112 protein-coding genes are annotated in these 111888 nt (G+C 71.6%); 58 read left to right on the top strand and 54 right to left on the bottom strand.

What is annotated here, in order from left to right:
- The first annotated feature begins 121 nt into the window (after positions 1-121).
- Together JJV70_RS04760 and JJV70_RS04755 are read left to right on the top strand one after the other, a co-directional pair.
- Positions 122-1072: a XamI family restriction endonuclease gene (locus JJV70_RS04760; protein ID WP_308294683.1), complete on the top strand. Its 951-nt coding sequence runs from the start codon at positions 122-124 to the stop codon at positions 1070-1072.
- Positions 1065-2825, top strand: a complete 1761-nt coding sequence (locus tag JJV70_RS04755) for a histone-like nucleoid-structuring protein Lsr2 (RefSeq protein WP_219046414.1) — start codon at positions 1065-1067, stop codon at positions 2823-2825. The genes JJV70_RS04760 and JJV70_RS04755 overlap by 8 nt, the downstream gene beginning before the upstream one ends.
- A 14-nt stretch (positions 2826-2839) precedes the next feature.
- Here JJV70_RS04755 and JJV70_RS04750 read toward each other — a convergent pair whose 3' ends face one another.
- The 6 genes from JJV70_RS04750 to JJV70_RS04725 all read right to left on the bottom strand — a co-directional run bounded on the left by JJV70_RS04750 (position 2840) and on the right by JJV70_RS04725 (position 6397).
- Positions 2840-3094, bottom strand: coding sequence for a hypothetical protein (locus tag JJV70_RS04750; protein ID WP_219046413.1), 255 nt, complete (start codon positions 3092-3094; stop codon positions 2840-2842).
- Positions 3095-3121: 27 nt separating this feature from the next.
- Positions 3122-4264 (bottom strand): methyltransferase domain-containing protein, encoded by a 1143-nt coding sequence (locus tag JJV70_RS04745; protein ID WP_219046412.1) that lies wholly within the window; start codon positions 4262-4264, stop codon positions 3122-3124.
- A gap of 222 nt (positions 4265-4486) precedes the next feature.
- Positions 4487-5290 carry an aminoglycoside phosphotransferase family protein gene (locus JJV70_RS04740; RefSeq protein ID WP_219046411.1) on the bottom strand — a complete coding sequence of 268 codons (804 nt, stop codon included), beginning with the start codon at positions 5288-5290 and terminating at the stop codon, positions 4487-4489.
- Positions 5291-5427: 137 nt separating this feature from the next.
- The gene (locus JJV70_RS04735) at positions 5428-5883 is read right to left on the bottom strand and encodes a hypothetical protein (protein ID WP_219046410.1); all 456 of its coding nucleotides are present in this window, start codon (positions 5881-5883) and stop codon (positions 5428-5430) included.
- Entirely contained in the window at positions 5880-6149 is a 270-nt protein-coding gene (locus JJV70_RS04730; protein WP_219046409.1) for a hypothetical protein, read from the bottom strand. The genes JJV70_RS04735 and JJV70_RS04730 overlap by 4 nt, the downstream gene beginning before the upstream one ends.
- Positions 6146-6397 carry a hypothetical protein gene (locus tag JJV70_RS04725; protein ID WP_219046408.1) on the bottom strand — a complete coding sequence of 84 codons (252 nt, stop codon included), beginning with the start codon at positions 6395-6397 and terminating at the stop codon, positions 6146-6148. Before JJV70_RS04725 ends, JJV70_RS04730 begins: the two co-directional genes overlap by 4 nt.
- 92 nt (positions 6398-6489) lie before the next feature.
- Between JJV70_RS04725 and JJV70_RS04720 the strand changes: the two genes are divergently transcribed.
- The 3 genes from JJV70_RS04720 to JJV70_RS04710 all read left to right on the top strand — a co-directional run bounded on the left by JJV70_RS04720 (position 6490) and on the right by JJV70_RS04710 (position 7902).
- Positions 6490-7329 carry a helix-turn-helix transcriptional regulator gene (locus JJV70_RS04720; protein WP_219046407.1) on the top strand — a complete coding sequence of 280 codons (840 nt, stop codon included), beginning with the start codon at positions 6490-6492 and terminating at the stop codon, positions 7327-7329.
- Positions 7326-7541, top strand: coding sequence for a DUF397 domain-containing protein (locus JJV70_RS04715; RefSeq protein ID WP_219046406.1), 216 nt, complete (start codon positions 7326-7328; stop codon positions 7539-7541). Before JJV70_RS04720 ends, JJV70_RS04715 begins: the two co-directional genes overlap by 4 nt.
- Before the next feature lie 145 nt (positions 7542-7686).
- Positions 7687-7902: a DUF397 domain-containing protein gene (locus JJV70_RS04710; protein WP_219046405.1), complete on the top strand. Its 216-nt coding sequence runs from the start codon at positions 7687-7689 to the stop codon at positions 7900-7902.
- 201 nt (positions 7903-8103) lie between these two features.
- Here JJV70_RS04710 and JJV70_RS04705 read toward each other — a convergent pair whose 3' ends face one another.
- Both JJV70_RS04705 and JJV70_RS04700 read right to left on the bottom strand, forming a co-directional pair.
- Entirely contained in the window at positions 8104-8379 is a 276-nt protein-coding gene (locus tag JJV70_RS04705; RefSeq protein WP_219046404.1) for a hypothetical protein, read from the bottom strand.
- Positions 8376-8558 (bottom strand): hypothetical protein, encoded by a 183-nt coding sequence (locus JJV70_RS04700; RefSeq protein ID WP_219046403.1) that lies wholly within the window; start codon positions 8556-8558, stop codon positions 8376-8378. Before JJV70_RS04700 ends, JJV70_RS04705 begins: the two co-directional genes overlap by 4 nt.
- Positions 8559-8752: 194 nt before the next feature.
- Here JJV70_RS04700 and JJV70_RS04695 point away from each other — a divergent pair, with 194 nt between their 5' ends.
- Entirely contained in the window at positions 8753-9058 is a 306-nt protein-coding gene (locus JJV70_RS04695) for a hypothetical protein (protein ID WP_219046402.1), read from the top strand.
- 143 nt (positions 9059-9201) lie between these two features.
- A complete protein-coding gene (locus tag JJV70_RS04690) occupies positions 9202-10392 on the top strand; it encodes a helix-turn-helix domain-containing protein (protein ID WP_219046401.1) in 1191 nt (396 codons plus the stop codon).
- Positions 10393-10396: 4 nt separating this feature from the next.
- Here JJV70_RS04690 and JJV70_RS04685 read toward each other — a convergent pair whose 3' ends face one another.
- Positions 10397-10687, bottom strand: a complete 291-nt coding sequence (locus JJV70_RS04685) for a hypothetical protein (protein WP_308294682.1) — start codon at positions 10685-10687, stop codon at positions 10397-10399.
- Between the two features lie 526 nt (positions 10688-11213).
- On the opposite strand from JJV70_RS04685, the gene JJV70_RS04680 reads away from it, so the two are divergent.
- The 8 genes from JJV70_RS04680 to JJV70_RS04645 all read left to right on the top strand — a co-directional run bounded on the left by JJV70_RS04680 (position 11214) and on the right by JJV70_RS04645 (position 19576).
- Positions 11214-11579 carry a hypothetical protein gene (locus tag JJV70_RS04680; RefSeq protein ID WP_219046400.1) on the top strand — a complete coding sequence of 122 codons (366 nt, stop codon included), beginning with the start codon at positions 11214-11216 and terminating at the stop codon, positions 11577-11579.
- Between the two features lie 97 nt (positions 11580-11676).
- Positions 11677-13284 carry an alpha/beta hydrolase gene (locus tag JJV70_RS04675; protein ID WP_219046399.1) on the top strand — a complete coding sequence of 536 codons (1608 nt, stop codon included), beginning with the start codon at positions 11677-11679 and terminating at the stop codon, positions 13282-13284.
- Positions 13285-13428: 144 nt separating this feature from the next.
- Entirely contained in the window at positions 13429-13677 is a 249-nt protein-coding gene (locus JJV70_RS04670; protein WP_219046398.1) for an SCO4848 family membrane protein, read from the top strand.
- A 555-nt stretch (positions 13678-14232) separates the two neighbouring features.
- Positions 14233-15192 (top strand): hypothetical protein, encoded by a 960-nt coding sequence (locus JJV70_RS04665; protein WP_219046397.1) that lies wholly within the window; start codon positions 14233-14235, stop codon positions 15190-15192.
- Positions 15185-15628 carry a peptidase inhibitor family I36 protein gene (locus JJV70_RS04660; RefSeq protein ID WP_219046396.1) on the top strand — a complete coding sequence of 148 codons (444 nt, stop codon included), beginning with the start codon at positions 15185-15187 and terminating at the stop codon, positions 15626-15628. Before JJV70_RS04665 ends, JJV70_RS04660 begins: the two co-directional genes overlap by 8 nt.
- A gap of 259 nt (positions 15629-15887) precedes the next feature.
- Entirely contained in the window at positions 15888-17192 is a 1305-nt protein-coding gene (locus JJV70_RS04655; RefSeq protein WP_308294681.1) for a metallophosphoesterase, read from the top strand.
- A gap of 257 nt (positions 17193-17449) precedes the next feature.
- Positions 17450-18802 (top strand): D-alanyl-D-alanine carboxypeptidase family protein, encoded by a 1353-nt coding sequence (locus tag JJV70_RS04650; protein WP_374227248.1) that lies wholly within the window; start codon positions 17450-17452, stop codon positions 18800-18802.
- A gap of 105 nt (positions 18803-18907) precedes the next feature.
- Positions 18908-19576: a Tellurium resistance gene (locus JJV70_RS04645; protein ID WP_219046395.1), complete on the top strand. Its 669-nt coding sequence runs from the start codon at positions 18908-18910 to the stop codon at positions 19574-19576.
- Between the two features lie 57 nt (positions 19577-19633).
- Here JJV70_RS04645 and JJV70_RS04640 read toward each other — a convergent pair whose 3' ends face one another.
- The 4 genes from JJV70_RS04640 to trpS form a co-directional block, all read right to left on the bottom strand.
- A complete protein-coding gene (locus tag JJV70_RS04640; RefSeq protein WP_308294685.1) occupies positions 19634-20827 on the bottom strand; it encodes a phospholipase D-like domain-containing protein in 1194 nt (397 codons plus the stop codon).
- 121 nt (positions 20828-20948) lie between these two features.
- Positions 20949-22175: a YihY/virulence factor BrkB family protein gene (locus JJV70_RS04635; protein WP_219046394.1), complete on the bottom strand. Its 1227-nt coding sequence runs from the start codon at positions 22173-22175 to the stop codon at positions 20949-20951.
- 133 nt (positions 22176-22308) lie between these two features.
- A complete protein-coding gene (locus JJV70_RS04630; RefSeq protein ID WP_219046393.1) occupies positions 22309-22899 on the bottom strand; it encodes a 2'-5' RNA ligase family protein in 591 nt (196 codons plus the stop codon).
- 75 nt (positions 22900-22974) lie between these two features.
- Positions 22975-23988 carry a tryptophan--tRNA ligase gene (trpS, locus tag JJV70_RS04625; RefSeq protein ID WP_219046392.1) on the bottom strand — a complete coding sequence of 338 codons (1014 nt, stop codon included), beginning with the start codon at positions 23986-23988 and terminating at the stop codon, positions 22975-22977.
- A gap of 234 nt (positions 23989-24222) precedes the next feature.
- On the opposite strand from trpS, the gene rocD reads away from it, so the two are divergent.
- The gene (gene rocD, locus JJV70_RS04620) at positions 24223-25452 is read left to right on the top strand and encodes an ornithine--oxo-acid transaminase (protein WP_219046391.1); all 1230 of its coding nucleotides are present in this window, start codon (positions 24223-24225) and stop codon (positions 25450-25452) included.
- Positions 25453-25512: 60 nt separating this feature from the next.
- Here rocD and JJV70_RS04615 read toward each other — a convergent pair whose 3' ends face one another.
- From JJV70_RS04615 to JJV70_RS04595, 5 genes are all read right to left on the bottom strand, one after another.
- The gene (locus JJV70_RS04615) at positions 25513-26448 is read right to left on the bottom strand and encodes an ABC transporter substrate-binding protein (RefSeq protein WP_219046390.1); all 936 of its coding nucleotides are present in this window, start codon (positions 26446-26448) and stop codon (positions 25513-25515) included.
- Between the two features lie 48 nt (positions 26449-26496).
- Complete coding sequence (locus tag JJV70_RS04610) at positions 26497-28578, bottom strand: ABC transporter permease subunit (protein WP_219046389.1); 2082 nt, start codon at positions 28576-28578, stop codon at positions 26497-26499.
- Positions 28575-29687, bottom strand: coding sequence for a glycine betaine/L-proline ABC transporter ATP-binding protein (locus tag JJV70_RS04605; RefSeq protein ID WP_219046388.1), 1113 nt, complete (start codon positions 29685-29687; stop codon positions 28575-28577). Before JJV70_RS04605 ends, JJV70_RS04610 begins: the two co-directional genes overlap by 4 nt.
- Positions 29687-31303 (bottom strand): GMC family oxidoreductase, encoded by a 1617-nt coding sequence (locus tag JJV70_RS04600; protein WP_219046387.1) that lies wholly within the window; start codon positions 31301-31303, stop codon positions 29687-29689. The genes JJV70_RS04605 and JJV70_RS04600 overlap by 1 nt, the downstream gene beginning before the upstream one ends.
- 123 nt (positions 31304-31426) lie before the next feature.
- Positions 31427-32944, bottom strand: a complete 1518-nt coding sequence (locus tag JJV70_RS04595; RefSeq protein WP_219046386.1) for an aldehyde dehydrogenase family protein — start codon at positions 32942-32944, stop codon at positions 31427-31429.
- 236 nt (positions 32945-33180) lie between these two features.
- On the opposite strand from JJV70_RS04595, the gene JJV70_RS04590 reads away from it, so the two are divergent.
- Positions 33181-33912 (top strand): hypothetical protein, encoded by a 732-nt coding sequence (locus JJV70_RS04590; protein WP_219046385.1) that lies wholly within the window; start codon positions 33181-33183, stop codon positions 33910-33912.
- A 204-nt stretch (positions 33913-34116) separates the two neighbouring features.
- On the opposite strand, the gene JJV70_RS04585 is transcribed toward JJV70_RS04590, so the two are convergent.
- From JJV70_RS04585 to JJV70_RS04575, 3 genes are all read right to left on the bottom strand, one after another.
- A complete protein-coding gene (locus JJV70_RS04585; protein WP_219046384.1) occupies positions 34117-35106 on the bottom strand; it encodes a malate dehydrogenase in 990 nt (329 codons plus the stop codon).
- A 285-nt stretch (positions 35107-35391) separates the two neighbouring features.
- On the bottom strand, positions 35392-35793 hold the full coding sequence (locus JJV70_RS04580) for a DUF3017 domain-containing protein (RefSeq protein ID WP_374227247.1): 402 nt from the start codon (positions 35791-35793) through the stop codon (positions 35392-35394).
- A 5-nt stretch (positions 35794-35798) separates the two neighbouring features.
- A complete protein-coding gene (locus JJV70_RS04575; protein WP_219046383.1) occupies positions 35799-36653 on the bottom strand; it encodes a bifunctional methylenetetrahydrofolate dehydrogenase/methenyltetrahydrofolate cyclohydrolase in 855 nt (284 codons plus the stop codon).
- A gap of 260 nt (positions 36654-36913) precedes the next feature.
- Between JJV70_RS04575 and JJV70_RS04570 the strand changes: the two genes are divergently transcribed.
- Entirely contained in the window at positions 36914-37531 is a 618-nt protein-coding gene (locus JJV70_RS04570) for a hypothetical protein (protein WP_219046382.1), read from the top strand.
- A gap of 98 nt (positions 37532-37629) precedes the next feature.
- Here the strand turns inward: JJV70_RS04570 and purH are convergent, their stop codons facing one another.
- Both purH and purN read right to left on the bottom strand, forming a co-directional pair.
- Entirely contained in the window at positions 37630-39198 is a 1569-nt protein-coding gene (gene purH / locus JJV70_RS04565; protein ID WP_219046381.1) for a bifunctional phosphoribosylaminoimidazolecarboxamide formyltransferase/IMP cyclohydrolase, read from the bottom strand.
- Positions 39195-39866, bottom strand: a complete 672-nt coding sequence (purN, locus tag JJV70_RS04560) for a phosphoribosylglycinamide formyltransferase (protein WP_219046380.1) — start codon at positions 39864-39866, stop codon at positions 39195-39197. Before purN ends, purH begins: the two co-directional genes overlap by 4 nt.
- 217 nt (positions 39867-40083) lie before the next feature.
- Here purN and JJV70_RS04555 point away from each other — a divergent pair, with 217 nt between their 5' ends.
- Positions 40084-41070, top strand: a complete 987-nt coding sequence (locus JJV70_RS04555) for a hypothetical protein (RefSeq protein ID WP_219046379.1) — start codon at positions 40084-40086, stop codon at positions 41068-41070.
- A 244-nt stretch (positions 41071-41314) separates the two neighbouring features.
- On the opposite strand, the gene JJV70_RS04550 is transcribed toward JJV70_RS04555, so the two are convergent.
- The gene (locus tag JJV70_RS04550; protein WP_308294680.1) at positions 41315-42799 is read right to left on the bottom strand and encodes a DUF6350 family protein; all 1485 of its coding nucleotides are present in this window, start codon (positions 42797-42799) and stop codon (positions 41315-41317) included.
- Between the two features lie 128 nt (positions 42800-42927).
- Between JJV70_RS04550 and JJV70_RS04545 the strand changes: the two genes are divergently transcribed.
- A complete protein-coding gene (locus tag JJV70_RS04545) occupies positions 42928-44646 on the top strand; it encodes a hypothetical protein (RefSeq protein ID WP_219046378.1) in 1719 nt (572 codons plus the stop codon).
- An 87-nt stretch (positions 44647-44733) separates the two neighbouring features.
- Here the strand turns inward: JJV70_RS04545 and sucD are convergent, their stop codons facing one another.
- Positions 44734-45618, bottom strand: coding sequence for a succinate--CoA ligase subunit alpha (sucD, locus tag JJV70_RS04540; protein ID WP_219046377.1), 885 nt, complete (start codon positions 45616-45618; stop codon positions 44734-44736).
- Positions 45619-45658: 40 nt separating this feature from the next.
- Entirely contained in the window at positions 45659-46831 is a 1173-nt protein-coding gene (gene sucC / locus JJV70_RS04535) for an ADP-forming succinate--CoA ligase subunit beta (RefSeq protein ID WP_219046376.1), read from the bottom strand.
- Between the two features lie 566 nt (positions 46832-47397).
- Between sucC and JJV70_RS04530 the strand changes: the two genes are divergently transcribed.
- Both JJV70_RS04530 and JJV70_RS04525 read left to right on the top strand, forming a co-directional pair.
- Positions 47398-48585: an AAA family ATPase gene (locus JJV70_RS04530; RefSeq protein WP_308294679.1), complete on the top strand. Its 1188-nt coding sequence runs from the start codon at positions 47398-47400 to the stop codon at positions 48583-48585.
- Positions 48582-49262: a DUF4276 family protein gene (locus tag JJV70_RS04525; RefSeq protein WP_219046374.1), complete on the top strand. Its 681-nt coding sequence runs from the start codon at positions 48582-48584 to the stop codon at positions 49260-49262. The genes JJV70_RS04530 and JJV70_RS04525 overlap by 4 nt, the downstream gene beginning before the upstream one ends.
- 251 nt (positions 49263-49513) lie before the next feature.
- On the opposite strand, the gene JJV70_RS04520 is transcribed toward JJV70_RS04525, so the two are convergent.
- Positions 49514-49924 (bottom strand): cobalamin B12-binding domain-containing protein, encoded by a 411-nt coding sequence (locus tag JJV70_RS04520; protein WP_219046435.1) that lies wholly within the window; start codon positions 49922-49924, stop codon positions 49514-49516.
- A gap of 145 nt (positions 49925-50069) precedes the next feature.
- Here JJV70_RS04520 and JJV70_RS04515 point away from each other — a divergent pair, with 145 nt between their 5' ends.
- Together JJV70_RS04515 and JJV70_RS22460 are read left to right on the top strand one after the other, a co-directional pair.
- Positions 50070-50864, top strand: coding sequence for a triacylglycerol lipase (locus JJV70_RS04515; protein WP_219046434.1), 795 nt, complete (start codon positions 50070-50072; stop codon positions 50862-50864).
- Between the two features lie 381 nt (positions 50865-51245).
- Entirely contained in the window at positions 51246-53042 is a 1797-nt protein-coding gene (locus JJV70_RS22460) for a peptidoglycan DD-metalloendopeptidase family protein (protein WP_308294678.1), read from the top strand.
- 69 nt (positions 53043-53111) lie between these two features.
- On the opposite strand, the gene pcrA is transcribed toward JJV70_RS22460, so the two are convergent.
- The gene (gene pcrA, locus JJV70_RS04505) at positions 53112-55679 is read right to left on the bottom strand and encodes a DNA helicase PcrA (protein WP_219046373.1); all 2568 of its coding nucleotides are present in this window, start codon (positions 55677-55679) and stop codon (positions 53112-53114) included.
- Positions 55680-55744: 65 nt separating this feature from the next.
- On the opposite strand from pcrA, the gene JJV70_RS04500 reads away from it, so the two are divergent.
- Entirely contained in the window at positions 55745-56374 is a 630-nt protein-coding gene (locus JJV70_RS04500) for a DUF1707 domain-containing protein (protein ID WP_219046372.1), read from the top strand.
- A gap of 60 nt (positions 56375-56434) precedes the next feature.
- Here JJV70_RS04500 and JJV70_RS04495 read toward each other — a convergent pair whose 3' ends face one another.
- From JJV70_RS04495 to JJV70_RS04485, 3 genes are all read right to left on the bottom strand, one after another.
- Positions 56435-56788 carry a hypothetical protein gene (locus tag JJV70_RS04495; RefSeq protein WP_219046371.1) on the bottom strand — a complete coding sequence of 118 codons (354 nt, stop codon included), beginning with the start codon at positions 56786-56788 and terminating at the stop codon, positions 56435-56437.
- 120 nt (positions 56789-56908) lie between these two features.
- Positions 56909-57325, bottom strand: coding sequence for a hypothetical protein (locus tag JJV70_RS04490; RefSeq protein ID WP_219046370.1), 417 nt, complete (start codon positions 57323-57325; stop codon positions 56909-56911).
- Between the two features lie 378 nt (positions 57326-57703).
- Complete coding sequence (locus tag JJV70_RS04485) at positions 57704-59224, bottom strand: PspC domain-containing protein (RefSeq protein ID WP_306823401.1); 1521 nt, start codon at positions 59222-59224, stop codon at positions 57704-57706.
- Positions 59225-59359: 135 nt separating this feature from the next.
- On the opposite strand from JJV70_RS04485, the gene JJV70_RS04480 reads away from it, so the two are divergent.
- Both JJV70_RS04480 and JJV70_RS04475 read left to right on the top strand, forming a co-directional pair.
- Positions 59360-60619, top strand: coding sequence for an ATP-binding protein (locus JJV70_RS04480; protein WP_257573365.1), 1260 nt, complete (start codon positions 59360-59362; stop codon positions 60617-60619).
- Positions 60616-61344 (top strand): response regulator transcription factor, encoded by a 729-nt coding sequence (locus JJV70_RS04475; RefSeq protein WP_219046368.1) that lies wholly within the window; start codon positions 60616-60618, stop codon positions 61342-61344. Before JJV70_RS04480 ends, JJV70_RS04475 begins: the two co-directional genes overlap by 4 nt.
- A gap of 95 nt (positions 61345-61439) precedes the next feature.
- Here the strand turns inward: JJV70_RS04475 and JJV70_RS04470 are convergent, their stop codons facing one another.
- Positions 61440-61850, bottom strand: a complete 411-nt coding sequence (locus tag JJV70_RS04470) for a cold-shock protein (protein ID WP_219046367.1) — start codon at positions 61848-61850, stop codon at positions 61440-61442.
- Positions 61851-61964: 114 nt separating this feature from the next.
- Positions 61965-63554: a glutamine-hydrolyzing GMP synthase gene (gene guaA, locus JJV70_RS04465; RefSeq protein WP_308294677.1), complete on the bottom strand. Its 1590-nt coding sequence runs from the start codon at positions 63552-63554 to the stop codon at positions 61965-61967.
- Positions 63555-63857: 303 nt separating this feature from the next.
- Between guaA and JJV70_RS04460 the strand changes: the two genes are divergently transcribed.
- The 3 genes from JJV70_RS04460 to JJV70_RS04450 all read left to right on the top strand — a co-directional run bounded on the left by JJV70_RS04460 (position 63858) and on the right by JJV70_RS04450 (position 65207).
- Positions 63858-64205: a chorismate mutase gene (locus JJV70_RS04460; RefSeq protein WP_219046365.1), complete on the top strand. Its 348-nt coding sequence runs from the start codon at positions 63858-63860 to the stop codon at positions 64203-64205.
- 328 nt (positions 64206-64533) lie between these two features.
- On the top strand, positions 64534-64812 hold the full coding sequence (locus tag JJV70_RS04455; RefSeq protein ID WP_219046364.1) for a hypothetical protein: 279 nt from the start codon (positions 64534-64536) through the stop codon (positions 64810-64812).
- Positions 64812-65207, top strand: coding sequence for a PIN domain-containing protein (locus JJV70_RS04450; RefSeq protein ID WP_219046363.1), 396 nt, complete (start codon positions 64812-64814; stop codon positions 65205-65207). Before JJV70_RS04455 ends, JJV70_RS04450 begins: the two co-directional genes overlap by 1 nt.
- 133 nt (positions 65208-65340) lie before the next feature.
- Here the strand turns inward: JJV70_RS04450 and JJV70_RS04445 are convergent, their stop codons facing one another.
- From JJV70_RS04445 to JJV70_RS04425, 5 genes are all read right to left on the bottom strand, one after another.
- Positions 65341-66147, bottom strand: a complete 807-nt coding sequence (locus JJV70_RS04445; RefSeq protein WP_219046362.1) for an aminoglycoside phosphotransferase — start codon at positions 66145-66147, stop codon at positions 65341-65343.
- A 95-nt stretch (positions 66148-66242) separates the two neighbouring features.
- The gene (locus JJV70_RS04440) at positions 66243-66401 is read right to left on the bottom strand and encodes a hypothetical protein (RefSeq protein ID WP_219046361.1); all 159 of its coding nucleotides are present in this window, start codon (positions 66399-66401) and stop codon (positions 66243-66245) included.
- Positions 66398-67516 (bottom strand): radical SAM protein, encoded by a 1119-nt coding sequence (locus tag JJV70_RS04435; RefSeq protein ID WP_219046360.1) that lies wholly within the window; start codon positions 67514-67516, stop codon positions 66398-66400. Before JJV70_RS04435 ends, JJV70_RS04440 begins: the two co-directional genes overlap by 4 nt.
- Positions 67517-68382: 866 nt before the next feature.
- Positions 68383-68544: a hypothetical protein gene (locus JJV70_RS04430; protein WP_219046359.1), complete on the bottom strand. Its 162-nt coding sequence runs from the start codon at positions 68542-68544 to the stop codon at positions 68383-68385.
- Positions 68541-68786, bottom strand: coding sequence for a hypothetical protein (locus JJV70_RS04425; protein ID WP_219046358.1), 246 nt, complete (start codon positions 68784-68786; stop codon positions 68541-68543). The genes JJV70_RS04430 and JJV70_RS04425 overlap by 4 nt, the downstream gene beginning before the upstream one ends.
- Positions 68787-68922: 136 nt before the next feature.
- On the opposite strand from JJV70_RS04425, the gene JJV70_RS04420 reads away from it, so the two are divergent.
- Positions 68923-69756: a helix-turn-helix transcriptional regulator gene (locus tag JJV70_RS04420; RefSeq protein WP_257573364.1), complete on the top strand. Its 834-nt coding sequence runs from the start codon at positions 68923-68925 to the stop codon at positions 69754-69756.
- Positions 69753-69962, top strand: a complete 210-nt coding sequence (locus JJV70_RS04415; protein WP_219046357.1) for a DUF397 domain-containing protein — start codon at positions 69753-69755, stop codon at positions 69960-69962. Before JJV70_RS04420 ends, JJV70_RS04415 begins: the two co-directional genes overlap by 4 nt.
- A gap of 118 nt (positions 69963-70080) precedes the next feature.
- Here the strand turns inward: JJV70_RS04415 and JJV70_RS04410 are convergent, their stop codons facing one another.
- From JJV70_RS04410 to JJV70_RS04390, 5 genes are all read right to left on the bottom strand, one after another.
- A complete protein-coding gene (locus JJV70_RS04410; RefSeq protein WP_219046356.1) occupies positions 70081-70446 on the bottom strand; it encodes a PH domain-containing protein in 366 nt (121 codons plus the stop codon).
- A 128-nt stretch (positions 70447-70574) separates the two neighbouring features.
- Positions 70575-73391 carry an FAD-binding and (Fe-S)-binding domain-containing protein gene (locus JJV70_RS04405; RefSeq protein ID WP_219046355.1) on the bottom strand — a complete coding sequence of 939 codons (2817 nt, stop codon included), beginning with the start codon at positions 73389-73391 and terminating at the stop codon, positions 70575-70577.
- Between the two features lie 198 nt (positions 73392-73589).
- Entirely contained in the window at positions 73590-73865 is a 276-nt protein-coding gene (locus tag JJV70_RS04400; protein ID WP_219046354.1) for a DUF2530 domain-containing protein, read from the bottom strand.
- A 297-nt stretch (positions 73866-74162) separates the two neighbouring features.
- Positions 74163-75644, bottom strand: coding sequence for an FAD-binding protein (locus JJV70_RS04395; protein WP_219046353.1), 1482 nt, complete (start codon positions 75642-75644; stop codon positions 74163-74165).
- Between the two features lie 307 nt (positions 75645-75951).
- On the bottom strand, positions 75952-76218 hold the full coding sequence (locus JJV70_RS04390; protein ID WP_219046352.1) for a hypothetical protein: 267 nt from the start codon (positions 76216-76218) through the stop codon (positions 75952-75954).
- 125 nt (positions 76219-76343) lie between these two features.
- Between JJV70_RS04390 and JJV70_RS04385 the strand changes: the two genes are divergently transcribed.
- From JJV70_RS04385 to thpR, 3 genes are read left to right on the top strand one after another with little or no spacing between them, the layout of a single operon-like run.
- On the top strand, positions 76344-76781 hold the full coding sequence (locus JJV70_RS04385; RefSeq protein ID WP_219046351.1) for a MarR family winged helix-turn-helix transcriptional regulator: 438 nt from the start codon (positions 76344-76346) through the stop codon (positions 76779-76781).
- A gap of 50 nt (positions 76782-76831) precedes the next feature.
- A complete protein-coding gene (locus tag JJV70_RS04380; protein WP_219046350.1) occupies positions 76832-78469 on the top strand; it encodes an MFS transporter in 1638 nt (545 codons plus the stop codon).
- The gene (gene thpR, locus JJV70_RS04375; protein ID WP_219046349.1) at positions 78466-79074 is read left to right on the top strand and encodes an RNA 2',3'-cyclic phosphodiesterase; all 609 of its coding nucleotides are present in this window, start codon (positions 78466-78468) and stop codon (positions 79072-79074) included. The genes JJV70_RS04380 and thpR overlap by 4 nt, the downstream gene beginning before the upstream one ends.
- A 172-nt stretch (positions 79075-79246) precedes the next feature.
- Here thpR and JJV70_RS04370 read toward each other — a convergent pair whose 3' ends face one another.
- The 4 genes from JJV70_RS04370 to JJV70_RS04355 form a co-directional block, all read right to left on the bottom strand.
- Positions 79247-80242 carry an aldo/keto reductase gene (locus tag JJV70_RS04370; protein WP_219046348.1) on the bottom strand — a complete coding sequence of 332 codons (996 nt, stop codon included), beginning with the start codon at positions 80240-80242 and terminating at the stop codon, positions 79247-79249.
- A 63-nt stretch (positions 80243-80305) separates the two neighbouring features.
- Complete coding sequence (locus tag JJV70_RS04365; RefSeq protein ID WP_308294676.1) at positions 80306-80896, bottom strand: Uma2 family endonuclease; 591 nt, start codon at positions 80894-80896, stop codon at positions 80306-80308.
- Between the two features lie 101 nt (positions 80897-80997).
- Entirely contained in the window at positions 80998-81723 is a 726-nt protein-coding gene (locus JJV70_RS04360) for a GDSL-type esterase/lipase family protein (RefSeq protein WP_374227246.1), read from the bottom strand.
- A 167-nt stretch (positions 81724-81890) separates the two neighbouring features.
- A complete protein-coding gene (locus JJV70_RS04355; protein ID WP_219046347.1) occupies positions 81891-82364 on the bottom strand; it encodes a type II toxin-antitoxin system HicB family antitoxin in 474 nt (157 codons plus the stop codon).
- A 402-nt stretch (positions 82365-82766) separates the two neighbouring features.
- On the opposite strand from JJV70_RS04355, the gene JJV70_RS04350 reads away from it, so the two are divergent.
- Positions 82767-83780 (top strand): esterase-like activity of phytase family protein, encoded by a 1014-nt coding sequence (locus tag JJV70_RS04350; protein WP_219046346.1) that lies wholly within the window; start codon positions 82767-82769, stop codon positions 83778-83780.
- Between the two features lie 136 nt (positions 83781-83916).
- Here JJV70_RS04350 and serC read toward each other — a convergent pair whose 3' ends face one another.
- Complete coding sequence (serC, locus tag JJV70_RS04345; RefSeq protein ID WP_219046345.1) at positions 83917-85035, bottom strand: phosphoserine transaminase; 1119 nt, start codon at positions 85033-85035, stop codon at positions 83917-83919.
- A 137-nt stretch (positions 85036-85172) separates the two neighbouring features.
- Positions 85173-88256 (bottom strand): sacsin N-terminal ATP-binding-like domain-containing protein, encoded by a 3084-nt coding sequence (locus JJV70_RS04340; RefSeq protein WP_219046344.1) that lies wholly within the window; start codon positions 88254-88256, stop codon positions 85173-85175.
- A 178-nt stretch (positions 88257-88434) separates the two neighbouring features.
- On the opposite strand from JJV70_RS04340, the gene JJV70_RS04335 reads away from it, so the two are divergent.
- From JJV70_RS04335 to JJV70_RS04320, 4 genes are all read left to right on the top strand, one after another.
- Positions 88435-89904, top strand: coding sequence for an ATP-binding protein (locus JJV70_RS04335; protein WP_219046428.1), 1470 nt, complete (start codon positions 88435-88437; stop codon positions 89902-89904).
- A gap of 273 nt (positions 89905-90177) precedes the next feature.
- On the top strand, positions 90178-91443 hold the full coding sequence (locus tag JJV70_RS04330; RefSeq protein ID WP_219046343.1) for a Dyp-type peroxidase: 1266 nt from the start codon (positions 90178-90180) through the stop codon (positions 91441-91443).
- 223 nt (positions 91444-91666) lie between these two features.
- A complete protein-coding gene (locus tag JJV70_RS04325; RefSeq protein WP_374227245.1) occupies positions 91667-92872 on the top strand; it encodes a cytochrome P450 in 1206 nt (401 codons plus the stop codon).
- Positions 92873-92902: 30 nt separating this feature from the next.
- Positions 92903-94018 (top strand): type III polyketide synthase, encoded by a 1116-nt coding sequence (locus JJV70_RS04320; protein WP_219046342.1) that lies wholly within the window; start codon positions 92903-92905, stop codon positions 94016-94018.
- 175 nt (positions 94019-94193) lie between these two features.
- On the opposite strand, the gene JJV70_RS04315 is transcribed toward JJV70_RS04320, so the two are convergent.
- The 3 genes from JJV70_RS04315 to JJV70_RS04305 are packed head-to-tail and all read right to left on the bottom strand — an operon-like array spanning position 94194 to position 95289.
- Positions 94194-94412 carry a hypothetical protein gene (locus tag JJV70_RS04315; RefSeq protein ID WP_219046341.1) on the bottom strand — a complete coding sequence of 73 codons (219 nt, stop codon included), beginning with the start codon at positions 94410-94412 and terminating at the stop codon, positions 94194-94196.
- Complete coding sequence (locus JJV70_RS04310; protein ID WP_219046340.1) at positions 94412-94996, bottom strand: hypothetical protein; 585 nt, start codon at positions 94994-94996, stop codon at positions 94412-94414. Before JJV70_RS04310 ends, JJV70_RS04315 begins: the two co-directional genes overlap by 1 nt.
- A complete protein-coding gene (locus tag JJV70_RS04305) occupies positions 94993-95289 on the bottom strand; it encodes a WhiB family transcriptional regulator (RefSeq protein ID WP_308294675.1) in 297 nt (98 codons plus the stop codon). Before JJV70_RS04305 ends, JJV70_RS04310 begins: the two co-directional genes overlap by 4 nt.
- A 182-nt stretch (positions 95290-95471) precedes the next feature.
- On the opposite strand from JJV70_RS04305, the gene JJV70_RS04300 reads away from it, so the two are divergent.
- From JJV70_RS04300 to JJV70_RS04270, 7 genes are all read left to right on the top strand, one after another.
- A complete protein-coding gene (locus JJV70_RS04300; protein ID WP_219046339.1) occupies positions 95472-95924 on the top strand; it encodes a helix-turn-helix transcriptional regulator in 453 nt (150 codons plus the stop codon).
- Positions 95925-96286: 362 nt separating this feature from the next.
- Positions 96287-96784 carry a hypothetical protein gene (locus tag JJV70_RS04295; RefSeq protein WP_219046338.1) on the top strand — a complete coding sequence of 166 codons (498 nt, stop codon included), beginning with the start codon at positions 96287-96289 and terminating at the stop codon, positions 96782-96784.
- Positions 96785-97189: 405 nt separating this feature from the next.
- Positions 97190-97597: a hypothetical protein gene (locus tag JJV70_RS04290; RefSeq protein WP_219046337.1), complete on the top strand. Its 408-nt coding sequence runs from the start codon at positions 97190-97192 to the stop codon at positions 97595-97597.
- Positions 97598-97704: 107 nt separating this feature from the next.
- Positions 97705-98274, top strand: coding sequence for a phage tail protein (locus JJV70_RS04285; RefSeq protein ID WP_219046336.1), 570 nt, complete (start codon positions 97705-97707; stop codon positions 98272-98274).
- Positions 98275-98403: 129 nt separating this feature from the next.
- Positions 98404-98694 carry a hypothetical protein gene (locus tag JJV70_RS04280; protein WP_219046335.1) on the top strand — a complete coding sequence of 97 codons (291 nt, stop codon included), beginning with the start codon at positions 98404-98406 and terminating at the stop codon, positions 98692-98694.
- A gap of 116 nt (positions 98695-98810) precedes the next feature.
- Positions 98811-99158 carry a hypothetical protein gene (locus JJV70_RS04275; RefSeq protein WP_308294674.1) on the top strand — a complete coding sequence of 116 codons (348 nt, stop codon included), beginning with the start codon at positions 98811-98813 and terminating at the stop codon, positions 99156-99158.
- A 334-nt stretch (positions 99159-99492) separates the two neighbouring features.
- Positions 99493-99714 (top strand): hypothetical protein, encoded by a 222-nt coding sequence (locus tag JJV70_RS04270; protein ID WP_219046334.1) that lies wholly within the window; start codon positions 99493-99495, stop codon positions 99712-99714.
- A 118-nt stretch (positions 99715-99832) separates the two neighbouring features.
- On the opposite strand, the gene JJV70_RS23455 is transcribed toward JJV70_RS04270, so the two are convergent.
- Complete coding sequence (locus tag JJV70_RS23455; RefSeq protein WP_374227244.1) at positions 99833-100228, bottom strand: DUF3592 domain-containing protein; 396 nt, start codon at positions 100226-100228, stop codon at positions 99833-99835.
- 740 nt (positions 100229-100968) lie between these two features.
- Positions 100969-101376: a DUF3592 domain-containing protein gene (locus JJV70_RS04260; RefSeq protein ID WP_219046332.1), complete on the bottom strand. Its 408-nt coding sequence runs from the start codon at positions 101374-101376 to the stop codon at positions 100969-100971.
- A gap of 46 nt (positions 101377-101422) precedes the next feature.
- Here JJV70_RS04260 and JJV70_RS04255 point away from each other — a divergent pair, with 46 nt between their 5' ends.
- The 11 genes from JJV70_RS04255 to JJV70_RS04205 all read left to right on the top strand — a co-directional run bounded on the left by JJV70_RS04255 (position 101423) and on the right by JJV70_RS04205 (position 111772).
- Positions 101423-102025, top strand: a complete 603-nt coding sequence (locus JJV70_RS04255; RefSeq protein WP_219046331.1) for a hypothetical protein — start codon at positions 101423-101425, stop codon at positions 102023-102025.
- Between the two features lie 200 nt (positions 102026-102225).
- The gene (locus JJV70_RS04250) at positions 102226-103263 is read left to right on the top strand and encodes a phage tail protein (RefSeq protein WP_306823400.1); all 1038 of its coding nucleotides are present in this window, start codon (positions 102226-102228) and stop codon (positions 103261-103263) included.
- A gap of 16 nt (positions 103264-103279) precedes the next feature.
- Positions 103280-104599, top strand: coding sequence for a hypothetical protein (locus JJV70_RS04245; protein ID WP_219046329.1), 1320 nt, complete (start codon positions 103280-103282; stop codon positions 104597-104599).
- Positions 104600-104621: 22 nt separating this feature from the next.
- Positions 104622-105566 (top strand): phage tail domain-containing protein, encoded by a 945-nt coding sequence (locus tag JJV70_RS04240; RefSeq protein WP_219046328.1) that lies wholly within the window; start codon positions 104622-104624, stop codon positions 105564-105566.
- Between the two features lie 63 nt (positions 105567-105629).
- A complete protein-coding gene (locus JJV70_RS04235) occupies positions 105630-106754 on the top strand; it encodes a hypothetical protein (protein WP_219046327.1) in 1125 nt (374 codons plus the stop codon).
- A complete protein-coding gene (locus JJV70_RS04230; protein ID WP_219046326.1) occupies positions 106751-107863 on the top strand; it encodes a hypothetical protein in 1113 nt (370 codons plus the stop codon). Before JJV70_RS04235 ends, JJV70_RS04230 begins: the two co-directional genes overlap by 4 nt.
- Before the next feature lie 3 nt (positions 107864-107866).
- Positions 107867-108580: a hypothetical protein gene (locus JJV70_RS04225; protein ID WP_219046325.1), complete on the top strand. Its 714-nt coding sequence runs from the start codon at positions 107867-107869 to the stop codon at positions 108578-108580.
- Positions 108581-108687: 107 nt separating this feature from the next.
- Complete coding sequence (locus JJV70_RS04220) at positions 108688-110139, top strand: phage tail protein (RefSeq protein WP_219046324.1); 1452 nt, start codon at positions 108688-108690, stop codon at positions 110137-110139.
- Positions 110140-110311: 172 nt separating this feature from the next.
- Entirely contained in the window at positions 110312-111196 is an 885-nt protein-coding gene (locus JJV70_RS04215; RefSeq protein WP_219046323.1) for a peptidoglycan-binding protein, read from the top strand.
- A 62-nt stretch (positions 111197-111258) separates the two neighbouring features.
- Positions 111259-111516, top strand: coding sequence for a hypothetical protein (locus tag JJV70_RS04210; protein WP_374227243.1), 258 nt, complete (start codon positions 111259-111261; stop codon positions 111514-111516).
- A complete protein-coding gene (locus tag JJV70_RS04205; RefSeq protein WP_219046322.1) occupies positions 111509-111772 on the top strand; it encodes a hypothetical protein in 264 nt (87 codons plus the stop codon). Before JJV70_RS04210 ends, JJV70_RS04205 begins: the two co-directional genes overlap by 8 nt.
- The last annotated feature ends 116 nt before the right edge of the window (positions 111773-111888 follow it).

The raw sequence follows: 111888 nt of genomic DNA, 5'->3' as shown, positions 1-111888 counted from the left end.
CGGTCGCCGTAGTGGCCCGCACTGGCTCCGACGACACCACATGCGAGAAAAGACTTACGTAAACTGCTGCCGTTATCGATGAGCTGAGACGCATCAAAGCGGAACAGAAGGGGCATATTGAGTGATTAATGCCAACAGGCCGGAGCTCTGGAGCGAGGATGTCCAGGCGTCCGTACGCCTTTACAATGAATGGTTTCTTGAAGCAGCACCAAAGGCGTACCGCGATACCCGCCAACACACGATTGATGAAGTTGAGCGGGCGTTTGACTGGACGGTTAACATGACCTCCATCACACCAGAGCTCCTGCAGTCACATCCCAAGGTTATTTCCGCCCTACGCATGAGCACTTCCCCACCTCTGGCGAAGGACCGCCTCATCGGCCTCTCCTACGGAAATAAGACCCTCTTGGATAAAATGGAGAAAGAGGGCAAATTTCCTCCCAGAATGAGAAATTCCGAGATCTATGATCATCTTTCGAGTATGTGCTCCGTCATCAGCGAGTTGTTGGATTTGGATCTTTTTGAGTGGTGTCGAGGTGGCGGAACGGCGCAACCACACCAGCGGGAGCTCGCCGCAACGGTAGTCGCTGACCGCCTGTGCGGTTCCATTGCCGATCCCATTGTTCGCAACGCCCAGGAGCGAAGGCAACTGGCCCTGATCGAAGGATGGCTTGTCGCTCGGGGTTACAGTAAAAAACAACACCCTTCATCTCTGCATATCACGGCCATGCAACCTGGCACTTTTTCCTTCCGGCAGATCGTTACTGTCGGCGACGATCACCCGGTCAAAATTCCAGTCGACGTCGTAATTCAGCCGCACGTTTCCAAGAGCCACGGTCTACCCGTTCTCATAGAGGCAAAATCGGCTGGCGACTTCACGAACACCAATAAGCGGAGAAAGGAAGAAGCTACGAAGATTCGACAGCTCCGGCAGCGATACGGGAACGATATTTCTTTGCTTCTTTTCCTTTGCGGATACTTTAACGCGGGGTATCTCGGCTATTCCGCCGCCGAGGGCCTAGACTGGGTATGGGAGCACAGAATTGACGACTTGGAGGTGGCAGGTGTGTAGTCAGTGGGCCAGCAGGGAGAGCCAAAGGCTCTCCCTGCAAACAGCGCTGGACCAAGGTCGGACATTGCTAGACCGCAACCGATGGGGACAATTCGCAACTCCGCCAAGGCTCGCTTCCGAGATCGTGCGATACGCGCTCCAGTTGCACGATGCGAATCGCATCTCCTTCATGGAGCCTTCTTGCGGAACTGGCTCCTTCTTTTCTGCGCTGGTGCGACACATTGGTGATAAGCGGTTGGACCAGGCAGTGGGCGTTGAACTAGATAATCGCTTCGCACGAGCCGCCTCCGATCTTTGGGCTGACTTTGGGCTAGAGGTACATGAAGCAGATTTCACCTCCCCGGAAACGATCAGTAATTGCGCAGCCTCGCTTCTCGTGGCGAATCCTCCCTATGTTCGGCATCATCACCTCACTGCCTCTAAAAAGCGTGAACTCTCTTTCCTATGTGAATCGCGAACCGGCATCAGACCCTCTGGCCTGTCTGGGCTCTATCTGTATTTCGTATTGCTGAGCCACAAGTTGTTGGCTCCTGGTGCAGTCTCCGCATGGCTAATCCCTAGTGAGTTTATGGACGTCAACTACGGGACAGCGCTCAAGGAGTACCTGACAAGACAGGTATCCTTGGTGAGGGTTCACCGGTACGACGCCTCGGAAGTTCAATTCGACGACGCCCTTGTGACATCAACTGTAGTAGTATTCCGCAATACACTCCCAGACCCCACCTGTTCGGCTGAATTCTCGTTCGGGGGATCGCTCACCGTTCCGAGGGTTTCCCACCAACTTTCTGTCTCCGACTTGCAGGCGACAAGTAAGTGGTCGCAGCATGCCAAAGGGGCCATCACTGGCGAGCGATCAGGTCCCACATTGTCTGACTTCTTCAGGATCCGAAGGGGGCTGGCCACAGGATCAAACAACTTTTTCATCATGCCCCGCCAGGATGCAGAGATGCTGGGCATCCAGCGCAGGTTCCTGCGGCCGATTCTACCCAGCCCGCGTAAACTTAAAGTGGACACCATTTCAGCCAAAGATTCTGGCTGGCCGATGCTGCCTGAACAGCTGGCACTCATTGATTGCCCTCTCCCCTTGGAGCAGCTACGCGAAGAAGACCCTCAACTGGCAAAATATCTCGAAACTGCTGACGAGAAAGTCATGGGCGGCTACCTCGTCAGCAAGAGATCACCATGGTACAAACAGGAACAGCGCGAAGCCGCGCCGATCCTCTTGACATACATGGGTCGCGGAAAAGACGAAAAACACCCGCTCCGTTTTATTCGAAATGATTCAAAAGCCGTCGCCACTAACATGTACTTGATGCTTTACCCGATTGGCCCCCTAAAAGAATACCTGGCGAAAAGCCCATCATCCATCCAGCAGGTACACAGCGCCCTTCTGGCCCTCACTGCGGACGATTTGCGCGGCGGCGGAAGAGTCTACGGTGGTGGGCTTCATAAGATGGAACCCAAAGAGCTTGCTGCCCTTCCAGCAGACACGATCGCTGCCCTCGATCCCACTCTCCTGACTGCCGAGCGAACACCATCCGAATACCTGGAAGCCCGCCCAATTCGACACTCAAAGGCATCAGGTGCGACGACGGCAGAAATCAGGGCCTGGGCACGTCTCCAAGGTTTTGAAGTTCCCGCGCGAGGACGTCTCGGATCTAACGTGATCGCCGCGTGGCATGAAGCCCATTCTGCATTGAACGAAACCGCGTCTGGACTAGATTGCAAAGAACCGCCCCAGACGCTCTGGTGAAGTAATAGTCTGGATTATTTTTTGTGTCGGGTGACGTGCGCTAGTTGCCCCATGGCAAGGCCCCACAACGCGGAAGCAGGAATAGCGAAGGCGAGCTCAGCGGAGTTGAGGACGAGTGTCACGATGAGGAAGAGGGCAAAGACCGCAGCGCCGACCCCCAACGCCGCTGAGTCGCCGATAAGACCGAACCCACTGCTACGACGCAGCAACGCCCCGAGCAGCAGGACGATGACCCAGAGCGCTGCACCGCTGTAGACGAGCCAAAGCATGGAATAACCTCCGACCCCGGAAAGGGGTCAACGCTGGTTGCCGATGGACGCTTGCCAGTTTCCTCGGGAGAGGTGCACCACGCCCTCGGGGGTGATGCGGGCGGAGGCACCGTACAGGGGTAGCGCGCCTTCCGTGTTCAGTCGGTTGCGGATGCGTTCGAGAGCGTCCCACAGGCGGCGCGGGCCGCTCTGGTGTACCTCGGGCGGCGCGGTCCACTCGGCTGAGGCCCGTGCCCAGGAACCATCGGGATGGAAGAGCCATGCCGTGCGCTGTCCTTCGTGTTCCTCGAAGTGCGCTTCCACCCCTGGCACGGTCAGGGTGAGGTGGGTTCGCACCTCCCACACCTCGTCGATGTTCAGTACCGGGTAGCGACCGGTGCTGACTTCTTCCCCTTCGTCGTCCTTGGCGTGCGAGAACCGTTCGATGAGCCGGGGCGGGTGGTCGGGGCCGTGCCGGGCGTGCATGAACCCGGCCCAGTCGCGTTCCACCCGGCCCACGGCTCCCCCGTCCGGTGTCTTCTCCGCTCCGATGATGAGGGTCGTCCCGCTCAGCGTGGTGACCAGTCGCCCACCGGGCCGCAGGGCACGCAGCCACGAGGCGGGAATGCGGGGCATCGCCACCATGGCGACGATCCGGTCATACGTGCCGGGGAGTTCCTTCGTGGCGTCCACCGTCACCAGTTCAGGCCGGTGCCCAGCCTCCGCGAGCCGTTCACGGGCGGCTTCGGTCAGGTACGGGTCCACGTCCACGCTGGTGACGTGCTCCGAGCCGAACCGGTGGCACAGGAGCGCCGTCGAGTATCCGGAGGCGGTACCGACGTCGAGAATCCTCATGCCCTCAGCCGGACGGGCATGCCGAAGCATTTGCACGACCAGGGACGGAAGCATGGAGGACGAGGTAGGCCACCACTCGGGCCGGTCGCCGGGCTCGGCGTGATCAGCGTGGAGCGTTCCCAGACGCGTGGCGAGGGTGGTGTCGCTATAGGCCACGCGCATCCACAGTCCGGGGTCCGCCGGGCCATCCGCCAGCAGCGCGCCGTTCTGCTCGGCCCACCACCAGCGGGGTACGAACAGGTGGCGGGGCGTGCTGCGTACAGCGTCACGCCATCGGGACTGCGGATGCGTCACGTCATCCGCCAGCGCGGCAGCGTGCTCGGTCCATTCCGTCATCGGGTTCCGTCCGGAGAGTTGGGGAACTTCGGCAAACACGCGGGCTGCCCCGGCTGGCACGCGGAATCGTCCGCGGAACACCCAACACCGTCCGGGGCACTCGGTACGTCCGATAAGTACCGAGGCGAGTCGGCGCACCCCAGGCAGCGGGCGCGGCAGCCCAGCGCATCGCAGAGCACCGCCCGTGTCACGGGAGCACGCACGGGCGGGGCCTTCGGCGGGTCAGTTCACTCGCACCGATCGGTGAGCGGCCCACGCTCGCGCGGCGTCTCTCATCGCCGCGCACCACTCGGCCTCCGGCTTGCGCTCGACGACCATGCACCACATACGCACGGTGGCGGCGGCGAAGGCGTCCATCCCTTTCGGGTCTGCTTCCTGCCAGGCAGGGCACTGCGCAGCCCACTGTTCGGCCGATTCCGGGGTGTGTCCGGCGGCCACGAGCTGAACCACCAGGCAAGCGGGGTCGATGAATCCGGCGCCCCGGGTGGGCCAGGCCCAATCGACCACCCAGCTCTCAGCGTCACCGATGATGAGGTTACTCGGGTTGATATCCCCGTGAATCAGCGCGTCACCACGGAATAGTCGCGCCGCTGCGGGGGTTTCGGCGAATCTGTCCCAGCGCTGCTCATGCCATCCGTGAGCAAACCCAGGGAGGGGCACGCTTCCGATCCGGTCGATAAGCTGCACAACGTAGGGAAGGTCTGCCGTATCCGGCGAGAGGTCCGCGCGTCGGCCGTCTACAACGGTGAATCCTAGGACGATCCAGCTCTCGTCTTCGGCACTCCAGGAAAGGGCGGGGGACAGGGGCCACACCGCAGAGTTGATCACCTTCTCCCTGAGGAGCGAATCACGTCGGCCTCCTTGCCGGTTCCTCATCGCCTTGACGAAGAGGGGACCCTTCTCGCACCCCACCACTGCCGTGAAGTCTGATCCGAAGCCGCGAACGGTCGGTTCGGCTGAGGACAGGTCACCCGTGTACGGGTGGATCAGCCTCCAGAAATCTTTTCCGGGCAATGCGCGTACCATGGTTCTCTCAGTTTCTCGGCTGGCACTCGGACGGCGGAAACCAGGCATTGAGGTTTGGAGGTGGTGCCCCCTCTGGCCGGACTTCCCGTACCACTCCGTGGGCAGGAACGATGGGGGTGCGGCGGTGCGGGGCGGGGTCAGGGTGGGGTGGGGGTGAGGATGTAGAGCGAGCGGCGGGGCGGGGTGCGCCGGTGGGCTGGGTGGGTGGGGAGGCGGACGGGGTGGGCTGACAGGGTGTAGGTGCAGTCCGCGTCGGGGAACGTGGCGTGCAGGGGGTGGCTGGTGGTGAGGTGTGCGCGGGCGATGCGATGCCACTGGGGGTCGGCGGCCCAGGTGCGGAGTTGGGTGGGGCAGTCGGGTACGGGCGGGTGTGGCGCGCTCGGGAAGGGGCGTGCCCACGGCGAGTGGTGTGGGTCGGGGTCAAGCCGGTTCGCGATGCGCCGGGCCTCCGCGCGGAGCCACCGCAGGGCGAGCACCGGGGAAGGGGTCGCGAACGTTCCCAGGACGTAGGGGACGGTCGCGCCCGTGCCGTATACGAGCCCTTCGGCGCGTACCTCGCACCAGTAACCGGTCGGGGCCGGGGTGCCGCTCATACGGGCTCACCCGGCCACATCACCCAGGGGCGTTCGATGACTTCGGCGTAGCTGGTGTGGCCGGGGTGCTCGCGCAGGTGGCCGAACGCCCACTTCCGTGCGGCGGCGGGGTCGGTGCTCGGTTGTGAGCGGGCGCCGCACTCGGTGTCGTCGTCCCGCAGCGTCAGGCAGCGGAACGCGTAGGTGAGGGGTGGGGCGTCGTCGTCCTGGTCGAGTCGCAGCGTCCAGGTGACGAAGCGGAAGACGCGTCGCGTTGCCGTGGTCACAGCCGCTCACCCCGGCTTCTGGCGTTCGTCCGGGCGACGTCGGCGTGCAGGCGCTCTATCGGCTCGGCGGGCCGCACGTGCGCGGGGTCCGCTTCCCACTCCACGCCGCCCCGCACCGGCCGCAGCGCCCAGTAGGGGCCGGTGACCCCACGGAATTCCCCTACTTGGTTCCGGCTGGTGTCCATCACCAGCGTGCCGGGTTCCGGCAGTTGGGCGGGTTCGTTCGCAGGAACGTTCTGCCCACACATCGCCGCTCCTCTCCGTAGTGACTCCACTACCAAGGCGGCTCAGCGTGGCCTACAGTGGAAACCCGTTCAACGTTCTGTAGGCGGAGGACACTTTGGTAAACCGCAAGGACTTGAATCCGGATAAGAGCCCGGAAGCGGCGTATGGCGCCCGTCTGCGCACGGCACGGGAGGCGCGGGGGTGGAAGCAAGACGATCTTGGGGTGCGCATCGGCTACTCCGGGCGTCACATCTCCGGGGTGGAAACTGCCAGGAAACCGCCGACTCGCAAGTTTTCGGCGGCGGTTGACGTCGCACTGGGGCTCGAAGGAACCGCTGACTCGTTCGAGCGGGAATGGGGCGAGATCGAGCACGGCGTGTTGTTGCAGGGCTTCCCCGAATACGTCGCGTTCGAAGGCAGGGCGGCGGAGATCCGGCTGTTTGAAACAGGCGTGATACCCGGCCCGCTCCAGACCCGCGAGTACGCGCTGGCGCTGGCTGACGGCGAGGTCGAACGGGGCGACATCACGCGCGGACAGGCAGAGGAACGGGTCGCGCTTCTCATGGAGCGTCAAACCGCGCTGACGCGGCCCATGCCGCCCATGGTGATCGCGGTGCTGGACGAGAGCTGCGTCCGGCGGCCCATCGGCGGGCACGACGTCATGGACGCCCAGTTGCAGCAGCTGACCGACTTCGCGGCGTGCCCGAACACCATGCTCCAGCTCGCCCCGTTCAGCCTCGGCGAGCGTCGGCCCTTCAACCGCCTGGTGAACCTGCTTACGTTGCAGGACCGGTCCGTGCTCTCCTACGTCGAGTCGGAGACCCAGGGCCAGTTGGACCGGGAGTTGGCTTGCGTGTTGCCGCTGGTGAGGGCCTACCATCAGTTGCAGGCTGTATCGCTGTCGCAGACAGCCTCCGTGGACCTGATCCACCAGCTACGAAAGGGCCCCCCGTGACGACCGAATCCACGACCCCGCGCTGGGTCACATCCTCCTACAGCAGCAACGGCGGTTCCTGCGTCGAGTGGGCGCCCGCGCAGGTGGCTGCTACCAGCGTCGTCCCCCTGCGGGACAGCAAGAATCCGGCCGGACCCGTGCTGGCCATCCCCGCCCGCGCCTTCACGTCCTTCGTCTCGGGCGTGAAGAACGGGGAGTTCGGCGCCGTCTGACCCGGACGGCGCCCACCGGGTGGACACGGCCCCGTGGTGCGATGCATGACGGGGCTTCCCCCTGCACCTACCAACAGTTGCACGCTGCGCCGCTGTCCCAGACGGCCTCCGTGGACCCGCATCCACCGCGACGAAAGGGCACCCCGTGACGACCGAATCCCCGACCCCACACTGGGTCAAGTCCTCCTACAGCGGCAACGGCGGCACCTGCGTCGAGTGGGCGCCAGGCGTCGCGGCGGCTACCGGCGCCGTCCCGGTGCGGGACAGCAAGAGCCCGGCTGGCCCGGTGCTGAGTGTTTCCCCCGCCGCGTTCTCGGCGTTCGTGGCGGGCGTGAAGGCCGGTGAGGTGGGCGCCGCCTGACCCCGCCCGGCCGCTTGCTCACCCGGCTGAGAGGCAAGCCCCATCGTGTGCGCCCCGCGCAGGGTGGGGCTTCTTCTTGTCCGCGTTCACCCGGGGGCGCGCAGCCTCGCCGTGTGGCGGAACTGCCTGCGCTCCCCCGGGTCAGCGAGCTCCCGATCCTGGGAGCAGAGTGGCCGGGCGAAGAGCCGGGGCCTGCCCGGCCTACGGCGCTGGGCTGTCGGAAAGGAACGCTGCGGGGAGGGAGGCCACCAGCCATACCCGCCCGGTGTTCCGGCACCCCGTCGCGGGGTCAGGAGCGCGGTACGGAGTGAGTTGCTGGCTGTCGCGGGCGCGTTGTGCGGCGCGCTGTACCGCCTTGTCGAGGCCACGCCGGGCAGCGGCGCCCTGTTCGTAGTCGCGGCGGCAAGCGGCTACGTCGGCCCGCTCGGCGACGACACGGTTTCCGGTGGGCTGCTGGTCCGGTTCGCGGGCGGTCACCGGGTGGCTCCGGCGGAGGCGCGGCGGGCGGTGTGCTGCTGGGCGCGCCGCAAGTGTTCGTCGGCCTGGCTGACGGGGGTGGCCGGGCGGGGCCTGGGGATGCGGGGAATGGCGGGACGGTTGTCGTCCCACTCGGCGGTGTGGCTGCCGTGGGTGGGGGTGGCGTCGGTACGATCCATGGCGGACCTGCCTTGGTAGTGGCTGTGGTGGGTCTGGCCCCGGCCGGGCGGTGCAACGCCAGTTGGCCGGGGCCGTTCTGTTAGCGAACGCAGGGGTCGCGACCGCTTCCGCCGTACAGCGGACGATGGACACCGTACAGCGCCCGATGTACGGTGTCCAGTGCGGTCACGCTCCCCGCCAAGGAGGGAGCGGCATGGCGGAAAGCCCAGGCGAGGAAGAGGAGGTGAGGCTCGTGCTCGAAGTCCTGGACTCCTTGGAGCGTATGGACGACCCGGCCGAGCGGGCACGCAAGGCGGGCGCGCTGTTGAAAGCGTGGCCTGATCAGCACATGCGCCTGCGCGAGATTCGCCAAGCGGCTGTGGTCGCCCTGCGCGCGAAAAACGTCAGCTACCGGAACATCGCCAAGACTCTCGGCATTTCGCTGGCCCGCGTTCAGCAGATTGAAGCTGGAACACGCGGCAAGCAGGAGAAGCCGTCTGAGGGCACGGCTTCCGAGTAGCGGAACGGCCGAGCGGTGTAGGAGCCGCCCGGCCGTGAGTACCAGCGGAGTGCGAATCCGCTGATCAACGAGTCCCACGTGCAAGTAAGGACTGTCGCTTGCCCAGCCTACCCGGGCGTGCCGTGGCATGCCCAGATGTTCCCGTGCCCGCGTGGGTGCCGCTGACCCGGCCGCAGCAGGAAGTGTCCGCCACGCCCGCGCGGCGTGCGCAGCCCCGGGCGTGGCTGCGGGCTGTGGCGTGGGTGGCCGGAGCCGGGGTGCACCCCGGCGTGAACGGCACCACCCGGCGGGTGGCGGCCGAGCTGGCGCGGCGCATGGACTACACCGAGGGCACGGTGCTGTACGGGCTGGACGGTACCGCCGCCCGGCTGGGTCTCTCGCGTGCCACCGTCAAGCGTCATGTCCGCGTGCTGCGGGAGGCGGGACTGCTGGCCTGGGTGCGGCACGGTTCCCGTACCAACCTGCGCCTCCCGGGGCGGCGGTACGCGGGCACGGCGACGGTGTACGCGGCCACCATCCCGCCCGGCTACGACCATGCGCTGGGCCACCGGCTTGACGGCACCGGCTACGGCGCGCGGGTCGCCGGGTTCACCTCCGCTGGGCGCGGGCTCGCCACCGCTGGACGGGCGCCCGCCGCCGACGCCAACACGTTGGCCAGAAGCGGGCGTTCACCAGCCGGTGAGCCCCAATCCCGCACTCGGGACCCCGGCGTACCCAAGGCTGTGCTGGGTGGGAGGTTGAACAACACCTCGTCCGCGAGGCGCCGCCGCAGCCCCGGCCCGGGTCAGTCCCGTCGCCCCGGGGCGGGGCGCACACCGCGCCAGGTGGCCCGCGATATCGCCCTCGCACGGCAGGTGCGGCCCCTGGTCGGCTGGACCCAGACCGAGGGCCTGCGGCGCCTCGCCTTCGCGCTGCGCCCGCTCATCGACGCGGGCCTGTCAGCGCACGACATCGCTGCCGAGCTGCACGCCTGGTACCTGACCTGGCGCCCCCGGCGTCCGGCCGCGTACATCATCGCCCGCCTGCGCCGCCGCGCCGCCCGGCCGGGCGTGCCGTCAGCGGATGCGGTCGCCCCGGCCGACAGCGCGGCCTGGACGGCGTACTGCCGCCAGCAGCGAGCCCGCGAGGTGGTGCGGCGCATGGTGGCCGAGGCGGCTCCGCGTACCGACGCGGACCGGCACCGCGCCCGGGCCGCCGCCATGCACGACCCGCACCGGGTGCTCGACCACGCCTACCGCGACCTGGACGACGCCATTGACCTCTACAGCGCCCCGCTCGTCGCCCGCTACGTGGGGCTGGCCGCCGCCGGTGTGCGACTGGGCGCGGGAGGGTAGCGGCTCACGCTCCCGGGTGGTGGGCGTCCCCGTCCAAAGAGACGCAGCCAGAGAAGTCTCCAGCGCGCAGCCGGGCCACAGCTTCGTCGTCCGCCCGGATTGCCTCGGGCGGGAGAGCCCACCGGATGAGGGTGGCGGGGAGCTGGATGGCCGGGGTGGTCTCGATCTCGGCGTCGAACGCGGCCCGGTCGGCATCGCTGAGGATGGCGCGCACGCCCGCGATGGTGGCGGGGACGGCGACGGGCTGACCGTTTACGTAGGTGGTCATGGTGGCGAGGGCGGAGTCAGGCTCCACGGGGCCTCCTGGGAGTCGAGAAGGGTCGCGGCCACGGTAGCGGCGGGCAGGCTCCTGGAGGGATCACCTGTTTGGCTGGTTTCGCGCTTAACGGTGGGGCCGGGCGGCGGCATCCTGCCACCAGGAGGTGAGGCCGATGCAGTGTCCGAATTGTGGCGCATCGACCATCCAGGGACCGAATGGTCAGCTGTCCTGCACGCAGTGTCCGTGGCAGTCTGGCTGATATGCACTGTGCTCACTGCGGATGGCTGGTCACCGAAGGCCCGCACGGGGGGTACGTCTGCCCCCAGTGTTTTTACACGGTGGAGCCGGATGACTACCAACCGCTGAATTCGCCGGACAACGCGGACGGCTCGTAACGTCATCGAGGGGCCTGTTTCGGTCCCCATTTCTTTGTTCGCCGCGCCGCGGGGAAGCGTCGGGTTTCTGGGCACCGGCGTGCGGTGTCGGCTGCTGCTGTCACTCGTCCGGCGAGCTCGGCGAGGCGCTCTTGTGGGCCCACTTCACGCCGTGCCACGGTGCGTGCATGGACCCCGCACAGTTCGATGGTCACGTCCGCCGTGGCCCGGTGGACACCCTTTCTCTCACCGACGCCGCCCGGCAGCTGGACGCGATCGCCCGCTACGTCGCCCAGACCCGGGATGAGCTCATCCGACGCGAGAAGGATGGTGACCCCCCGGCTCTGGACGCGGAGAGGGCACTGGCCTTCGCCCACGAAGCCAAAGCGCTCTCGCTCACCGACGCTGCCGGGGAGACCGTCGCGGTGGTGGTCTCCCCGGTCGTTCTGGAGGTACTGGAAGACGCTTTGGGCCTGCTCCAGGGTGAACTCGACCGGCAACGCGGCAGCGCTGTATCGATGACCACCGGCGAGTTGCGGGACGCGCTGAAGTAGTCCGCTCCCGGGCAGCGCACGCGTGCGAAAAGCGTGCCCGGGTGAGGGGGCGGCCTAGGATGGCGCGCTACGTCGGTGTGCGGGCGGAGGGGCCGGGATGGGTGGAACGGGGATATCGGGGCGGCGGTACCGGAGGGCGGTGGCGCTCGCTGCGGTGGCGGTGCTGTCCGTCACCGGTGTGAGTGGTTGCGGGGGCGGTGCGGAGGGGAAGGAGGGCGCCGCGAAGCCGTCCGCGACAGCCGAACCGTCCGCGAGGGGCGTGCCCGGGGCGGACGGGGCACCCGGGAGCGCGGCGCCCCCGCTGCCCGCACGCTTCACCGGTCAGCGGCTGGAGTGGGGAGAGTGCGAGGCGCCGGAGCCTGGCCAGGACGCGCCTGGCGAGGCGTGGCGGTGTGCCACGCTCACCGCGCCCCTGGACTACCACGCGCCCGGCGGCGAGACGATCGAGCTGGCGCTGATACGCCGGGAGGCCAGCGAGCCGGAGGGCCGCGTCGGCTCGCTGCTGTTCAACTTCGGCGGTCCCGGCGGCTCCGGTGTCGCCAGCCTGCCCGGTCACGGCGACAGCTTCGCCACCCTGGGCCGCGCCTACGATCTCGTCGGTTTCGACCCGCGCGGGGTGGGGGCCAGTTCGCAGATCCGCTGCCTGGACGACGCCGGTATCGAGGACATGCTGGCCCTGGACGCCACTCCCGACACGGCGGCCGAGGAGAAGACCTACCTCGACCAGTCCAGCGCGCTGGGCGCGGCGTGCGGCCGGGAAGCGGGCGGGCTGCTGCCGCACGTGGGCACCGCCGACGCCGCGCGGGACATGGACCTGATGCGCCACGTGCTCGGTGACAACCAGCTGCACTACCTCGGCTTCTCCTACGGCACCACGCTCGGCGGCACCTACGCCCACCTGTTCCCGCGCCGCGTGGGGCGCATGGTGCTGGACGCCGCCGTCGATCCGACCGCGAACACCGTGGCGCATCTGCGGCACCAGACGACGGGCTTCCAGCGCGCGCTGGAGAACTACCTGGCGAGCACCGGCGCCGATCCGGCCGAGGGCAGCGCGCGTCTGGCGGCGCTGCTGGAGGAGCTGGACGCCAAGCCGCTTCCGGCGTCCGGGGGCCGGGAGCTGACGGAGTCGCTGGCCCGCACCGGCATCGTCGCCGCCCTGTACCGCGAGGAGAACTGGCCGCTGCTGACACGGGCGCTGTCCCGCGCCGACGACGGTGACGGCAGCACCCTGCTCGCGCTGGCCGACTTCTACAACGGCCGCGACCAGAAGGGCCGTTACGACGCCTCGGCGCACGCCCAGCGCGCGATCTCCTGCGCGGACGACAGCGCCCGTCCGACCCCGGAGGACGCGCGCGGGATCGTGCCCGAGTTCGAGGCGATCTCGCCGGTCTTCGGAGCCTTCCTGGCCTGGGACGCGGCCGGGTGGTGCGCGGGCTGGCCGGTGGCCGGGGCGCGGGAGACACCGGACGTGAGCGCGGCGGGCGCGGCGCCGATCGTCGTCGTGGGCACCACCGGGGACCCGGCGACGCCGGTCGAGGGCGCCGAGCGGATGGCGGAGGAGCTGGGCGGGGACGTCGGCGTGCTGCTCACCTACGACGGCGAGGGCCACGGCGCGTACCTCGGGGACAGCGCGTGCGTGCGCGGCGCCGTGGACGCCTACCTCCTGGACGGCGACGTACCGGAGGACGGCACCCGGTGCGCCTGAGCCGGCCCGGGCGCCTGGCCCCGCCGCCCGGGCGCCTGGCCCCGCCGCCCGGGCACCTGACTCCGCCGCCCGGGCGCCTGACTCCGCCCAGCGCCGGACAACCCCCGGCCCCGCCGTCTCGGCGGCCCCGCGCATACTTGCGGCATGAAGCTTTCCCGCCCCGTCTCCTGGTTCCTGCTCGCGTTCGGGGTGTGGTCGTGGTTCGTGTGGATCACCTTCGTCCGCAACCTGGCCAAGGACTCCAGCGGCCTGGCCTTCGACGACGCGGGTGACCCCACCGGGTACTTCTGGGTGCACCTCGTCCTCGCGGTCGTCTCCTTCGCCCTGGGCACCGCGATCGGGGTCATCGGCCTGCGCGGGCTGCGGGCGCCGCGCGCGGGGCGCTCCGGGTAAGTCACCGTCCCTCCGCCGCTGGTTCCGGGCGCGGGGCTTGCTCCCGGGCTTCTTCGAAACCCGCCACGCCGGACTTTCGAGCAGCATCGAAGAGGTTGTCCGCTCATCTCCGCGCAGGCACTGTCTGAGCGTGTTCAAGACAGCGGAACGAGAAGTGTCTGTCCGGCGGGCCGCGCTGTTCCCGCCTTTGTCCGTGGCGAGGGGTCAACGCCCCGCCCCGCGCATCTCTCCCCACAAGATCGGCGCAGGCGGAAAGCCTCGGTTCGGTCTGCTCACCGGTCGCCATGACACCCGCACGGTCACGGAAATCCGCGCAGCAGGATCGCCTTTTTGCCAGACCGCTCCGAATACCCTCGGGTTCCCTCGGCGGAAAGGGAAAGGCGGACCTGCCGAAAGGGGAGGGAGGGTCCTGCGCACCGCCGGGTGGCCGCCGCGGCGCGCCGCGTGGCTGGTGTCGGGTTCGGCCGCTCCCCTGACCGGGCGACGCCGCCGGGCTGCCCCCGCACGGGGGGCGGGGGCAGCTACCGGAAACCTGGCGCAGGGGAAGAGGCGGCGGTGAAGCGGCCGTGGGCGACGGCGGTCAGCGTGACTGCGGCGGCCCTGGTGCTCACCGGGGTCGGGGTGGCCGCGCACACGGCCCAGGACGGTACCGGTGCCCCGGGTCCCAGCGCTGCGGCCACCGAACCCACCGCCGAGCAGACCCGCCTGCTCGACCGGGCCGAGCAGGTGCTGATCAGTGAGTGCATGACCGAGCACGGGTTCGCGTACGACGTCACCGAGCCCCCGGACACCCAGGCGCGGTCGTTCCCCTACGTGGTGGACGACATCGCGTGGGCTCGGGAGCACGGGTACGGGGGCGCGGAGGAACGCCGGCTGGAGCGCGTCCGGGAAGCGGACCCCAACCAACGGCGGCTGCGCAGCCTGCCCGCCGACCGGCAAGAGGCCGCGCGCGCCACGCTGATCGGCGCGTCCCCCGTGGGACTGTCCGCCAAGGCGCCCACCGGAACCACCATCACCGCCTCCGACCAGGGCTGCGTCGCCTCCGCCCAGCGCGCTCTCTACGGCGACCTGGCCGCCTGGTTCCGCGTCAAGGTCATCACCATGAACCTGCGGCCGCTGCGCGAGACCCAGGTGCGCGAGGACGCCCGCTACACGCGGGCGGTGGAACGCTGGGCCGCCTGCATGCGGGAAGCCGGGCGGCCCTACCCCACCCCCGACCACACGCGCCGGGCGGCGGCCGACTTCGCCGCCCGGCTACCGGCCAAGGAGGCCGACGCCGCCGCGGCCTCCCTCGCCGCCGCCGAGGCGGCCTGCGCGACCAGCACCGGGCTGGCTCGCGTCGCACAAGACCTGGACCGCTCCTACCGCGAGGAACTCCGCACCGAGTACCGGGACGAGCTCCAGCTCAGGTGGCGGTTCCAGAACGACGCGCTGCCCCGGGCACGACGCGTCACGGCACCACACACCGCAACATCCACGGCACACAAGGACACCTCCGGAGGATCACATGCGTAAGTTCCGTTCCATCCTGGGCGCCTGCGCGCTGGCGCTGCCCCTGGTGGCCGCACCGGGCGTGCTGGCTGGCTCGGCGTCCGCCACCACGCCCGCCACGACGCCCGCCGCCGCTCCTGCCGCGCCCGCCGCTCCTGCCGCCGACGGCAACTTCTGGGTGTGGGAGCACGCCAACTTCAACGGCGCGGCGTGCGGCTGGTCGGGGAACGACGCCAGCTGGAGGACCTGCGGCCACAGCGGGCGGTTCAACATGAACGACCGCGCCTCGTCCTGGCGGAACTCGGGCTACAGCGGCGCCTACGGCGACGTGCGCCTCTACGAGCACGCCTCCTACACCGGAGCCTCAACCTGCGCTCCCAACGGCGGCTCGGGCAACCTTTCGAGGTCGTGGAACGACCGCGTCTCCTCCCACAAGTGGGTCACCAACTGCGGCTACTGACCGCACCCGCGCCCCCACTGGTGTCCCCCGAGGCCCTGGCCCCCCGGGGGACACCGCCACGAGGTCAGCCATGGGCGGGATGCCCCGGCCGGGGCCGTGGAGGCATGCCCGACGCGGCGACGCGTGGCCGTCGGTGAGGACGTACAGTGCGTCCAAGGGATGTCCCGGCTGGTCCGCACACGCTGACCCACGGGCGCCCCTCGTCACCGTCGCGACCAGCGCGGACGTCGGAGTCAATCATCTGGGGGCGGGCACGGCAGTGGGCGTTTTCGTGTTCGTCGTGGTGATCGTGTGCGTGTTCGGCGGCGTGCACTACTACCTGTGGCGGCGGCTGGTCCGCGACGTGAGCGCGCGCGGCTCGCGCTACCGGCGGGTGGGGACGGGGCTGGCCGTGCTGCTGCCGGTGCTGGCCGTCGCCGCGCAGCTGGTGGGCCGCAGCGGGCTGCCGTTCACCGTGCAGCGGATCATCGCCTGGCCCGGGTACCTGTGGTTCGCGGTGCTCGTCTACCTGCTGCTGACGCTTCTCGCGCTGGAGCCGCTGCGTCCGCTGGCCCGGCGGCTGCTGCGGCGGCGGGACGGGGCGCGGAGCGGGGAGGCCCAGGAGGCGGTGCCCGCTGTCGCACCGGAGCGGGTGACCGTGCCCGAGGGTGCCGGGCGCGACGGCGGTGAGCACCCACCCGCCACCCCACCGGCCCCCGCGTCGGCCGCCACACCGGACCCCGCACCGCCGCCCGCGCCGCCCTCGCGCCGCCTGTTCGTGGCCCGCGCCGCCGCCGCCACAGCGGGCGTGGTGGCCGCCGGGACCGTCGGCTACGGCACCTACAGCGTGCTGGGCATCGGGCCACGCCTGAAGCGGGTAACCGTGCCGCTGGCCAAGCTGCCGCGCGGCGCCCACGGGTACCGCATCGCCGTCGTCAGCGACATCCACCTCGGGCCGATCCTGGGCCGCGCCCACACCCAGCGCATCGTGGACGTGATCAACCGGGTGAACGCCGACGCGGTGGCCATCGTCGGCGACCTGGTGGACGGTTCCGTAGCGGACCTCGGCGCGGACGCCGAACCGCTGGCCGGGCTGCGGTCCCGGGACGGCGCGTACTTCGTCACCGGCAACCACGAGTACTACACCGGGCACCGAGAATGGGTGGAGTACGTACGCGAACTGGGCGTGCGGCCGCTGGAGAACGAGCGGCTGGAGCTGCCCGCCTTCGACCTCGCGGGCGTCAACGACGTCGCGGGCGAGGACTACGGCGACGGGCCGGACTTCGCCGCCGCCCTCAAAGACCGCGACCCCAAACGGGCGTCGGTGCTGCTGGCCCACCAGCCGGTGTTGATCCACGAGGCCGTCGAACACGGTGTTGACCTCCAGCTCTCCGGCCACACCCACGGCGGCCAGATGTGGCCCGGCACCTACCTCGCGGCGCTCGCCAACCCGACGCTCGCGGGCCTGGACCGGTACAAGGACACGCAGTTGTACGTGACGCGGGGCGCGGGGACGTGGGGCCCGCCGGTCCGGGTGGGCGCCGAACCGGACATCACGGTGGTGGAGCTGGCGGCCTCGGCCTGAGGGTTCCGGCCTGACGGCCTTCCGGCTGGCGTACGGATGCGGCTTTCCCACTGTGGGCGGGGGCCACGCGCCCGCCGGTGGCACGGTGTGGTGGGTGGCGGTGGCCGTCAGGGCGGCACGGTCCGCTTCACCTGAACGGCGGTAGCGTGGCCCCCGGTTCCGGGGCCGGGGACGGCCACGCCGTAAGGGCTTCGGCGGGGTTTTCGATCCGCTCCCCCGGGGTCCCGGGACTCCGGGGCAGGCGGTACGTTCACAAGGTGGTCACCTTTATTCGTTCCGCCGGGCGCGCGTCCGCCCGTTCGGCCGTCGCCGCCTCGATATTGGCCCCCGTCCTCTTCCTCGGTGCCGCTCCCGCCGCCGCCGAGGAGAAGGACGGCCAGGACAAGGAGCCCAAGCCGCCCGCTTCCATGTCCACGGTGGGCGGGGAGCGGCTGGGGCGGCCGGGCACGCAGGTCGAACGCGGGCCGAACGCGCCGGAGCTGCCGAAGGACGTGACCGCGCGGGCGTGGATCGTGGCCGACGCGGAGACCGGTGACGTGCTGGCCGCGCACAACGCGCACTGGGAGCTGCCGCCCGCGTCCACGCTGAAGATGCTGTTCGCCGACACCCTGCTGCCGAAGTTCGACGCCGAGACGACGTACACCGTGCAGCGCGAGGACCTGGAACCGATGGGGGTGGGCAGCAGTGCGGTGGGCGTGAAGGAGAACTACGAGTATTCCGTACACCAGTTGTGGAACGGCGTGTTCCTGGCCTCCGGCAACGACGCGGTGCACGCGCTGGCCGCGCTGAACGGCGGGCTGGAGCAGACCGTGCGGGAGATGAACGAGCGGGCGGCGGAGCTGGGCGCCGACGACACGCACGTGGTCAGCCCGGACGGTTACGACGCCGAGGGGCAGACCTCCTCCGCCTACGACCTCACGCTCATCGCCCGCTCCGGCATGCAAAAGCCCGACTTCCGCGCCTACGCGGCCACCGGGACCGCCGAGTTCCCCGGCGGCTACGCGGACGAGAACGACGCCGACGACGCGGACGCCGACGCCCAGGACCAGAACGGCGACGCGGACACGGACGCGGGCGACGACGGTGAGGGCGCCGGCGAGAAGAAGCGGAAGCGGGAGTTCTACGACATCCAGTCCACCAACCGTCTGCTCGTCGGCTCCTACGGGCTGGAGCCGTACGAGGGGCTGGCCGGGATCAAGAACGGCTCCACCACGGAGGCGGGCCACACCTTCACCGGCGTCGCCGAACGGAACGACCGGGCGCTGCTGGTGACGGTCATGCACCCGGACGAGGAGAAGGGGGCCAACGGCGTCTACGAGGAAGCGGCGGCGCTGCTGGACTGGGGTTTCGCAGCGGCCGGGAAGGTGAAGCCGGTCGGTGAGCTGGTACCGCCCGAGGGTGCGCTGCGGCCGGTGGGCCAGGCGGAGGGCACGACCGGTCAGGCGGGCGGTACCCCGGCCGGTGACCCCGAGGACCTTGCCACGGGTTCGGTTCCGCAGGCTGAGGGCGGCTCGGGCCTCCCGACGGCGGTCGGCCTGGTCGCCGTCACCGCCGTCGCCCTGGCCGGGGCCACCTGGCTGGCCCACCGCCGCTGGCCGAACCAGCGGTAGGCGCCACGACCGGGGGGTGCCGCCCGGGGAATCGCCGCCCCCGGGGCATACCAACGGCCCGCGAACCGTTAGCGTCGTGGCACAGGCACAGCGAAGGAGGCCAGCGTGACCGATGGTGGTAGCAGCCCGAGCAAGGTGACACTGACGAAGGAGTCCCCCCGGGTTTCCCTGGACAAGTCCGAGGCCGCCCATGGCACCCTCACGGTGAACCTGAACTGGAACGCCCGGCCCGAGGGCGACGCGGCGGGCGGCGGCGGCAAGCGCGGCTTCCTGGCCAAGTTGCAGTCCGCGTTCCAGCCGCAGGGCGGAATCGACTTGGACCTGGGCTGCCTGTGGGAGTTCAGCGACGGTTCCAAGGGCGTCGTCCAGGCGCTCGGCAACGCGTTCACCGCGCGGGACAAGGCAGGCCGGACGGTGCTCTCACTCGACGGCGACGACCGCTCCGGAGCCGCCGTCGCCGGGGAGAACCTGCGCATCGAGCTGGAGCACGCCGACTCCATCAAGCGGGTCCTGGTGTTCGCGCTCATCTACGAGGGCGTGCCGAACTGGGAGCAGGCCGACGCCGTGGTGACGCTCACCCGGCCCGGGCAGGCGCCGATCGAGGTGCGGCTGGACGAGTCGGACCAGCAGTCGCGGATCTGCGCCATCGCGATGATCGAGAACACCGGGCGGGGGCTGACCGTGCAGCGCGAGGTGCGGCACGTGCGCGGAGCGCAGAAGGCGCTCGACCAGGCGTACCAGTGGGGCATGGACTGGGCGCCGGGCCGCAAGTAGCGCTGACGTGGGTGCGGGCGCCGCCGGCCGGCGTCCGCCCCCACGCCACGCGAGGCGTCACAGGAAGCGGCGGATCGGGGCGACGGCGAGTTCACCCAGGCGTTGCAGGCCGGGGCGGGAGCGCCAGCGGCGCGGGCAGATGGCCTCGGCCCGGGTCAGGTCCGCCTCGAAGTCGGCGTCCAGGGTGGCCGTGAACGCGTCGTCGATGACGGCGAGCATGACCTCTTCGTCGTGGTCCAGCGAGCGGCGGTTGACGTTGGTGGAGCCGACGAGGGAGGCGATGCCGTCCACCGTGATGATCTTCGCGTGGAGCATCGTCGGCTGGAACTGGTAGATCTTGACGCCGCTGGCCAGCAGCTCCAGGTAGTGGCTCTGCCCGGCCAGCTGGCACAGCCGTTCGTCGGTGTACGGGCCGGGAAGCAGGATCTCCACCGCGACGCCGCGACGCGCTGCCTCGCACAGCAGGTTGATGAAGTACGTGTCCGGGGCGAAGTACGCGGTGGTCAGGCGCAGCCGCCGCTCAGCCGTCTCGATGACGATGCGCAGCAGGGTCTGCATGTCCTGCCATCCGATGCTGGCCGAGCCCCGCACCACCTGGACGACGGCGTCGCCGTGCGGCTCCTGGTGGACGAACCGGTCACGGTCGTCGAACAGGTCGGGGCGGCACTCGGCCCAGTTCTGCGCGAACGCCGCCGCGATGCCGTCCACCGCCGGGCCGCGCACCTCCACGTGGGTGTCGCGCCACTCGTGCTCGTTGCGCGCGTCACCGCACCACTCCCCGGCGATGCCGACACCGCCGGTGAACGCGATCTGCTCGTCCACCACCAGCACCTTGCGGTGGCAGCGGTGGTTCTGCTTGAACGGCGACAGCCACAGCGGCTTGCGGAACCAGGCGACGTGGACCCCGGCCTCGTCCATCTCCTCCAGCAGGTGCTTCTCGATGGGGCGGCTGCCGAACCCGTCCAGCAGCACCCGCACCCGCAGCCCGGCCCGGGCCCGCTCGCACAGCGCGTGCGCGAACTCGCGGGCGATGTCACCGCGCCAGTAGACGAAGGTCATCATGTCCACGGTGTGCTGGGCCGCGCGCACGCGCTCCAGCATCGCGGGGAAGATTTCGTCGCCGTTCCGCAGCCGGGTCAGAGCGTTGCCCTCGGTGGCCGGGGTGCCAATCAGCCGCTCCAGGCGCCGCCGCAGGCGCTGCGCGGGCGCCAGATCCGCGTCCGACGCCAGCGTCCCGGTCTGGTGCGGGATGCTCGGCTCCGGGATCGCCGCACCGCTCGTCGCCGTCTCGCTCACGCAGCTCTCCTTCAAACTCTGGTACCGGTCACACAACGCATGCCAGCGGTGGAGGGTACACCGAACGGACGTGCGGTTACCTCTGCGCCTCCCCCGGCTGGGTTGCCCGCGCCTTCGTCTTCCCCGGCTGGGTTGCCCGCGCCTTCGTCTTCCCCGGCTGGGACTCCCCAGGCTGGGTCTCCCCCGGCGGCGGGTCATGCGCCGGTGTCACCCCCAGCGCCTTCCGGACCCGGGCCATCGCCCGGGCGACCTGCTCGCGCGGCCCGGTGCGCTGGCTCCCGGTGCGCCTGCCTCCGGCGTCGGACGTCCCGGGTTCCCCGTGCCCGTCCCCGTCCCCGTCCCCGTCCCCGGAAGGCTCCGAGGGCAGGGAGCCCGGGGCGTCTTCGGCGTCTTCGGCGGACTCGGCGGACTCGGCACCGAGACATGCCCGGGGCTGCTCCCCCGTCTCCTCCCGCACCTCCCGGGCCGTGGCCGCCCAGGCGGCGCAGAACAGCAGCAGCCTGGCCACGAGGTTCATCCACAGCAGCAGCGCCACGGGCACGCCGAACGCGCCGTACATGCTCTTTGCGGCGACGCCCTTGAGGTAGCCGCCGAGCAGCAGCTTCAGCAGCTCGAAGCCGACGGCGCCGATCAGCCCGGCCTGGAGCAGCACCCAGCGCGGCGGGCGCACGCCCGGGATACGGGTGAGCAGATAGCCCAGGAGCAGGAAATCGACGCCGAGGGCGGCGACGACGGGCACGGTCTGGAGCACCGCGCGCGCCACCCCCGCGCGCTCCACGCCCAGCTGGTCGGCCGTCCAGTCCACCGCGCCGACGGCGAACGCCGAGCCCGCCAGCGAGACCACCACCACACCGCCGAGCCCGGCCAGCATGCCCAGGTCCCGCAGCTTGACCAGGACCGGGTTGAGTTCTTCCTCCGGACACCGCCACACCGCGCGCACGCACCCGCGCACCGACTCCACCCAGTTCAGCCCGGTGAACAGCAGCGCGGTGCCCGCGATGAGCCCGACCGTACCGGCGTTGTCCACGAAGGACTGGAGGCCCACCTGGTCGGCGATGCCCGGCAGCTGGGCGGACAGCCAGTCCTGCGCGGTGCCGATCTGGCTCTCGGTGAGGAACGCGGCGCCCACGGCGGCCGCGAGCGCCAGCCCCGGGAACAGCGCCATGAAGCTGGTGAAGGTGATCGCGGCGGACAGGCGCGTCCAGTGCGTCGCGTCCATCCGCTCGTAGGCGCGCCACAGGTGCGTGTGCGTGAGCTTCACCACGAGCGGGCCGACGTACGGCAACCGGGTCAGCCAATCCATGCAGCCCCTTCTACCCTCCGTCCGGCAAAGCAAGGGGCACCCGCCGGAAACCACTCCACCGGACGGCCCCGCAGCGGGAGCACGGACCTCAGCGCGCACCGGTTCCGGGGCCGCAGAGCGGCGGCCCCAGCCTTCAGCTCGCTGGGGCCGCCGGCCGTGACCTGCCCGACTGCTGGGGCAGGGAGGGCAGCGGCGGTCTCCCCGTGAAGCGGAACTCCCGCACCAGCCGCCATACCCCGTCCCGCGTGTTCTGCTCGTACAGCGCGAAGCCGGTGATCAGCCAGGCCGCCTCGAAGTCGGACAGCTCGCGCTGCGCCCGGTCCATCGCGGCCTCGTCGATGCCGTGGGCGATGGTGACGTGCGGGTGGTACGGGAAGTTCAGCTCCCGCGCGAGCGGCCCCTCGGGGGCCCGCACCCGCTCCTGGAGCCCGTGGCAGGACGCCGCGCCCTCCGCGACGCGCACGAAGACCACGGGCGAGAGGGGGCGGAAGGTGTCGGTGCCGGACAGCCGCATCGGGAACGGCTGACCGGCGGCGGCCACCTCCGCGAGATGCCGCTCGATCACCTCGCGGTCGGCCGCCTCGACCTCAGTGGGCGGCAGGAGGGTGACGTGGGTGGGGATGCCGTGGGCCGCGGTGTCCCCGAAGCCCGTACGGCACTGCTGGAGCATGCTGCCGTACGGCTCCGGGACCGCGATCGACACGCCGACCGTGCAGGTCCCCACGTCCTCTCCCTCCTGCCGCTCCTGTCCGTGCGTACGCATCCGGTGTGCGAAGCCGCTCAGCCTATCCGGGAAATATCAGTGCTTCGCGGGCAGGAAGCCCACCTTGTCATAGGCCCGGGCCAGCGTCTCAGCGGCGACGGTACGGGCCTTCTCGGCGCCCTTGGCCAGCAGCGAGTCCAGCGTCTCCGGGTCGCCCAGGTACTCCTGCGTCCGCTCGCGGAACGGCGTCACCCAGTCCGTCACGAGCTCCGCGAGGTCCACCTTGAGCGCGCCGTAGCCCTGGCCCGCGTAGCGCTGCTCCAGTTCGGCGATGGGCGTACTGGTGAGCGTGGCGTAGATGGTGAGCAGGTTGCTGACGCCGGGCTTGTTCTCCGGGTCGAAGCGGATCTCGGAGCCGGTGTCGGTCACGGCACCGCGGATCTTCTTCGCGGTGGTCTTCGGCTCGTCCAGCAGCGAGATCAGGCCCTTGGGCGAGGAGGCGGACTTGCTCATCTTGACCGCCGGGTCCTGGAGGTCGTAGATCTTCGCCGTCTCCTTGAGGATGTAGGGCGCGGGCAGGTTGAACAGCTGCCCGAAGCGGCCGTTGAAGCGCTCGGCCAGGTCGCGGGTGAGTTCGATGTGCTGGCGCTGGTCCTCGCCGACGGGCACCTGGTCGGCCTGGTAGAGGAGGATGTCGGCGACCTGGAGCACCGGGTAGGTGAACAGGCCGACGGTGGTGCCCTCGGCGCCATGCCTGGCCGACTTGTCCTTGAACTGCGTCATCCGCGACGCCTCGCCGAACCCGGTGAGGCAGTTCATCACCCAGCCGAGCTGGGCGTGCTCGGGCACGTGGCTCTGCACGAACAGGGTGCACCGCTCCGGGTCCAGGCCCGCCGCCAGCAGCTGGGCGGCGGCCAGCCGGGTGGCGGCGCGCAGCCGCTCCGGGTCCTGCGGGACGGTGATCGCGTGCAGGTCAACGACGGCGTAGAACGCGTCGTGGGTCTCCTGGAGCGCCACCCACTGGCGGACCGCACCCAGGTAGTTGCCCAGGTGGAAGGAGCCTGAGGTGGGCTGGATACCGGACAGCACGCGGGGACGCTCGTTAGCCATGCTGGCCATTCTCGCAGAGCGCCCGCACCGCCCCGTGCCGCCGCCGCACCGCCCCCGCGAGGGCTCTGCGCGACGCCGGATGGCGTCCGGCGTCCGGTAACGAGCGAGAAAAGTCCTCGCGGCCACCGGGGACGAATCGGTGAATCTTCCGCGCCACCGGCCCGTCCGGCGGTAGAAAGGGGGCACCGCTTGTCACCAGCCTGTGAGCGTTGACCCGACCGATCGGAGCGTGTGATGTCCCAGCCCTCCTCCTCTGCCGCGCCCTCCGCCGCCGAACTGATCGCCGCCGCCGACGCGCACAGCGCGCACAACTACCACCCGCTGCCCGTTGTCGTCCGTTCCGCCGAGGGCGCCTGGATGACGGACGTCGAGGGCCGCCGCTACCTCGACCTGCTCGCCGGGTACTCGGCGCTGAACTTCGGCCACGGCAACCCGCGGCTGCTCGCCGCCGCCCGGGACCAGCTGGACCGCCTCACCCTCACCTCCCGTGCCTTCCACCACGACCGCTTCGCCGCGTTCTGCGTCCAGCTCGCCGAGCTGTGCGGCATGGAGGCGGTACTGCCGATGAACACCGGCGCGGAGGCGATCGAGACGGCGGTGAAGACCGCGCGCAAGTGGGGCTACCGCGTCAAGGGGGTGCCGGACGGGCGGGCGAAGATCGTCGTCGCCGCGAACAACTTCCACGGCCGCACGACGACGATCGTCAGCTTCTCCACCGACGAGGAGGCCCGCGCCGACTACGGCCCCTACACGCCCGGCTTCGAGATCGTCCCCTACGGCGACCTCGCGGCCCTTGAGGCGGCCGTGGACGCCGAGACCGTCGCCGTGCTGCTGGAGCCGATCCAGGGCGAGGCGGGCGTGCTGGTGCCGCCGCCCGGTTACCTCGCGGGCGTCCGCGAGCTGACCCGGGCGCGGAACGTGCTGTTCATGGCCGACGAGATCCAGTCCGGGCTCGGGCGCACGGGCCGCACGTTCGCCTGCGAGCACGAGGACGTCGTGCCGGACGTGTACGTGCTGGGCAAGGCGCTGGGCGGTGGCATCGTCCCCGTCTCCGCCGTCGTCTCCTCCCGCGAGGTGCTGGGCGTCTACCGGCCCGGCGAGCACGGTTCGACGTTCGGCGGCAACCCGCTGGCCTGCGCGGTGGCGCTGGAGGTGGTGGCCATGCTGCGGACCGGGGAGTTCCAGCAGCGGGCGGCGGAGCTGGGCGACCACCTGCACCAGGAACTCGCGCTGCTGGCCGCCGACGGCCGGGTGAGCGCGGTACGCGGCCGGGGGCTGTGGGCCGGGGTCGAGGTGGACCCCGCGTTCGGCACGGGCCGCGAGCTGTCGGAGCGGCTGATGGCCGAGGGCGTGCTGGTGAAGGACACGCACGGCTCCACGATCCGGATCGCGCCGCCGCTGGTGATCACCAAGGAGGACCTGGACTGGGCGCTGACCCGCCTGCGCGAGGTGCTGGCCCGTTAAGAGGAGCCTTCCCGCATGCTCCCCCAGCCGCTCGGTGGGGGAGCATGCGGGAACGCGGGCTCAGCTCTCCTTGGGGAGCCACTTCTTCCAGACGTCCTCGTGGTCCGCGATCCACTGCGACGCCGCGTCCTCCGGGGACATGTCCTCGCCCGCGATCATGCGGGCGACCTCGTTCTGGTCCTCCGTCGTCCACTGGAAGTTCTTCAGGAACTCGGCGGCGTCGCCGCCGTTCTCCGCGAAGTCGGCGTTGAAGTACTTCTGCAGCGGCAGCGTCTCGTAACCGCACGCGGTCTCCTCCGCGGGCTCGTTGCAGCCCTCGGTGTACTCCGGCAGCTTCACCTCGACCATCTCGATCTCGGCGTTCATCCACTGCGGGTCCCACCAGTAGGTGAGGAACGGCTCTTCGGCGTCGTACAGCCGCTGGATCTCCTTGAGCTGCGCGGCCTCACTGCCGGTGGGGATGACCTTGTAGTCCAGGTCCAGGTTCTTCACCAGGTGCTTGTCGTACGTGGTGTACGAGGGCGCGGCGCCGATGAAGTGGCCCTGGTCGCCGGATTCGGAGGTCTTGAAGTCGCCGGCGAAGTCGTTGAGGTTGCGGTAGTCCAGGACCTCGGGGTTCTCGTCGGCGAAGTACTTCGGCACGAACCAGCCGATGTGGCCGGTGACGCCGAGGTCACCGCCGGCGGTGACGGTCTTGGTCTCCTCGACGTACTTCTTCTCCTTCTTCGGGACGCCGCCCCAGTCCTCCAGGATGGCGTCCGCCTTGCCGCTGTGCAGCGCGTCGAAGGCGACGGGCTCGTCCATCTGCTTCTGCTCGACGTCCACGCCGAGTTCGTCCTCCAGGAGCTGACCGGCCACGGCGGCGTTGGCCTGCGCGCCGACCCAGGACGGCACCGCGATGGTGACCTCGTTGGATTCCGCAGAGCAGGAGCTCAGGAGCAGACCGGCCAGTCCGGCGCCGGCGATGACGGAGGTGCGTAGGGGTTTGCTGTGCATGGCATGCTTCCTTCGGTTACGGAAAGGGGGGTGGGAGTCGGGGACCGCTCAGCGGCGGGCGGTGTCGGGCGTGCCAGGCTGGGTGAGGCGGTCCAGGAGGATGCCGAGGCAGACGATGGCCGCTCCGGCGGGCAGGCCGAGCGCCAGGTCACCCTTGGCCAGGCCGGTGATGACGTCGATGCCCAGCGCGCCGCCGCCGACCATGCCCGCGATGACGACCATGGACAGCACCAGCACCACGCCCTGGTTGACGGCGACGAGCAGCGCCCGCCGGGCCAGCGGCAGCTGTACCTGGCGCAACTCCTGCCAGCCGGTGGCGCCGAGCGAGCGGGCGGCCTCCACGGTGGCCGGGTCCACCTGCCGGATGCCCTGCGTGGTGACGCGGATGACGGCGGGCAGCACGAACACCACGGCGGCGGTGACGCCCGCGACGCGGCCCGCGCTGAGCAGCGCGACGACCGGGATCAGGTACACGAACTGCGGCATCGTCTGCATGGCGTCCAGCACCGGGCGCAGCAGCCGTTCCACCCGGGGCACCCGGGCGGCCAGCACGCCGACGGCGAAGCCGACGACGAGGGTGATCAGCAGCGCGAGGAGCACCTGGGAGAGCGTGTCCATCGACCGTGTCCACAGGCCGAGCACGCCGATGACGCCGAGCGAGGCGGTCGCGGTGAGCGCGGCGCGCCAGCGGCCGACGGTCCAGGCGAGGCTCGCGGCGAGCAGGATCAGCGCCCACCACGGGGTGGCGTTCAGCCCGTCGCGCAGGGGGTTGAGCACCCACTCGGTGATGAAGTTGGACCAGGTGAGGGTGCCGCCGACGACGGGCACACCGGAGCCGATGGTGTCCTCGGTCCAGGCCACGGCGTCGTTGACCCACGGTGCGATGTTGACGCGCCACTCGCGCGGCCACGCGCGCTCGCCCAGGTACGGGCCGACGGCGGCGAGCACGGCCGTCAGCACGCCGAGGCCCAGCCAGCCGGGCCAGCCGCGCAACCGGGCCAGGCGGCCGCTGACGCCAGAGCCGGAACCGGAGCCGGTGTCGGCGTCGTCGAGGCGGGCGCCCGCGGCGGCGGTGGTGCGGTCCAGCAGGACGGCGAGCAGGACGACGCAGATGCCCGCGGCCAGCGCCTGGCCGACGTTGAGCTTGCCGAGCGCCTGGTAGATGCGGTCGCCCAGGCCGCCGGAGCCGACGACGGAGGCGAGCACGACCATGGACAGGCACATCATGATCGTCTGGTTCAGCCCGAGCAGCATCTCCTTGCGCGCGAGCGGCAGCCGGGCGGTGCGCAGCCGCTGCCAGGGGCTCGCGCCGAGCGAGGCGGACGCCTCCAGCGCGGCCGGGGAGGCGCCGCGCAGGCCGAGCGAGGTGAGCCGGGCCATGGGCGGCGCGGCGTAGATGACGGTGGCCACCAGCGCCGAGGGCACGCCGATGCCGAACAGCAGCACGAACGGCAGCAGGTAGGCGAAGGCGGGCATGACCTGCATCAGGTCGAAGACGGGGCGCAGGGCGCGTTCCCAGCGGTCGGAGAGTCCGGCGGCCAGCCCGAGCAGCAGGCCCAGGAGGGCGGCGACGGCGACGGCGACGGTCATCAGCGCCAGCGTCTCCATCGTCGGCTTCCACATGCCCAGCAGGCCGCAGGCGGCGAAGACGCCGAGCGCGGTGGCGCCGGTGCGCAGCGCCCGGCGGTTGCGGCCCGCGCCTCCGGCGTACCAGGCGATGGCGGTGCCGAGCAGGGTGACGCCGATCCAGCCGAGGCTGGCGAACAGGTCGGTGAGCGCGTCCACCGACAGTTCGGCGGTGTTGCTGATGTGCAGCAGGAAGTACAGGAACAGCCAGTGCGTCGTGCGGTTGTCCACGAGCCAGCTGTTGAGGGAGTCCAGCGGCGTGCGCACGTCCACGGTGAGGCCGCCGGGCCAGGCGCCGGAGCCGGTGGCCAGCGCGCTGATCACGACGACGGCCAGGGCGAGGCCCACCAGCAGGACCGGTGGCCGGACGGCGCGCCGCGCCCGCAGGGCAAGACCCGGCGTGGGCTCGGCGGACGCGGCCCGCGCGGTGGCGGGGGCGCTCTTGTCGGCGGGGGCTGTGGGGTCGGCGGGAGGGTCGGCCTGATCGACGGTGGGTGCGCTCACGCGGCCACCACCTCCCGGTCCGGGTCCTCGTCCAGCCCGGCGACCACCGCCAGGAGCCGCTGGTGGTCCACGACGCCCAGGAGGCGGCCGTCGTCCATGACGCGGACGTGCTCGCCGGTGCGGGCGACGGCCTCGATCGCGTCGGCGACCACCGCGCCGGGCGGGAGCACCGTGCCGGTCTCGCTCTCCTCACCGGTGGCCGGGCGCAGCGCGCGGCGCACGGTGATGACCTGTTCGCGCGGCACGTCGCGCACGAAGTCGCGCACGTAGGCGTCGGCGGGGGTGGCGACGATCTCCTCGGGCGTGCCGAGCTGGGCGATGGCGCCGCCCCGCATGAGCGCGATGCGGTCGCCCAGGCGCAGCGCCTCGGACAGGTCGTGGGTGATGAAGACCATCGTGCGGCCTTCCTCGCGGTGCAGCCGCACCACCTCGTCCTGCATGTCCCGGCGGATCAGCGGGTCCAGGGCGCTGAACGGCTCGTCGAACAGCAGCACCTGCGGGTCCACGGCGAGCGCGCGGGCCAGGCCAACGCGCTGCTGCTGGCCGCCGGAGAGCTGGCCGGGGCGGCGGGCGCCGAGTCCGTCGAGGCCGACCTTGGTGAGCATCTCCTCGGCCCGGGCGCGGCGTTCGGCCTTGGCCATGCCCTGGATCTCCAGGCCGTAGGCGATGTTGTCCAGCACGGTGCGGTGCGGGAGCAGGCCGAAGTGCTGGAAGACCATGGCGGCGCGGTGGCGGCGCAGTTCGCGCAGCCGGGCGGTGTCCATGGCGAGCACGTCCTCGCCGTCGATGTGCAGGGTGCCGCTGGTGGGTTCGATGAGCCGGGTCAGGCAGCGCACGAGCGTGGACTTGCCGGAGCCGGACAGGCCCATGACGACGAACACCTCGCCGGGGCGGACGTCGAAGGAGACGTCGCGGACGGCGGCGGTGCAGCGGGTGCGGGCGGCCAGTTCGGCGGGGTCGAGCGCGGCCAGCTCCGGGTCGCGCGGGACGCGTTCGGCCTTGGGGCCGAAGACCTTCCACAGGTTGCGGACGGCGAACACCGGTTCGGTGGCCGCGCTCTGGACGTTCTGGACGTTCTGGACGTTCTGGGGGGTTTCAGCGGCGGACATCAGGCAACACCTCCCGGTGTCGGGGTCGCGGGAGTCGGGGGAGTCGCGGGATCGTCGGCATTGACGCCGGCATCGGCGGTGAGCAGGTCGGCGGCCTTCTCGCCCACCATCAGGACGCCGATCATCGGGTTGACGGAGGTCATGGTGGGGAAGACGGAGGCGTCGGCGATGCGCAGCTTGCGCAGGCCGCGCACCCGCAACCGCGGATCGACGACGGCGAGGGCGTCGTCGGCGGCGCCCATGCGGCAGGTCCCGGCCGGGTGGTAGACGGTGTGGGCGACCTGCCGGGCGTAGGCGCTCAGCTCCTCGTCGCTGGTGATCCGCGGGCCGGGGCACACCTCGCGGCGCAGCCACTTCGCGAACGGCTCCGTCGCGGCGATCTCGCGGGCGAGCTTGATGCCCTCGACCAGGGTGCGGCCGTCGTAGTCGTCCTCGTCGGTGAAGTAGCGGAAGTCCAGCGCGGGCTTGACGGCCGGGTCGGCGCTGGTGAGGTAGAGGCGGCCACGGCTGCGGGGCTTGGGGATGTTCGGCGTCATCGACACCCCGTGCTCGGGCCGTTCGTAGCCGATGCGCTCGGGGTTGTCGGTGAACGGGATCTGGTAGAAGTGGAACATCAGGTCCGGCGTGGCGGACTCGGGGTCGCGGCGTACGAACAGACCGGCGTCGGAGTCCATCGCGGAGTTGTCCGGAATCGGCCCCTCGGTCTCCCACACGATCACCGACTCGGGGTGGTCGAGCAGGTTCTCGCCGACGCCGGGCAGGTCGTGCGCGACGTCGATGCCGAGCGCGGTGAGGTCGTCGGCCGGGCCGATACCGGAGTGCAGCAGCAGGCGCGGGGTGTCCACCGCGCCCGCGCACAGGATCACCTCGCGCCGGGCGGTCAGCAGCGTCTCGGTGCCGTCCTGCGCGCGCACGTGCACGCCGCGCGCGGTGTCGCCGTCCAGCTCCAGGCGGAACGCCCAGGTGTTCAGCAGCAGGTGCAGGTTCGGGCGGTCGCCCGCCTCGATGTGCGGGTGGAGGTAGGCGACGGAGGCGGAGGAGCGCTTGTTGTCCTCCGGGTGGTAGGCGAGGTCGAAGAACCCGGCGCCCTCGGTGAACGGGGCGGCGTTGAAGCCCTCGACGCGGGGCACGCCGGTGGCCGTCAGCGCGGCGTCCACCCAGTCGCGGGCGATGGCGTTGCGGTCCTTCTCGTGCACCGGGACGACGTTGTTACGCAGCCGTCCGAAGTAGGGGTCCATCGCCGTGGCGTTCCAGCCGGTGGCGCCCGCCTGCTCCCACTCGTCCCAGTCGCCGGGCAGCGGCTTGAAGGAGATCAGCGTGTTGTGCGAGGAGCAGCCGCCGAGCACCTTGGCGCGGCTGTGCCGGATGTGGCTGTTGCCGCGCGGCTGTTCGGTGGTCGGGTAGTCGTAGTCCAGCTCGCCGCCGAGCAGGCCGAGCCAGCGGCGCAGCGTGAGCACCTCGGGGCGGTCGATGTCGGAGGGGCCGCCCTCGATGACGGCGACGGTGACGCCGGGGTCCTCGGTCAGCCGGGAGGCGATGACGCAGCCAGCCGTGCCGCCGCCGACGATCACGTAGTCGTACGCACGCGCGCTGGGGAACTCACTGGGTTCAGGCATGGGTGGGGTGCGGCTCCTTGCGGTGGACGCGTGCGCGGCACGGCACGCGGGAGGACGAGGGAGGGGGGAACCAGGGGCGCGGCGGGCCGCCCGGTGGGGCGGCCCGCGACAGCGACACGGGCGTCAGCCGGCGAACCAGCGGACGGGCGCGGGGCGCAGGTTCTCGTAGATGTGCTTGGTCTCGCGGTACTCCGCCAGCCCGGCGGGGCCCAGCTCGCGGCCGACGCCGGAGCGGCCGAAACCGCCCCACTCCGCCTGCGGCAGGTAGGGGTGGTAGTCGTTGATCCACACCGTGCCGTGCCGCAGCCGGGCGGCGACGCGCCGGGCGCGGGCGGTGTCGGCGGAGAAGACGCCGCCCGCGAGGCCGTACTCGGTGTCGTTGGCGAGCGCGACGGCCTCGTCCTCGGTGTGGAAGGTCTCCACCGTCAGGATCGGGCCAAACGTTTCCTCCCGCACGACGCGCATGTCGCCGTGGCAGTGGTCCAGCACGGTGGGCCGGTAGAAGAAGCCCCCGGCGGGACGGTCGTCGCCCGGGTCGGGGCGGACGCCGCCGCAGCGCAGCGTGGCACCGTCGGCCAGGGCGTCGGCGACGTAGCGCTCGGTCTTCTCCAGCTGCTGGAGGGAGACCAGCGGGCCGCACTCGACGCCGGGCTCGGTGCCCCGGCCCAGCCGGATGCGCTGGGCGCGGCGGACCAGTTCGGCCACGAAGCGGTCGCGCACCGACTCCTCGATGATGAGCCGCGCCCCGGCCGAGCACACCTGGCCGCTGTGGATGAACGCGGCGTTCAGCGCCTGGTCCACGGCGACCTCGAAGCCCTCGTCGGTGGCGCAGGCGTCGGCGAACACGACGTTGGGGTTCTTGCCGCCCAGTTCGAGGGCGACCTTCTTCACGCCCGGCGCGGCGGCCTGGGCCACCTTGACGCCGCTGACCAGGCCGCCGGTGAAGGAGACCAGGTCCACGTCCGGGTGTTCGGCCAGCCGCGCGCCGACCGGGTCACCCGCGCCGGTGACCAGGTTGCCCACACCCTCGGGCAGCCCGGCCTCGTCCAGCAGCTGAAGCAGGCGGACCGTGGACATCGGCGTCAGCTCGCTGGGCTTGAGCACGAAGGTGTTGCCCGCCGCCAGCGCGGGGGCCACCTTCCAGCTCGCCTGCAACAGCGGATAGTTCCACGGCGTGATCATGGCGCAGACGCCCACCGGCTCGTGCACGACGACGCTGTGCACGTCCGGGCTGCCCGCGTCCACCACGCGCCCGCCGGACTCGTTCATCACCAGGTCGGCGAAGTAGCGGAAGGCGGCGGTGACGTCATCGACGTCCACCCGGCCCTCCTCCAGCGTCTTGCCCGCGTCCCGTGACTCGGTGCGCGCCACGTCCTCGCGGTCGCGCTGCAACAGGTCCGCGACGCGGCGCAGCAGCGCGGCCCGCTCGGCGACCGGCGTGTGCGGCCAGGGGCCCTCGTCGAAGGCCCGGCGGGCGGCGGCCACCGCCGCGTCCGTGTCCTTCGCGCAGCCGTCGGCGACCCGCGCGAGCACCGTGGCGTCGGCGGGGTCCAGCACCTCGCGGGTGCCACCGCTGCTGGCGGCACGCCAGTGCCCGGCGATGAACAGGGTTGCGAGGTCGGACGCGTCTTCGTGCTGCATTACCTTGCTTTCTGGGGCTTCCGGAGCTTTCCGGGCGCTGTCGCGCGGTGCCGGTCATACCGGCAACGGGCACCCCTTCCCCGTTCCTTCGAACCCATGCGCGCATCCGCGCGGAAGTGGCCTTCCTCACGCGGCGCACGCCGGATCGTCCCGTTCCGTACGGTGGGGCCCGAATGTGAACACCCCGTACGGTGGGGCCCGCAGGTGAACACCGCACCGACGGAGGTCTTGGGCACGTGGGCAAGCAGTACGGAAGGCTGGCGGCGGTGGCCGCGGCCGCACTGGTGGCCGCGGGCGGCCTCGCGGCCTGCACGAGCGGTGGCGACGGGCTGGCGGACCAGTCCGGGCAGCAGGTCGAGGAGCGGGCGCGCGAGGCGCTGAAGTCCGCGCGGTCGCTGCGGTTCACGATACGCGGCGACCAACAGGACACGGCGTCCATCGACTTCATGCTGGACCGCGACGGCAACTGCGCCGGCACCACCAGCATGGGCGAGCAGGGCTCAGCCGAGATCATCAAGCGCGGCGATGTGGTGTGGTTCAAGCCCGACCGCACGTTCTGGGAGGCCCAGGCCGGACAGGCCGGTGCGGACGCCTACGAGGCGTTCGCGGGCCGCTACCTCACCGGTCCCGCGAGCGACCCGATGATGGAGGACTTCGCGGCGGGCTGCCAGCTGCGGACGCTCCAGGACGGCATGAAATCGGGCGGCGCCGAGTGGAGCGACCCCGCCAAGGGGGAGGTGGACGGGGAGCCCGTCGTCACCATCACCGCCGAGAGCGGGGAGCGGACCCACACCATCGACGTCGCCGCCCAGGGCGAGCCGTACCCGGTGCGGCTGGTGGAGAAGGCGGACGGCTCGACGACCACGACCACCCTGTCCGACTTCGACGAGCCGGTGCCGAGCGAGACACCCTCGGCCAAGGAGTCGGTGGACGTGAAGAAGGTACAGAAGGAACTGGCGGGCGGCTGAACGGGGGCGGGCGCGGCGCGAACCCGCCCGGCTCAGCGCGGGCACGGTACGAAAACGGCACCGGCACCGACACCGACACGGAAACGGCGCGGGCGCGGCACCCACCTCGGGAGGGGTGCCGCGCCCGCGCCGTGCGGGGCGAGCGCTGGGGGTCCAGCCGCGTGCGGCGGCTCCCGCTCAGCCACGCCGTCCGTCAGCCGTCCGTCACAGGAGGCCGAGACCGCGTACCGCGTCGCGCTCCTCCGCCAGCTCCTGGACCGAGGCGTCGATCCGGGCGCGGGAGAACTCGTTGATCTCCAGCCCCCGCACAATCTGGTACTCGCCGTTCGCGCAGGTCACCGGGAACGAGGAGATCAGGCCCTCCGGCACGCCGTAGGAGCCGTCGGACGGGATGCCCATGGACGTCCAGTCACCGGCGGCGGTGCCGTTCACCCAGGTGTGGACGTGGTCGATGGCCGCGTTGGCCGCCGACGCCGCCGAGGACGCGCCGCGCGCCTCGATGATGGCCGCGCCGCGCTTGGCGACGGTCGGGATGAACTCCTCCGCCAGCCACTTCTCGTCGCCCACGGTCTCGGCGGCGTTCTTGCCCGCGATCTGAGCGTGGAAGATGTCCGGGTACTGGGTGGCGGAGTGGTTGCCCCAGATCGTCAGCTTCGTGATGTCGTTGACCGAGCTGCCGGTCTTCTTCGCCAGCTGGGTCAGCGCGCGGTTGTGGTCCAGGCGCGTCATCGCGGTGAAGCGCTCGGCCGGGACGTCGGGGGCGGCGGCCTGGGCGATCAGCGCGTTGGTGTTCGCCGGGTTGCCCACGACGAGCACCTTGACGTCGTCGGCGGCGTGGTCGTTGATGGCCTTGCCCTGCGGCTTGAAGATGCCGCCGTTGGCCTCCAGCAGGTCGCCGCGCTCCATGCCCTTGGTGCGCGGGCGGGCGCCGACGAGCAGCGCCACGTTCGCACCGTCGAAGGCCACGTTCGGGTCGTCGGTGATGTCGATGCCCTCCAGGAGCGGGAAGGCGCAGTCGTCCAGCTCCATGGCGGTGCCCTCGGCGGCGCCGAGGGCGGGGGTGATCTCCAGCAGGCGCAGCTTGACGGGGACGTCCGGGCCCAGCAGGTGCCCGGAGGCGATGCGGAAGAGCAGCGCGTAGCCGATCTGGCCGGCGGCTCCGGTGACGGTGACATTGACGGCGTTGCGGGTCATGGCGGTCTCCGTTGAACCTGACGATGGCGGCAAGGACCCCGTGCACGCGAGAGCGCCGCCGGGTCCGCGGGACCCGTGAAGTCTCTCTACGTCAAGAGATCCGGCGTCAGGCTACCGCGCCGGGCCCCCGCGACACACGCTGGGCAGCCGCCCGCGGAAGGAGGGGGCGGGCGGCTGCCGGGGCGCGGTTGTGCACCCGTGGGGGTGACCGTGTTGTTCCCCGTCCCGCCCGGGCCATGCACGCGCCTGTCGGCGACCGGCGGAATCCGGCCATCCCAGCGTGTGCTAGCGCACCAGGAACCGCATGATCTCCTGGAGGAACGGGATACGCAGCCACGGGTTGGGCTGGACCATGAGCGCCAGCAGCACCACCGCCGTGCCCAGCGCCCCGTACGTCAGGACGTCGGTGAAGCGGGAGCGGACCGCCAGCATGCCCACCGACGGCACCAGCCACCGCAGCACCGCGCCCGTCAACAGGGCGGCGCCCACGATGAGCAGACCGATCCGCATGGTGCTCAGCAGGAGTAGCAGCCCGGCGGCCGTGCCCGCGAGCACGACGAGCAGCGGCCACTGACGGGCCGGGGCCAGGGCGTCACCCGGCGCCGCCCGCCCGCCGCCCTCGGGGCGGGCGGTGTCCCGGGTGAAGACCGGGAAGCGGCGCGAGCGGCGCGGGAAGGGGGCAGCCACCGCCGTCAGCCCGCGTTCCGCTCGGCCGCTTCGACGACGTTGGCCAGCAGCATCGCCCGCGTCATCGGGCCGACGCCGCCGGGGTTCGGGGCGACCCAGGCGGCCGTCTCGGCCACCCCGGGGTGCACGTCGCCGACGATCTTGCCGCTCTCGTCGCGGCTGACGCCGACATCCAGCACGGCGGCGCCTGGCCGCACGTCCTCCGGCTTGATCAGGTGCGGCACGCCCGCGGCGGCCACCACGATGTCGGCGCGGCGCAGGTGCGCGGCCAGGTCCCGGGTGCCGGTGTGGCACTGCGTCACGGTGGCGTTCTCCGAGCGGCGGGTGAGCAGCAGCGGCAGCGAGCGGCCCACGGTGATGCCGCGCCCGACGACGACGACCTCCGCGCCCGCGATCCGCACCCCGTGGCGGCGCAGCAGCTCGATGATGCCGTTCGGGGTGCACGGCAGCGGCGCGGGCACCCCGAGGACGAGGCGGCCCAGGTTGGCGGGGTGGAGACCGTCGGCGTCCTTGTCCGGGTCCATCAGCTCCAGCACCCGGTTGGTGTCCATGCCCTTGGGCAGGGGCAACTGCACGATGTAGCCGGTGCACTCCGGGTCCTCGTTCAGCTCGCGCACGACGGCCTCGATCTCCTCCTGCGAGGCCGTCGCGGGCAGTTCCCGCTGGAGGGAGGCGATGCCCACCTGGGCACAGTCGCGGTGCTTGCCCGCCACGTACTTGTGGCTGGCCGGGTCGTCACCCACCAGCACCGTGGCGAGGCCGGGCCGCACACCACGGGCGGCCAGGGCCTCGACCCGGGTCGTCAGTTCGGACTTGATCGCGGCCGCGGTGGCCTTGCCGTCGAGAATCTGCGCGCTCATGGCCCCCATCCTCGCGGATGAGAGCCCGCGCGTTCCACCCCGGGCGGCGCCGGCACGTGCGCCCACGGTTCGTCACAGAACGCGAACGCAACTGGACAGCACTCCTTGGTACACCGGATGATGAGCGGGTGCTGCGGCCGTCGGGGGCGGTCGCGGGGGCGGCACCCAGGGGATTCCTCTTGCCTGCGGCTTCGGCGTGGCCCCCGTACCGGCAGGGCGGCACCACCGTTACGTCCCTACCGTGTCAGAGGAAGTCCGCTGTGAGCACCCCGAGTCAGCACAACCCGTACGGCCCGCCGCCGCAGGGGCCGCCGCCCGTGGCGCAGCCGCAGTACGGCTACCCGCAACAGCCGCCCGCCCCGCCCCAGCCGGGCTACGGCTACCCCCAGCAGCCGCCCGCATACCCGCAGCAGCCCGGCTACCCGGGCGGCGGGCCGATGTATCCCGGCCCGCCGGTGCCAACACAGCTGCCGGGGAAGCTGAAAGTTCTGCGCGTGCTGATTTTCGTGGCGGGCGCGCTCCAGGGGCTGTTGTCGCTGGCCATGCTCATCCTCCTGGCAGCCAACAGCCAGGATGCCGGGCAGGCAACGCAGGACTCGTTCGGTTACAACCTTGGCCTCGGCATCTTCTACACCTTGTTCGGCCTCTACCTGGTGCACGCCGTGGTGGGCATCGTGCTGGCCGCCCGCTTCGGGCAGGGCGGAAACGGCATTCGCGTCGGCACGATCGTGTGGGCTTCGTTCCTCACGCTGTTCGGCGTCATAGCGATCCCGTTCGGCGTGCTGTGGGCGGGGCTGGGCATCACCGGCATCGTCTTCCTGACTCAGGACGAGGCCAAGGCATGGTTCCGGCGCGGGCAGCCCGGCCTGGTGGGCTGACGCCCGTCCCCGCGTACGAGGGCCGCGCACGTCGATGACGTGCGCGGCCCTCGCGCGTGCGGGGTGACCCGGGCGAGTGGGTGCCCCCGGTGTCAGTGTCAGTGGAAGAAGTGGCGGGTGCCGGTGAGGTACATCGTGACGCCGGCTGCCCTGGCCGCCTCGATCACCGCCTCGTCGCGTACCGATCCGCCCGGCTGGACGACGGCGCGCACGCCCGCCGCCGTCAGCACCTCAAGGCCGTCGGGGAACGGGAAGAACGCGTCGGAGGCCGCGAAGGACCCGGCGGCCCGCTCGGCGCCCGCTCGCTCGACGGCCAGCTTCGCGGAGTCCACCCGGTTGACCTGGCCCATGCCGACGCCGACCGTGGCGCCGTCCCGGGCGAGCAGGATGGCGTTGGACTTCACCGCGCGGCAGGCCCGCCAGGCGAAGGCCAGCTGGGCGAGCCCGGCCTCGTCCAGCGCCTCGCCGGTGGCCAGCGTCCAGCGCGCCGGGTCGTCGCCGTCGGCCTGCAGGCGGTCCTTGGCCTGGAGCAGCGCGCCACCCTCGACGGGACGCAGCTCGGTGACCGCGCCGGGCGCCTGTGGGCAGCGCAGCACACGGACGTTCTTCTTCCGCGTCAGCACCTCCACGGCGCCCTGGTCGTAGCCGGGGGCGACGACGACCTCGGTGAAGATCTCCGCGACCTGCTCGGCCATCGCCACCGACACCGGCCGGTTGACGGCGATGACGCCGCCGAACGCGGACAGCGGGTCGCAGGCGTGTGCCTTGCGGTGTGCCTCGGCGACGTCCGTGCCGGTCGCGATGCCGCACGGGTTGGCGTGCTTGATGATCGCCACGCACGGCTCGGCGTGGTCGTGCGCGGCGCGGCGGGCGGCCTCGGTGTCCACGTAGTTGTTGTACGACATCTCCTTGCCGTGCAGCTGCTCGGCCTCCGCCAGGCCGCCGGTGCCGTCGCTGTAGAGGGCCGCGCCCTGGTGCGGGTTCTCGCCGTAGCGCAGCACGTGCCGCCGCTCCAGCGCGGAGCCGAGGAACGCCGGGAATCCGCTGTCGTCGGACGCGTAGCCGACGGAGTCGTCGGCGAACCAGCCCGCCACGGCCACGTCGTAGGCGGCGGTGTGAGCGAACGCCTCGGCGGCCAGCCGCTTGCGGGCGCTCAGGTCGAAACCGCCGTCAGCCGCCGCCCGCAGCACGTCGGCGTACCGCTCGGGGTTGACGACGACCGCCACGGACGGGTGGTTCTTCGCGGCGGCGCGCACCATGGACGGGCCGCCGATGTCGATCTGCTCCACACACGCGTCCGGGGAGGCGCCGGAGGCGACCGTCTCCCGGAACGGGTAGAGGTTGACGACCACCAGCTCGAACGGCTCCACGCCCAGCTCGGCCAGCTGCTCGCGGTGCGCCTCAAGGCGCTGGTCGGCCAGGATGCCCGCGTGGACGCGCGGGTGGAGCGTCTTGACCCGGCCGTCCAGGCACTCGGGGAAGCCGGTCAGCTCCTCGACCTTCGTCACCGGTACCCCGGCGGCGGCGATCTTCGCGGCCGTCGAGCCGGTGGAGACGAGCTGGACCCCGGCCGCGTGCAGGCCACGGGCCAGCTCCTCCAGCCCCGTCTTGTCGTAGACGCTGACCAGCGCGCGGCGGATCGGTCGCTTCGTAGCTTCGGCGGTCATGCCGGAATCCGTACCTTTCGTCCCTCAATGCGGTAGCCGTCGCGCGCCAGGCGGCCCACGACGTTGACGAGCAGGCGTCGCTCGACTTCCTTGATGCGCTCGTGCAGCGCGGCCCCGTCGTCCAGGTGGTCCTCGTCCCGGACCTCCACCACCCCCTGGGCGATGATCGGACCGGTATCGACGCCGTCGTCGACGAAGTGGACGGTGCACCCGGTCACCTTCACGCCGTACGCGAGCGCGTCCCGCACCCCGTGGGCGCCGGGAAAGCTGGGCAGCAGCGCCGGGTGGGTGTTGACGAACCGGCCGCCGAACCGGGCCAGGAACTCCCGGCCGACGATGCGCATGAAGCCCGCCGAGACCACCAGATCCGGCGCGTGGGCGGCCGTCGCCTCGGCCAGCGCCCGGTCCCAGTCGGCCCGGTCGGCGTAGTCGCGTACGCGGCACACGAACGTCGGCACGTTGGCCCGCTCGGCCCGGGCCAGCCCCTCGATGCCGTCCCGGTCCGCGCCGACGGCCACGACGCGGGCGCCGTACGCGTCCGGCCCGGCGGAGTGGACGGCGTCCAGCAGCGCCTGAAGGTTCGTGCCCGAACCGGATAGGAGCACGACGAGGCGGGCAGGAGTGGAAGCAGCAGCCACGACGAGGCTCTTTCTCAGGCTCGGGGACATCAGGCGCGGGAGCGCCTTGGTGCGATCGAACGAACAGCGGAGGCGGGCGAATCCGGGGAACCCTACGAAGCGGCCGACCGCCAGCAACGATACCGGCCCCGCCGAGCGCTCCCCACGGGACGGCCCGCAGGCCAGCGGGTAGCGTCGGGGCACGGTTCCGTGACCTCGCACACCAGCGGGCGGGACACGGACGGACGAAGGGGACGACACACACCTGATGACTGAGCGACGCCGCGTCTTCGGTCAGCCCGGCCGCCCGGGCGACCGGTCCCAGGGCTCCGGGTGGAGCAGCCAGGACGACAATCCCTTCGCGCCTCCCCCCGAGGGGCAGCCCGACCAGCCGTGGCAGCCCCGCCACCGCCCCGAGGGCCACGACCCGGACCAGCCGGGCTCCGGCCAGCACGGCTCCGACGAGCACAGCCACGGCGAGCACGGCCACGGCGAGCACGGCCACGGCGACGCCCAGGGCTCCGGTGACGCCCAGGGCACGGAGCCGGGCGCCGGGGGCTCCGAGGACCACGGCGGCGGCCAGGGACCGGCCCGGGGGGCGTGGGGCAGCCAGTGGAGCAGCCGCCAGCCCCGGCGGCAGAGCGGCGGCTTCGGCGGCCCCGGTGACTCCGGTGGCCCCGGCGGGCCGGGCGGACCCGGCGGCCCTGGCGGGCCGGGCAACGGGCGCGGGCCGCGCAAGGGCGGCCCCGCCGGAAGGCGCTGGGACCCGCGCGACCCGGCCCAGCGGCACGCGCGCTTCGCCATGCTCGCGGGCATGTGGGGCTTCTTCTTCGTCGCGGTCTTCAACCTCGCGCCGCTCGGCCTGCTGCTGGGCTCACTCGCCCTGTACTGGGGCATCAGCGCGCTGCGCGGGGCGCCGGGCGTCGAGCGCAAGGACTCCGGCGGGCGGAACGGTTCGGCGGTCGCCGCCCTCACCGGCCGGGCCACGGATGCCTCCGGCTCCCGCCCGCCCGCGCCGGGTGACCCGGGCACGCCCGGTGGGGCCCGGGGCGCGGCTCCGCTGACGTCGGCCGCGGTGGGCGGCATCGTCGGTGGCAGTCTCGCCCTGCTGCTCGTCGCCGCCGCGTTCACCCTGCAACTCGTCTACTCCGACTACTACACCTGCGTTGACGACGCCCTCACCGCGACGTCCCGCGAAACCTGCGAGGAACTCCTGCCGGAACAACTCCGTCCGGTCATCGGCGAGAACTCCTGACCCCTCCGCTTCCCCGCCGAGCACGCGGGAGCCCCGGGCGCTTCGGCTGACGCGCCGCTTCGGCTGACGCGCCGCCTCGGCTGGCCCAGCGCGGGGGTTGCGCGGCTCCGGCCCACGCAGGTGGCACCTGGCCGGTCCAGGCGGGCGGTTGCGGGCTGGCCCGCGCGGGTGAGGCCGCACGGCGCGCGACCGCCAGGGGCGAGACGCCTCCCCCGGTTCACCAAGCGGTGCGGCGGGGTAGCCGCTACCGCCGGTGGCGACCCCGGCGGCGCTCCACCGGCCCCGGGTCCTCCCAGCGCGGCTCGAAGTCGGCCATCAGTCCGCCGGACGCCTCCTTCAGCGCCGCCCACCGCGCCAGCCGCGCCCCCGTCGCGTGCCAGTCGCCCACCGGCTCCCCGTCCGCCCGCCCGCGCAGCGAGCCGCACCACGTCGCGAACCGCCGCCACGCCAGGGCCACAGCCAGCAGCGGATGCGGGTCCTTCACCCGCCACAGCCGCACCGCGAGCGCCACCGGGACGGACACCACCGCCGTCCAGCCGACCGCCGCGCCGCCCGTCTGCCACCACACCGGGCCAAGATGCGCGAGGGCGGCCGTGCCGAGCGGGCCGCTCGCCGCCGCGCCCAGCAGCGCCATCGCGAGCCCGCACCCCAGCGCGCCGAGCAGCGCGGTGCCGACGGTTCCGCGCCACCCCGTGGCGCCGTGCCGCGTCCCCGGCACCGGGACGCCCGCCCGGGCCGCGGACCAGCCCGCCGCCCACCCCGCTGCCACCGGCACCGCTCCGGCCGCCGCCCACAGCACCGGGTAACCCCCGCCCTCCCCGGGCACCGCCGCCAGCAGCGGGAAGTGCGGCAGCGACGGGTACGGGGTCGTCGCCAGCGGCCCCACCGCGCTGCCCGCGCCCAGCGTGAACCCGGGTCCGAGGCCGAAGGCCGCGCCCCACACCGCGACGTTGGGCACCAGCGCCACGCACAGCAGCAGCACCGCCAGCTGCCCGGACCAGGCCGACGTCAGCTGGGGAAACGCCTCCCGCACCGCGCCTCCGTGCCACGCCAGCCCGACCGTGGCCAGCAGCGCACCGCCCCCGCACAGCACGGCCACCGCAGCCCCCGACGCGCGTACGGCGGCGCCCGGACGCAGCCGCCGCACCCACCGCGCCGCCGACGGCCAGCCGGGCACCCGCCGGGTGAAGGCGTCGGGCAGGCGCAACGCCTCCCGTCCTGCGGCGCACCAGCCGCCGACGGTGAGCGTGCCGAAGGTGAGCAGCGGCAGGTGCAGCGCGGCGCTCCACGGGTCCACGGCCAGCGGCCCGGTGACGGAGTATCCGACCACACCGGCGGCGACGACGAGGTAGCCACCCCCCAGGCATCCGACGCCGCGCCACCCGCCGCCGTCGGCCCGGATCGCCCGGACCGCCCGGTACAGCAGACCCACCGGGAGCGCGGTCAGCAGCAGGGGGGTGACGCCGACGGGCGCGGGCACCCCGCTGAGCGTGTCGAGGCGGACCAGCTCGGCACCGTGGGCGAGGAGCCACAGGCTCGCGGCGACCCGCAGGGCCCCGCCGGGTCCGCTGTCCGGGTACGGCGAGGTGATCCACAGCAGGAGGGCCACCATGGCCACGAGCGCCAAGCCCAGACAGGCGGCGAATGCGCCTTCCACGACCGCTTCCAGGGCGGGCACGCCCCGCGCGGCCTCCCGGCGGCGTGCGCTGTGCTGCGTCGTTCGGCTCACGCCGCCATGCTGCCAACAACACCCGTTTCGCCCGGGTACCGCGCGAAAGCTCGTGGTGTCGCCCAATATGATGCTATGCACTTTTTCACACTGATGTCTCGGTGGGCGCGTCACGGTGAGAGGCGGGCATGAGCGAAGTCGGCACCCCACGGACGGAACAGACGGCACGTCAGCGGCGACGCGCCGTCAAGCGCGCGCGCCGCCAGGGCCTCCCGCTGCCGCCCGAGCACTCCGCCAGCCCCGCGCCCGAAGCCGGGGAGGCCCCGCCTGCCGCCGCCCACGAGCCGGAGCCCCAGCCCGACGCCGCCCACGCGTCCGCAGGCAAGCCCGACGCCGCACCCGTGCCCGCAGGCGAGCCCGGCATCACGCCCGAGCCCGCGAGCGAGGCCGCCCCCGCCGCCGGGGTGGGCACGGCACCGGCACCGGAGCGGGACGCACCGGAGCGGGAGCGGGACGCGCCGGAGCGGGACGACGCCCGGGAGCAGGCCCACGAGCCGCCCCTGGCCCGCGTCACCGTGCCCGGCGAGCCCCGGACCCACTCGCTCCTGGTCTCGCCCCCGCCCGGCGGCTGGACGCCTCTCCGCCCCCTCCAGCTCCCCACCACCGGGCTGCCCCTCCCGCTCACCCGCCGTCCCCTCCCGCGCCCCGCCGCCCAGGCCGACCCGGCCCCCAGGCCCGGCGACACACCCGGCGGTCAGAACGCCCCCCAGCCGCAGCCCCGCCCGGCCACCGAGCCGGACCCGGAGCACGCCACGGCGGCACCGGAACCCGGCGCGGAGCCGGAGCCGCGCGCGAAACACCCCACCGGCCCGGCCCAGCGCCCGGAGCCGGACCCCGTGCCAGAACCGCCCGGCGCAAAGTCCGCGACCGCACCGGACGCCGGCGCCGAGCCGCAGCCGGACACCCCACCGGACGCCGGCGCGGAACACGGGTCAGCGGCCAGCCCCGCCCCCGACAGGACGCGAGCACCCGCAGCACCCCCCGCGCCCAGCGAGCCGGAGACGAAGGCGCCCAGCACGCCCCCCGGGCCGGGAGCAGCGGCACCCAGCGCGCCCGCCTGGGCCCTGCCGGAGGCGGACGCGGACGCGCTCGCGGCGCGGATGACACGGCAGGAGCGGGAAGAAGCGGCGACCTGGCCACCCGTCGAGGCGTTCGACGCGCTGTACGACCGCACCGTGCGCGGGTTGACGCGGCAGGCGTACCTGCTCACCGGGCACGGCAAGCTGGCCGAGTGGGCGGTGCGGCGGGCGTTCCACCAGGCGTGGGAGCAGTGGCCGAAAGTGGCCGTGGACCGGGACCCGGCGGGCTGGGTTCGGGCGGCGGTGCATGAGCGGGCGCTGTCCCCGTGGCATCAGCTGCGTCCCGCGCACCGCACGCCGGACGCCTACGCGGGCGTCCCGGAGGACCGGGAGCTGTTGACGGCGCTGCTCACGCTGCCGCCCGTCCACCGCCGGGTGCTGCTGCTGCACGACGGCATGGGGATCGGGCTCGCGGAGACGGCCGCCGAGACCGAGGCCAGCACTCCGGCGACCGCCGCCCGGCTGCTCAACGCGCGCGAAGCGCTGGCCGGGCGGGTGGCGGAACTGGTCCCCGTCGCACCGGAGCGGCGCGGTGCCCGCGTCGGTGTGCTGCTGCGCCAGCTCGCGGCGGCGCAGGTCGTGGAGCCGCCGCCCGCGCGGGAGGTGCGCTCGGGCAGCGACCGGCTGACCCGGGGCCGGACGGCCGCCGCCTGCGGCCTGACCGCCGCCGTGGTCGCGGCGACCTCGTTCACCATCGCCACGACCGAGCACGGCAGCCTGCTTCCGCAGACCTCCCTCACCACCGCCGTGCGGCAGCTGGCGGACTAGCGCGGACACACCAACGGGTCCGGGTCCGTCCCTGACAGCAGGGACGGACCCGGACCCGTTCGGCCGGTGCCCGGCCGGGTGACCGGCTCAGCCGCCGAGGATCTCGCGGGCGAGCCGCGCGGTCTCCGACGGGGTCTTGCCGACCTTCACACCGGCAGCCTCCAGGGCCTCCTTCTTCGCCTGGGCGGTGCCGGAGGAGCCGGAGACGATGGCACCGGCGTGGCCCATGGTCTTGCCCTCGGGCGCGGTGAAGCCCGCGACGTAGCCGACGACCGGCTTGGAGACGCTGGCCTTGATGAAGTCGGCCGCGCGCTCCTCGGCGTCGCCGCCGATCTCACCGATCATGACGATCAGGTCGGTGTCCGGGTCGGCCTCGAACGCCTTCAGCGCGTCGATGTGGGTGGTGCCGATGACCGGGTCACCGCCGATGCCGACGCAGGTGGAGAAGCCGAGGTCACGCAGCTCGTACATCATCTGGTACGTCAGCGTGCCGGACTTCGACACCAGGCCGATGCGGCCCGGCTTGGTGATGTCGGCCGGGATGATGCCCGCGTTGGACTGACCCGGGGTGATCAGACCGGGGCAGTTCGGGCCGACGATGCGGGTCTTGTTGCCCTTCTTGCCGGCGTAGGACCAGAAGGCGGCGGTGTCGTGCACCGCGATGCCCTCGGTGATGACGACGGCGAGCGGGATCTCGGCGTCGATCGCCTCGACGACGGCGCTCTTGGTGAACTTCTCCGGGACGAAGATGACGGTCACGTCGGCGCCGGTGGCCTCGATGGCCTCCGTGACGCTGCCGAAGACCGGGATCTCGGTGCCGTCGAAGTCGACGCTGGTGCCCGCCTTGCGCGGGTTGACGCCGCCGACGATGTTCGTGCCCGAAGCCAGCATGCGCTTGGTGTGCTTCTGGCCCTCGGAACCGGTCATCCCCTGGACGATGACCTTGCTTTCCTTGGTGAGGAAGATAGCCATGGTTGCGGTTGTCCTCGTGTCCTTTGAGATCCGGGGCCGGTTACTTGGCGGCCAGCTCGGCGGCGCGGTCGGCGGCACCGTCCATGGTGTCCACCTGCTCGACCAGCGGGTGGTTGGCGTCGGTCAGGATCTTGCGCCCGACCTCGGCGTTGTTGCCGTCCAGGCGCACGACCAGCGGCTTGGTGACGTCCTCGCCCTTGGACTTCAGCAGTTCCAGGGCCTGCACGATGCCGTTGGCCACCGCGTCGCAGGCGGTGATGCCGCCGAAGACGTTGACGAAGACGGACTTGACGTCCGCGTCGCCCAGGATCACCTCCAGGCCGTTGGCCATGACCTCGGCCGAGGCACCGCCGCCGATGTCCAGGAAGTTGGCGGGCTTGACGCCCGCGTGCTTCTCACCGGCGTACGCGACGACGTCCAGGGTGGACATGACCAGGCCCGCGCCGTTGCCGATGATGCCGACCTGGCCGTCGAGCTTGACGTAGTTCAGGCCCTTGGCCTTGGCAGCGGCTTCGAGCGGGTCAGCCGCGGCCTTGTCCTCCAGAGCGGCGTGGTCGGGCTGGCGGAACTCGGCGTTGGCGTCCAGCGACACCTTGCCGTCCAGCGCGATGACCTGGCCGTCGGCCGTCTTGACCAGCGGGTTGACCTCGACCAGCAGCGCGTCTTCCTTGATGAAGACGTCCCACAGCCGCTGGAGCACGACCACGATCTGGTCGGTCAGCTCGGCCGGGAACTTCGCGGCCTCGGCGATCTCGCGGGCCTTGGCCTCGGTGACGCCGTCGATCGCGTCCACCGGGATCTTGGCCAGGGCCTCGGGCTTGGTGGCGGCGACCTCCTCGATGTCCACGCCGCCCTCGACGGAGGCCATGGCGAGGAAGGTGCGGTTGGTGCGGTCCAGCAGGAAGGAGGCGTAGTACTCCTCCGCGATGTCCGCCGTCTGGGCCAGCATCACCTTGTGGACCGTGTGGCCCTTGATGTCCATGCCCAGGATCTGACCGGCCTTGTCCACCGCGTCGTCCGGGTCGGCGGCGAGCTTGACGCCACCGGCCTTGCCGCGGCCACCGGTCTTCACCTGGGCCTTGACGACCGCACGGCCGCCGAGTCGCTCGGCCACCTCGCGCGCCGCCTCAGGCGTGTCGATGACTTCACCGGCCAGCACCGGCACGTCATGCTTGGCGAAGAGGTCCCTCGCCTGGTACTCGAACAGGTCCACGCGCGTCCGTCCCTAATCCGTTATCGCGGTTCGTTGTCAGCGTGGGCGTGCCGCGTGGCCGCGCGATGACGGGACGCGGCATGTCCGTCTTGCAGGGTAGTCCTGCGGCCAGGCGCTGCATAAATCGCACGTCACACCAACGCGGTGACCCCGCTCACACGCACCCCCGAACCGGCACCCCGCCGGGCTCACTGCCCCGGCAGCGCAGCGGCCATCACCTCAGGAGAACAGCTCCGGGGTCCACGCGAACGCCGGTACACCCCTGCTTAGCGGAACCCGGCCATCGGGAGACTGCGACCACTGGGAGCGGACAACATCGGCAGGACCACCCGAGCAAACCGGTACACACTCGGGCACACCGCCTGGATCTGACATATAGCCGATATAGCCACTCATGCCAGGAACGTGAAGCCGCCCTGGTGTGACGGCGAACCGTCCCTGAGTCGGCACCCGGCTGAGTGGCAAGTGCACATGGTCGGTGCACCCTGGCACGATAATGGCCAGTCGGCATCCACATCCGACTCGTCAGACCCATGGCAGGGTAAGGAGAGTTCATGCGGCCTCCCGTGATCGAGGCGATTAGGATTGAGAACTACCGCGTCCTCCAGGACGTGAATATCAAGAAACTCAAGCCCTTCACGGTGCTCGTAGGTCCCAACGGGAGTGGGAAGTCAACGCTTTTCGACGTCTTCGCCTTTTTGGAGACCTGCTTCACCCGTGGTGTTCGTAGCGCCTGGGATCGCCGGGGAGGGGCACGAGAGTTGCGTTCGCGTGGCGCGGTCGGACCGGTGGCTATCCAGCTCTCCTACCGTGAACACCCGAAGGCGAAGCTGCTGACCTACCGGCTGGAGCTCTCAGAGTCCAGGGGCCGCCCGGTGGTCAGTCGGGAGCAGTTGCGCTGGACGCGGGGCGCGGCTCAGGGAAGGCCCAGCCATATCCTCGACTTCCAATCCGGCCATGGTTATGTGATGGACGAGGAGACCGGCGAGAAAGCCGTGGAGTACCTGGACAGTCCGGACACCCTTGCGGTGAACGCGTTGGGTCAGTTCCGGTCGCATCCCCGGGTCATGGCTCTGCGGCGCTTCATCTCGGGTTGGTACCTCTCTTATCTCTCCGTTGCCGAGGAACGTCAATCGCCCGCCGCCGGCCCCCAGGAACGGCTCTCCCAGTCGGGTGACAACATCAGCAACGTCCTCCAGTACCTCAAGGAGAACCATCCGAGCCGGTTGACCACCATCATCGAAGCACTGACCGAGACGGTCCCCGCACTGGAGAGCGTCGGATACGAGAGCTCACCGGACGGCCGACTCATCCTGTTCATCAAGGACGCCCCTTTCGAGAAGCCGGTGCTTGCCAGTAATGCCTCGGACGGCACGCTCAAACTCCTCTCCTACCTCACACTCCTCTACGACCCCGATCCGGCGCCCTTCATCGGCATCGAGGAACCGGAGAACCACCTTTACCCCACCGTCCTGCCCGGCCTCGCCCATCAGTGTCGGCTGTCCAGCGGTAAGTCGCAGGTCTTGGTGACCACGCACTCACAGGAGTTCATCAACTCCTGCCGGGCCGATGAAGTGGTGGCGCTCTACCGTAACGAGTCCGGCTTCACACAAGTAATCCGTCCACATGAACTGCCCATGGTCACCGACATGATGGACAACGGAGCACAGCTGGGAAACCTCTGGCAGGAGGGCTACTTCGACGACCTGCCGGAGCCGAGGACGCCCGAGAAAGAGCCGGGAGCCGAGAAGTGACGCGCGCAAAGGACCGACGGGCGCAGAAGGCGGGCTCGCGTCCGACGGTCGAGCTGGAGGTGCTGGTCGAGGAGGAGTCCGCGAGCGAAGCCCTCAAGCCGCTGCTCGCCAGAGTTTTCCAGGGCAGCGATGTGCGGTTGCGGGTCCGAAAGTTCCAGGGGAAGCCCGACCTGCTGAAGAAGCTGCCGGACCGGCTGCGCGGTTACGCCGCCGCCAGCCGCAGTGGTAGGGATGTCCGCGTGGTCGTGCTGGTTGACCGGGACAACGACGACTGCGCCACGCTCAAGAAGGATCTGGACCGCTACGCACGACAGGCCGGTCTCACGCCGCGGGCGGACGCGGCCAGCACAGGGTGCTTCGACGTACTGAACCGCATTGCGATACGCGAGCTGGAGAGCTGGTACTTCGGCGACTGGGACGCTGTGCGCAAGGCATTCCCCAAGGTGGTCACGGAGGCACCCAGGGCGTACCGGGGTAACCCGGATCTGCCTGCGGGCAAGGCATCCGAAGCCTTCGAGAAGGCACTGAGCTCCAGCGGAGTAAGAATCGCCTCCAAGCCCGAATGGGGACGCCGGATCGGACCCGGGCTGAGCGTCGAGAAGAACAGGTCTCCCAGCTTCCACACCTTCCTCAGTGGCGTACGGGCACTCACCGCCAACAACGCACGAGGACGTTAGCCGCGACCTTTCGCGAGGGGCCTCGTCAGGGGCGTTGGGGCGCCCCGCGCGGTGGCGCGGCCCCTATGGCCCCGCGTGGTGGCGCGGGGCCATAGGGGCGGCCAGGAGGGAGGTGATCTGACGGCGGCCGTGGGCGGGTGTCCACGCACAGCAGACACCAGAGCCAGGGCAGGGCGCCGCCGGATCGGGCCAAGGCCCCGAGGCCCGGCACGCGGGACCAAGGGCGTCAGGGGCGGACCGCTGGTGGGGGCTTACGCGGGGACGGGGCGGATGTGGGTGCGGACCCAGTCGACGATCTCTGTCGTCGTCGCCCCGGGGGTGAAGACCGCGGCGACGCCCTTCTCCCGCAGCGGTGCGATGTCCTCTTCGGGGATGATGCCGCCGCCGAACACCTGGATGTCCTCGGCGTCCCGCTCTTTCAGCAGTTCGAGGACCCGCGTGAACAGGGTGTTGTGGGCGCCGGAGAGGACGGACAGGCCGATGGCGTCGGCGTCCTCCTGGATCGCGGTGTCCACGATCTGCTCGGGTGTCTGGTGCAGGCCGGTGTAGATGACCTCCATGCCCGCGTCCCGCAGGGCCCGGGCGATCACCTTGGCCCCGCGGTCGTGGCCGTCGAGGCCCGGCTTGGCGACCACCACGCGGATCGGACCCGACACACCCATCACTGCCTCCATCGTCATTGACCGCGGCTCCGGCAGCCGCCGCAGGGGCGCCGGTGTGAACGAACGTTATCGTCCAGCATCGCGCACCCTCTCGTTTCATGGTGCGGGGGGAGGGGGAAATCACACAATGGGAGAGGTGAGCCGCATGCAGGTGCCCCGCGTGCTGGACGCCGTGCGGACGGCGGCCCTGGAGGCGGCCGTGCTCACCGGCCGCCTGGCGCTGTACTCCACCGGCCTGCTGGCGGAACGTCCCGTGCCAGAGCCGGTGAGCCGGGACGGGGGCGCGGCGCCCGGTCCGCGTCCGGTGCTGCTGATCCACGGGTTCGTGGACAACCGCTCGGTGTTCGCGCTGGCCCGCCGGTCGCTGGGGCGGCACGGGTGGGATCAGCTGGCCAGCGTCAACTACTCGCCGCTGACGTGGGACGTGCGGGCGGCGGCCGAGGCGTTCGGCACCCAGCTGGAGGAGTTTCGCGCGCGCACCGGCCGGCCCCGGGTGGATGTGGTGGCGCACAGCCTGGGCGGGCTGATCGCCCGGTACTGCGTCCAGCGGCTCGGCGGTGACGCGCACGTGCACACGCTGCTGACGCTGGGTACCCCGCACGCGGGCACCCGGGCGGCACCGGCGCTGTCGCTGCACCCGCTGGTGCGGCAGATGCGCCCGGGGTCGGACGTGCTGGCGGAGCTGGCCGGGCCCGCCCCGGGATGCCGTACCCGGTTCGTGAGCTTCTGGAGCGAGTGCGACCAGGTGGTGGACCCGGTGCACAGCGCCCGGCTGGTCCACCCGGACCTGCGCTGCCGCAGCGTGCGGGTGCGCGGCGTCGGACACCTGGCGCTGCCGGTGCACAGCGCCGTCATCGCCCAGGTCCGCCGCGAACTCCTGGCGGACCTGGAGGACAACGCCGACGCCCGCTCCCCCGCTCCCTCCGCCGAGGTCGCCTGACCCACCCCAGGTGGGGAAACAAGCTCCCCAGCACCACGTACTGCACCGTGAAGGTAGCGCAGCGGACCACGCCGTCCGCTCCCCACCGGCCGTCGATAGCCAGGGTGACGACGGCCCCGGTCGCGATCCCGAGCGCCACGCACCAGCCCAGCCAGGCCAGCCACTTCTTCATGGGAAACGCCTGCCCCCGGTGCGGTGACCCGAACGCGGGAGTCGAACGAGCGCTGGCGTACTGACCCGTAGTACGCCAAACGGGCACTCTGTTGCCCGCTCTTCGCTTGCTCAAAACCCGCGGAAGATTGTGGCGCTCGCGACGCGGCGGGTACAGTCGCCGACACTGCTCTGGCAGCCCCTGTCTCCGAGGCGAAAGAGAAGTTGGTGGTGAACGACCGTCCCCCGTCAGGCCCTACGGCCACGACAGGCACCGGGTTCTCCGGCTACGCCGGTTACGAGGACCCCTACGGGCAGGCCGCCGCCTACGGCTACGGCACCGCCGCGAGTGCCGGTTACCCCGCCGAGGACCCGCTGTCCGCCGCCTCCACCGGTGACCGCGCCCAGCAGGGGCAGCACGCCCCTTACGCCGGGGCCGGTTACGGCTCCGGTCAGGAGCACCACGCGTCGGCCGGGGACTACACCGGTGCCGCGTACGGCGGTTCGGCGGACGACGGCTCCGCCCACCCGGGCGACGCGGCGTACCACAGCACCGCCTACGACAGCGCGGCGTATGGCGGTGTCGCGTACGGCGGCGACCCCGGTCACACCCCGAACGCGAGTTCCCCCTACGGTGCCGCCGTACCCGATCTCGGCGGCCACCCCCTCAGTGGTGACGAAGCCGCCGGTTACGCGACCGGCGGCTTCGTCGCGGAGAGCTACGGCACCGGGACCCACAGCGCGGAGCACCCCGGGTACGAGGGCGCCGAGGGTTGGGGCGGCACCGGGTGGGCGGCCGACGGCTGGCCCACGAACGACCGCCCCCTCGCCGGTATTCCGGCCCAGCCCGACTACAGCTGGGTATCCGAGACCACTGACGCTTATCCCGCCGATGGCTACCCTGCCGAGGGCTACCCTGCCGAGCCGCAGCCGCCGAGCCCCTTCCCGGCCGACGCGCCCTACACCACCTCCGAGCACTACGCGGCCGTGGAACAGGTGGCCGAGGGCGCCACGGAGTCCGCGCCGCACCACGACGAGCACGCCTACGACACCGGCTTCCCGCCCGCGCCCGAGGCGCGGGAAGCCGGCGGTGACGCCGCCACGGCGGACGCCGGCCCCGACACCGCCCACACCGGCGTGGGTGCCACCGCCGAAGCGCCCGCGTTCTGCGCTGACGCCGACGGCTGGGACGCTTCCTTCCCCTCCCCCGACGAACTCGCCCCCGTGGAGCCCGCCGCGGCCGCCGTCGCGTCGGTGACGGCCACCGCGGGCGTCCCGCTCGGCCGGGCCGGACGCCGCCGGGCCGCGAAGCCCAGGCGCTCCGCGCTGCTGACGGTGGCCGTTCCCTCAGTGGCCGTCATGGGCGTGGCCGGGATCGCCGCCGCGTCGGTCGGCGGCGGTGTCGCGGAGAGCGCGGAGGACACCACCGCGCAGGCCGCCGACGAGGTGGCCACCGTGAAGTCCGCGGCGGTCAACACCAAGCTCGACACCCAGCTCGCCGGACTCACCGACGACGCCCGCGACTTCGGCGAACGCGCCAGCCGCACCCAGGAGCGCATCGACCTCAAGGAGCGGCAGGAGGCCGAGCGCAAGCGCAAGGCGGAGGAGGCCGCGCGCAAGGAGGCGATGCGGCCCAAGTTCGCGCTTCCGGTGGACCAGCGCGGGCTCAGCGCCTACTACGGGCAGGCGGGCATCAACTGGATGTCCATGCACACCGGTATCGACTTCCCGGTCAGCTACGGCACCCCGGTCAAGGCCGCGACGGACGGCACGATCACCACCAAGTGGGACGTCGCCTACGGCAACATGGCCATCGTGACGGCGGCCGACGGCACCCAGACCTGGTACTGCCACCTGAGCAGCACCAAGCTCCGCTCCGGCCCGGTCAAGGCGGGCGACACGCTCGGTTACGCGGGCAGCTCCGGCAACTCCACCGGCCCGCACCTGCACTTCGAGGTGCGTCCCGGCGGCGGGGCGGCGGTCGATCCCGTGGCGTGGTTCCGCACGCACGGCCTGGACCCGACGTAGCCACACCCCGGATGCCACGGCGGGGGCGGACCGGAACACTCTCCGGCCCGCCCCCGCCGTGGCATCCGGCTACAGCTTCTCCACCGGCGCGTACCGCAGCAGCAGCCGCTTGGGCTTGGCGTCGCCGAAGTCGATCGTCGCCTGCGCGTTGTCACCGCTGTCCTGGACGGCGACGACGGTGCCGAGGCCGAACTGGTCATGCGTGACGCGGTCACCCACGGCGAGCGCGACCACCGGCCGCTCCCGCACCCGGCGCGTCGCGAAACCGCCCACCCCGCCACCGCTGCCGCCACTCCTGCGCGGCGCGGGCGGGGCGGCCGGGCCGGTGCCCAGACGCCGCCAGTCCACGTACTCGGCCGGGATCTCGTCCAGGAACCGGGAGGGCGGGTTGTGCGCGGGCTGGCCCCAGGCGCTGCGCAGCGTGGCGCGGCTGAGGTACAGCCGTTCGCGGGCGCGGGTGATGCCCACGTACGCCAGCCGCCGTTCCTCCTCCAGCTCCTTGACCTGGCCGAGCGCCCGCAGGTGCGGGAAGACGCCGTCCTCCATGCCGGTGAGGAAGACGACCGGGAACTCCAGCCCCTTGGCGGTGTGCAGCGTCATCAGCGTGACGACGCCGGTGCCGGGCTCGCCCTCGTCCTCGTCGGGGATCTGGTCGGAGTCGGCGACGAGGGCCACCTGCTCCAGGAACTCCGCGAGCGTGCCCGGATCGTCCTCGCCCCGTTCCTGTTCGAACTCCAGGGCGACGGCGGCGAGTTCCTGAAGGTTCTCCACCCGGGTCTCGTCCTGCGGGTCCGTTGAGGACTGAAGCTCCGCGAGGTAGCCGGTGCGCTCCAGCACGGCTTCCAGCACCGTGGCCGGTCCCGCGCCGGACTCCACGACCGTGCGCAGCTCCTCCATCAGCGTGTTGAACCGCTTGACGGCGTTGACCGAGCGCGCGGCCATGCCGTACGCCTCGTCCACCCGGCGCAACGCCTGCGGGAAGCTGGTCTTCTCGCGCGCGGCCAGCGCCTCGATCATGGCCTCGGCCCGGTCGCCGATGCCGCGCTTGGGCACGTTGAGGATGCGGCGCAGCGGCACCGAGTCCTCCGGGTTGGCCAGCACGCGCAGGTAGGCCAGGACGTCCCGGACCTCCTTGCGCTCGTAGAACCGCACCCCGCCGACCACCTTGTAGGGCAGGCCGACGCGGATGAAGACCTCCTCGAACACCCGCGACTGCGCGTTGGTGCGGTAGAACACGGCGACATCGCCCGGGCTGGCGTCACCGGCGTCTGTCAGCCGGTCGATCTCCTCGGCGACGAACTGGGCCTCGTCGTGCTCGCTGTCGGCGACGTAGCCGGTGATGCGGGAACCGGCTCCGGCCCGCGTCCACAGGTTCTTCGGGCGGCGGTTCTCGTTGCGCTCGATGACGGCGTTGGCGGCGGTCAGGATCGTCTGCGTGGAGCGGTAGTTCTGCTCCAGCAGGATGGTGGTGGCGTCCGGGTAGTCCTCCTCGAACTGGAGGATGTTGCGGATGGTGGCGCCACGGAAGGCGTAGATCGACTGGTCCGCGTCACCGACGACGCACAGCTCCGCCCGCTCGACGCCGCGCTCGGGGGGCGGGTCCCCGGACTCGGTGCCGGACTCCGCGCGCCCGGACTCCGTGCGCCCGGGCTCCACGCCGTGGAGCCCCGCGCCGCCGGACCCCGCGCCGGGAGATGCCGCGCCGTCCACGCCCACCAGCTCGCGCACCAGCGTGTACTGGGCGTGGTTGGTGTCCTGGTACTCGTCCACCAGCACGTGCCGAAAGCGCCTGCGGTAGTGCTCGGCAACCTCGGGGAACGCCTGGAGCAGGTGCACGGTGGTCATGATGATGTCGTCGAAGTCCAGCGCGTTGGCCTCGCGCAGCCGCGCCTGGTACATGCGGTACGCCTCGGCGAGCGTCTTCTCGAAGGGGTCGGAGGCCCGCTGCGCGAAGTCCTCCTCGTCGATCAGCTCGTTCTTCAGGTTGGAGATCTTCGCGCTGAAGGACTTCGGCGGGTAACGCTTGGGGTCCAGCTCCAGATCCCGGCAGACGAGGGCCATGAGCCGCTTGGAGTCGGCCGCGTCGTAGATCGAGAACGACGAGGTGAAGCCCAGCTTCTTGCTCTCCCGGCGCAGGATGCGCACGCAGGCGCTGTGGAAGGTGGAGACCCACATCGACTGCGCGCGCGGCCCCACCAGTTCCCCGACGCGCTCCTTCATCTCACCGGCCGCCTTGTTGGTGAAGGTGATGGCCAGGACGGAGCCGGGGTGCACCTTGCGGGAACCCAGCAGGTAGGCGATGCGATGGGTGAGCACCCGCGTCTTGCCGGAGCCAGCCCCGGCGACGATCAGCAGCGGGGAGCCGTGGTGGACGACGGCCGCGCGCTGCTGCTCGTTCAGCCCGGACAGCAGCGTCTCGGGATCGACGACGGGACGCCGGGCGCCGTCGCGGTAGTACGCGTCCGGGTCGTGGTCGGCGCCACGGCCCGCGTAGGAGCCGGTGAACAGCCCCTGCGGCACCTCCTCGGCGGGCTCGCCCGGCTGCCCGGGTACGCCGAACGTGCCCTCGGGCGGGGGCTCCTCGTCACCCGGAGGTTCGAGGTGGGCCAGGAAGCTGTCGTCGAAGAGGCTGCTCATCGCTACCGATTTTAGGGTCTGCCACGGACACCGGTCCCGGGTCCGGCGCTTTTAGACTTGCCGGTATGACTGACGCCTCGCGAGCGCCCGTGCCCGGTCCCGGCCCCGGTTCCGGCCACGACCCCGCGCTGCGGGCGTCCCACGCGGACCGCGAAGCGGTGGCCGACCGGCTGCGCGAGGCGGCGGGCGACGGCCGACTGGACATCGAAGAGCTGGAGGAACGCCTGGAGCGGGCCTTCGCCGCCAAGACCTACGGCGAGCTGGCGCCGCTGACAGCCGACCTCCCCGGCGAGCCGCTTACGGGCGCGACCGGCCCGCAGGCCGAGGAGCCGCTGGTGCTGCGCGCGGGCGCCGGCGACGTCACGCAGACCGGGCACTGGCACGTGCCACGGCACATCTCGGCAACGTCGCTGATGGGCAACGTCACGATCGACTTCAGCCAGGCGGAGTGCCGGGTGCGGGAGGTGCTGCTGGAGGTGCGGGTGTCGATCGGTGACGTGACGCTCATCGTGCCGCCCGGCTGGACGGTGCGGGCGCACGGCGTGCGGGCGTACGTGGGGTCGGTGCGCAACAAGGCGGTCGAGCCCCCGGCTCCCGGCGCGCCCACGCTGGAGGTCACCGGCTCGGCGGGCATGGGAAACGTCCGCATCCGCTACCCGAACCGCTGGGAGCTGTGGCGCCGCAAGGCGGGGTGACACCGACGGGCCGCCCGGGGCGCGGGGTGGCCCTCGGCTCCCGGGCGACGGTCCCGGGGGTCAGGTCCAGAGGGTGGCGAGGAAGATGTTGACGATCGTCAGCAGGCCGACGGTGCCCAGGACCGGGGCCGGGACCGTGCGGTCGTCGCGCTTGACGTAGACCAGCGCGAGGATCACCACCAGTACCGCGAGCTTGACGCCGATCTTGACGTGGTTGAGCGTCGCACCCTGCGCCTCGTTCAGCCCCACGAGGGCGACGCCGGTGACCAGCATCGTCAGCGCGCCGTGCAGCATGCCCGGCAGCATGCGTGCCCCGCCGGTGCGCAGGGCGCCCATCTGGAACAGGAAGCCGCCCAGGAGCGCGGCGATACCGATGATGTGCAGCGCGACGACGGCATTGACGAGGATGTCCATGAACCGGAGGGTAACCGGCGCTGAGCGGGCCAGAGCGGGCGGGGCCAGCGGCGGGCCCGGCTGACGCGAGAAAGCGTCGGACGCGGCACCGCGCCGTTGGCCGGACGCCGGACCGCGCCGTTACGGGGCCTCGCGGAGGGCGGTCAGGCTCGGGGCCTCGCCCTCGGTGCCGGGAATGGGGCGGCCGATGGCGTCATCCCCGGCCGTGCGCCGCAGGGCGGCGAGCGCCTGCCCGGGCGCGAGACCCTGGGCGCGGTGCTCGCGCAGCAGTCTGGCCCAGGCGACGGCGGCGTGGAACGCGGCCTCCCCGGCGTCCTCGGAGGGCTCGAATCCGGCGGCGCCCTCGGCGTCGGAGGCCCACAGGAAGCCGAGCACGCCCTCGGAGGTGCCGATCGCGACGTAGGTGACGGGGCCCTGCGCGGTGAAGGCGTACTCATCGGTGGTCACGGTGGCGTCAGTGGCCTCAGGATCGCCGGGCGCGGGTGCCGCCCCCGGCTCCTCGGTCATGCGCGGGGTCAGGTCGCCTTGGCTGCCCATGTGCTCCACCAGCTCGTCGCGTCACCGGCCGCCATGCGGCCCTGGCGGACGGCCGTACCCGTCCCTGGATTTCCTCGCCGCCGACCGTCGTCAGCCTCACCGGCGAACTGCCACAGGACGCTGCCCCGTCCGCGTTCCACGATAACAACCACACGGTAGGCAACCCCTGCCGCAGCGTCGCGACCCGCGCGTCTTCCCCCGCGACCGCCACGGGACCGCCGGGGTGGCGGTCGTGGTCCGCGAGAGGGCTTCGTCCCGGCGGGCTTCGTCCCGGCGGGCTTCGTCCCGGCGGGCTTCGTCCCGGCGGGCTTCGTCCCGGCGACGGACCCCGGTTCGCCGGACGGCTCCGGTTCGCCGGGGGCTGAGGTGCGGGCGGGACTACCGCGCGGGCTCCACGATCGCCTGCTCGACGACGAGTTCCCCCACCACCATGTCCACGTCCAGATGGACCGCCCCGGCCGGTTCCGCGTCACCGCGCGGCTCGACCGTCACGCTCCGGCTGATGGCCACCCCGCCCTCGCTGGCCGCCCCCTCCCGCAGGCGGTAACCGCCTATGGCGACGTCCAGATCCAGCCGCAGCGTCACGTTCTGCGGGACGATCACCCTCAGCTCGCCGACGCCGGTGTCCACCGCGCTGCGCACACTCTGGCCTTCGGTGAGGCCGACGCCCGAGAGGTCGAGCGCGGCCTCCCCGTTGCCGGTGCGGTACACCGAGCGCACCTCGTCCGCGCTCGCCGGGGCCCACCTCGTACTCGACCAAGTGGTGGTGATGTCGTCGGGCAGCAGTGCCGCCCCCACGAGCAAAGCGCCGGTGAGCGCGGTGGCCAGCACCGTGCCCACGCCCACCCGGCCGAAGAAGACACTGGCCAGCAGTCCCAGCACCAGCACCCCGAGCGCCCAGGCGCAGCCGGTGACGAGCGCGGTACCCAGCTGCCCGGAATCCCAGGCGACCGCCGTCGCGTTCACCCCCACGACCAGCGCGGCCGGTACGACGATCCATCCCAGCCGCCGCCTGCGCCGCCCGGCCCCGGACGCCGCGTCGGCATCGCTGGTGCCGGTACCGGTGGTCCCGGTGCCACCGGGCGCCGCGAACGGGTCGGCGGGACGGTCGGCGATACCGTCCGTGGACGCGTCCGCGTCGGCGGGGCCCCACAGGTACCCGGAGTCCCGGTCACCGGAGCCGCCCTCGGCGTCCTTGGCCAGCGGGTCCCGCCACCACGACGGGGCGTGCGGGACGGGCGGCGCCTGCGCCTCGGGCGGGGTGTGCGGCAGCGGATCGGGGCGCGCTTCGGCCTCTTCGCGCCGCCGGTTGCGCGACCAGACGAGGGCGCCCACGAGGGCCGCGCTCAGCAGCACCGAAAACGGCAGGCTGCGCGCCCCGGAGCTCATGGCGGCCAGCATCAGGCCGCTGCCCCCGAGCGCGCACAGCAGGGCGGCCAGGGTCGAGCCCGCCACCCGCCCGGTGAGCAGGCGACGGCCCTCGTTCTCGTCCTCCCCCTCCAGCGGCAGGAGCAGCCAGGCGAAGCCGTAGAGCAGCAGGCCGAGCCCTCCGACGATGGACAGGACGGCCACAGGCACGCGCACGACCACCGGATCGACGTCGTAGTGCCGCCCCAGCCCGCCACAGACCCCGGCCACCACCTTGCTGCCCCGGCTCCGCTTCAGCCGCGCCCCGGCGGGACGCGCCCCGTCGGGGCCAGGGCTTCCGTCCGCACCGCGCACCCTGTCGGCGCCATCCGCCCCGTCGGCACCGTGCGCGCCTGATCCGGCTCCCGCCTCCCCCGTGGCGGCCCCGCGCTCCGTACGACCACGCCCCATGGCGCCGCTTCCCGCGTCCGCGCCGCCGCCCTGCTCTTCGGGGCCGCCCTCGCCGCCCTCGCCGCGCTCGTCCATCGTCATGCCCCCATCCTCACCGCCCCCACGCCACGCGGGCATCCGGGCCGAACCCGGACATTGCCCTGAGCTTCCGGCTCCGGGGCCACCTCGGGGTCACCCCTGATGCCCCCTCCCGCCGCCGCGTGTGACGATCGCGGCATGAGCACCCCCGCGCCCCCCGCCCCGGCCCTTGAGGCCCCGCCGCCGCGCCGCCTGTACCGCAGCTCGGAGGGCCGCTGGCTGGGTGGCGTGGCACGGGGCCTGGCCGGGCACCTGGCGCTGCCGGTGCTGTGGGTGCGCATGGCGTTCCTCATCCTGTTCTTCACCAGCGGCCTGGGCGCGCTGCTGTACGCCGTGTTCTGGTTCGTCGTCCCGCTGGGCGCGGGCGGGGTGAACGCGGCGCCCCGGCCACCCGGCGCCCAGCGCGGGCTGCGCGCCCGCAGGCCGAGCCGGGACCAGCTGCTGGGTGCCCTCGTCGTCGTGATCGCGGTGATCGTGCTGGGCTCCAACCTTCAGTTCGGCGCGGGCAACGCCTACGTCTGGCCGCTGCTGGTGATGGGCGTCGGCGTCGCGGTGGTGTGGCGGCAGGCGGACAACGCACGCCGCGCGCACTGGACGGAGGTCACCAGGCGGCACCGGTTGCTGCCGCTCGCGCGCAGCGCGGCGGGCGTGCTGCTGGTGGGCCTGGGGGTGACGGGCTTCGTCCTCATCCAGGGTTCGGCCGAGCAGCTGGGGGCGGTGCTCCAGGCGTCGGTGGCGGTGCTGGTGGGTATTGGCCTGCTGGCCGGGCCGTACCTGGTGCGGGTCACCCAAGACCTGTCCGAGGAGCGGCTGATGCGCATCCGGGCGCAGGAGCGGGCCGAGGTCGCCGCGCACGTGCACGACTCGGTGCTGCACACCCTCACCCTGATCCAGCGCAACGCGGGCGACTCCCGCGAGGTGGCGCGGCTGGCCCGGGCCCAGGAACGGGAGCTGCGCGCCTGGCTCTACCGGGGTGGCGAGCCCGACGACGAGGAGGAGGACAAGCCGCAGACGCTGGCCGAGGCGGTCAAGGCCACGGCCGCCGACGTCGAGGATCACCACGGGGTGCCGGTGGAGGTGGTGTGCGTCGGAGACTGCCCCTGCGACGACGTACTGGCCGCGCTGGTCCAGGCCGCGCGTGAGGCGATGGTCAACGCCGCCAAGTACGGTGGCGAGGCGGGCGCGGTGCAGGTGTTCGCGGAGGTGGAGGGCCGTAGCGTGTTCCTGTCGGTGCGCGACCGGGGCCCGGGCTTCGAGCTGGACGCCGTGCCCGCCGACCGGATGGGCGTGCGGGAGTCGATCATCGGACGTATGGAACGCAACGGCGGCACGGCGCGCATCCGCACCGCGCCGGGTGAGGGCACCGAGGTGGAGCTGGAGATGGAGAGGGCGCGATGACGACTTCCGACGGCAACGAGGGCACCGGGGGTAACGCTGGCAGCGGAGGCACCCGGGGTGCGGAGCGCCGCGTCCGCGTCGTGCTCGTAGACGACCACCGCATGTTCCGCGCGGGCGTGCAGGCCGAGATCGGCGACACCCCGGCGACCGGCGTGGAGGTCGTCGGCGAGGCGGGTGACGTCGAGCAGGCCGCCACGGTGATCGCCGCGACGCGCCCCGACGTCGTCCTCCTCGATGTGCACCTGCCCGGCGGCGGCGGCGTGGAGGTGCTGCGCCGCTGCGCCTCCGCGCTCAGCGCCGCCCAGCAGCCGGTGCGCTTCCTGGCGCTGTCGGTCTCCGACGCGGCCGAGGACGTCATCGGCGTCATCCGTGGCGGCGCCCGGGGCTACGTGACGAAGACGATCACCGGCACCGACCTGGTGAACGCGATCTTCCGCGTCGCCGACGGGGACGCGGTGTTCTCCCCGCGCCTGGCCGGGTTCGTGCTCGACGCCTTCGCCTCCTCCGACGCCCCGCCGGTGGACGAGGACCTGGACCGCCTCACCCAGCGCGAGCGCGAGGTGCTGCGCCTGATCGCGCGCGGCTACGCCTACAAGGAGATCGCCAAGCAGCTGTTCATCTCGGTGAAGACCGTCGAGTCCCACGTCTCCGCCGTGCTGCGCAAGCTCCAGCTCTCCAACCGCCACGAGCTCACCCGCTGGGCCACCGCCCGCCGCCTGGTGTAGCTCCACCAGGCGTTACCACAGGCCGAGTTCGGCCCAGACCATCTTGCCGACCACGCGCGGCGCCGCCTGCCGGGGGGCGCCGCGCGCGGCCGGGGTTAGTTCGCGAGCCAGTGGTGGTCGCGGGCCAGGCGGCCGACGGCCTGGCGGACCTGGAGGATCTGGGCGCCGGTGAGGGTGGGGGCGGACTCCAGCAGGGCCTCGGTCAGCTCCTGGCGGAACTCGCGGGTGGACAGCACGTCGCACAGGACGTCCTCGTCCTCGCCGACGTAGCCGGGCTGCGCGCCGCCGCTCCGGCCCGGGGCCGCCTCGACGACGCTCACCACGGACGCCTTCGGGCCGCGCTCGCCGTGCCCGAGTTCGAACTCCACCACCGCGCCCGGCCGGTACAGCGACTTGTCGTCCTGTAGGTCGTTCGCGTGCATGAAAATGTCCTCGCCCCCGTCGTCGGGAACGATAAACCCGTAACCGCGTACGTCATCGAACCGCACGACCTTGCCCAGCGCCACCGCACACCTCACCACAACTGCTCACTACGTCAACGGCCTTGACCGGCCGGTATGCCGCACGCTATCAGGACGCGGCCGGTGCGCCACCGGCCGCGTCAGCGGGGCGGCCCCCGCTCACTCCCACTCGATGGTGCCCGGCGGCTTGCTCGTCACGTCCAGCACGACGCGGTTGACCTCGGGCACCTCGTTGGTGATGCGGGTGGAGACGCGGGCGAGGACGTCGTAGGGCAGGCGGGACCAGTCGGCCGTCATCGCGTCCTCGGAGGAGACCGGGCGCAGCACGACCGGGTGACCGTAGGAGCGGCCGTCGCCCTGGACGCCGACGGAGCGGACGTCGGCGAGCAGCACCACCGGACACTGCCAGATCTCGCGGTCAAGACCGGCGGCCGTCAGCTCCTCGCGGGCGATGGCGTCGGCGGCGCGCAGCAGGTCCAGCCGCTCCTTCGTCACCTCGCCGACGATGCGGATGCCCAGGCCGGGGCCGGGGAAGGGCTGGCGCTGGACGATCTCGTCGGGCAGGCCCAGTTCCTGGCCGACCATGCGCACCTCGTCCTTGAACAGCTGGCGCAGCGGCTCGACCAGCTCGAACTCCAGGTCCTCGGGCAGCCCGCCGACGTTGTGGTGCGACTTGATGTTCGCGGTGCCGGTGCCGCCGCCGGACTCCACGATGTCCGGGTAGAGCGTGCCCTGCACCAGGAAGGCGACCTCGGCGCCCTCCTCGCCCGCCTCCGCGACCAGCTCGGCCTGCGCCTGCTCGAAGACGCGGATGAACTCGCGGCCGATGATCTTGCGCTTGCGCTCCGGGTCGCTGACACCGGCCAGCGCGTCCAGGAAGCGCTGCTCGGCGTCCACGACCTTCAGCTGTACGCCCGTCGCCGCGACGAAGTCCTTCTCCACCTGCTCCGTCTCGCCCTGGCGCATCAGGCCGTGATCGACGTAGACGCAGGTCAGCTGGTCTCCGATGGCGCGCTGGACGAGGGCCGCGGCCACCGCGGAGTCCACCCCGCCGGACAGGCCGCAGATCGCGCGCTTGGCGCCGACCTGCGCACGGATCGCGGCGACCTGCTCCTGCACGATGCTGCCCGCCGTCCAGGTCGGCGCCAGGCCCGCGCCCCGGTACAGGAAGTGCTCCAGCACCTGCTGCCCGTGCGTGGAGTGCATCACTTCGGGGTGGTACTGGACGCCGTACAGCCTGCGCTCGTCGTTCTCGAACGCGGCGACGGGCACCATGCCGGTGGACGCCGTCACGGTGAAGCCCTCCGGGGCGGCCGAGCAGGCGTCGCCGTGCGACATCCACACGCTCTGCTGGCCGGGGGTGCCCTCGAACAGCGTCGAGCCGGGCTTGGCGACGCTCAGCTCGGTGCGGCCGTACTCGCGGGCACCGGTGTTGTCCACGGTGCCGCCCAGGCACTGGGCCATCAGCTGGAAGCCGTAGCACATGCCGAAGACGGGCACCCCGGCCTCGAACAGGGCCGCGTCGATCCCCGGGGCGTCCTCGGCGTACACCGACGAGGGGCCGCCGGAGAGGATGATCGCCTTCGGCTGCTTCGCGAGCATCTCGGCCACCGGCATGGTGGACGGCACGACCTCGCTGTAGACCCGGGCCTCACGCACCCGGCGGGCGATGAGCTGGGCGTACTGCGCACCGAAGTCAACGACGAGAACGACGTCCGGCGGGGTGGGCGGGGTGGGCGCTGAAGCCACGAGACGGCCTTTCGGCGGTGGTGCGGGAGGGATGTGGGCCATTCTACCGACGCCCGCCCCGCGCCCGGCGCCGCTGGTGGCGCCACCCGATGGCATACTGGCCGCATGCACACGCACGCGATCTTCTGGTTTACCTATGGCACCGGCCCGTCCGGCTGCCGTCAGGTCAACCGTCGTCGCGCGTAAGCACCGACACCGACTTCACCAGGCGCCCCGGGCCGCACACAGGCCCGGGGCGCCTGGCGTTTCCCGGGCCACTGGTACCACTGCCGCACCCGGGCCGCTCCGAACCGAGGAGCCCCCATGGCCACCGCCACACCCGCCACTCCCGCCACACCCGCCACGTCCACCGCTCCCGCCTCCGGGGTCACGCGTCCCGCCGCCCCGGAGACGGGGAGCCCCGCGTCACCCGAAGCCGTGATCTCCGCGTGCCGCGCCGAGATCGACGCGCTCGACGCCCGCGTCATCGGCCTGGTACGCGAGCGCATGGCCGTCTCCGCGCGCATCCAGGAGGCCCGGCTCGCCAGCGGCGGGCGCCGGGTGCACCTCGCCCGGGAGAACGAGATCCTCGACCGCTTCCGGGCCGCGCTCGGCGGCCACGGCACGACGCTGGCCATGACGCTGCTGGAGCTGTCGCGCGGCCGGGTGTGAGCCGCCCGCGCACCGAGCCCGTCACCCGTACGGTGCGTGTCCCGGCGTGCGGCGCTTCGTTGGTAGGGATGTCCCCCCCCGGTGGGGACGTGCCACCGGAGCGTGAGGCGCCCGCCCCGCCCTTCTCGGAGGGGTCAGCGCGCCGTGGGACCACGCTCCGGCAGTGATCGGACAGCAGGGGACAGCAGCCCGGTCACGCCCCCTTGCCGCCAGGCGGCAGGGCCTCACGCGGCCGGCCCCGGGACGCCGGGCCCGGCCGCGGCGCGGGCAGGCCGCTCGGTTCCCTGACCCTCGCGGCAACGACCCCGACCCCGGTATGGTTACCGGTATGGCAACGAAGAAGTACACGGTGACCCTGCCGGAGGGCTTGGCGGAGGAGATCCGCAAGGACGTGGGACCAGGCGCGTTCAGCGCTTACGTCACCGAGGCCATCAGGCGCCAGCGGGAACATGACCGGCTCGGCGAACTGGTCGCGTACCTGGAGTCGGAGTACGGCCCCGTGTCCGACGAGGCGATGGCCACGGCAGAAGCGGAACACCGCGACGCCGAACGCTTCTTCACCGAACGCCCTGGCGAGCCGCCGCAGAACCTCCCGCTGGCCGGTTGATGAGCGTCTCCTGCTACGTACTGGACTGCGAAGCGGTTTCGCGGGCCGCTCGCGGGGAAGAGCAGATGGCGGCTCGGCTCAAGTTCGCACACGGCCGCGGGATTCGCGTCGTGACCAGTTCCATGACGCTGATCGAAGCCCACCACGCGCGCATTCGGCGGGCAGCGTGGCAGTGGACACTCTCCCGCATCACCGTCGAACCCGTCACCGAGGAAGTCGCCGATGCGGCCATCAAGCTCCTGGCAGACGCCGGGCTGCACGGCCACAAGTACGCCATCGACGCGGCACTCGCCGTGATCGCGGCGCACCAAGCGGGGAACACGGTGGTCTTCACCTCAGACGAGGATGACCTAAAGAAGCTCTGCGGCGCCCGGATTCTCGTCAGGCGGCTCTGAGGCCGGCCAATCGCGCCCGCACACTCCGGCACCCCGAGGCCGTCCAGCACGGGCCAGCCTGCCGGGCTCAGGGGTTGAATGAGAGCCGCACGTCAGCCCCGCTGTCCGAACTCTTGTAGCTCCGGGAGTTGGGTTACAGGGACTTTCGGTAGTGAGCCCAGCGGCGGGACGCGATGACCATGCGTGCCGTCCAGGGCTCCGGATCGTTGCCGCCGATTTCCTCCCAGATGTTCGCGTTGGCTCCGGCGAAGGCTGTTACGCCGTTCCGAGGAGCTGTCCGCCATGCTGGAATTCTTGCCGCCCATTCCTCCGCCGATTCCGGTTCGTGTCCCCCGGCGGCCATGAGCCACACGACCCAATATCCGGCGTCCAGCCAGGGAGCGCCCCGCGTGGCCCATGCCCAGTCAACGAGGTACGCCGAATCGCCAACTAGGACGTTGGCATTGTTCAGGTCCGTGTGGAGGAGCGTGCTCCCCGTGAAGTGGTCGAGATCCGACGAGGATTCCGCGTACCGCTCTAGACGCTGTTCGGCTCGTCGCAACTCGATATCGGGGCAGGCAACTTCACCCAGCCGGGAAAGCAATTCAGCGACTTTCGGAAGGTCCGGCGAGTCCGGCGAGTAGTCCGCGTGGTGACCGTCCAGGGCTTTGAATCCCAACAGGTCCCAGCCGGATTCTTGGACGCGCCACAACAGCTCGGGAGCGATACCCCGGAGGAAGGGGTTTACTTCGGCTTCGCGGCGCTGAGTCCATGCGCGCATATGATCAGCACGTAGTCCCTTGACGAAGCAGGCACCGGACTCCGTGCAGATGCGCGCTCCAATCTCGCTGTTGAATCCTTGGCTTACCGTCTCAATTTTGAGTACCGGCCCGGTTCGTTCTTCGACGGCAACGAGTACGGCGGACGGAAGTTCCTCGAAGGCGATTCGCGTTGTTGCCATGGTTCCTCACACTCTCACACGACGGGCCGCGCGGACCCCACGACGAGTGAACGCCGTGAAGCCCGCGCGGGATACGCGAGCGGCGCGCGGAGTGCTTACCGGTACGGGTTGTCGTCGTTGCAGGCGGCTGCCGTGCCTTCGGTCAGCGCTTCGACGTCGTCCACGATGACGAGCCCGGTCGGTTCGGGGCTCGTCGGGTAGGTGGTCGGCTCCTCCACGGGGCGGGGGGTGATTTCAACTGCTACTGCGGTCATGCTGCGTCTCCGTTTCCGTGTTGACAGTAGGTTTCCAGTGGTGCCTTCGCTTCCTGGTATGCCTTCGCGAGCGGTCGGCATACTCGGCACGTTGCCGAGAGCTGACAGCCGCTACAGCCGCCGGAGCGAAGCATTTGGGCGTCTGCGATTGCGGGCAGACGCAAGAGGCCGGGAAGCCCCTCAGCCATCAAGTTGATTGGGTTTTCTCGACCGACTTTGCACATGGTCACCCAGCCGTGCGGGTCCACATGAAAGAAGGTGTGTCCGGCGGGGCATCCGTTGAAGACCGTGGATTTGTTCAGGAAGCCCGGCGCTTGCGCGGCAAGGGGTTCGGGGTTGCCGTCGTACGTGGGGGAAATGTTCCCGTACTCGCTGTACGTCGTAGCGTACTCGTCCCCGATAGCGCGCATGGCTTCTACTTCGTGTGCGTTGTACTTCGTGATGATCAAGGCGAGTTCAAGAGAAACCCCGGCTTCGCGGGCAGCGCTGAGCCCTTTCATCAGGAGTCTGAAAGCTCCGGTTTTCCGGGTGAGGGAATCGAAGGTATCAGCAGACGCGCCGTAAAGCGATACCGTCACCTTGTGTGGGGGCATGGACACGAGTAGGTCAATGGTTCGCGGTTGATGGAGTCGAGACCCGTTCGTCAGAATCTCGATCATCATTCCCGCGCCGTACGCTTCCCGGTAGGCGTCGGGAAAGTCCCGGTCAATGGTCGGCTCCCCGCCCGTGAACTGTAGCCAGAGAACGCCAGCGTCCCTCAGCATGGCTAGGAGTTGGCTCTTCTCGTCTCGGGGCAGCCCTTCAAACTTCCGCTCCGCTAGGTAGCAGTGTTCACAGTTGAAGTTGCATCCCTTGTTGATTTCCCACGTTGCGCGGCTGTAGTTGAGCCGGGTTATGGGGCGAACGAGGACCGTTTCCTTACTGGGCTGCCCGGAGAGTTCAAGCCCCCATGCCTTACGCGAAGCGTCGGCAAGCCACGACGGGACGGGGCTTCCGCTGGAAACCGCGTCGGACAGTTCGCGGTACATAGCATGGGGAATGTGCATTCCCTTACGCGCACCGGGGCGCACAATAACGAACTTGTCGCTTTGCGGGCTTACGATCACCTGGTGCATGTTTCCTCCGTCGTGTTGGTTCCCGTCCCTGTCGCCGTGCTGTTCTCTTTTCCGCCGGCAGGGGCGGAGCGTGACCCGCCCCCCTACTGAGGGTGTTCCTGTGGGGGATGGAAACAGGTCTTCTCCGGCAGGGGGCGGGAGTCTTTAGGCTGCCGTGTGGCTGAGTGCGCTTAACCTCCAGTCGGCCACGAGATCAACGGCGATGGGGCGTGCGGACAGGGAGTAGAAAACGTCCGCATCGCAAAACCCAAAGATCCGGTCCGGTCCTCCGGCGTTGATGCTGACCGAGTGACCGGCCGCTAAAGCTTCCATTTGCGTTCCCTGGTATCGGAAGTCCGCCATCCATTCGCGGAAGATCCGGCCGGGGTTGGGGCTTGACGGACCGATTTCCCGAAGGCATTCCGGCGGGATAGGGCCGCACCCTGGTTTCGGGTCAAGTGCGCTGGCAAGACGTGCGGCTTGTCCGAGAAGCCAGCGAACGGCAAGACGGGGAGAGCCTGCGCGGTATCCACCGAGGAACCATTCCCCGGATGCTCCGGGGCTCCGGGCCACGACTTCACACCAGTAGCCGTCTACGAAGCGGGTCATTGCCATGCTCCCGGAACGAGCCGATAGGGGATACCCATCAAGAGCCGGAACGTGAGGTGTTCGCGTTCGCTCTTCTGATGTGTCTCCACCCACGAGGCGGCAGCCTTCTGAGCCGCAAGCGCCGCCTTCCCCTGAGCCCCCGGCGTCTCCTTCTTCGTGGCTTCGACGGTGGGTCCTGCCTGGCCGCACCCGGCGCATTGCATGGCCGCTGTGACCATTTCTGTCCGGTTCCTCGTCGGCCTGGACGCGGAAGCGCCGGAAGGCGTAGCTCTCGCGGGTCACTTCTTCCTCAGCCCTTCCAGATGCGCCGTGATCTGTGCGTCAAGATCCGCTAGGCGCGCCTCCAGTTCATCTCCCGTCAGCTGCCCGCTGGACGGCTCCTGCTGACCGCTGGGCTGTCCCTGGGGCTCGTGCGCCGACTCCGGGGACTTCGCGCTCACCGCTCCGCTCCCGTGGCTCCGTTGGCCCGGAGAGCGGTAGCGAGCGCGCGGGCGGTGGTGATGTTGCAGCGGCCCAGCTCGATCAACGCCAGCGGGGCAGGGCCGGTGCACGATGCCCCGTCCAGCCCCAGGGAGGGCAGGCACACCCCGGCTGCCTTGAGCGCGTCGGCCAGCTCGTCGCGCGCCGACTCCGCGTCTCTGATCTTCTCGTCCGCCGTCTGCCGCTTGTCTGCCGTCGTCATGCCGTAGCTCCGGGGGTCTTGGTGTTCCCGGCTCTCTGCCGGGTACTAACTTTGAGTACATCAACCATGACCGAGCTCACGGCACTTGACGCCCCGTCGGGTGTTGTCAGAGCGAGTGACAACAGCGGGAGTCTGTATGGCCGAACAGATGGACGATGAACAGGACAAGGAGAAGCAAGACGCGCGGGAAACCCTTGCTCATGCACTGGTGACGCTGAGGAAGAAGGCGGGCAAGTCCCTTGCGCAACTAGCAGAAGATACGGGATACGAACGTAGTTACCTAAACAGGCTTGAAACGGGACAACGCATCTCCAAACGCCCCGTAATGGAAGACCTCGATACTTACTACGAAACTGACGGATTGCTCGTCAGACTGTGGAAAGCAGCGCGAGATAGCGTAATTGGGAACCGCTTCAAGCTGTTCATGCAGTACGAGGAGGGGGCGGTGATCATGCACAAGTACATGGCCGCCATCCCCGGGCTTCTCCAGACGGAGGGGTACGCGCGCGCCGTCCTGTCGTCATCCCCGAACCACAGCGATCCCGACTGGCTGGAAGAACAGTTGGCGTTGCGGCTCAGCCGACAGGAGTTGCTACAGCGAGACCAGCCCCCAAGTCTCCGCGTGATCCTGGACGAGTCCACGTTGAGACGGCCCACCGCTGACGCGAAGGTGTGGCACGCTCAGCTTGAGCACCTTCTAGTTTCGGCCGAACACCCCTCGGTCGTGATCCAAGTGCTCCCCTTCACGGCCGGAGTCCATGACCTCATGGGCGGGTCGCTGTCCCTGTTGTGGCAGGCGGACGGGACGGGAGTTGCCTACCTGGAAGGCAACAAGTCAGGCCACTTGGTAGAGGACGCGGAAGAGGTGTCGCAATACCGGCTGTCCTACGATCGGCTAAGGGACGCGGCACTCTCGCCGTCGGCCTCACTCGACTACATCAGGCACATCATGGAAGGCATCGCATCATGAGTACCCCCAACCTTGCCGCCGCACGGTGGCGGAAGAGCAGCTACAGCAACGGGGGCGACGCAACCTGTGTTGAGGTCTCCGACAGCTTCCCCGGCGTCACGCCGGTACGAGACTCGAAGGCCCCCAACGGCCCGGCGCTCCTTTTCCTGGCGGGCGGCTGGGGCGACTTCGTGTCGGCCGTCAAGCGGGGGGAGCTATCCGGCTAACGCTGCCTCCGCTGTCTCGACGCGCGTGAAGCCCCGCCGGTTGGCTTGTGCTGTCCGGCGGGGCTTCGTCGTCCCATCCGGCGCCCCCGAGGCCGTCCGGGGCGTGCGGGCGGTGGGGTCAGTGGGCGACGAACTGGGTGAGGATGGCCTGGACTTCGTAGATGTCCACGCCCTTGGTGAACGTCTTCTGGATCGGTGTCGGGTTGCTGGAGATCCACAGTTTCAGCTCGGCGTCGAGGTCGAACGTGCCGGCGGTCTCCACCGCGAAGTGGGTGATGCTGCGGTAGGGGATGGAGTGGTACTCGACCTTCTTGCCGGTCAGCCCCTGCTTGTCCACGAGGATGAGGCGGCGGTCGGTGAAGAGCATGGTGTCGCGGATGAGCAGGTAGGCGGCGCGCACCTGCTCGCCCTGCCCGAGCAGCCGCCCGTACTCCTGCGCGGCCGTCGCCGGGTCGATCGCGTGTGCGTTCCCAAACAGCGCCATGGTGTAACCCCCAGTGGTGGACGCGTGCGTTGCGTGCTGTGCCCCAGTGTTTCACTCCCGGCAGTGGGAATGCCGCTCGGGATACCGGCGGCACGAGGCGCTGGGGGTGTCGCGTCCGGTCGGCGGCGTCAGGTGAGGTGTTCGGCCAGCACCTCGGCGAGGTGGCGGCTGGGGACGCCGGCGAGGTGCGCGAGCTGGGTGCGGCAGGAGTAGCCGTCGGCCAGCACCTCCGCGCCTGCGGGGGCGGCGCGGACAGCGGGTAGCAGCTGGTCCTCGGCGCAGGCGGCGGAGACCTCGAAGTGGCCCTGCTCGAAGCCGAAGTTGCCCGCCAGGCCGCAGCAGCCACCGGCCAGCTCGCCGGTGAGCCCGGCGCGGTGGCGCAGGCGGCGGTCGGCGGCGTCACCGAGGACGGCGTGCTGGTGGCAGTGGGTCTGGCCGGTCACCGGAGCGTCGATGAAGGGGGGCGGCCAGTGGGGGGCCAGCTCTTCGAGGGTTTCGGCGAACGTGCGCACGCGCGCGGCGAGCCGGGCGGCACGCGGGTCACCGGGCAGCAGCTCGGGCAGGTCGGTGCGCAGGGCGGCGGCGCACGGGGGTTCCAGCACGGTGACGGGCAGGTCGGCGTCCAGCGCCGGGGCGAGGGCGTCCAGGGTGCGGCGCAGCACGGCGCGGGCCTGGTCGAGCTGGCCGGTGGAGACGTAGGTCAGGCCGCAGCACACGGGGTTCGGCGGCACCGCGAGGCGCACCCCGGCGGCGTGCAGGACGGTGACGGCGGCGGTACCGGCGGCGGGCGAGAGGTAGTTGGTGAAGGTGTCGGGCCACAGGACGGCGGTGGGGCCGGTGGGCTGCGCGGCGCGGTCCTGGGCCCGCCACCAGCGGGTGAACGGTACGGGCGCGAGCGGCGGGATGGGGCGCTGCGGGGTGAGACCCGCGACGCGGGTGGCCAGCGCCGCGAGCGGGGGAAGCGAGGCGGCGGCGTTCAGCAGCGGGGCGGTGCGGGTGGCGGCGGCCAGGCGCAGCCAGCGCGGCAGGCGGCCCAGGGCGTAGTGGGCCATGGGGCGGCGTCGCCCGGCGTAGTGGTGGTGCAGGAACTCGGCCTTGTAGGTGGCCATGTCCACCCCCACGGGGCAGTCGGAGCGGCATCCCTTGCAGGACAGGCACAGGTCCAGGGCCTGCCGCACCTCGGGCGAGCGCCAGCCGTCGGTGACGACCTCCCCGGCGAGCATCTCGTGCAGCAGCCGGGCGCGGCCGCGCGTGGAGTGCTGCTCCTCGCCCGTCGCGCGAAACGACGGGCACATGACGGACGTTCCCGACGCGCTGGCCTCGCGGCACTTGGCGACGCCGACGCAGCGGCGGACGGCGGCGGAGAAGTCGCCGCCGTCGTGCGGGTAGGCGAACGCCGTCGGCACGGGTTCGCGCGGCAGCACGGCGAAGCGCAGGTTCTCATCCAGCCGGTGCGGGCGGGCCAGCACACCGGGGTTGAGACCGCCCTCGCCGCGCGCGGCGGCCGGGTCCCAGGCGTCCTTGAACCGTTCGAACAGCGCGACCAGCTCCGGGCCGTACATCTTCGGCAGCAGCTCCGCGCGGGCCTGCCCGTCGCCGTGCTCGCCGGAGAGCGAACCGCCGTGCTGGACGACGAGTTCGGCCAGGTCGGTGGAGAAGGCGCGGAAGCGCTCGACGCCGGGGGCGGTGAGCAGGTCGAAGTCGATGCGGACGTGGATGCAGCCGTCCCCGAAGTGGCCGTAGGGCAGGCCGCGCAGGCGGTGGGCGCGCAGCAGGGCGCGGAAGTCGGTGAGGTAGGCGCCCAGTCGGGCGGGCGGGACGGCGCAGTCCTCCCAGCCGGGCCACGCCTCGCTGCCGTCGGGCAGGCGGGTGGCAGTGCCGGAGGCGTCCTCGCGCACCCGCCACAGGGCGCGCTGCCCGGCGGGTTCGACGACGAGCGTGTGGCCGGTGGTCTCGGACGCCGCCGCCTGGCACAGCCGCTCGGCGTGGGCGCGGGCCTCGCGCTCCGTGGCGCCGCCCATCTCGCAGAACAGCCAGGCGCGCCCGCGCGGCAGCGCGGCGCGGGCGGCGTCGCCGACGAGGTCGCTGGCCATGCCCTCGACAGTGAGCGGGCCGTGCGGCAGCAGGCTCGCGGCGGCCTGAGCGGCGGCCGACTCGTCCGGGTAGCCGAGCACCGCCAGTACCCGCGCCCCGGGTGCCTCCACCAGGCGCACCGTGGCCTGGGTGAGGACGCCGAGCGTGCCCTCGCTGCCGGTGTAGGCGCGGGCCCAGTCCTCGCCGTGTTCGGGCAGCAGCGCGTCGAGCGCGTAGCCGGAGATGCGGCGCGGGAGTTCGGGGAAGCCGGTGCGCAGCCGGGCCAGTTCGCCGCGCACCAGCGTGCGGACGGTGTCGCGGAGCGGGCGCGGCACGCCGTGTCCGCCGGGCGCCAGGTGCGCGGATTCGCCCGCGTAGGTGAGTACGTCCACGGCGTGCACGTTGTCGGCGGTGGTGCCCCAGGCGACGGAGTGCGCGCCGCAGGAGTTGTTGCCGATCATGCCGCCGAGGGTGCAGCGGCTGTGGGTGGACGGGTCGGGGCCGAACATCAGCCCGTGCGGCGCGGCCCGGGCGCGCAGGGTGTCGCAGATGACGCCGGGCTGCACGAGCGCGGTGCGGGAGCCGGGGTCCAGCTCTAGCACGTCGGCCATGTGGCGGGTGAAGTCCAGCACGACGCCGGTGCCGGTGGCCTGCCCGGCGATGCTGGTGCCCGCGCCCCGGGCGACGACCGGGACGCCGTGCGCCCGGCACACCGCGAGGGCGGCGGCGACGTCCTCGGCGTCACGCGGTGCGACGACGCCGACGGGGACGCGCCGGTAGTTGGAGGCGTCCATCGTCATCAGCGCCCTGCTCGCGGCGTCGAACTCCACGTCGCCGCGTACGTGGTCCGAAAGCTCCGCTGCCAGTCGCATGTGCTCAAGCGTGCACCCTTCAGCGGCGCGTCGGCCAGGACGTGCCGCCCCCGGACGCGTCCCCCCGCACCGCCGCCGCGAGCGTGGCCACGGCGCCGAGGTGGTGCGGGCGGCTTCAGCCCGGGTTCAGCTTCCGGGGTCCGCCTCCTCCCGCGTGGCGCGCATCGCGGTCCCGTACCGTCCGGGGCCGCCCGGGCGTCACCGTGGTGGCTCGCGCCGCCGCTCCTCCGCCCGCCGGATGGCCGCCTCCCGGGCCCGGACGTACCACAGGCCGACGAGGCCCAGGCCGCCTCCGGCCAGGCAGGTCCAGATCCACCACGCGTGCCCGCGGTCGGCATACCAGGCGTAGAACGGCACCTGGACGAGGAACAGCGCGAACCAGGTCACGGTGCCGACGGTGACCGTCAGCACCACGTTGCCCTCCAGCGGCTCGGGGGCCTGGTGCCGCCCGTCCAACCACCGACTCAGCCGCATGACCCCACCGCGTCCTTCCGTACCGCCACCGCTACCGCACCAGCGTAGCGAGAACCCCGTTCCCGCCGGTCCCGAGGCTGGGGCGACCGTGCGGGTGGGGGTCATGCCCGCGCGTGGCGGCGGGCGGAACGGCGGTCGGGGCCGCCACTGCCCGCCCTCCGCGTCCGCCTCACCGGTGTCGGTTGCGCGGGGCGCGGCAGGCCGTGCCGGAGGCGCGCAGGGCGGCGCGGCAGGCGGCGATGCCGCGTTTCCGCGTTTCCGCGTTTCCGCGCTGCCGTCTGGTGAGCCGGGCTGGGGTCAGGGCTGGCGGAAGATGCCCGGACCCGGGGTGAGGATGTGGGCCGGGTCGTAGCGGCGTTTAGCGGCGCGGAGGGCGGGCCAGGTAGTGCCGTAGTGGGCGCGCCAGTCGCGCGGGGTGAACGGCACCGAGCCGATCGGGTACAGCGTGCCGCCGTGGCGTTCCCGCATGCGGGTGTAGAGCCGCTCGTTGCGCCGCAGCATCTCCTCGGCGAACGCCGGGTCTGGGCCGGGCGTGCTGGCCACGGTGTTGATGTCAACGACGTACGCCCACGGCGAGCCGTCTGGTGCGGGCAGCCGGGGGTAGGTGCGGCTGGTGTGGGAGCGGCGTTGCGGGTAGATCAGTCCGGCGCCGTAGGGGCCGATGTCGCGCGGGGTGAGCGTCGTCATGACGTCGGCGAGGTAGTCCTCGATGGCGGAGCCGGGTATCCAGACGTCGAACCACGGCTTGACGAAGCTGTCCCAGTCCACCGTTTCCCGCAAGGAGTCGATGGCCTCGTCAATGGTGAACACGTAGTCCAGATAACCCGTGTCGTTGATTTCCGGCGCGGCGGACAGGCCGCTCACGATGGCTGTGTCGTTCGGCGTCCCGGGGCGGTCGTAGAACGCCGTCGCGTGCAGTGTGTAGGTGGGCGTCGGGTCCGGCGCGGTGAATTCGGCGTAGACGTGGTCGATGCCGGGGCGGTCGAGGAGCGTGCGGAGGTCGCGGAAGAACACGGCGTTGTCGGTGTACCGGAGCAGATACGTGCGCGCGCGTTCCGGTGCGGGGACGAGGTCGATGACGGCCTTGGTGATGACGCCGCACTGGCCGAGCCCGCCGAGCACCGCCTCGAAGAGGTCGGGCTTGCGGTCCCGCGAGCAGCGCTCGACCGCGCCGGTCCCGGTGACCACCTCCAGCTCCCGCACGTGGTCCACCTGGAGCCCGGTGCGCAGGCCGCCGACCATGCCGCCGATGCCGCCCACGGAGAGCGTGCCGCCCACGGTCAGCTGGGTGTAGCCGGTGAGGACGGGCGGAGTGAGCCGGGGCGCGTGCTCGTAGGCGGCCTTGGTCAGCTCCATCCAGTGGATTCCGGCGTCCACTTCGGCGGTGCGCGGGCCGAGCGTGTGGATGCGGTTCAGGTGCCGGTTCTCGATGAGCAGCCCGTCGGTGAGGCCCTGGCCGTAGGTGGTGTGCGCCTGGCCCCGGGGGGCCACTTCGATGCGGTGGGCGCGGCAGAAGCGGATCATTCTGGCGATGTCACCGGCGGACCCGGGGCGCAGCACCGCGCACGGCCGTTGATGGACGATGTTGCCCAGGTCGGTGGTGACCGCCTCGCAAGACCCCCGGTCGAGCGCCAGCTCACCGTCCAGCCGGGGCGCGGCGGCGAACGACGGCCCCGTCGCCGCCTCCGCCTCCGTGACCCAGGTGCGCCCGAGCGGGTCGAAACCGACGACCACCGCGGCGGCCCCGGCCGTGGTGAGGAATTGGCGGCGTCCGATCATGTCGCCTCCCGGCGTCATTATCCGGAGGTTCCGTGCCCCAGCCATCGCCCTGCGCAAGACGGCGGCACGTCATTCCGTGCGTATTCCGGGCATGGCAAACTCACGTCAGAAAAATTGCCGCGTGCCCGCTCCCCAACGCGTCGAACGATAGCCAGCCTGATATTTGGGAAACAATCAGACGATTCACAAATCCCTGTCAGAGCCTCTTCAACAGCGGATCAGTGTTGTCGCACGGGCCTGCCACCGGTCGGACGGCGGGGGTGTGCCGGACGGGGGCGTGTCGCTGTCGCTGGCGCGTGGGCGCCGGTCAGGCAGCGCCGGGTGAGTGGGGCGGGGCGTCGGCGGGGGCGGGCGGGGCGTCGGCGGGTGGGGCAGGCGGGGCGTCGGCGCGGGCGTAGAAGCGCTGGGTGCGTTCCACCGCGGAGTGGAAGCGCTCGTCGAAGTCGTCGCGGACGAGGAGGCGCACGACGTAGTCCTGCACGCTCATGCGGCGGCGCGCGGCGTGCTGGGTGATGCGGCCCAGGAGGGCGGCGTCCATCCGGAGGGTGAGGACTTGCGACACGTCCGGGGTCATGCCTCCACGGTCCCGGGCGCGTCGAAACGATCATCCGTCTTTCCGTGTGAACTCACCCAAACGTGTGACAGGGAAGACGACAACCCCCGTAGTTGTTAGACGAGGTAATGAGTTAAGCTAACAACATGCCTGATCTGTCCAGCGGCGCGGACGCCGTCGCCGTCAACGCCCTGCGCACGGCGGTCATGCGGCTGTCCCGCCGCCTGAAACACCAGCGGGCCGACGAGTCGCTGAGTCCGACCGAGATGTCCGTGCTCGGCACCCTCGCCCGGTGCGGAGCGGCCTCGCCCGGCGAACTGGCCCGGCGGGAACATGTGCGGCCGCCGTCGATGACGCGCATCGTGGCCATGCTGGAGGCCAAGGGGCTCGTCCGGCTGGACCCGCACCCCGAGGACCGGCGGCAGAAGATCGTGACCCAGACCGAGCAGGCCGAGTCCGTGCTCGCCGTCGCGCGGGAGAAGCGGAACCACTGGCTGGCCGAGCTGGCCGGCGGGCTCGACGAGGAGGAGTGGGCGAAGCTGCGCGAGGCCGCGCCCGTACTGGAGAAGCTCGCGCACCTGTGAAGGAGCCGGTGAAGGCCGGTAAGGAGACGACGACGAGGAGGCGACGCCACTTGAGTCCGGGACCCGGAGCACACTCCGCACCCGCACCGAACGAACGCACCCCACCCACCACCACCGACCCCGCCCCGGCGCCCACCACGGCCCCTGGGGCCGTCGCGAACGTCCACGGCGCCGCGAGCGCGTCCGCCGCGTCCAGCGCGACCGCCGCGTCCAGCGCGACCGCCGCGTCCAGCGCGACCGCTACCGGCGCGCGCCACGAGACCTCGATGTTCAGCTCGCTGCGCGTGCGCAACTACCGCCTCTTCGCCTCCGGTCAGCTGGTGTCGAACACCGGCACGTGGATGCAGCGCATCGCGCAGGACTGGCTCGTCCACAGCCTCACCGGCTCGGCCACCGCCGTCGGTCTCACCGTCGCCCTGCAATTCCTTCCGCTGCTGCTGTTCGGGCTGTACGGCGGCGTGCTCGCCGACCGCTACGGCAAACGCAAGCTGCTGCTGATCACCCAGTCCACGATGGGCCTGACCGGTCTCGCGCTCGCCGCGCTGACGCTGTCGGGCTCCGTGCAGGTAGGGCACGTCTACGCGCTCGCCTTCGCGCTCGGCCTGGTCACCGTCGTGGACAACCCGGCGCGGCAGACCTTCGTCTCCGAGCTGGTCGGCCCGGCGCAGCTGCGCAACGCCGTCTCGCTGAACTCGGCGAACTTCCAGTCCGCGCGGCTGATCGGACCGGCCGTCGCCGGTGTGCTCATCGCCACGGCGGGCAGCGGGTGGGCGTTCCTGATCAACGGCCTGTCCTTCCTCGCCCCCATCACCGCGCTACTGCTCATGCGCACCGCCGAGCTGACGCCCGCCGCACCGGCCGGACGCGGCAAGGGCCAGCTGCGCGAGGGCCTGCGGTACGTGCGCAGCCGTCCGGAACTGATCTGGCCGATCGTGCTCGTCGGCTTCATCGGCACATTCGCGTTCAACTTCCCCATCTGGCTGACGGCGTTCACCGACAAGGTCTTCCACGAGGGAGCGGGCACCTACGGCCTGTTCAACGTGCTGATGGCGCTCGGCTCGCTGACCGGGGCCCTGCTCGCCGCCCGCCGCGCCACCGCGCGCATGCGGCTGCTGATCGGCGCCGCCGCCGTGTTCGGGCTGCTGCTGTCGGCGGCCGCGCTGACCCCGTGGTTCGTCGCGTTCGCCGCGCTGATGGTGGCGGTCGGCATGCTGGGCATGACGTTCAACGTCACCGCGAACAGCAGCGTCCAGCTGGCCACCGACCCCGCCATGCGCGGCCGGGTGATGAGCCTGTACATGATGGTCTTTATGGGCGGCACACCGATCGGCGGCCCGATCATGGGCTGGATCACCGACGCCTTCGGCCCCCGCGTCGGCATGCTCGCGGGCGGGCTGATCGCCGTGCTGGCCTCCGCCGTCGTCGGTCTGCTGCTGGCCCGCACGGCCGGGCTGCGGCTGAGCGTGGACGTGCGCCGGGGCCGCCGCGTGGTGACGTTCGTGCCACGTGCGGGGCAGGCGGCGGGGGAGCTGGATCAGGCGCGGGAGCCCCTGCCGGTCCCGTCCGGTGCGGCGTTGGCCAGCCCGCCGTCCGCCCGGCCCGCCACCTCGGACCGGCCTGCCACCTCGGACCGGCCCGCCCGCTCGGACCGGCCCGCCCCGGCCGGCGTCGGCGGGGGCGCGCGATGAGGCTGTTCGCGGCCCTGCTGCCCCCGCGCGAGGTCGTGGCCGCGCTCACCGCCGAGGTGCGCGCCCTGCACGCGCTGCCCGACGCGGACGCGCTGCGCTGGGCGCACGCCGCCGGGTGGCACGTCACGCTCGCGTTCTACGGCGAGGTGCCCGACGCCGACGTCCCCGGACTGGGCACCCGCCTGGAGCGGGCGGCGCGGCGCGGGCACCCGCTGGGGCTGCGCCTGCACGGGGGCGGCCGGTTCGCCGACCGGGCGCTGTGGGCGGGCATCACCGAGACCGAGGACGGCGCCCTGGCCGACTTGGCGCACCTGGCCGCCGCCGCCCGTGCGGCCGGACGCCGGGTGGGTGCCGGTCGCCACCCGGACGCCGGGCCCGCCCGCTACACCCCGCACCTGACCCTGGCCCGCGCGCGGGGTGCGCGGCTCGCCCCGTTCGCGGACGCGCTCGCCCCGCTCACCTCACCGCCCTGGCGCGCGGACACCCTCACCCTCGTCCGCAGCCACCTCCCCCACTCCGGCATCCCCGGCGAACAGCCGCGCTACGAGGCCGTGTCCCACTGGCCGCTCGGCCGCCCGGCCGACCGGCTACCGTGGACGCCGTGAACGCCAAGACCCGCAAGCTCGTCGTCAGCGCCGCGCTGCTGCTCCTGCTCGCGGTCGTCGCCGCCGTCGCGGTCATCGGCGCGTAGCCGCCGGACGAGCCGCCGCGCGTCCCGCCCGCCCGCGTCGTGGCCCCTACCGGCGGACTCGTGCCGGGGCGCTCCCGGGACGGCGGCTACCAGGCGAACGCCTCCGGGGACGGACCCGGCCCCGGAAAGATATCGTCCAGCGCCGTCAGCACCTCCGCACCGAGTTCCAGCTCCACCGCGCGCAACGCCGACTCCAGTTGCTCCCGGGTACGCGGGCCGACGATCGGCCCCGTGACCCCCGGCCGCGTCAGCAGCCAGGCCAGCGCGGTCTCGCCGGGCTCCAGCCCGTGCTGGTCCAGCAGGTTCTCGTACGCCCGCACCTGTTCGCGGATCGCGGTGTTCCGCAGCGCGTCCGCTGACCGGCCGGACGCCGAGCGCGCCGCGCCGCCCGCCTGCTCCTTGCGCAGCGCCCCGCCCAGCAGCCCGCCGTGCAGCGGCGACCACGGGATGACGCCGAGCCCGTAGGCCCGCGCGGCCGGGATGACCTCCATCTCGGCGCGCCGTTCGGCCAGGTTGTACAGGCACTGTTCGCTCACCAGGCCCAGGCTGCCGCGCCGCGCCGCCGTCTCGTTGGCCCGCGCGATGTGCCACCCGGCGTGGTTGGACGACCCGGCGTACAGGATCTTCCCCTGCTGCACCAGCACGTCGATCGCCTGCCAGATCTCCTCCCACGGCGTGCGCCGGTCAACGTGGTGGAACTGGTAGAGGTCGATGTAGTCGGTACGCAGCCGCTTGAGGCTCGCGTCCACGGCCCGGCGGATGTTGACCGCCGACAGCCGGTCGTGGTTCGGCCAGTTCTGCCCGTCCACGTTCATGTTGCCGTACACCTTGGTGGCCAGGACGACCCTCTCGCGCCGGTCCATCCCGCCGGCGAACCAGGAGCCGATGATCTCCTCCGTCCGGCCCTTGTTCTCGCCCCACCCGTAGACGTTGGCGGTGTCGAAGAAGTTGACGCCCGCGTGCAGCGCGGCGTTCATGATCTCGTGTGCGGCCGCCTCGTCCGTCTGCGGCCCGAAGTTCATGGTGCCCAGCACCAGCCGACTGACCTTGAGCCCCGTGCGGCCCAGCTGTGTGTACTCCATGCCGCCCAGCCAACGCCTTGGAGCCCACTCCAGGCAAGCACGCGGCACCGGCCGTACGCCATCTCAGTCCCGCGCGAAGGCGTCCGTGGTGAGGGTGATGCCGACGACCGTGTCGGTGAGGTCGATGTCGATACCGAAGTCAATGGTCAGCTGACTGCCGTAGCCAACGTCTTTGGGCTGGGTATAGACGTGGCAGCGGCCGGCATAGGGATCGACGATCAGGTAAACGGGCACCCCGGCGGCGGCATAGGCGCGATTCTTGGGGCCGTAGTCGTTGGCGCCCGTACCTTTGGAGATCACCTCGGCGACAAACTCGACGTCTTCGTGCCGGTACCGGGCGGAGGGCGTGATAGCCACACCTTCCCGGAGCACCGTGACGTCGGATGCGAAGCCGTTCTGGTGGCCGGGGAAGTCGATGCGCACGTCTGACTTGATGCGCTTACGCGCGTATCGCGCGTCCAGTTGGGAGCTGATCTCGAAGATAAGGTCCCAGTGGTTCGGCCGCTGCGGCGACATGTAGACGATCCCCTCGACAATCTCGACCTTGTACCCCTCGGGGACGGGCATGCGCTCAAGCCGCTCGAACAGCTCGTCCAGGCTGAGATCGTCGCCGTCGGCCATGTCGGTCCTGTCGTCGTGCAGTGCGATGGTCACCGTGGCGCTCCTCCCCGCTGCCCTCGGAAGGCGGGGACAGCCGCGCGGTACAACGATACGCACAGCGTCCAGGTCACGGGCGGAGCGCAAACGCGTTCGACTCACACCTGTGCCGCGAGCGGGGCGGGGTAGGGGGCACCGAGGGACCACGCGGTGTGCAGCGCGTCGGCGAAGGCGGCGGCGAGACGGTGTTCGCCGGGGGCCGAGGGGTGGGTGCCGTCGTAGGTGTCGCGGGTGAGGTCCCAGTCGGTGGGCGGCACCGCGAGCACCAGCGGGGAAGCCGGGGTCGTCAGCTCCGCGACGGCTCCGGCCAGCAGCGCGTTGAAGTGGGACACCTGGGCGGCGAAGGGGGCGTCGGTGGCGGCGCGCACGTTGGGGATCACCGGCAGCAGCACCGCGCGCACCGAGGGCCGGGCGGCGCGGGCGGCGGCGAGGAAACGGTGCGCGTTGGCCAGGGTCTGCTCGGGGCAGGTATAGAAGCCGAGGTCGATCAGGCCGAGCGATATGAGCAGGACGTCCGGTGCGTATCGGGCCACCGCGTCACCGATGCGCGGGGCGTGGTGCAGCCAGCCCTCGCCCCAGCCGGCGAGGTGGCGGCGCGCGGCGGCGGGGAACGCCGGGTCACCGTAGGCCGGCGAGCCCTCGTGCAGCGCGGAGTGCGGGCCGGTGAACTCCACCGGGCCGAGGCCGCTCAGGTGCTGCCAGAGGCGGTAGCGCCAGGTGTAGTCACCGGCGGCACCGATGGTCATCGAGTCCCCGACCGTCATGTAGCGCACCGGCACATTCTGCCGGGCCACCGCTGTGACCTGGGGCGTGATGCCGCTCACGCACCCGAGGAGGAGGACACCGTCCGCGACGCCATCAAGCTCGACGTGGGCGCCGCCACCCGCGCTCCACGCACTGGCCGTGTGGGGAGCGCGGTACCGATGGACTCGCGGATCACCTCACCTCAGCATCTCGCAGCGTCCCCGGCTTTCGCCCCCGGGCACCGGACTCAGGCGGCGGCCCGGCCCCCGCCTGGCTCGTGCCCGGGTCCGCTGCCAGAGCGGCGTCGCGCTGGGAGCACACCGTGCTCCTGCGCTGTCTGAGCCGCACGCTCCTTGAGCAACTGGGAGACCCGCTGGAAGGAAACGCCCAGCAGCCGGCCCGCATCACGCTGGCTCAGCTCACGCGTCAACACGGCGGCCGCCTCCAGCGCGGCGGATTTCTCCCCCACGACGGCATCCGCCGCGGCCGCCCGGGCCGCCGCCAGATGCGCCAGCGCTTCCCGCGCGTCGCGCGACAGCACCGGCTCCACCTCCACGCGCACGTCGCCGGGGGCGACATCCAGCATCACCGCGATGGCTTCGCTCGCCACGGTTTCCGCCTGGTCAAGACGTTTGGCCTGAGTGAAAACGCCCGGCAGTTCCGGAACCTCCAAGGCCCACCAGTCACCGGTTCTCCGTGCCGTGACCCGATACCCGCTCACCGCCACCATCCCTCGCCCAGTTCGGCTTCCAACGCCTCGCAGATGCTCTGCGCGGTCAGCTCGTTGATCTCGGTGTGCTTGGGAATGACGACTGACGTTCCGCCACAGCGCCACACCTGGTGTGGCTTCCCTTCTGCCGCAGCATGTCAAGCACCACATCCTCGGCTTTCGCGCGCTCTCTGATCTTCCTGACGAGATCCCGGTACTTCACGAGTGTAAGTCAATGACTACTTGACATGACAAGTCAAATCAACCTAGACGTGAAGCGGCAAGGCGCCGCCGCGCATCCGGAACTCGTACTTCTGTTGCCCTCGGCTGCCCCCGCCCCAGAGGTTCCGCTCCCCCAGTTGCTATCCGCCGCCCCTGCGCAGGCGGTGGGGCGGCGGATGGCAGGCTGGGGGCATGTGGACACGGGTGGCGGGGATCGGGGTCGGGCTGGTGCTCGGGGCGGCGGGCAGCGCGGTGGCCGACGAGGGCGGGCCGGGGTTCGTCTTGCGGGACCCGGCCATCGTGGAGAGCAGCGGGCTCGCGGCCAGCCGGACGCACCCCGGGGTGTACTGGACGCACAACGACAGCGCGAACCAGGCGCAGCTGTTCGCGGTGGACGGTGAGACCGGCCATACGCTGGCGACGGTGACGCTGACGGGCGTCGAGGGGCGTGACCTGGAGGCGGTGTCCGTCGGCCCGGACGGTGACCTCTACGTAGGCGACATCGGCGACAACCTCGGCGGCACGTGGCCGCACGTGTGGATCTACCGGTTCGCCGAGCCGGAGCAGCTGGCGGACACCACCATCGAGCCGGAAGTCCACACCGTGCGGTACGCGGACGGCGCGCGGGACGCCGAGTCGCTGGCGGTACACCCGCTCACGGGGCGGGTGTACATCGTCGGCAAGACGGAGGGCGGTGACGGGCTGTACGCGGGGCCACAGTCGCTGTCGGCGGACGGCGTCAACACGTTCGAGCGCGTCGCCGACATCGGCCTGTGGGCCACCGACGCCGCGTTCTCACCGGACGGCACCCGGCTCGCGGTGCGCAGCTACTTCGGCGCGCTGATGTACGCGTGGGAGGACGGCGCGCCCGAGCGGCTGGGGCGGCTCCCGGTGCCGATCCAGCAGCAGGGGGAGGCGATCACCTTCACCCCGGACGGGCGGCACCTGCTGTACGGGAGCGAGGGCGCGGGCACGGAGGTCGTCGCGAAGGAGCTGACCGGCGAGCTGCTGCCGGTGGCCGCGGCGGAGGGTGCGGACGGGGACGCGGGCGAGGACCCCGCGCGCACCGGTCCCGCCCGGGACGGCGCTGGCTCCGGCGAGGGGCGGGACGTGGACGGGGACACCGTGGCCATCGGCGGCGCCGTCCTCGCCATCGCCCTCGCGGTGTGGCTCGGCCTGCGCGGACGCCGCAAGCACGCGCGGTGAAGGCCCGCCCTGACAGCCCGAGCGCGCCGTGGGGACGGGCGCACGGGCGGGCCGGGTGGGGGCGATCCCCGCACCGCGCAGGAGCCCAGGGAGCTGCGGGGATCGTGGGTCGGGCTCGTCGCGGGGGTGGGGGCTGTCAGAGCTTGTCGATGACGTAGTCCACGCACGCCGTCAGCGCCCGCACGTCGTCCGGCTCGACGGCGGGGAACATGGCCACCCGCAGCTGGTTGCGGCCCAGCTTGCGGTACGGGTCGGTGTCCACGATGCCGTTTGCGCGCAGCGCCTTGGCGACGGCCGCTGCGTCCACCTCGTCGGCGAAGTCGATGGTGCCGACGACCTGCGAGCGCTGCGCCGGGTCCACCACGAACGGCGACGCGTACTTCGCCGCCTCCGCCCAGCCGTACAGGTGGCGTGCGGAGGTGGCGGTACGGCGCACGGCCCAGTCCAGGCCGCCCTGGCCGTTGATCCAGTCGAGCTGGTCGGCCAGCAGGAACAGGGTGGCCAGCGCCGGGGTGTTGTAGGTCTGGTTCTTGCGCGAGTTGTCGATCGCCGTCGGCAGGTCGAAGAAGGCCGGGATGTGGCGGCCGGACGCGGCGATGCGCTCGGCGCGCTCCAGCGCGGCCGGGGAGAACACGGCGAGCCACAGCCCGCCGTCGGCGGCGAAGGACTTCTGCGGGGCGAAGTAGTAGACGTCGGTCTCGGCGATGTCCACGGGCAGGCCGCCCGCGCCGGAGGTGGCGTCCACCACGACGAGCGCGCCCTCGTCCGCACCGGACACGCGCTTGAGCGGCAGGGCGACGCCGGTGGAGGTCTCGTTGTGGGTGAGCGCGTAGACGTCCACGCCCGCCTCGGCCCGCGCCTGGGGATGGGTGCCCGCCGGGGACTCGATGACGCTCGGCTCCGCCAGCCACGGCGCGAGGCGCGCGGCCTTGGCGAACTTCGAGGAGAACTCGCCGAAGGACAGGTGCTGGGAGGTGTTCTCGATCAGCCCGTGCGTCGCGATGTCCCAGAACGCGGTGGAGCCGCCGTTGCCCAGGACCACCTCGTAGCCGTCGGGCAGGGAGAACAGCTCGCGTACGCCCTCGCGCACCCGGCCGACCAGGTTCTTGACCGGGGCCTGGCGGTGGGAGGTGCCCAGCAGGGAGGTGCCGGTGGCGGCCAGGGCGCTGAGCGCCTCGGTCCGCACCTTGGAGGGACCCGAACCGAAGCGTCCGTCGGCGGGCTTGATGTCAGCGGGAATCTGGATCTCAGCCACGGGGTGAGCCTAGCGGCTCGCCCCGTGGCTGACGGCGCCGTCCCGGGGGGTGAGACGCGTGTCCACGCCTGCCTGCCCCGCCGGACGACGCCCGGGCCACCCACGGGAAGGGCGCCCGGGCGCCCGGGGCCGCCCGGTTACTCGAACCAGCGCGCTGCCGCCAGCTCGTCCGTGCGGGCGGGGTCCTCCAGCAGCGCGGCGACCTCGAACCGGCGCGGCCAGGCGGACGCGGCCCAGGCCAGGCCCGCGGCGACGCCCTCCAGCGTGGCGGCGTGCAGCTCCCCGCCCGGGGTGAGCCGCCACGGCACCTCCACCCCGTCGATGACCAGCTCGTCGTGCTCGACGTAGCTGCGCGGCGCCGCCGGACCCAGCAGGGCGCGCACCCCTTCCGGCACGGCGTGTTCGGTGCCGCCCGCGGGGACGGGGGCGGGCAGCGCCTCGCTGAGCAAGCCGACGTCAAGCACGGTGGCCAGCCGCGCGGCCTGTGCCGGGCGCACCGGGAGCAGGGCGCGGCCGGTGGCCAGGGGCAGCAGGTCGGGGGCGTCGGCGACGAGCGCGCTCTCGGCGTCCACCACGCGCACGGCGCCGTCCACCACGGCGCGCAGCTCATCGGGGAGCGTCACCTCGGCCGGGTCGAGGCCGGCGAGCAGGGTGTAGAGGCCGTGCAGCTGCGCGGGGTGGACGGACAGGTCCGGGTCGGCGAGCCGGGCCAGCAGTTCGGCGGCGCCGCCCGGCTCGTCCAGCAGCGCGGCGGCCGAGGTGCGCACCCCGAGGGCGTGCAGCAGCGCGGGGTCGTCGAAGCCGCTGGCGTCGGCCTCCGCGTAGAGCCCGGCGAGCAGCGGGTCACCGCCAGCGGCGCGCAGTCCGGCGGGGCGGCGGCCGTCGAGCACGGGGTGGCCGCGCAGCCACCAGGCGGTGTAGGGGCGGACGGACTCGGCGGTGCCGTCGGGCAGCAGGACGCGCACCGGGGTGGTGAGCGCGTCGCGCAGGGGTGGCTGGGCGAGCAGGGCGAGCGCCCCCGGCCAGCGGTCGTCGTCCACCAGGTCGAGGTCGCGGACGGCGAGCAGTTCGGTGGCGACGGGCGGGACGGGGGTGTCGGGGAGCTGGTCGAGGATGTCCTCGCACCACACGTCCACGGCGTCCAGCAGCCCGGCGTCGTCGGGTTCGGCGTAGTCGGTGTCGCGCGGTTCCAGCTCGTCGGGGTCGAGCACGACGTCGGCGGCGCGTACCAGCGGGAAGGCGGCGAGCACACCGGCGGCGGCGAGCGTGTGCTCGCCCCAGCGTTCGGCCAGGGCGGCGGCGCAGGCGGGCACCTCGCCCGGGCGCAGGACGGCGGCGAAGGCGCTGCCGGGGTAGAGGAGTTCACCGGCCGGGGCCAGTTCGCCGTCTTCGTCGGGCAGGGCGAGGGCGGCCAGCCACGGTTCGTCGCCCACGGCCAGGCCCGCGTCGCGGACGAGGCCGAGCACGGTGTCGGCCAGCTCGTCGGCGTCCAGGCCGGCCCCGTTTTCGGCTCCGTCCCACAGCTCGTCGGCGTCCAGCGAGGCGGCGACGGCGGCGCGGACCTGCGGCGTGGTGAGCACCGCGCGCGGCGTGGCCGGGAGGGCGCCCAGCTTCTCCAGCAGTGGGTGTACGGCCTCGGCGTGCGCCACCTTCAGGCCGAGGCGGGCGAGGCGCTCGGCATCCGCGAGGTCGGGCAGCGGCAACAGGACGTGGCGGGGGCCGATCGTGGTGCGGCCGTCGGCGAGCGGTACGGGCAGGCCGGTGAGGCGGTCGGGGTCCACCCCGGTGAGGGAGTCGTACAGGCGGTGCCACCAGGCGGGGTCGCGTTCGATGCCCGCGAGCCGGTCGATGACCTCGCCCAGCGGGATGCGCGGCACGTCCAGCGCGCGCAGCTCGGTGCGGCGTTCCAGCCCGGCGGGCAGCAGGCTGGGGAACAGCTCGGCCAGCACCTCCACGGTGTCCTGGCCCGCGCCCTCGACCAGCTCCGCGTCGCGCGGACGCAGGGCGTACGGCTCGTCGGCGGGGTCGTCGGGGTCGTCGGCGGCGTGGGCGCTGGGCAGGAACGGCACCGCGGGCAGCTGCCGCAGCAGGCGTGCGCGCAGGGCGCCGTCCAGCGCGGCGCGGCCCAGCGGTCCTGGGACGAGGTCGATGACGCCGGGGCTGACGGGGCGCCACGCGCGCAGCAGCTCGGCGTAGGTGTCGGCGGCGCGCTCGGTGAGGAAGTCGGTGAGCGGGCCGGGCGCGGTGTGGCGGCGGGTGGATTCCAGCGGGAACGTCGCGATCAGCAGCGCGGGCAGGCCCAGCGGCTCGTCGGTCGGGGTGGGCGCGTGCACGACGGGCGCGGTGCCGGGCCGCTGCGGTGCCCCGGCGGTGTCCACGGGCACCGCCCACGTCACCGACCAGTGCGGGCGGGCGCGTTCCTCCACGGGGCGGTCGGCGAGCAGGGCCGGGTCGAGCGTGCCGTGCGCGGACGCCACCCGCCAGCGCCGGTCCCCGATCACGGTGTACGGCCCGTCCTGACGCCGGGTCAGCGTGCGCACCCCGTGGGCGGCCGTGTCCACGACGACCTCGCTCAGCCCGGGCAGGGCCAGCAGCAGCGCGTCGTCCACGCCGTGCAGCAGGCGTTCGGCCAGCTCGTGGGCGGCGGCGTCCCGCAGCGGCAGGACGACGGCGGTGTCGTACCCCTCGGGCGCGCTGCCCTCGGCGGCCAGCGGCAGCCGCAGCACCGGCACGTGCCCGTCCCGCCGCCGCAGCTCATCGGCCAGCTGGGGCAGCTCGCCCGCCGCCTCGCGGGCCTCCGCACGCGACCACCGCACCCCGCCCCCGTGGCTGACGACGGCGGGCTCGTCGCTGACGGTCAGCACGGCCGCGAAACCGACGCCGAACCGGCCCACGGTGCCGCTCTCGCCGCCCGCGTCCCGCTTGGCCGACGCGCGCAGCGTGGACAGCGACTCCACTCCGGCCGCGTCCAGCTGCGCCCCGGTGTTCGCGGCGACCAGCGTGCCGTCCCGCAGCGTGAGCCGCAGCCTGCCGGGCACGCCGGCGCGGGCGGCGGCGTCGGCGGCGTTCTGCGCCAGCTCCACCACCAGCCGGTCCCGGTAGCCGCCAAGCGCCAGCTCCTCCTCGGCGTTGGCGTCCTCCCGGAACCGCGCGGGCGACGCCGCCCACGCCTGAAGCACCCGCCGCCGCAGCTCCCCGATCCCGAACACGTCACCGTCCATACCGCCGACGCTACCGCTCCCCACCCCCGGCCCTCACCGGCGGCCGGGCGTCAGCGGACCGGTCGTACGGTGTCCCCGCCTCAGCCGGCCGGACCACGCGGCGACACGCTACACAGGAAGGAGGAAGTTTATAGGAGTACACTTCTAAGAAGTGTACTCCTCATGGATGGGAACGGTGATGGAGAAGCCCGCCGGGATGTTCGACCGGGACCATGAGTGGTCCGCGCTGGGGCGCTTCATCAGGGACGAGCAGGCAGGGGCAACGCTCGGGGTCGTCTCGGGCAGGCGCCGCCAGGGGAAGACGTTCCTGCTGGACGCGGCGTGCCGGGCGGCGGGCGGCTTCTACTTCGGGGCGACCGAAGCGACCGGCGCCGAATCGCTTCGGCGGATCAGCGCCGCGCTCACCGCTCACACCAGCCCCGCGGTCCCCTACCGTTTCGCCGACTGGTTCGAGGCCGTCGACGCCCTCCTCGCGCTGGGCGCGGATCGCCCCGTTCCCGTCGTCATCGACGAGTTTCCCTACCTGGCCAAGGCCGCTCCGGAGCTTCCGTCAGTGATCCAGGAAGCCTTCCGTCCCCTGCGGGAGCCCCGCACCCGGTCCCGGACCCGGCTGCTGTTGTGCGGCTCGGCGCTCTCGTTCATGGGCAAGCTGCTGTCTGGCAACGCACCGCTGCGCGGCCGGGCCGGGCTGGAGCTGGTGGTGCGCACCCTCGACCATCAGCTTGCCGCGCGGTTCTGGGGCATCAGCGACCCCCGGCTCGCCCTCCAGGTGAACGCGGTCGTCGGCGGAACGCCCGCCTACCGGCGCGAGTTCGCGCGCGGGGATACCCCGGCGGGCCCAGCGGACTTCGACGACTGGGTCGTTCGCACCGTCCTCAACCCGGAGACGCCGCTCTTCCGGGAAGCCCGGTACCTGCTGGCCGAAGAGCCCGACCTGCGGGACACCGCGCTGTACCTGTCCGTCCTGGCGGCCGTCGCCGACGGCAACGCCACCCGGGGCGGCGTGGCCGGATACCTGGAGCGCAAGGCCACCGACATCGCGCACCCCATCAACGTCCTGGAGGACGCGGGGCTACTGCACCGCGATGTTGACGCGTTCCGGGAGAACCGCTCCACGTACCGGATCGCGGAACCCCTCATCGGCTTCTACCACGCCATCATGCGCCCCGTATGGGACCAGCTGGAGCGACCGGGCAACGCCGCACGGGTGTGGCGGGCGAGCCGACGGCGGTTCGACAGCAAGGTGCTGGGGCCCCACTTCGAGCAGATCTGCCGGGAGTGGGCCCTGCATCACGCCGACCCCGACCTGTTCGGGGGCCTCCCGGCACGTGTCGGCCACGGTGTGGTGCACGACCCCAAGGCCCGTACCGGTCACGAGGTGGACGTCGCCGTGGTGGGCATCGCGGACGGCGCCCAGGCGCCCCTGCTCGCCATCGGCGAGGCCAAGTGGAACGACACCATGGGAGTCGGCCATATCGAACGCCTGCGACACATCCGCGACCTCATCGGACGAGCGGGCCGCTTCGACACCCGCGCCACCCGGCTCCTCTGCTTCAGCGGCGCGGGCTTCAACGAGAAGGCCCGCGCCGCCGCCTCGGGTTCCGGCGACGTACTGCTCATCGATCTGCCGACGCTGTACGGCTCCTGACGCATGCCGGGGCGGCGGCCCACGGCTGACGCCACACCGCAGGCCGGGTGACGCCGCGGCTCACGGCCCCAGGACGCCGGAGCCGGGCGCCGCCGTCCGGCGGATGGCGGGCACCTCATCGGTGTGACGTGGGGACGCCGCGCGGTGCCGCGTCCGTGGTCGGGACCCGGCCCCGGCGTCAGGGTGTACGCGCCGTGCGGGGTGGGCCTGGCCCATCGCGTACGGCGGAAGCGTGGGCCAGAAGCGTTCGTCCGAGGGAAGAAGAGGTGAGCCATGAGTGACGGCCACAGCGGGGGCGGTTGTCCGGCCGAGGGCGTCGGGGCGCGGCGGGCGTTCCTGCGCCGGGCCGCCGGGATGACCTGTGCCGCGGTCGCCGCCCCGGGCGGGGTGGAGGCGTACGCGGCTCAGCGCGCACCCGGCACCGAGTCCGGCACCGAGTCCTGCGGCGAGCCAGGCCCGGTAGGCCCGGTGCCGTTCCACGGTGTGCACCAGGCCGGGATCGGCACCCCGCAGCAGACCTGCGCCGGGTTTGTCGCCTTCGACGTCCTGGTGGCCCGGCGCGGGGAGCTGATCCACCTGCTGAGGACGATCACCGAGCGGGCCCGCGTCCTGGTGCGCGGGGTGCGGCCCAAGGACGAGGAGGTGGCCGCCGAGCCGCGGCGGCAGGACGCCCTCACCATCACCCTGGGCGTGGGGTCGTCCCTGTTCGACCACCGGTTCGGTCTCGCCGCCCGCCGCCCCCGCCGGCTCACCCGGATGCCTGCCTTCGCCGACGACAGCCTGGACCCGCGCGCGTGCCACGGCGATCTGTCCCTCCAGGTCTGCGCCCTGCATCCGGACGCCGTCGTCCACGTCCTGCGGGATCTCGCGCGGGAGACGGACGGCATGCTCAGGCCCCGCTGGCGGTTCGACGGCTTCCACAACCCGCCCCGGCCGTCCGGGGGCTCACGCACGTTCATCGGTTTCAAGGACGGGATCGTCAACCCGGATACGGACTCCGCGGCGGAGATGAACCGGCTGGTGTGGGTGGGGCCGTCCGCCGGGGAACCGGCCTGGGCCACCGGCGGGTGCTACCAGGTGATCCGGAAGATCGAGTTCCGGGTCGAGGCGTGGGACCGGGTGCCGCTGGCCGCGCAGGAGCGGATGATCGGACGACGCAAGGGCACGGGCGCCCCGCTGGACGGCCGCCGGGAATCCGACCTGCCCGACTACACCGCCGACCCGCACGGCGAGGTGATCCCGCTCGACGCCCACATCCGGCTCGCCAACCCCCGCACACCGCAGACCGAGGACTCGCTGATCCTGCGGCGGAGCTACAGCTACGACGGCGGTTTCCACCCGAACGGACGCCTGGACCTGGGCCTGATCTTCTGCTGCTACCAGCAGGACGTGGAGCGGCAGTTCGCCACGATGCAGCGGCGGCTGGAAGGCGAGCCGATGGCGGAGTTCGTCACCCCGATCGGCGGGGGCTACTTCTTCGCCCTGCCCGGCGTGCGCGACGCCTCCGACTGGCTCGGCTCGGGACTGCTCACGCCGTGAGGCACGACGGGAAGCCGGTGGGACGCGGGGGGGTGCGGAGCAGAGGGGCGGGTGGCTCTGTGGGGGCGCGAGGGCGCTGGGGAAGAGCGGGCGAATTTATCGTCTAATCGAATGATCAGTTCACGCCGCACGTATAGCCGCTCCGCTCCGGGGGACCTCTGATCGCGGTCGTCCCGCACGGGGCGCCGACGCACCGTGACGGTCTGGCCTGAGGAGTAGCCAAGTGGAGTCCACCGACACCCTGCGGCGTTGCCCCTTCGACTTCGCGACGGGGCTGGAGTTCGACCCCGAGTTGCGGCAGCTCATGGCCGAGGGGCCGGTGACCCGCGTCCGGCTGGCCTACGGCGAGGGCGAGGCGTGGCTGGTGACGCGCTACGAGGACGTCCGCACCGTCACCACCGACCGCCGCTTCAGCCGCGCCGCCGTGGCCGGGCGCGACTTCCCGCGCATGACGCCCGAGCCCATCGTGCAGTCCGAGGCGATCAACCTCATGGACCCGCCCGCCAGCAGCCGCCTGCGGCGCCTGGTGGCCAAGGGCTTCACCCCCCGGCGCGTGGAAGGGATGCGGCACCGCACGCAGCGTGTCGTGGACGACCTGCTGGCCGGGCTGCGGGAGCACGGCGCTCCAGCGGACTTCTTCGGGCAGGTGGCCGCGCCACTCCCGCTCATCACCATCTGCGAGATCCTCGACATCCCCGAGGAGGACCGCCCCGGGCTGCGCGCCCACGCGCTGACGATGATGAACATCGGCGCCGCCGGCCGGGAAGCCGCCATCGAGGCCAAGGCCCAACTGCGCGCCTACTTCGCGGACCTGACCGCACAGCGCCGCCGCGCCCCGGGCGAGGACCTGATCAGCACGCTGGCCACCGCACGCGACGGTGACGAACTCCTCGACGACGACGAGCTGACCGTGATGGCCATGGTGCTGCTCATCACCGGCCAGGACACCACCACCTACCAGCTGGGCAATCTCACCTACCTGCTGCTCACCCACCCCGGTCTGGCGGCCGGGGTGCGCTCCCGCCCCGAGACGCTGCCGGGCACCATCGAGGAGCTGCTGCGGTACATCCCCTTCCGCAAAGGCGTGGGCATCCCCCGCGTCGCCACCGAGGACGTCGAGCTGGGCGGGGTGACGATCCGGGCCGGGGACATCGTCCACGTCTCCTACCTCGCGGCGAACCGGGATGCCGAGAAGTTCGAGCGGCCCGACGACGTGGACCCGCACCGGCCCACGATCCCGCACATGACGTTCGGCTGGGGCGCCCACCACTGCCTGGGCGCGCCGCTGGCCGTCATGGAACTCACCGTGACCCTCGCCTCGCTGCTGGAGCGCTTCCCGGCGCTGCGGCTGGCGGTGCCGCCCGAGGACGTCCGGTGGAACACCACATCCATCTGGCGGCACCCCCTCGCCCTACCCGTCGCCTGGTGACGAGCTCAGCCCGCAGACGAAGGAGAGACCATGGCGACCCTGTGCCGACCGGCGATCGCCGTGCCCGAGCACGTCATCACCCTGCAGCAGACCCTGGAGCTGGCCCGGCACACGCACGCGGACCATCCTCAGCGCGACCTCGTGCTGCGGCTCATCCAGAACACCGGCGTGCGCACCCGGCACCTCGTCCAGCCGCTTGAGGAGACGCTGCGGCACCCGGGGTTCGAGGAACGCAACCAGGTGTACGAGCGGGAGGCCAAGGCCCGCGTCCCGGCCGTCGTCCGGGAAGCGCTCGCCCACGCCGAGCGGGAACCGGCGGACATCGACCTCATCGTCTACGTCTCCTGCACGGGCTTCATGATGCCCTCGCTGACGGCGTGGCTGATCAACACCATGGGCTTCCGCCCCGAGACGCGGCAGCTGCCCATCGCCCAGCTCGGCTGCGCCGCCGGAGGCGCGGCGATCGGCCGGGCGCACGACTTCTGCCGCGCCTACCCGGGCTCCAACGTGCTCATCGTCTCCTGTGAGTTCTGCTCGCTGTGCTACCAGCCGACGGACCTGGGCGTGGGATCGCTGTTGTCCAACGGGCTGTTCGGCGACGCGCTCTCAGCCGCCGTCGTCCGGGAGGAGGGCGGCACCGGCATGCGCATCGAGCGCAACGGCTCCCACCTCGTCCCGGACACCGAGGCGTGGATCTCCTACGCGGTCCGGGCCACCGGCTTCCACTTCCTCCTCGACAAGCGGGTGCCGGGCACCATGAGCATGCTGGCCCCGGCGCTGCGCGAGCTCATCGCCCAGCACGGGTGGACCGTGCCGGACGTGGACTTCTACATCGTCCACGCCGGCGGCCCGCGCATCCTGGACGATCTGTGCCACTTCCTCGACGTGCCCCCCGAGATGTTCCGGTTCAGCCGGGCCACGCTGACCGAGCGGGGCAACGTGGCCAGTTCCGTCGTCTTCGACGCGCTGGCCCGGCTGTTCGCGGCGGACGGTCCGGGGGAATCGGCCCGGGGTCTGATCGCGGGTTTCGGGCCCGGCATCACGGCCGAGACCTCACTCGGCCGGTGGACGGTCGGGAGCGAGGCGTCGCGTGCGGCCGGGGCCGCCGCGCAGCGGTCCGCCCTCGCCGCTTCGGTGCCGAGCTGAGGCGGGGGGCCGGGGCCGGGGCCGGGACCGGTTACCGGTCCCGGCCTGGTGACGGTCAGCGGGCGCCCCCGACGTGCGCACCCTCAGCGCCCGTGCGCACCCGTAAGCGCCCGTGCGCGCCGCCGGGGAGCGTGCCGGGGCGGGCGTTGGGGCGCCGTGCGGGGGCGGGCGTCGGTCAGCGGGAGGGAGTCCGCGCGTCCGGTCGGGCTGGGGCGGGGCGGGCCGTCCGGTGCCGGGCGGCGGCGCGTTCGGCGGCGAAGACGTCCTCCAGGCGGTAGAGCAGGGTGCGGCCCTGGCGGTCGGCCGGGGTGAGGCGGCCCAGCTGGACCCACTTGCGGATGGTGGCGGGGGCGACGGCGGCCTCGCGGGCGGCCATGGTTCCCGTGATCAGCATCAGGGTGCCTCCCCAGGCTCCGGCAGGGTGCCCTCCGGCCAGGTGTGGCGGTGGGCGGGATCGGTGCGGCAGTCGCAGTCGGCGTCGTCACAGCGGCAGGCGGGGTTGACGCACAGGACGGCGCCGCGCTCGGGGAACGCACGCAGGGACACCGACGCGCACCACGGACACCGAGTGGCCAGCGCCGTCATCAACTCGCTCTCGCCCAGGACGCGCGCACAGCGGCGGGCCATCCGCCGGGCCTCGTCGCGGACGTGCCCGGCGAGCACCGGATGCCGCTGAACCTCGTCGAGCAGGGCCAGGACGCGGCCGATGCGCTCCGGAACCGTCGCGCGGCGGGCGCGGCCGAGGCGCAGCTTGTCGCGCACCGCCTCCTCCAGCTCCGTGACGCCGTCGGTGACGTCGCGAAGGGTGTCGGAAACGTGCAGCCGCAGCGGTGTGGTGGTGCGGCTGGGGGACGCGGGGCCGGGGGCCGAACGGGGCAGGCCGGGGCTGCTGCCGCCCGGCACCAACTCCTCCAGGAGTTCCGGGAACTGACGGCGCAGGACGCCCAGCCAGTGAGCGGTGTCGGCGCGAAGGCTCATGCGCGCGCCTCCGGCAGGTACGCGGGGAGCAGGCGCAGGGGTACGGGGCGCCCGTTGCGCCACAGGCGTCCGGCGCTGACGCCGTCGAACATGCTCTGCGCGGGGGCTACGGCCTCCTCGCAGGGACGGCGTACGGGGCAGCGTCGGCAGGCCCGGAGCGCGGGCAGCGCCTCTTTCTCGCGGCGGGAAAAGACGGTCTCCGGCGGCAGGCCGCGACAGGCGGCGGCGTCCTGCCAGCCGAAGAACTCCCGCCGCGCGGCATCGCCGTACCGTGCGGACATGGTGGTGCTCACTGAGCCTCTCCCTGGGTCGTGCGGTCGTTCAGGCGTGCTCATCACCTTCACATGTTGCGTGCTAGCGCGCAACTTATTACGATCAGCGCCACCAGGTCCGGAGGTTTCGCTTGCGCTAGCACGTAATGCCGCGCGCGAAAGCACGTTATGATGGGCCGTCCACGAAGGGGTTAGGTGCGCCCATGGCGAACACGCAGGACATGGAAGACTTCGCGGCCTGGATCGAGGCCCTCGTCCGGGACCGCGGCTACGACATCGACAGCCCACGCGGTGGCGGCAAGTCCCAGCTGGCCGACGCCGCCGGGGTGCACCGCGCGGCCATCACCCGCCTGTTGCAGCGGCACAGCATGCCGGACCTGGAGACGATGCGCCGGCTCGCCCGCGTCCTGCGCGTCCCGGTGCGGGACATGCTCATCCGCTCCGGGCAGCTGACGCCGGAGGAGCTTCCGCTGACGGCCGCCACGCCCCACCGGGCGACCGGCGACCAGGACGACGGCCCGCTCACCCTGGAGCAGGCCGCGGAACTGCTCGGCGTCCCGGAGGACCAGCGCGGCATGTTCGTCCGCGTCGCCGAGCAGTTCCTGTCCCAGAGTGCCCAGGAGGCCACCCCCAGCGCCCGGCGCCGCGTGCGCTGACCCGTCGGCAGAACCACACACCCGGCGCCTGGCACCGTGCCCCGCGTTCCGGCACTACCCGGCGTTCCGCAGGGGCCGGGCGTGCCCCCGGTCACACCCTCCGCCCGTCCCGCTCACCCGGCCTCCGCTGAACCCCCGGGCACAGGGCGGGACTTCGTGCTGCCCGCACGTATCAGTACCCGGTTTGGAGCGTTCCGCCCACCCCCGACGTTCGCACGCCTCGAACGGTTCCGTCCGGGGTGTCCTACGATGGTCTGCGGCCGGTCCGTGACCAGGGGTTTCCCTGGTCCTCCCCCCAACTACCGGTTTCTCCGTGAACCGGTGGTTCCCGGAAGGCAGCGCAGTCGAGGCGGGGAGCATTCGTGCCCGATCAGGACCAGGGCGAGCGGGAGGACTTCGACCGCGATCTGCGGGCGCTACTGAGCACGCTGGACGCGCTCGCCGAGGACCACTCCCCCGCTGACCTCGTGATCCTGCCCCGAGCCGAGCTGGAACGGCGGGAGTTCCGCGCCTACGCCAGCGGCTGGCAGGACGCCGAGGAAACGCTGCGCCCCGCCCTTGAGGACGCCCGCGCCACCAGGACGAGACGGCTGCGGGTGGTCCCCTCCGACAGCGGGCAGGCCGACGTCCTGACGTTCCCCCTGCACCAGCAGGGCGAGCACGCGGTGACCGAGCCCCTGCCGGAAGCGGACGCCGACGCGCCGCCCCCGCCGCCTGCCGCACCGGGCGCACCTGACGGCCCGCCCGGCCCCGGCCCCCATTTCGACCGCAAGCGCCGCCGCTCCCGCACACCGACGATCCCGCCGCTCCACCCCCGCGTCCCCGGGCAGCCCCGGAAGGGGCCGGAAGCCGGGGCGTGACGGCCTGGCGGCTCGCGGCTCGCGGCTCGCGGCTCCGGGCCGACTCCCGTTGGTGACGGCGGGCACACCCGGCTGACGTGCTGCCGGAGCACAGCCCGTCGGTCCCAAGCCGGGGCAGGCCCGCAGCAGCCGAAGCCCGCTGGTTACCGCAGCCGAACCGGTTGAGGGGACGTCACTCGCCTCCTGCGCCCGCCACCCTGCCCTCCGCGCCTCCCAGGCAGTGCCACGAACGCCGTACGACGCCGTCACCGCGCGCCCCACACTCAGATTTAGTTGCGCGCTCGCACGCTATCCGTCACACTCGGACGCAGCGGCGGAGCTGTGCCCCGAACCCGGGTGCGCGGCCCCGCCGTTGGTCGTGACCGGGCACCCGGCCCGGCACCTTCTTGCGGAAGGAGAACCCGTGTGGCAGGTGCACTGCTCACGTTTCCCGACGTCGAGCGCCTGATCGCCGACTACCTCACCGACCGCCCCGAACTGAGCGGCGTCACCGTGGACAACGTGCCACCGGCGGGCTTTGACGGGACGCAGCGCGTGGTGCTTGTCTCCCGGGTCGGCGGTGCCTGGCTGGACGACCAGCACCTCGACCACCCGCTCGTGGAGCTGGAGGTCTACGGGCCGGACAAGTCCACGGCCCACGCCGACTCGCTCGGTGTCCGGGCCGCGCTGCTCACCCTGCGCGGCACGACGCACGGCACGGCGACCGTCACCGACGTCGTCGAGGCGGACGCAGCCCGCTGGCTGCCGGACTACAACCGCCCGGCAGCCAACCGCTACCTGACGACCGTCCAGCTGGCCCTGACGCCCGCCTGACGCCGTCCCCGCGTCGCTGGACCACTCACCCCGAAGGCCCTGCCCCAGGCGGGGCCTTCCTCGTCCCAGCGCGCACGCATCACCCACCACCAACAAGGAGTATTCGCATGGCGAACATGAACCCGAACCAGATCCGCGTCGCCGGCAACGGCCGCATCCTCGTCGCCCCCGTGGGCACCGACGCCCCCGCCGACATCACCACCGCGTGGGGGCCGGAGTGGGCCAACGTCGGCTACACCAGCTCGGACGGCGTGAAGTTCGGGCGCAAGGAGAAGGTCACCAACGTCGATACCTGGCAGTCCGTCGGCCCGGCCCGGTTCATCTACGAGGACCGGGACATGACGGTGAAGTTCAGCATGCTGCAGTTCAACTCGGACACGCTGCCGCTGTACTTCGGCGGCGGCAACGTCGTGGAGACGGCTGCCGGTTCCGGCATCTACCGCTACGACGTCGCCTCCGACCCGGTGGCCGACGAGCGCGCACTCGGCATGGAGTTCACCGACGGCGACGACGTGATCTACCGCTTCGTCGTGCCGCGCGGCCAGGTCACCGACACCGAGGAGGTCGAGCTGAACCGCAAGGGGTCGCTGAAGCTCGGCGTCACCTTCACCGCGATGGCACTGGACAACACCACGCCGCTCGCCTCCTGGATCATGAAGGACGGCTCCTTCTCCTGATCCGCCCGGGCGCGGGGCCACCGCCACGCGTACCCGGCCCCGCGCCCGCCCTTCCGCGATCCGTGGTCTGTCCTCCGCGATCCGCGATGTGCACCCCATCCGTCCCCTCTCCCCAAGGAGCCCATCACCATGTCCTCGTTCAACGTCAACGCCGCCCGCGCCCAGCGCACCGAGGCGCTCGGCCGGAACTGGTCCTTCTCCCTCGACGACGACACCTTCGAGATGCCGAGCGAGCTCAGCCGTCGCACGGCCCGGGCCCTGCGCGAGCTGGACGACAACGACATCGACGGCCTGCTGCGCCTGCTGCTGGGCGAGCAGCAGTTCGACCGCTTCGACCGGCACGACGTCTCCATGCAGGACGTCGCCGCGATCCTGGAGGCGTACGGGAAGGCCACCGGGCTCGGCCTGGGGGAAGGCTGAGCCTCGACGCGTTCGTCGACGAACACGCCGAGGCCCTGGAAGCCGACCTGCTCCGGTACTACGGGCTCGACCTCCTCGACTGGCACCGGGGCCGCCTGTCCTCGCGCCGCCTGGCGGTGCTGATCCGCCACCTGCCGCGCGACAGCGCCGTCAACCTCGCCGACCACGGCGAGGCGGCGGAGTGGGGCGTGACCGAACACCTGCTGGCCGCCACCGTGGACCACCTCGCGGCGGCCAACTGGATGACGGCCACGCTCCACCGCGACGAGGACGAGGAGCCGCTGGAGTACCCGGACCCGGTGCCGCGCCCGGGGGCGGCGGCCGACGGGGACCCGTCAGCGAAGCCGCACGACGGCCCGCACCCGGCCGCCGGGGAACCCGCGGACTCCGACCTCACGGACCCGCGCCAGCGGGCCGCCCCCGAGGGCCCGCCCCCGGCCACCCTGGCCCGCTTCTTCGCCTGACCCCACACGCGGCCACCCACCGTGCCCCGCCCGCTGCCCGGCTGCCCCTCGCGGCGGCCGGGCGGCCGGGGCGCCCGGCCGGAGGAGCGGCAGGACGGCGGGGCAGCGGGAGGGCGGGCGGCGGCAGGACGGGGCGGGGCGACAGGACGGCGGCCGGACACCCCCACGAACCGACACACCACACCTTCATGCGAATGTACGTTCGATTTTTGGACCGCGCCCCCGTATCATGACGCTGGGTACGCGCCACCGCACACATCGGTGCACCCCGTGCCCCCCGCAGACCCGCATCCAACCTGGTCAACGGCATCGAGCCGGAAGAGTGGTGAGACGGTTGACGACGACTCGGAGCGACGAGAGCCATGAGGAGTCAGCAGCGCCCCAGGCGGCGACGGAGCTTCACCGCCTCCTCGGCAGCCTGCTCCAGCGCCTCCCCGAGCCCGCAGCCGAGGAGCTGCTGACCGCGATACGCGCCGAACTCAACGCCCGCGAAACCCGCGCCTACGCCCACGGCTGGCAGGACGCCATGGAGGCAACGACCCCCCAGCGCACGTGAACAACCACCCGCGCCGCACAGCTTGCGCTGGCTTCCCCCGAAACGGGCTCGGGGGAAGCCAGCGCAAGCACAACGCACCCTGAGTTGATCTCACCCTGCGCAGGCGCGGCGCCCTGGATCAGAGCACGACATGCATTCCCGAATAGACGAAGAATGCACCGCCGATCCCACACAAAGCCGCCAAGTAGTACTCCCCAGAACCAGCATTTTCTGCAGCAACAACCGCACGCACCTTCCCGCGCGGGTCATAAATCACGTCAACCTTCTCACCGATGACGTATTTGATCACGTTGCGCGGAAGGCTACGCGTAACGCGCCGCACTCGGTGTGCGTCTTCGTAAGCGATGACACTTGAAACCAATCCGCGACTTGTCCACGAAAGGTTTACGCATACTCCCGAGGCGCGATTACCCCACCGGGGTAGCGAACGCCGCCTCCACCCTTGAAGAATTAGGCTCAAGAACCCAAACAGGAGCGATACCCCGAAGGTTACTAGAAACCACCCCACTAGCATAATAAAAATTTATTCCCTGGAGAATAGTTACTGCCAAACAAGACGAGATTGACTTTCGGCGTCAGAACAAAACGATGCACGTTACGTGAGCATGAATAGTGCGCCTGTCCCAATGAGAAGAGAAGCTCCCCCCAATACCATGCTGAAGAAAAACAGGATGCCTCTCGGGAACGTGTCGCCATTCACCACAGGCGCTGCCACCCCCTCAGGTTCATAACGAACTGGGACTCGTTCGCCAACCTGCACTGGAATAACTCTGGATGGCTGGGTCCAGGCAGTGCATCTATTACCATCTGCATCCTCATACACAACACCGCTTGAAACGTTCCCGTCCGTCGCCCATATCAAATTCGCACATGTCCCCGTAGTTCGTGTTCCAGCTCCGCTGGTCATAAACCTTCGGTCGCGCATGAAACTCCGGCCGTGCTTGATTCCGAATCGGAACAAGACACGCCAATAACAAAAAGGAGGAAGCCGAGAATTCTCATTCCGTCACAATATCAGAATGAACGCGTGTAACCAAAGCTTCTACATGCGAGTACTCATGCACTTCCACTCTACTGGTCATTGATGTGGGCAATCCCGATAGTACGTCATCTGAACATGTCGGGATCATGGAGCCGACGTAACAGACGAGACCCAGTACGCAACCCAGCAGGAATTTGCGAATTACCAAGAGTCAGTAACACCCCATCGGACCACCTGTGGAATGAGCACCCTCGTGATCCTGATACGAATTATCAGGGAATTGCACCCAGGGCGGAAAATCCAAGATAGCCGAAAAAGAGAAACCCAATACCGTAGAGCACTGCGAAGCCATACTCCACTGGACCGGGGGGAGATGCCGTCAAAACTGCCGGCACCCTGTTCAACCTGTCGTAAGAGATCTCCACCGATACACCAACGGGCACGCGTACAGAGCGTTCCGGTTCAGTGGAGGTGTAGCGAGGACTCCCCTTAGCGTCATGATATTGAATCACACTGGAGACTGCACCGTTAGACGTCCACCTCAAATTGACACACACGCCAACAGTGCGAAGTCCTCGCATGTTCAGCACGCGCCTCATGTGTGCCAGTTGAGACTCACGCACCGCCTTATAAAGACAAAAAGAAGCAAGCCCCAAAACAATGAGCGCAATGATCAACACCCGGGAATAATACCAGTAAATTCAAAAATCGTCAACGAGGGCAGCGATGGAATATACGCACAGTAACAACGAGGAAGCTTCCAGAGTCGCGGCCAAAGAAGCGGTAAAAGATCTCCTCGAGATGAATGGTGTCGCATGGGAGGAACTGGCACGTCTCGTCACCTGGCAGGTTGATGAAACACTCAAGACCGCGGGCAATGCTGCCGCATTCCTCGGGAACAACCAGGTAGGTAACACGTTTGACGCCATCGAAAATAGCCTCGACCAAGGTGACACAAACGAAAGCGTAAATGCTTCAAGCCAGGCTCTATATTGGAGCACGCAGCTTGCGAAAGTGGACCTTAGTGCAGTAACTACGGCTTTCGATGTTTTCAAGATTGACGAAACCGGAATTTCAGTAGCTGGAGTCAAGGTCTGGACGCCACCCTACATACCCGCGCTTGAGGACCGTATCACTCGGCGGAGACTGGACCACAATCTTCGTCGCGCAGAAGGAAGAAGTGAACGGTTTCTCCGCGATCAAAGCGAAGCCAATCATGCCCAGGGCGAAGCTACTCGAAACAAATATCGACTCCGCGTCTCTGGGCATATTAGGAAAATAAGCATTCTCGAAAAGAGAATTGAGAGATTGTCGCGCACACTGGCCTGATATAGCTGAAGAATCGAGGCGACATAATGTCTTTGAATAGTGCGTTGCAGCGGGCCTCCGGCTCGTTGCGGCGGTTTAAGAGCGCCAGCGATGTTGCGGGGCGGGCGGCGGCCGGGTTCGGTAAGCGGGCGGCCACTGCTGACCGGAGCGTAAAGAAGATTCACACCGGCGCGAAGAATACGAACAAAGAGCTGAAGACGATGAAGACGGCGGCTGACAAGGCCGCCGTTTCTGTTTCCAAGTTCGGGAAACGGGCGGTCAAGACCGGGCCGCAGATGACCAAGATGAACCGGGGGGTGAAAAAGGCCACGGGCGGTTTCAAGTCCCTCAATAAGGAGATGAAGGGGAACTTCTTCGGGCTGCTGCTGTCGCTCATCGCCCCGATCATCGAGAAGATCGTCGCCATGGCCACGCAGTCGAAGACCATGCAGAAGGTGATGAAGAAGGTCTTCGCGGTCGTGGGGGAGGTGATGAAGAAGGCGATGAAGATCATCGGGCCGTTGCTGAAGAGCCTGGGGAAGATCTTCAAGAGCGTCTTCAACGCGATCAAGGCCGTCGTGATGGTGGTCGTCAAGCTGGTGGTGAAGTACGTGAAGACGTATTTCGCCATCTTCAAGGCCGTCATCACCACGGCGATGAAGGTCGTGCGGAACGTCATCAACGCGGTGATGAGCGGCATCAAGAAGGTCATCGGCCCCGTGGTCGGGTGGATCAAGCGGACCGTGCCGGCGGCCTTCCGGGCGGTGCGGGACAAGATGAGCGAGATCTGGGGCAAGCTGTCCGGGATCGCCAGGGACGCGTTCAACAAGGTCAAGGACGGGGTCAGGGGGCCGATCAACGGCGTCATCGACCTCATCAACTCGATGGTCGGGAAGATCAACGGCATCAAGGTGTCGATCCCGGGCTGGGTGCCGAAGGTGGGCGGCAAGACGTTCGGCGTCAGTCTGCCGACGATCCCGAAGCTGGCCGAGGGCGGTGTCGTCACCCCGCGTTCGGGCGGGGTGCCCGCCATTCTCGCGGAGGCGGGTGAGGCCGAGGCCGTGCTGCCGCTGTCGAAGCTGGACGCGCTGCTGGGGCGGACGGCGGCACGGGCGCGGTCCGGGATGCCGGGGCCGTACGGCGGATCGGCCGGGGCCGGGGGCGGCGGGCTGCACATCGAGCACTACTACGCCACCGAGGTCAGCGATCCGCAGGAGACCGCGGACGCGCTGATGTTCCTGGCCAAGGCACGAGGCTGAGAGGCGGTGAGGCGGTATGGCCATCGCGATACTCGCGCAGGCCGGGCCCGGGTTCCGGACGTTCGGCGGGGCGCTGGGCCAGGCCCGTAGTGGGCTCGCGGCCAACCGGCGGGCCATCGCGGCGGCGTCCCGCGCCGCCAGCGCCCTGCGCGGCGGTGCGCAGCGCACCCAGGCGGAGTTGCGGCGTGTGGTGCCGTCGGCGTCCGTCGCGGGTCAGGGGCTGCTCGGGTTCGGGCGGCGGGCGGGCGCGGTGCACCCGCAGCTGAACGTCACGCGCGCCAGGTTCAAGGCCGCCAACCGGGAGCTGAAGCAGCTCCAGCGGGAGGCGGGGCGGGCGGACAAGCTGGCGGGCGGGATCGGCAAGAGCGCCGGGATCGTCGGCAAGCTGGGCGGGGTGTTCGGGCTCGGGCTGAAGCTCGGGGCCGGGGTGATGAAGCTGGTCAACACCGTGATGAAGGCCAACCCGTGGGGGCTGGCGCTGTCGCTGCTCGCGCCGCTGATCGGCTACCTGATCGACGCCGCCGTCCAGTCCTCCGCCGGGCAGAAGATCATCCAGCACGTCACGGCCGCGATGATGACGTGGGTGCAGACGGTCCTGAAGGTGATGCTGCCCGTGGTGAAGGTCGTGGGGAAGGTTGTCGCGACCTACCTCCAGGGCTACCTCACCGTCGTCCTGACGGTGGTGAAGTGGATCGCCGCCTTCGTGCGCGACCCCATGGGCACGGTGCGGCGCCTGGTCACCGGCACGGTCAACCGGATGCGCACGATCGCGGACACCGTGTTCGGCGGCATCCAGCGTGCGGTGAGCGGCGTGCTGGACTGGATCAGGACCAAGCCCCGGGAGATGTTCGAACGGGTCGTGGGGGCGATGCGGAACACCCTCGGGGGCATCTCCGGCTACCTGGAGACCGGCGCGCAGCTGGTACTGGACGTCGTCAAGGGGCCCGTCAACGGCCTGATCTCCTTCGCCAACTGGGTGATCGACGGCCTGAACAGCCTCAGTTTCAGCCTGTTCGGCAAGGAGTTCGGCATCAACCTCCCCAAGATCCCGCAGCTCGCCCAGGGTGGTGTCGCGCTGCCGCGCCGCCGGGGCGTGCTCGCGGTCGTGGCGGAGGCGGGCGAGGCCGAGGCCGTCGTCCCGCTGCCGGTGCTGCACCGGCTGATGGACGGTACCGCCCGCTACGCCGCCGTCTCGGCGCAGGCGCGGGGCGGGTGGATCGAGCACTACGCGGAGCCCGCCGACCGCGGGCCGCTGGGCGTCGCCGAGGACCTGCGCTTCCTCGCCCGCGCGGAGCGCAACCGCTGGTCGGCGACACCGCTGGGAGCCGCCGTGTGAGAAGAAAGCGAGGGCTCAGCCCGTGATCGACATCCAACAGAACAACGCACCGGAAGCCGCCCCCGGCTCACTGATCACCCGCGACGGGCAGATCGAGTGGGCCGGGGTTCTTTTCGGCCCCGGCACGCCCTACCAGGTGGACAGGAAGGGCGTCACCGGCTGGGACGACCTGCCGGGGCTGGACACCGGCGACGTCGCCCGGCCCGACCAGCACGGCGCCTGGCCCGGCGCGCGGTGGGCCAAGCCGCGCACCGTCTCGGCGACGGTGTGGCTGCTGCCGCCGACACGCGAGGAAGCACGCGCCACGATGCGCGGCCTGAGGTCCGCGACGACGCCGGACGGCGGCGAGAAGTGGCTCGCGGTGCGGCTGCACGGCGAGACGCTGGCCTGCCGGGCCCGGGTCAGCCGCCGCGTCGTCCCGCAGGACCGCACCTACGTGCTCCAGGGCGCGGCGAAGGCGGAGGTGCAGTGGGTCGCCACCGATCCCCGGCGCTTTGGCGTGCGCGAGCGGCGGGCCACGGCGCGGCTGCCGCAGCCGGAGGACGGACTGGCGTGGGCACCGGACCCGGTGACCGGCGACGGCGGCCTCGGGTGGCCGCTGGACTGGGGCACCACCGGCTCCACCGGTGCGGTGACGGCCGTCAACTCCGGTGAGGCCGCCGCGCATCCGGTGCTGGAGTTCCGGGGCCCGCTGCGGCGCCCGGAGCTGACCCGGCTCAGCGACGGGCTGCGGTTGCGGTACGACATCGCGCTGGCCGCCAGCGACGTGCTCACCGTGGACACCCGCTCCGGGACGGTCGTGCTCAACGGCACCGCCTCCCGCCTGTACACGGCGACCGCTCGCTCGGCGCCCGAGCAGCTGTTCCGGCTGGAGCCGGGGGCGACCGCGCTGGTGTTCCGCTCCGCGGACACCACCCCCTCGCCCGACGCCTCCGTCACCGTCCGCTGGCGCGACGCCCACTGGTGACGCGTGCCCCGCTCCCCCGCGCCCGCACCCGCACCGACTTCCTGACCACCGAAAGGATCTGACATGCCCATCCGCAGTGCATGGCTGCTCAACCGCACCGACACCACCCAGGGCCAGTCCCGCCTCGACACCCGGCTGGCGCCGGTCGGCACGATGACGCCCACCGGCCAGCTCGCCTCCCGGGGCGGCGTCCTGCCCGGCTCCCCGGACGGCCGCTACCCGGTCTCCGGCCTGTACGTGTACGGGCAGACGGCGGGGATGACGGCGACGGTGGCCTCCGGGCGCGCCGTCATCCAAAGCGACGAGGTGGCCGGGGCCTACCCCGTCGCCGTGACCGAGTACACCCCGATCACCTTCGCCGACGGCGACCCCGACAACCCGCGCGTGGACCTGGTGGTGCTGCGCGTCTACGACGAGGCGCAGGACGCCTCCGGGCGTACCGAGGCGGCGCTGGAGATCATCCCGGGGGTGCCCGCCGCCGCGCCTGAGGCCCCGGCGACGCCGCGTGCCGCGCTGGAGCTGGCCACCGTGCGCGTCCCGGCGGGCGCGTCGGAGGGGACCGGCGGCATCGACTGGAACACGGCCGTCAGCGATCTGCGCCGTGCCACGGTCGCCGTCGGCGGCATCGTGCCGGAGGACTGGCCGCGCGACATCCCGGGCAGCTACCCGGGCCAGTACCGCGACGCGGGCGAGGCCCGGCTACAGCGCTGGGACGGCACCGCCTGGCAGCCGTACCCGGCCACCCCGCGCTGGCACGACTGGACGCCGCAGTGGTCCCTCAGCACCGGGACCCGCACACCGTCCTTCGGCAATGCCACCGTCAAGGGCCGCTATCTGCACACCGGCACGCTGGTGCACGCCTCGCTGGACATCGTCTTCGGCTCGACGTCGTCCTTCGCGCCCGGGACCGGGACGGACAACTGGCGGTTCACGCTGCCGGTGCGCTCCTCCGACCGGGATCACGCGGTGGGCTTCGCCGCGCTGGAGGACAGCCTGTTGGACCGGGCGATGGGCCGGGTCCGCCTGACCACGCCCGACCACCTGGAGATAGAGATCGTCTCCGGCCCGGTCAGCGGCGCGGCGCTGGACAAGGGCGGGCTGGTGGACGCGATCAGCCCGTGGGAGTGGAAGGCGGGCATGCGCATCGCGCTCGCCTTCACCTACGAGTCCGACGAGGCGGCCGAATGAGCGGCCACCCCGGCGGCCACCCCGCTGTCTACCGCGCCGTCTTCTGCGACCTGCGCACCGATCGCGTGGTGGACGTCCTCCCGGTCACGGAGGCCAAGTTCGACGACTACATCGGCAAACCCGGCTCGCTGTCGGCCACCGTGCCGCTGCCGGACGCGGCGCTGGCCCGGCGGGCGCGGGCGGCGCTGCTGCCGGGCCGTACGGCGGTGTGGCTGGAGCGGGACGGCGACATCTGGTGGGGCGGCGTGCTGTGGACGTGCACCCCCTCGGCGGACGAACAGGGTCGGCTGAAGGCGGAGTTCCAGGCGGCGACGTTCGACTCCTACCTGGACCACCGCGTCCTGTCGGGCGACCTGGTGGGCACGGCCACCGACCAGTTCGACATCGTGCGCACGCTGGTCGAGCACGTCCAGGCCCAGCCCGGCGGCAACATCGGCCTGAGCTGCGGCACCGAGGCGTCCGGGGTCCGGCGGGACTTCGCCTACGCCGCCACCGACCTGGCCCGGGTGCGGGAGCTGCTGGACAAGCTGGCGCAGCTCGACGACGGCTTCGAGTGGCGGGTGCACTGCTACCGCGACGCCCAGGGACGCCGCGTCAAGCGGCTCCAGCTCGGGCACCCGCGCATTCTGACCGGACACACCGACCTCGTCGTGGACCACCCGGGCGCGGTGCTGACCTACAGCCTGCCCTCGGACGCCACGGTGCAGGCCAACGTGTGGGTGGCGCGCGGGGAGTCGGCCAACTCCGACCAGTCGCAGGAGTCGGTGCCGCTGACCGTGCGGCACGTGCGGGCGGAGGACATCGCGGGCGGCTGGCCCCGGCTGGAGTCCAGCTCCGACCACAGCTCGGTGCGCGACGAGGAGGTGCTGCACTCCCTCGCCCGTGCCGAACTGGCCCGGCACCGGCGGCCCGAGACGATCCCCCGGCTCACCGTGCGGATGGACGGCCGGATCTCCCCGGCGCTGCTGGGTGCGCGGCTGCGGCTGCGCGTCCACGACCTGTGGCACCCCGACGGCTCGGACAGCCGGTTCCGCGTCGTGGGCCTGGCCGTCTCCCCGCCGCAGCGCACCAAGCCGGAGACGGCGACGCTCTACCTGGAAGGAGTATGAAAGGTGGCGATCATCCCCACCGATCTGCTGGACCGGCTGCGCGCGCTGGAGCGGCAGGTGCGGGAGCTGATGGGCAGCGCCAACACCGCGCCGCCGATGAACCGCATCAGCGGCGGCGACGTCGTCATCGGCGACGGCGGACGGCTGCGCGTGCGCACCCCGGACGGCGAGGACCTGCTGTACCTGGGCCGCGTGCACCCCGACCGGACGGACGGCCAGCCGCAACAGGGCCTGGTCGTCCGGCGCGACGACGGCTCGGTGGCGCTGACGGTGTGGACCGGGAGCCCCGACACGCTGCCGGACCAGCCGGTGCAGATCTTCGACCGCAAGGGCAATGTCGTCGTCGCCGATGACGCCAAACAGCGCGGGCTGGCCCGCCCGTACGTGCCCTACCCGCTGCCCGCGCCGGTGGCGCCCGGCCGCTGGGAGTCCACGGGCGCGACCGCATGGACGACGCTGTTCCGTGGCCCCGGCATCGTCCAGCATCCGCGGCTGTACGGCCGGATCGCGGCGGAGGGCAGCCCGGGCGCGGAGGTGCGGGTGCTGGTGGACGGCGTACCGGTCGGCCCGGTCGGCGGCCCGGACGGGCTGGAGTTCACCGCCTCGCTGGCCGTGGACTTCAGCGCCACGGTCACCTTCGAGGTGCAGGCCAAGGTGGCCGCCGCTGGCGGCACCGTGCGCTGCCGCCCGCTGGCGCTGTACGGCGTCCAGTCCTGACGGCAATCCTTCCCGACGCCCGCTCCGGCTTTCCGCCGGGGCGGGCGTCGCCTTTTCCGTGCCTGGCCCGTGACCAGACCTTTCTCACCAACCCCCAAGGAGGCAGTGTGCTGCCCGCAACCCTTCCCACCGTGACCGTCACCGCGCGGTACCTGACGCCGGACGGGCGGCCGATGACCGGCCTCGTGGAGTTCCGGCCCCCGGCGATGCTCACCCACTCCGACGCCGACGTGATGGTCGGCGGCCCGACCGTCGCCCGGCTCGACGCCGAGGGCCGCATCAGCGTCGTCCTGCCCGCGACGGACGGCCCGGGCTGGAACCCGGCGACGTGGACCTACACCGTCAGCGAGCAGCTGGCCGGGGTGACGCCGCGCCGCACCTACCAGATCGTGCTGCCCGCCGCTCAGCCGCAGCTCGACCTCGCCGATGTCGTGCCCGCCGATCCCGCCACGCCGCATTACGTCGCCGTGCCCGGACCGGCGGGGCCGCCCGGCGCGCCCGGGCCGCAGGGTCCGCGGGGCGAGCCGGGCGCGGTGCACTCCGTCAACGGCCACACCGAGCCGGACATCACGCTGACGGCCGCCGACGTCGCCGCCGTCCCGGCCGCCTCGGTCGGTGCCGCCAGCGGCGTGGCGGCGCTGGACGCCCAGGGCCTGGTCCCGGCCGCACAGCTGCCGTCCGGCACCGGCGGCGCGGTCGCCTCCGTCAACGGCGCGACCGGTGACGTCGTCCTCACCGCCGCCGACGTGGGCGCGCTGGACCAGGCCACCGCCGACGGGCGCTACCTGACGCGGGCTCCGGTGGACTCGGTCAACGGCCGCACGGGCGCGGTGACGCTGGGCGCGGCCGACGTGGGCGCGGTACCGGCCGGTGACGCGGTGTTGCTCAGCGGCCCGCAGGCGATCACCGGCGCGAAGTCGTTCGCGGTGCCGCCTTCGGCCGCCGCCGACCCGGCCTCCGGCGACGAACTGGCGCGCCGCTCCTACGTGGACGCGGTCTCCGCCGCCGGTTCCTGGTCCCCGGCCGCCGTCGGCTTCGCCGGCTGGTCCTTCGACCCGGCGACGACGTCGGCCGACACCGCCCAGTACTGCGTCAACGGCTGGCTGTACCTTATCGGCGTCCCGCTGCACGCCCCGCACACCATCTTTGACCTGGTGTTCTACACCGCCGGGTACGGGGGCGGGGCGCTGAGCAGCAGCTCCTACGCGGGCCTGTACACCGGCGCCGGGACCCGGGTCGGCGTCACCCAGCCGCTCACCCAGCTGATTCCGGCCAACGAGGGCCAGACGGTGGTGTGCCCGCTGACCTCGCCGTACGCGGCGCAGCCCGGCAACTACTGGATCGCGCTGCTGATCAACGGGCCGAACCCCCGGAGCGACGGGCCGGGTTTCGCGCGCGGCGCCAGCATCGGCAACGCCCCGGCGGGCAGCGCCCGCATGCCCGGCGCCTTCGTCCGGCACGGCCGGCTGTCCAGCACCGGGCGGACCTCGCTGCCGAGTTCGTTCAACCCGACCTCGGTGGTGGCCGACTCCAACGCCATCTGGGCCGCCCTCGCCTGACGTGCCCGTTTCCTCTCCGCCCCGTGTCGCCCGTCGGCGCGGGGCGGATCGCGACTGACCGCACCGCCGCCCCCGCCGGGGCCGTGGCCGCACCCCGGCCCCGGCCCCGGCGCGCGCGGCGCCCACCGCATCCCGGCCACCGTGCCGGAATCCACCGAGGAGGAGCCCACCCATGGCCACACCTCTCACACCCGCCCAGCTCGTGGACGCGCTGCGCGACGAAGGCGTCCGCGTCATCGAACACCGCGACTGGCGCGGCCACCACCGCAACCACAAGGGCGCCTGGGGCCCGGTGAACGGCGTGATGGTGCACCACACCGTCAGTCGTGGCACCGCCGCCTCCGTGGACCTGTGCTACGACGGCTACGCGGGCCTGCCCGGGCCGCTGTGCCACGGCGTCATCGACAAGTCCGGCACCGTGCACCTGGTCGGCGGCGGCCGGGCCAACCACGCAGGGCGGGGCGATGGCCGGGTGCTGCGCTCGGTCATCGCGGAGGTGGCCACACCGCGTCCACAGGCCGACACCACCGACGGCAACGCCCGCTTCTACGGTTTCGAGGCGATCAACCTCGGTGACGGGCGCGACCCGTGGCCGCCGGAGCAACTGGAGGCCATCGTGCGCGCGTCGGCCGCGATCTGCCGCGCCCACGGCTGGAACGAACGCTCCGTCATCGCACACAAGGAGTGGACGCGCACCAAGATCGACCCGCACGGCGTCTCCATGTACGACCTCCGCGACCGCATCGGCGAGCGCCTGGGCCGCCGTCCCACCGGGCCGAAGTCCGCGCCAGGCAGCGGCGGACGCGGCTACCAGCCGTTCCCCGGCGCCGCCTGGTTCCACCGCGCGCCGCGCTCGGCCGTGGTGACGGCGATGGGCGAGCGCCTGGTGGCCGAGGGCTGCTCGGCCTACGCCGTCGGCCCGGGCCCGCAGTGGTCGGGCGCCGACCGGCGCTCCTACGCGCGCTGGCAGCGCAAGCTCGGCTTCACCGGTGCGGACGCCGACGGCTGGCCCGGCGCCTACTCCTGGACGGCGCTGCGCGTCCCGCGCGTGTCCTGACACGCCCCGGCCCCGAAGGCCCCGGAGAGCCCGAAGGCCCCCAGCAAAGGAACGGAGCGACGATGTCCGAGAAGCTGTCCGTGAAGCTGTCCGAGGAGAACAGGCGGAGCCTGCGCACGGTGGTGCAGACCGCACTGGGGCTGGCCCTGGTGCTGCCCGCCGTGGTGGAGGCGTCCGGCCTGCCCGCGACCCTGCCGTGGGTGGCGGGCGCGCTCGCCGTCGCCGGCGGGCTGGCCCGCGTCATGGCCCTGCCCGGGGTGCAGGCGCTGCTGCCGGGCTGGCTGCGCACGGGAAAGGAGCACGGACCGGCCCATGAATGAGCTCGACCCGGACCGCACCACCGCTGTCGCCGTGGAGCTGGAGCGGCTGCGCGGCACCGTCGAGGCCGGGTTCGCCCGCGTTGACGGCGCGCTCGCCCTGCTCGTCCAGCGCAGCGACCAGACCGACAAGCAGCTCGCCGACCACGAGTCCCGCCTCGACTCGCTGGAGCGCTCCCGCTGGCCCCTGACCAGCGTCACCGCCCTGGCCGCCGTGAGCGGCACCGCGATCGCCGTCTGGCAGCTGGCCGGCGGCTGACCCATCGGCAGCCGGGTCCGGCGTCCCCTGGCCACGGGCCACGGCGCCGGACCCGGCCCGCCCGCCGCACCGCGCGGCGGCTCGCGCGGTGCGGCGGGCGGGCCGGGCGGGCCGGA

It is taken from the genome of Streptomyces sp. JJ66, from assembly GCF_019303495.1.
Lineage (GTDB): Bacteria > Actinomycetota > Actinomycetes > Streptomycetales > Streptomycetaceae > Streptomyces.
This window is presented reverse-complemented; position numbering and strand designations above follow the sequence as displayed.

Coding starts and splice junctions, on each gene's coding strand:
- JJV70_RS04750 (WP_219046413.1), bottom strand. CDS start 3,094: ATGCTTTGGCTCGTCTACAGCGGTGCAGCGCTCTGGGTCATCGTCCTG.
- JJV70_RS04745 (WP_219046412.1), bottom strand. CDS start 4,264: ATGACGGAATGGACCGAGCACGCTGCCGCGCTGGCGGATGACGTGACG.
- JJV70_RS04740 (WP_219046411.1), bottom strand. CDS start 5,290: ATGGTACGCGCATTGCCCGGAAAAGATTTCTGGAGGCTGATCCACCCG.
- JJV70_RS04735 (WP_219046410.1), bottom strand. CDS start 5,883: ATGAGCGGCACCCCGGCCCCGACCGGTTACTGGTGCGAGGTACGCGCC.
- JJV70_RS04725 (WP_219046408.1), bottom strand. CDS start 6,397: ATGTGTGGGCAGAACGTTCCTGCGAACGAACCCGCCCAACTGCCGGAA.
- JJV70_RS04700 (WP_219046403.1), bottom strand. CDS start 8,558: ATGGATCGTACCGACGCCACCCCCACCCACGGCAGCCACACCGCCGAG.
- JJV70_RS04695 (WP_219046402.1), top strand. CDS start 8,753: ATGGCGGAAAGCCCAGGCGAGGAAGAGGAGGTGAGGCTCGTGCTCGAA.
- JJV70_RS04680 (WP_219046400.1), top strand. CDS start 11,214: ATGGACCCCGCACAGTTCGATGGTCACGTCCGCCGTGGCCCGGTGGAC.
- JJV70_RS04675 (WP_219046399.1), top strand. CDS start 11,677: ATGGGTGGAACGGGGATATCGGGGCGGCGGTACCGGAGGGCGGTGGCG.
- JJV70_RS04670 (WP_219046398.1), top strand. CDS start 13,429: ATGAAGCTTTCCCGCCCCGTCTCCTGGTTCCTGCTCGCGTTCGGGGTG.
- JJV70_RS04660 (WP_219046396.1), top strand. CDS start 15,185: ATGCGTAAGTTCCGTTCCATCCTGGGCGCCTGCGCGCTGGCGCTGCCC.
- JJV70_RS04635 (WP_219046394.1), bottom strand. CDS start 22,175: ATGGATTGGCTGACCCGGTTGCCGTACGTCGGCCCGCTCGTGGTGAAG.
- trpS (WP_219046392.1), bottom strand. CDS start 23,988: ATGGCTAACGAGCGTCCCCGCGTGCTGTCCGGTATCCAGCCCACCTCA.
- rocD (WP_219046391.1), top strand. CDS start 24,223: ATGTCCCAGCCCTCCTCCTCTGCCGCGCCCTCCGCCGCCGAACTGATC.
- JJV70_RS04615 (WP_219046390.1), bottom strand. CDS start 26,448: ATGCACAGCAAACCCCTACGCACCTCCGTCATCGCCGGCGCCGGACTG.
- JJV70_RS04605 (WP_219046388.1), bottom strand. CDS start 29,687: ATGTCCGCCGCTGAAACCCCCCAGAACGTCCAGAACGTCCAGAACGTC.
- JJV70_RS04600 (WP_219046387.1), bottom strand. CDS start 31,303: ATGCCTGAACCCAGTGAGTTCCCCAGCGCGCGTGCGTACGACTACGTG.
- JJV70_RS04595 (WP_219046386.1), bottom strand. CDS start 32,944: ATGCAGCACGAAGACGCGTCCGACCTCGCAACCCTGTTCATCGCCGGG.
- JJV70_RS04585 (WP_219046384.1), bottom strand. CDS start 35,106: ATGACCCGCAACGCCGTCAATGTCACCGTCACCGGAGCCGCCGGCCAG.
- JJV70_RS04575 (WP_219046383.1), bottom strand. CDS start 36,653: ATGAGCGCGCAGATTCTCGACGGCAAGGCCACCGCGGCCGCGATCAAG.
- purH (WP_219046381.1), bottom strand. CDS start 39,198: ATGACCGCCGAAGCTACGAAGCGACCGATCCGCCGCGCGCTGGTCAGC.
- purN (WP_219046380.1), bottom strand. CDS start 39,866: ATGTCCCCGAGCCTGAGAAAGAGCCTCGTCGTGGCTGCTGCTTCCACT.
- JJV70_RS04555 (WP_219046379.1), top strand. CDS start 40,084: ATGACTGAGCGACGCCGCGTCTTCGGTCAGCCCGGCCGCCCGGGCGAC.
- JJV70_RS04545 (WP_219046378.1), top strand. CDS start 42,928: ATGAGCGAAGTCGGCACCCCACGGACGGAACAGACGGCACGTCAGCGG.
- sucD (WP_219046377.1), bottom strand. CDS start 45,618: ATGGCTATCTTCCTCACCAAGGAAAGCAAGGTCATCGTCCAGGGGATG.
- JJV70_RS04520 (WP_219046435.1), bottom strand. CDS start 49,924: ATGGGTGTGTCGGGTCCGATCCGCGTGGTGGTCGCCAAGCCGGGCCTC.
- JJV70_RS04515 (WP_219046434.1), top strand. CDS start 50,070: ATGCAGGTGCCCCGCGTGCTGGACGCCGTGCGGACGGCGGCCCTGGAG.
- pcrA (WP_219046373.1), bottom strand. CDS start 55,679: ATGAGCAGCCTCTTCGACGACAGCTTCCTGGCCCACCTCGAACCTCCG.
- JJV70_RS04500 (WP_219046372.1), top strand. CDS start 55,745: ATGACTGACGCCTCGCGAGCGCCCGTGCCCGGTCCCGGCCCCGGTTCC.
- JJV70_RS04495 (WP_219046371.1), bottom strand. CDS start 56,788: ATGGACATCCTCGTCAATGCCGTCGTCGCGCTGCACATCATCGGTATC.
- JJV70_RS04490 (WP_219046370.1), bottom strand. CDS start 57,325: ATGGGCAGCCAAGGCGACCTGACCCCGCGCATGACCGAGGAGCCGGGG.
- JJV70_RS04485 (WP_306823401.1), bottom strand. CDS start 59,224: ATGACGATGGACGAGCGCGGCGAGGGCGGCGAGGGCGGCCCCGAAGAG.
- JJV70_RS04480 (WP_257573365.1), top strand. CDS start 59,360: ATGAGCACCCCCGCGCCCCCCGCCCCGGCCCTTGAGGCCCCGCCGCCG.
- JJV70_RS04475 (WP_219046368.1), top strand. CDS start 60,616: ATGACGACTTCCGACGGCAACGAGGGCACCGGGGGTAACGCTGGCAGC.
- JJV70_RS04460 (WP_219046365.1), top strand. CDS start 63,858: ATGGCCACCGCCACACCCGCCACTCCCGCCACACCCGCCACGTCCACC.
- JJV70_RS04455 (WP_219046364.1), top strand. CDS start 64,534: ATGGCAACGAAGAAGTACACGGTGACCCTGCCGGAGGGCTTGGCGGAG.
- JJV70_RS04450 (WP_219046363.1), top strand. CDS start 64,812: ATGAGCGTCTCCTGCTACGTACTGGACTGCGAAGCGGTTTCGCGGGCC.
- JJV70_RS04445 (WP_219046362.1), bottom strand. CDS start 66,147: ATGGCAACAACGCGAATCGCCTTCGAGGAACTTCCGTCCGCCGTACTC.
- JJV70_RS04440 (WP_219046361.1), bottom strand. CDS start 66,401: ATGACCGCAGTAGCAGTTGAAATCACCCCCCGCCCCGTGGAGGAGCCG.
- JJV70_RS04435 (WP_219046360.1), bottom strand. CDS start 67,516: ATGCACCAGGTGATCGTAAGCCCGCAAAGCGACAAGTTCGTTATTGTG.
- JJV70_RS04425 (WP_219046358.1), bottom strand. CDS start 68,786: ATGACGACGGCAGACAAGCGGCAGACGGCGGACGAGAAGATCAGAGAC.
- JJV70_RS04420 (WP_257573364.1), top strand. CDS start 68,923: ATGGCCGAACAGATGGACGATGAACAGGACAAGGAGAAGCAAGACGCG.
- JJV70_RS04415 (WP_219046357.1), top strand. CDS start 69,753: ATGAGTACCCCCAACCTTGCCGCCGCACGGTGGCGGAAGAGCAGCTAC.
- JJV70_RS04410 (WP_219046356.1), bottom strand. CDS start 70,446: ATGGCGCTGTTTGGGAACGCACACGCGATCGACCCGGCGACGGCCGCG.
- JJV70_RS04405 (WP_219046355.1), bottom strand. CDS start 73,391: ATGCGACTGGCAGCGGAGCTTTCGGACCACGTACGCGGCGACGTGGAG.
- JJV70_RS04400 (WP_219046354.1), bottom strand. CDS start 73,865: ATGCGGCTGAGTCGGTGGTTGGACGGGCGGCACCAGGCCCCCGAGCCG.
- JJV70_RS04395 (WP_219046353.1), bottom strand. CDS start 75,644: ATGATCGGACGCCGCCAATTCCTCACCACGGCCGGGGCCGCCGCGGTG.
- JJV70_RS04390 (WP_219046352.1), bottom strand. CDS start 76,218: ATGACCCCGGACGTGTCGCAAGTCCTCACCCTCCGGATGGACGCCGCC.
- JJV70_RS04385 (WP_219046351.1), top strand. CDS start 76,344: ATGCCTGATCTGTCCAGCGGCGCGGACGCCGTCGCCGTCAACGCCCTG.
- thpR (WP_219046349.1), top strand. CDS start 78,466: ATGAGGCTGTTCGCGGCCCTGCTGCCCCCGCGCGAGGTCGTGGCCGCG.
- JJV70_RS04370 (WP_219046348.1), bottom strand. CDS start 80,242: ATGGAGTACACACAGCTGGGCCGCACGGGGCTCAAGGTCAGTCGGCTG.
- JJV70_RS04350 (WP_219046346.1), top strand. CDS start 82,767: ATGTGGACACGGGTGGCGGGGATCGGGGTCGGGCTGGTGCTCGGGGCG.
- JJV70_RS04340 (WP_219046344.1), bottom strand. CDS start 88,256: ATGGACGGTGACGTGTTCGGGATCGGGGAGCTGCGGCGGCGGGTGCTT.
- JJV70_RS04335 (WP_219046428.1), top strand. CDS start 88,435: ATGGAGAAGCCCGCCGGGATGTTCGACCGGGACCATGAGTGGTCCGCG.
- JJV70_RS04330 (WP_219046343.1), top strand. CDS start 90,178: ATGAGTGACGGCCACAGCGGGGGCGGTTGTCCGGCCGAGGGCGTCGGG.
- JJV70_RS04320 (WP_219046342.1), top strand. CDS start 92,903: ATGGCGACCCTGTGCCGACCGGCGATCGCCGTGCCCGAGCACGTCATC.
- JJV70_RS04315 (WP_219046341.1), bottom strand. CDS start 94,412: ATGCTGATCACGGGAACCATGGCCGCCCGCGAGGCCGCCGTCGCCCCC.
- JJV70_RS04310 (WP_219046340.1), bottom strand. CDS start 94,996: ATGAGCCTTCGCGCCGACACCGCTCACTGGCTGGGCGTCCTGCGCCGT.
- JJV70_RS04300 (WP_219046339.1), top strand. CDS start 95,472: ATGGCGAACACGCAGGACATGGAAGACTTCGCGGCCTGGATCGAGGCC.
- JJV70_RS04285 (WP_219046336.1), top strand. CDS start 97,705: ATGGCGAACATGAACCCGAACCAGATCCGCGTCGCCGGCAACGGCCGC.
- JJV70_RS04280 (WP_219046335.1), top strand. CDS start 98,404: ATGTCCTCGTTCAACGTCAACGCCGCCCGCGCCCAGCGCACCGAGGCG.
- JJV70_RS23455 (WP_374227244.1), bottom strand. CDS start 100,228: ATGCTAGTGGGGTGGTTTCTAGTAACCTTCGGGGTATCGCTCCTGTTT.
- JJV70_RS04255 (WP_219046331.1), top strand. CDS start 101,423: ATGGAATATACGCACAGTAACAACGAGGAAGCTTCCAGAGTCGCGGCC.
- JJV70_RS04250 (WP_306823400.1), top strand. CDS start 102,226: ATGAAGACGGCGGCTGACAAGGCCGCCGTTTCTGTTTCCAAGTTCGGG.
- JJV70_RS04245 (WP_219046329.1), top strand. CDS start 103,280: ATGGCCATCGCGATACTCGCGCAGGCCGGGCCCGGGTTCCGGACGTTC.
- JJV70_RS04235 (WP_219046327.1), top strand. CDS start 105,630: ATGCCCATCCGCAGTGCATGGCTGCTCAACCGCACCGACACCACCCAG.
- JJV70_RS04230 (WP_219046326.1), top strand. CDS start 106,751: ATGAGCGGCCACCCCGGCGGCCACCCCGCTGTCTACCGCGCCGTCTTC.
- JJV70_RS04215 (WP_219046323.1), top strand. CDS start 110,312: ATGGCCACACCTCTCACACCCGCCCAGCTCGTGGACGCGCTGCGCGAC.
- JJV70_RS04210 (WP_374227243.1), top strand. CDS start 111,259: ATGTCCGAGAAGCTGTCCGTGAAGCTGTCCGAGGAGAACAGGCGGAGC.
- JJV70_RS04205 (WP_219046322.1), top strand. CDS start 111,509: ATGAATGAGCTCGACCCGGACCGCACCACCGCTGTCGCCGTGGAGCTG.